Annotated in this window: 120 protein-coding genes, 1 pseudogene and 1 riboswitch (2 of these 122 cut by a window edge); of the genes and pseudogenes, 70 read left to right on the forward strand and 51 right to left on the reverse strand. The window is 35.5% G+C overall.

Going from position 1 to position 115343, the window contains the following annotated elements; genetic code table 11:
• The 7 genes in view from ACZ2V4_RS01150 to ACZ2V4_RS01180 are tightly spaced (at most 55 nt apart) and all read left to right on the forward strand, a layout consistent with a single transcriptional unit that may run on beyond the window.
• A protein-coding gene (locus tag ACZ2V4_RS01150) for a phage tail protein (protein WP_490514416.1) crosses the window boundary here: on the forward strand, nt 1-3649 show its 3' portion. Its footprint begins 278 nt before the window's first position; 3649 of the gene's 3927 nt are visible here — the last part of the coding sequence; its start codon lies off the left edge, out of view; its stop codon occupies nt 3647-3649.
• 42 nt (nt 3650-3691) lie between these two features.
• Complete coding sequence (locus ACZ2V4_RS01155; protein WP_490514417.1) at nt 3692-4504, forward strand: distal tail protein Dit; 813 nt, start codon at nt 3692-3694, stop codon at nt 4502-4504.
• Entirely contained in the window at nt 4501-7314 is a 2814-nt protein-coding gene (locus tag ACZ2V4_RS01160; protein ID WP_490514418.1) for a phage tail spike protein, read from the forward strand. Before ACZ2V4_RS01155 ends, ACZ2V4_RS01160 begins: the two co-directional genes overlap by 4 nt.
• Nucleotides 7295-7450 carry a hypothetical protein gene (locus tag ACZ2V4_RS01165; RefSeq protein ID WP_490514419.1) on the forward strand — a complete coding sequence of 52 codons (156 nt, stop codon included), beginning with the start codon at nt 7295-7297 and terminating at the stop codon, nt 7448-7450. The genes ACZ2V4_RS01160 and ACZ2V4_RS01165 overlap by 20 nt, the downstream gene beginning before the upstream one ends.
• Nucleotides 7451-7493: 43 nt before the next feature.
• On the forward strand, nt 7494-7772 hold the full coding sequence (locus tag ACZ2V4_RS01170; RefSeq protein WP_490514420.1) for a hypothetical protein: 279 nt from the start codon (nt 7494-7496) through the stop codon (nt 7770-7772).
• 13 nt (nt 7773-7785) lie between these two features.
• The gene (locus ACZ2V4_RS01175; RefSeq protein WP_012656885.1) at nt 7786-8298 is read left to right on the forward strand and encodes a phage holin family protein; all 513 of its coding nucleotides are present in this window, start codon (nt 7786-7788) and stop codon (nt 8296-8298) included.
• Between the two features lie 55 nt (nt 8299-8353).
• The gene (locus tag ACZ2V4_RS01180; RefSeq protein ID WP_490514421.1) at nt 8354-9214 is read left to right on the forward strand and encodes an N-acetylmuramoyl-L-alanine amidase; all 861 of its coding nucleotides are present in this window, start codon (nt 8354-8356) and stop codon (nt 9212-9214) included.
• A gap of 541 nt (nt 9215-9755) precedes the next feature.
• Here the strand turns inward: ACZ2V4_RS01180 and ACZ2V4_RS01185 are convergent.
• Entirely contained in the window at nt 9756-10145 is a 390-nt protein-coding gene (locus ACZ2V4_RS01185) for a hypothetical protein (RefSeq protein ID WP_219494717.1), read from the reverse strand.
• Nucleotides 10146-10413: 268 nt separating this feature from the next.
• Between ACZ2V4_RS01185 and ACZ2V4_RS01190 the strand changes: the two genes are divergently transcribed.
• Both ACZ2V4_RS01190 and ACZ2V4_RS01195 read left to right on the forward strand, forming a co-directional pair.
• Nucleotides 10414-10917 (forward strand): hypothetical protein, encoded by a 504-nt coding sequence (locus ACZ2V4_RS01190; RefSeq protein ID WP_490514422.1) that lies wholly within the window; start codon nt 10414-10416, stop codon nt 10915-10917.
• Between the two features lie 101 nt (nt 10918-11018).
• Nucleotides 11019-11369: a hypothetical protein gene (locus tag ACZ2V4_RS01195; protein WP_219494719.1), complete on the forward strand. Its 351-nt coding sequence runs from the start codon at nt 11019-11021 to the stop codon at nt 11367-11369.
• Nucleotides 11370-11522: 153 nt separating this feature from the next.
• Here the strand turns inward: ACZ2V4_RS01195 and ACZ2V4_RS01200 are convergent.
• The 3 genes and pseudogenes from ACZ2V4_RS01200 to ACZ2V4_RS01210 all read right to left on the reverse strand — a co-directional run.
• Nucleotides 11523-11774 (reverse strand): annotated as a pseudogene (locus ACZ2V4_RS01200) (integrase core domain-containing protein); the annotation flags it as partial.
• Between the two features lie 95 nt (nt 11775-11869).
• Nucleotides 11870-12397, reverse strand: coding sequence for a hypothetical protein (locus tag ACZ2V4_RS01205; RefSeq protein WP_120786769.1), 528 nt, complete (start codon nt 12395-12397; stop codon nt 11870-11872).
• Between the two features lie 117 nt (nt 12398-12514).
• The gene (locus tag ACZ2V4_RS01210; RefSeq protein WP_490514423.1) at nt 12515-13861 is read right to left on the reverse strand and encodes an aspartate kinase; all 1347 of its coding nucleotides are present in this window, start codon (nt 13859-13861) and stop codon (nt 12515-12517) included.
• 191 nt (nt 13862-14052) lie between these two features.
• Between ACZ2V4_RS01210 and ACZ2V4_RS01215 the strand changes: the two genes are divergently transcribed.
• Genes ACZ2V4_RS01215 through ACZ2V4_RS01230 form a run of 4 tightly spaced genes read left to right on the forward strand, consistent with a single transcriptional unit; the run spans nt 14053 to nt 18068 of the window.
• Nucleotides 14053-15267, forward strand: a complete 1215-nt coding sequence (locus ACZ2V4_RS01215) for a homoserine dehydrogenase (protein WP_490514424.1) — start codon at nt 14053-14055, stop codon at nt 15265-15267.
• A gap of 1 nt (nt 15268) precedes the next feature.
• Nucleotides 15269-16330, forward strand: a complete 1062-nt coding sequence (gene thrC / locus ACZ2V4_RS01220; RefSeq protein ID WP_219494724.1) for a threonine synthase — start codon at nt 15269-15271, stop codon at nt 16328-16330.
• Nucleotides 16330-17232 carry a homoserine kinase gene (gene thrB / locus ACZ2V4_RS01225; RefSeq protein WP_219494725.1) on the forward strand — a complete coding sequence of 301 codons (903 nt, stop codon included), beginning with the start codon at nt 16330-16332 and terminating at the stop codon, nt 17230-17232. Before thrC ends, thrB begins: the two co-directional genes overlap by 1 nt.
• Nucleotides 17233-17258: 26 nt before the next feature.
• Entirely contained in the window at nt 17259-18068 is an 810-nt protein-coding gene (locus tag ACZ2V4_RS01230; RefSeq protein WP_219494726.1) for a Cof-type HAD-IIB family hydrolase, read from the forward strand.
• Between the two features lie 136 nt (nt 18069-18204).
• On the opposite strand, the gene ACZ2V4_RS01235 is transcribed toward ACZ2V4_RS01230, so the two are convergent.
• The 4 genes from ACZ2V4_RS01235 to ACZ2V4_RS01250 form a co-directional block, all read right to left on the reverse strand.
• Nucleotides 18205-18522, reverse strand: a complete 318-nt coding sequence (locus tag ACZ2V4_RS01235; RefSeq protein WP_219494727.1) for a hypothetical protein — start codon at nt 18520-18522, stop codon at nt 18205-18207.
• 62 nt (nt 18523-18584) lie between these two features.
• On the reverse strand, nt 18585-20024 hold the full coding sequence (locus ACZ2V4_RS01240) for an amino acid permease (protein WP_490514425.1): 1440 nt from the start codon (nt 20022-20024) through the stop codon (nt 18585-18587).
• Between the two features lie 176 nt (nt 20025-20200).
• Nucleotides 20201-20350, reverse strand: coding sequence for a 50S ribosomal protein L33 (rpmG, locus tag ACZ2V4_RS01245; protein WP_490514426.1), 150 nt, complete (start codon nt 20348-20350; stop codon nt 20201-20203).
• Between the two features lie 28 nt (nt 20351-20378).
• Complete coding sequence (locus ACZ2V4_RS01250) at nt 20379-21572, reverse strand: GTP-binding protein (RefSeq protein ID WP_283722174.1); 1194 nt, start codon at nt 21570-21572, stop codon at nt 20379-20381.
• 179 nt (nt 21573-21751) lie between these two features.
• On the opposite strand from ACZ2V4_RS01250, the gene ACZ2V4_RS01255 reads away from it, so the two are divergent.
• From ACZ2V4_RS01255 to ACZ2V4_RS01270, 4 genes are all read left to right on the forward strand, one after another.
• Nucleotides 21752-22681, forward strand: a complete 930-nt coding sequence (locus ACZ2V4_RS01255; RefSeq protein ID WP_490514427.1) for a metal ABC transporter solute-binding protein, Zn/Mn family — start codon at nt 21752-21754, stop codon at nt 22679-22681.
• A gap of 13 nt (nt 22682-22694) precedes the next feature.
• On the forward strand, nt 22695-22964 hold the full coding sequence (gene rpsN, locus ACZ2V4_RS01260) for a 30S ribosomal protein S14 (RefSeq protein WP_490514428.1): 270 nt from the start codon (nt 22695-22697) through the stop codon (nt 22962-22964).
• A gap of 119 nt (nt 22965-23083) precedes the next feature.
• Nucleotides 23084-23497, forward strand: a complete 414-nt coding sequence (locus tag ACZ2V4_RS01265) for a hypothetical protein (protein ID WP_219494733.1) — start codon at nt 23084-23086, stop codon at nt 23495-23497.
• An 8-nt stretch (nt 23498-23505) separates the two neighbouring features.
• A complete protein-coding gene (locus tag ACZ2V4_RS01270) occupies nt 23506-23886 on the forward strand; it encodes a VOC family protein (protein ID WP_420495970.1) in 381 nt (126 codons plus the stop codon).
• A 336-nt stretch (nt 23887-24222) separates the two neighbouring features.
• Here the strand turns inward: ACZ2V4_RS01270 and ACZ2V4_RS01275 are convergent, their stop codons facing one another.
• Nucleotides 24223-24927 (reverse strand): ZinT family metal-binding protein, encoded by a 705-nt coding sequence (locus tag ACZ2V4_RS01275; RefSeq protein WP_219494735.1) that lies wholly within the window; start codon nt 24925-24927, stop codon nt 24223-24225.
• A gap of 123 nt (nt 24928-25050) precedes the next feature.
• Between ACZ2V4_RS01275 and ACZ2V4_RS01280 the strand changes: the two genes are divergently transcribed.
• On the forward strand, nt 25051-25191 hold the full coding sequence (locus tag ACZ2V4_RS01280) for a hypothetical protein (protein WP_219494736.1): 141 nt from the start codon (nt 25051-25053) through the stop codon (nt 25189-25191).
• Between the two features lie 26 nt (nt 25192-25217).
• Here the strand turns inward: ACZ2V4_RS01280 and ACZ2V4_RS01285 are convergent, their stop codons facing one another.
• Nucleotides 25218-25427 (reverse strand): PspC domain-containing protein, encoded by a 210-nt coding sequence (locus ACZ2V4_RS01285; RefSeq protein WP_413474654.1) that lies wholly within the window; start codon nt 25425-25427, stop codon nt 25218-25220.
• A gap of 315 nt (nt 25428-25742) precedes the next feature.
• Nucleotides 25743-26363: a transcriptional repressor LexA gene (gene lexA / locus ACZ2V4_RS01290; protein ID WP_219494738.1), complete on the reverse strand. Its 621-nt coding sequence runs from the start codon at nt 26361-26363 to the stop codon at nt 25743-25745.
• 145 nt (nt 26364-26508) lie between these two features.
• Here lexA and ACZ2V4_RS01295 point away from each other — a divergent pair, with 145 nt between their 5' ends.
• From ACZ2V4_RS01295 to ACZ2V4_RS01310, 4 genes are all read left to right on the forward strand, one after another.
• Complete coding sequence (locus tag ACZ2V4_RS01295) at nt 26509-26730, forward strand: hypothetical protein (protein ID WP_219494739.1); 222 nt, start codon at nt 26509-26511, stop codon at nt 26728-26730.
• 84 nt (nt 26731-26814) lie between these two features.
• The gene (locus ACZ2V4_RS01300; protein ID WP_420493700.1) at nt 26815-27051 is read left to right on the forward strand and encodes a DUF896 domain-containing protein; all 237 of its coding nucleotides are present in this window, start codon (nt 26815-26817) and stop codon (nt 27049-27051) included.
• Nucleotides 27052-27074: 23 nt separating this feature from the next.
• Entirely contained in the window at nt 27075-29060 is a 1986-nt protein-coding gene (tkt, locus tag ACZ2V4_RS01305) for a transketolase (protein ID WP_420495972.1), read from the forward strand.
• A 102-nt stretch (nt 29061-29162) separates the two neighbouring features.
• Entirely contained in the window at nt 29163-29393 is a 231-nt protein-coding gene (locus tag ACZ2V4_RS01310) for a YneF family protein (protein WP_041635981.1), read from the forward strand.
• 85 nt (nt 29394-29478) lie between these two features.
• Here ACZ2V4_RS01310 and ACZ2V4_RS01315 read toward each other — a convergent pair whose 3' ends face one another.
• On the reverse strand, nt 29479-30012 hold the full coding sequence (locus ACZ2V4_RS01315; RefSeq protein WP_420493702.1) for a hypothetical protein: 534 nt from the start codon (nt 30010-30012) through the stop codon (nt 29479-29481).
• Nucleotides 30013-30162: 150 nt separating this feature from the next.
• Here ACZ2V4_RS01315 and ACZ2V4_RS01320 point away from each other — a divergent pair, with 150 nt between their 5' ends.
• Entirely contained in the window at nt 30163-30837 is a 675-nt protein-coding gene (locus tag ACZ2V4_RS01320; RefSeq protein ID WP_147404560.1) for a cytochrome c biogenesis CcdA family protein, read from the forward strand.
• A gap of 11 nt (nt 30838-30848) precedes the next feature.
• Nucleotides 30849-31328 carry a CcdC family protein gene (locus ACZ2V4_RS01325; RefSeq protein ID WP_099483102.1) on the forward strand — a complete coding sequence of 160 codons (480 nt, stop codon included), beginning with the start codon at nt 30849-30851 and terminating at the stop codon, nt 31326-31328.
• Between the two features lie 10 nt (nt 31329-31338).
• Here the strand turns inward: ACZ2V4_RS01325 and ACZ2V4_RS01330 are convergent, their stop codons facing one another.
• Entirely contained in the window at nt 31339-31824 is a 486-nt protein-coding gene (locus ACZ2V4_RS01330; RefSeq protein ID WP_012656908.1) for a DUF2621 domain-containing protein, read from the reverse strand.
• A gap of 93 nt (nt 31825-31917) precedes the next feature.
• Between ACZ2V4_RS01330 and ACZ2V4_RS01335 the strand changes: the two genes are divergently transcribed.
• The 5 genes from ACZ2V4_RS01335 to ACZ2V4_RS01355 all read left to right on the forward strand — a co-directional run bounded on the left by ACZ2V4_RS01335 (nt 31918) and on the right by ACZ2V4_RS01355 (nt 37286).
• The gene (locus tag ACZ2V4_RS01335; RefSeq protein ID WP_041635982.1) at nt 31918-32118 is read left to right on the forward strand and encodes a DUF1659 domain-containing protein; all 201 of its coding nucleotides are present in this window, start codon (nt 31918-31920) and stop codon (nt 32116-32118) included.
• Nucleotides 32119-32141: 23 nt separating this feature from the next.
• Nucleotides 32142-32360 (forward strand): DUF2922 domain-containing protein, encoded by a 219-nt coding sequence (locus ACZ2V4_RS01340; protein WP_420495974.1) that lies wholly within the window; start codon nt 32142-32144, stop codon nt 32358-32360.
• 78 nt (nt 32361-32438) lie between these two features.
• The gene (locus ACZ2V4_RS01345) at nt 32439-33557 is read left to right on the forward strand and encodes an exonuclease SbcCD subunit D (RefSeq protein ID WP_420495975.1); all 1119 of its coding nucleotides are present in this window, start codon (nt 32439-32441) and stop codon (nt 33555-33557) included.
• On the forward strand, nt 33544-36570 hold the full coding sequence (locus ACZ2V4_RS01350) for an AAA family ATPase (RefSeq protein WP_490514429.1): 3027 nt from the start codon (nt 33544-33546) through the stop codon (nt 36568-36570). Before ACZ2V4_RS01345 ends, ACZ2V4_RS01350 begins: the two co-directional genes overlap by 14 nt.
• 92 nt (nt 36571-36662) lie before the next feature.
• Nucleotides 36663-37286, forward strand: a complete 624-nt coding sequence (locus ACZ2V4_RS01355; RefSeq protein WP_420495977.1) for an SCO family protein — start codon at nt 36663-36665, stop codon at nt 37284-37286.
• A gap of 28 nt (nt 37287-37314) precedes the next feature.
• On the opposite strand, the gene mscL is transcribed toward ACZ2V4_RS01355, so the two are convergent.
• Nucleotides 37315-37677, reverse strand: a complete 363-nt coding sequence (mscL, locus tag ACZ2V4_RS01360; RefSeq protein WP_219494826.1) for a large conductance mechanosensitive channel protein MscL — start codon at nt 37675-37677, stop codon at nt 37315-37317.
• 194 nt (nt 37678-37871) lie between these two features.
• On the opposite strand from mscL, the gene ACZ2V4_RS01365 reads away from it, so the two are divergent.
• From ACZ2V4_RS01365 to ACZ2V4_RS01375, 3 genes are all read left to right on the forward strand, one after another.
• Nucleotides 37872-39422, forward strand: a complete 1551-nt coding sequence (locus ACZ2V4_RS01365; protein WP_458619986.1) for a glycine betaine uptake BCCT transporter — start codon at nt 37872-37874, stop codon at nt 39420-39422.
• Nucleotides 39423-39595: 173 nt separating this feature from the next.
• Entirely contained in the window at nt 39596-42304 is a 2709-nt protein-coding gene (acnA, locus tag ACZ2V4_RS01370) for an aconitate hydratase AcnA (protein WP_490514430.1), read from the forward strand.
• Nucleotides 42305-42390: 86 nt separating this feature from the next.
• Nucleotides 42391-42828, forward strand: a complete 438-nt coding sequence (locus ACZ2V4_RS01375) for an acyl-CoA thioesterase (RefSeq protein WP_219494748.1) — start codon at nt 42391-42393, stop codon at nt 42826-42828.
• Between the two features lie 109 nt (nt 42829-42937).
• On the opposite strand, the gene plsY is transcribed toward ACZ2V4_RS01375, so the two are convergent.
• Nucleotides 42938-43525 (reverse strand): glycerol-3-phosphate 1-O-acyltransferase PlsY, encoded by a 588-nt coding sequence (gene plsY / locus ACZ2V4_RS01380; RefSeq protein ID WP_420496612.1) that lies wholly within the window; start codon nt 43523-43525, stop codon nt 42938-42940.
• A gap of 196 nt (nt 43526-43721) precedes the next feature.
• Here plsY and parE point away from each other — a divergent pair, with 196 nt between their 5' ends.
• From parE to alsT, 3 genes are all read left to right on the forward strand, one after another.
• A complete protein-coding gene (gene parE, locus ACZ2V4_RS01385; protein ID WP_420495980.1) occupies nt 43722-45758 on the forward strand; it encodes a DNA topoisomerase IV subunit B in 2037 nt (678 codons plus the stop codon).
• Nucleotides 45751-48162, forward strand: a complete 2412-nt coding sequence (gene parC / locus ACZ2V4_RS01390) for a DNA topoisomerase IV subunit A (protein WP_458619988.1) — start codon at nt 45751-45753, stop codon at nt 48160-48162. The genes parE and parC overlap by 8 nt, the downstream gene beginning before the upstream one ends.
• Nucleotides 48163-48292: 130 nt before the next feature.
• Nucleotides 48293-49729 carry a glutamine transporter AlsT gene (alsT, locus tag ACZ2V4_RS01395; protein ID WP_490514487.1) on the forward strand — a complete coding sequence of 479 codons (1437 nt, stop codon included), beginning with the start codon at nt 48293-48295 and terminating at the stop codon, nt 49727-49729.
• Nucleotides 49730-49761: 32 nt separating this feature from the next.
• Here alsT and ACZ2V4_RS01400 read toward each other — a convergent pair whose 3' ends face one another.
• Complete coding sequence (locus ACZ2V4_RS01400) at nt 49762-50733, reverse strand: DUF1002 domain-containing protein (RefSeq protein WP_419894907.1); 972 nt, start codon at nt 50731-50733, stop codon at nt 49762-49764.
• 90 nt (nt 50734-50823) lie between these two features.
• On the opposite strand from ACZ2V4_RS01400, the gene glcT reads away from it, so the two are divergent.
• The 4 genes from glcT (at nt 50824) to mprF (ending at nt 57803) form a co-directional block, all read left to right on the forward strand.
• Entirely contained in the window at nt 50824-51684 is an 861-nt protein-coding gene (gene glcT, locus ACZ2V4_RS01405; protein ID WP_458619989.1) for a glucose PTS transporter transcription antiterminator GlcT, read from the forward strand.
• 114 nt (nt 51685-51798) lie between these two features.
• Complete coding sequence (ptsG, locus tag ACZ2V4_RS01410) at nt 51799-53838, forward strand: glucose-specific PTS transporter subunit IIBC (RefSeq protein WP_420495982.1); 2040 nt, start codon at nt 51799-51801, stop codon at nt 53836-53838.
• A gap of 162 nt (nt 53839-54000) precedes the next feature.
• A complete protein-coding gene (locus ACZ2V4_RS01415) occupies nt 54001-55137 on the forward strand; it encodes an AI-2E family transporter (RefSeq protein ID WP_490514431.1) in 1137 nt (378 codons plus the stop codon).
• Nucleotides 55138-55268: 131 nt separating this feature from the next.
• Entirely contained in the window at nt 55269-57803 is a 2535-nt protein-coding gene (gene mprF / locus ACZ2V4_RS01420; RefSeq protein ID WP_458619990.1) for a bifunctional lysylphosphatidylglycerol flippase/synthetase MprF, read from the forward strand.
• Here mprF and msrA (ACZ2V4_RS01425) read toward each other — a convergent pair.
• On the reverse strand, nt 57800-58303 hold the full coding sequence (msrA, locus tag ACZ2V4_RS01425; RefSeq protein WP_413474638.1) for a peptide-methionine (S)-S-oxide reductase MsrA: 504 nt from the start codon (nt 58301-58303) through the stop codon (nt 57800-57802). The genes mprF and msrA (ACZ2V4_RS01425) overlap by 4 nt on opposite strands.
• A gap of 121 nt (nt 58304-58424) precedes the next feature.
• Between msrA (ACZ2V4_RS01425) and ACZ2V4_RS01430 the strand changes: the two genes are divergently transcribed.
• Nucleotides 58425-59366, forward strand: coding sequence for an LCP family protein (locus tag ACZ2V4_RS01430; RefSeq protein ID WP_490514432.1), 942 nt, complete (start codon nt 58425-58427; stop codon nt 59364-59366).
• A gap of 30 nt (nt 59367-59396) precedes the next feature.
• On the opposite strand, the gene thmT is transcribed toward ACZ2V4_RS01430, so the two are convergent.
• Nucleotides 59397-59585 carry a 2-hydroxymuconate tautomerase gene (gene thmT / locus ACZ2V4_RS01435; RefSeq protein WP_041635987.1) on the reverse strand — a complete coding sequence of 63 codons (189 nt, stop codon included), beginning with the start codon at nt 59583-59585 and terminating at the stop codon, nt 59397-59399.
• A gap of 48 nt (nt 59586-59633) precedes the next feature.
• Entirely contained in the window at nt 59634-60638 is a 1005-nt protein-coding gene (locus ACZ2V4_RS01440) for a cation diffusion facilitator family transporter (RefSeq protein WP_420495984.1), read from the reverse strand.
• Between the two features lie 160 nt (nt 60639-60798).
• Between ACZ2V4_RS01440 and ACZ2V4_RS01445 the strand changes: the two genes are divergently transcribed.
• On the forward strand, nt 60799-61185 hold the full coding sequence (locus tag ACZ2V4_RS01445; RefSeq protein WP_413474634.1) for a sporulation protein: 387 nt from the start codon (nt 60799-60801) through the stop codon (nt 61183-61185).
• Between the two features lie 233 nt (nt 61186-61418).
• Here ACZ2V4_RS01445 and ACZ2V4_RS01450 read toward each other — a convergent pair whose 3' ends face one another.
• Nucleotides 61419-61559, reverse strand: a complete 141-nt coding sequence (locus ACZ2V4_RS01450) for a hypothetical protein (protein ID WP_458619991.1) — start codon at nt 61557-61559, stop codon at nt 61419-61421.
• A 92-nt stretch (nt 61560-61651) separates the two neighbouring features.
• Between ACZ2V4_RS01450 and ACZ2V4_RS01455 the strand changes: the two genes are divergently transcribed.
• The 3 genes from ACZ2V4_RS01455 (at nt 61652) to ACZ2V4_RS01465 (ending at nt 62713) form a co-directional block, all read left to right on the forward strand.
• Nucleotides 61652-62116 carry an NUDIX hydrolase gene (locus tag ACZ2V4_RS01455; RefSeq protein WP_144780700.1) on the forward strand — a complete coding sequence of 155 codons (465 nt, stop codon included), beginning with the start codon at nt 61652-61654 and terminating at the stop codon, nt 62114-62116.
• 85 nt (nt 62117-62201) lie between these two features.
• Nucleotides 62202-62453 (forward strand): type II toxin-antitoxin system Phd/YefM family antitoxin, encoded by a 252-nt coding sequence (locus ACZ2V4_RS01460; protein ID WP_490514433.1) that lies wholly within the window; start codon nt 62202-62204, stop codon nt 62451-62453.
• Nucleotides 62453-62713: a Txe/YoeB family addiction module toxin gene (locus ACZ2V4_RS01465; RefSeq protein WP_490514434.1), complete on the forward strand. Its 261-nt coding sequence runs from the start codon at nt 62453-62455 to the stop codon at nt 62711-62713. Before ACZ2V4_RS01460 ends, ACZ2V4_RS01465 begins: the two co-directional genes overlap by 1 nt.
• On the opposite strand, the gene ACZ2V4_RS01470 is transcribed toward ACZ2V4_RS01465, so the two are convergent.
• Entirely contained in the window at nt 62714-63163 is a 450-nt protein-coding gene (locus ACZ2V4_RS01470) for a GNAT family N-acetyltransferase (RefSeq protein ID WP_490514435.1), read from the reverse strand.
• An 82-nt stretch (nt 63164-63245) separates the two neighbouring features.
• Between ACZ2V4_RS01470 and ACZ2V4_RS01475 the strand changes: the two genes are divergently transcribed.
• Together ACZ2V4_RS01475 and ACZ2V4_RS01480 are read left to right on the forward strand one after the other, a co-directional pair.
• Nucleotides 63246-63986, forward strand: a complete 741-nt coding sequence (locus ACZ2V4_RS01475) for a hypothetical protein (protein WP_490514436.1) — start codon at nt 63246-63248, stop codon at nt 63984-63986.
• Between the two features lie 9 nt (nt 63987-63995).
• Nucleotides 63996-64517, forward strand: a complete 522-nt coding sequence (locus ACZ2V4_RS01480; RefSeq protein ID WP_490513128.1) for a phosphotransferase family protein — start codon at nt 63996-63998, stop codon at nt 64515-64517.
• Here ACZ2V4_RS01480 and ACZ2V4_RS01485 read toward each other — a convergent pair.
• The gene (locus ACZ2V4_RS01485) at nt 64466-64777 is read right to left on the reverse strand and encodes a Txe/YoeB family addiction module toxin (RefSeq protein WP_419894914.1); all 312 of its coding nucleotides are present in this window, start codon (nt 64775-64777) and stop codon (nt 64466-64468) included. The genes ACZ2V4_RS01480 and ACZ2V4_RS01485 overlap by 52 nt on opposite strands.
• Complete coding sequence (locus ACZ2V4_RS01490; protein ID WP_490514437.1) at nt 64770-65027, reverse strand: type II toxin-antitoxin system Phd/YefM family antitoxin; 258 nt, start codon at nt 65025-65027, stop codon at nt 64770-64772. The genes ACZ2V4_RS01485 and ACZ2V4_RS01490 overlap by 8 nt, the downstream gene beginning before the upstream one ends.
• Before the next feature lie 182 nt (nt 65028-65209).
• On the opposite strand from ACZ2V4_RS01490, the gene ACZ2V4_RS01495 reads away from it, so the two are divergent.
• The 4 genes from ACZ2V4_RS01495 to ACZ2V4_RS01510 all read left to right on the forward strand — a co-directional run bounded on the left by ACZ2V4_RS01495 (nt 65210) and on the right by ACZ2V4_RS01510 (nt 68377).
• Entirely contained in the window at nt 65210-65731 is a 522-nt protein-coding gene (locus ACZ2V4_RS01495) for a GrpB family protein (RefSeq protein WP_219520600.1), read from the forward strand.
• Between the two features lie 72 nt (nt 65732-65803).
• Complete coding sequence (locus ACZ2V4_RS01500) at nt 65804-66298, forward strand: cysteine hydrolase family protein (protein WP_490514438.1); 495 nt, start codon at nt 65804-65806, stop codon at nt 66296-66298.
• Nucleotides 66299-66452: 154 nt separating this feature from the next.
• Nucleotides 66453-66920, forward strand: coding sequence for a hypothetical protein (locus ACZ2V4_RS01505; protein ID WP_490514439.1), 468 nt, complete (start codon nt 66453-66455; stop codon nt 66918-66920).
• A 194-nt stretch (nt 66921-67114) separates the two neighbouring features.
• On the forward strand, nt 67115-68377 hold the full coding sequence (locus ACZ2V4_RS01510) for a Y-family DNA polymerase (protein ID WP_490514440.1): 1263 nt from the start codon (nt 67115-67117) through the stop codon (nt 68375-68377).
• 165 nt (nt 68378-68542) lie between these two features.
• Here ACZ2V4_RS01510 and ACZ2V4_RS01515 read toward each other — a convergent pair whose 3' ends face one another.
• The gene (locus ACZ2V4_RS01515) at nt 68543-69094 is read right to left on the reverse strand and encodes a helix-turn-helix domain-containing protein (protein ID WP_219494772.1); all 552 of its coding nucleotides are present in this window, start codon (nt 69092-69094) and stop codon (nt 68543-68545) included.
• Between the two features lie 109 nt (nt 69095-69203).
• Here ACZ2V4_RS01515 and ACZ2V4_RS01520 point away from each other — a divergent pair, with 109 nt between their 5' ends.
• Nucleotides 69204-70391 (forward strand): CynX/NimT family MFS transporter, encoded by a 1188-nt coding sequence (locus ACZ2V4_RS01520; protein WP_490514441.1) that lies wholly within the window; start codon nt 69204-69206, stop codon nt 70389-70391.
• Between the two features lie 63 nt (nt 70392-70454).
• Here the strand turns inward: ACZ2V4_RS01520 and ACZ2V4_RS01525 are convergent, their stop codons facing one another.
• Nucleotides 70455-72059 (reverse strand): ABC transporter substrate-binding protein, encoded by a 1605-nt coding sequence (locus ACZ2V4_RS01525; RefSeq protein WP_283722168.1) that lies wholly within the window; start codon nt 72057-72059, stop codon nt 70455-70457.
• Between the two features lie 93 nt (nt 72060-72152).
• Here ACZ2V4_RS01525 and ACZ2V4_RS01530 point away from each other — a divergent pair, with 93 nt between their 5' ends.
• The 3 genes from ACZ2V4_RS01530 to ACZ2V4_RS01540 all read left to right on the forward strand — a co-directional run bounded on the left by ACZ2V4_RS01530 (nt 72153) and on the right by ACZ2V4_RS01540 (nt 75297).
• Nucleotides 72153-73367 carry an MFS transporter gene (locus ACZ2V4_RS01530; protein ID WP_490514442.1) on the forward strand — a complete coding sequence of 405 codons (1215 nt, stop codon included), beginning with the start codon at nt 72153-72155 and terminating at the stop codon, nt 73365-73367.
• Between the two features lie 163 nt (nt 73368-73530).
• Nucleotides 73531-74571 (forward strand): M42 family metallopeptidase, encoded by a 1041-nt coding sequence (locus tag ACZ2V4_RS01535; RefSeq protein WP_101140579.1) that lies wholly within the window; start codon nt 73531-73533, stop codon nt 74569-74571.
• A gap of 69 nt (nt 74572-74640) precedes the next feature.
• Nucleotides 74641-75297 (forward strand): type 1 glutamine amidotransferase domain-containing protein, encoded by a 657-nt coding sequence (locus ACZ2V4_RS01540; protein WP_086038691.1) that lies wholly within the window; start codon nt 74641-74643, stop codon nt 75295-75297.
• Between the two features lie 28 nt (nt 75298-75325).
• Here ACZ2V4_RS01540 and ACZ2V4_RS01545 read toward each other — a convergent pair whose 3' ends face one another.
• Together ACZ2V4_RS01545 and ACZ2V4_RS01550 are read right to left on the reverse strand one after the other, a co-directional pair.
• Nucleotides 75326-75691, reverse strand: a complete 366-nt coding sequence (locus ACZ2V4_RS01545) for a hypothetical protein (protein WP_012656944.1) — start codon at nt 75689-75691, stop codon at nt 75326-75328.
• Nucleotides 75682-76353, reverse strand: a complete 672-nt coding sequence (locus ACZ2V4_RS01550; protein WP_120785523.1) for a hypothetical protein — start codon at nt 76351-76353, stop codon at nt 75682-75684. The genes ACZ2V4_RS01545 and ACZ2V4_RS01550 overlap by 10 nt, the downstream gene beginning before the upstream one ends.
• Nucleotides 76354-76563: 210 nt before the next feature.
• Here ACZ2V4_RS01550 and ACZ2V4_RS01555 point away from each other — a divergent pair, with 210 nt between their 5' ends.
• Together ACZ2V4_RS01555 and ACZ2V4_RS01560 are read left to right on the forward strand one after the other, a co-directional pair.
• Nucleotides 76564-77805, forward strand: coding sequence for an aminoacyltransferase (locus ACZ2V4_RS01555; RefSeq protein WP_490514443.1), 1242 nt, complete (start codon nt 76564-76566; stop codon nt 77803-77805).
• Between the two features lie 21 nt (nt 77806-77826).
• The gene (locus ACZ2V4_RS01560) at nt 77827-79101 is read left to right on the forward strand and encodes an aminoacyltransferase (RefSeq protein ID WP_283722164.1); all 1275 of its coding nucleotides are present in this window, start codon (nt 77827-77829) and stop codon (nt 79099-79101) included.
• Nucleotides 79102-79199: 98 nt separating this feature from the next.
• Here ACZ2V4_RS01560 and ACZ2V4_RS01565 read toward each other — a convergent pair whose 3' ends face one another.
• Complete coding sequence (locus ACZ2V4_RS01565; RefSeq protein ID WP_219494781.1) at nt 79200-79583, reverse strand: hypothetical protein; 384 nt, start codon at nt 79581-79583, stop codon at nt 79200-79202.
• Between the two features lie 153 nt (nt 79584-79736).
• Here ACZ2V4_RS01565 and pepF point away from each other — a divergent pair, with 153 nt between their 5' ends.
• Together pepF and ACZ2V4_RS01575 are read left to right on the forward strand one after the other, a co-directional pair.
• Nucleotides 79737-81536, forward strand: a complete 1800-nt coding sequence (gene pepF / locus ACZ2V4_RS01570) for an oligoendopeptidase F (protein ID WP_490514444.1) — start codon at nt 79737-79739, stop codon at nt 81534-81536.
• Between the two features lie 17 nt (nt 81537-81553).
• Entirely contained in the window at nt 81554-82255 is a 702-nt protein-coding gene (locus tag ACZ2V4_RS01575; protein ID WP_490514445.1) for an SDR family oxidoreductase, read from the forward strand.
• Between the two features lie 31 nt (nt 82256-82286).
• Here the strand turns inward: ACZ2V4_RS01575 and ACZ2V4_RS01580 are convergent, their stop codons facing one another.
• A complete protein-coding gene (locus tag ACZ2V4_RS01580; protein ID WP_219494784.1) occupies nt 82287-83153 on the reverse strand; it encodes a CvfB family protein in 867 nt (288 codons plus the stop codon).
• Between the two features lie 174 nt (nt 83154-83327).
• Between ACZ2V4_RS01580 and ACZ2V4_RS01585 the strand changes: the two genes are divergently transcribed.
• The 9 genes from ACZ2V4_RS01585 (at nt 83328) to lysA (ending at nt 93352) form a co-directional block, all read left to right on the forward strand.
• The gene (locus ACZ2V4_RS01585) at nt 83328-84929 is read left to right on the forward strand and encodes an ABC-F family ATP-binding cassette domain-containing protein (protein WP_283722161.1); all 1602 of its coding nucleotides are present in this window, start codon (nt 83328-83330) and stop codon (nt 84927-84929) included.
• A 62-nt stretch (nt 84930-84991) separates the two neighbouring features.
• Nucleotides 84992-85165, forward strand: a riboswitch (Lysine riboswitch).
• 71 nt (nt 85166-85236) lie between these two features.
• Nucleotides 85237-86460, forward strand: a complete 1224-nt coding sequence (locus ACZ2V4_RS01590; protein ID WP_490514446.1) for an aspartate kinase — start codon at nt 85237-85239, stop codon at nt 86458-86460.
• An 18-nt stretch (nt 86461-86478) separates the two neighbouring features.
• Nucleotides 86479-87468 carry an aspartate-semialdehyde dehydrogenase gene (locus tag ACZ2V4_RS01595; RefSeq protein WP_283722159.1) on the forward strand — a complete coding sequence of 330 codons (990 nt, stop codon included), beginning with the start codon at nt 86479-86481 and terminating at the stop codon, nt 87466-87468.
• Nucleotides 87469-87479: 11 nt separating this feature from the next.
• Nucleotides 87480-88370 (forward strand): 4-hydroxy-tetrahydrodipicolinate synthase, encoded by an 891-nt coding sequence (gene dapA / locus ACZ2V4_RS01600; RefSeq protein ID WP_420493727.1) that lies wholly within the window; start codon nt 87480-87482, stop codon nt 88368-88370.
• The gene (gene dapB, locus ACZ2V4_RS01605) at nt 88367-89089 is read left to right on the forward strand and encodes a 4-hydroxy-tetrahydrodipicolinate reductase (RefSeq protein WP_420493728.1); all 723 of its coding nucleotides are present in this window, start codon (nt 88367-88369) and stop codon (nt 89087-89089) included. The genes dapA and dapB overlap by 4 nt, the downstream gene beginning before the upstream one ends.
• Nucleotides 89090-89104: 15 nt before the next feature.
• The gene (gene dapD / locus ACZ2V4_RS01610) at nt 89105-89821 is read left to right on the forward strand and encodes a 2,3,4,5-tetrahydropyridine-2,6-dicarboxylate N-acetyltransferase (RefSeq protein WP_420493729.1); all 717 of its coding nucleotides are present in this window, start codon (nt 89105-89107) and stop codon (nt 89819-89821) included.
• A 54-nt stretch (nt 89822-89875) separates the two neighbouring features.
• On the forward strand, nt 89876-91021 hold the full coding sequence (locus ACZ2V4_RS01615) for a M20 metallopeptidase family protein (protein WP_420493730.1): 1146 nt from the start codon (nt 89876-89878) through the stop codon (nt 91019-91021).
• A complete protein-coding gene (gene alr / locus ACZ2V4_RS01620) occupies nt 91018-92103 on the forward strand; it encodes an alanine racemase (RefSeq protein ID WP_420493731.1) in 1086 nt (361 codons plus the stop codon). Before ACZ2V4_RS01615 ends, alr begins: the two co-directional genes overlap by 4 nt.
• Entirely contained in the window at nt 92081-93352 is a 1272-nt protein-coding gene (lysA, locus tag ACZ2V4_RS01625; RefSeq protein WP_219491640.1) for a diaminopimelate decarboxylase, read from the forward strand. Before alr ends, lysA begins: the two co-directional genes overlap by 23 nt.
• A 143-nt stretch (nt 93353-93495) precedes the next feature.
• Here the strand turns inward: lysA and cspA are convergent, their stop codons facing one another.
• Both cspA and ACZ2V4_RS01635 read right to left on the reverse strand, forming a co-directional pair.
• Nucleotides 93496-93696 (reverse strand): cold shock protein CspA, encoded by a 201-nt coding sequence (cspA, locus tag ACZ2V4_RS01630; RefSeq protein WP_016912585.1) that lies wholly within the window; start codon nt 93694-93696, stop codon nt 93496-93498.
• 214 nt (nt 93697-93910) lie between these two features.
• A complete protein-coding gene (locus ACZ2V4_RS01635) occupies nt 93911-94210 on the reverse strand; it encodes a DUF1033 family protein (protein ID WP_420493732.1) in 300 nt (99 codons plus the stop codon).
• 126 nt (nt 94211-94336) lie between these two features.
• Here ACZ2V4_RS01635 and ACZ2V4_RS01640 point away from each other — a divergent pair, with 126 nt between their 5' ends.
• Genes ACZ2V4_RS01640 through ACZ2V4_RS01650 form a run of 3 tightly spaced genes read left to right on the forward strand, consistent with a single transcriptional unit; the run spans nt 94337 to nt 96489 of the window.
• Nucleotides 94337-94603: an acylphosphatase gene (locus ACZ2V4_RS01640; RefSeq protein WP_219491645.1), complete on the forward strand. Its 267-nt coding sequence runs from the start codon at nt 94337-94339 to the stop codon at nt 94601-94603.
• 18 nt (nt 94604-94621) lie between these two features.
• Complete coding sequence (locus ACZ2V4_RS01645; RefSeq protein WP_419894926.1) at nt 94622-95329, forward strand: 5-bromo-4-chloroindolyl phosphate hydrolysis family protein; 708 nt, start codon at nt 94622-94624, stop codon at nt 95327-95329.
• A gap of 2 nt (nt 95330-95331) precedes the next feature.
• The gene (locus tag ACZ2V4_RS01650; RefSeq protein ID WP_219491650.1) at nt 95332-96489 is read left to right on the forward strand and encodes a toxic anion resistance protein; all 1158 of its coding nucleotides are present in this window, start codon (nt 95332-95334) and stop codon (nt 96487-96489) included.
• A gap of 12 nt (nt 96490-96501) precedes the next feature.
• On the opposite strand, the gene brnQ is transcribed toward ACZ2V4_RS01650, so the two are convergent.
• The 20 genes from brnQ to ACZ2V4_RS01750 form a co-directional block, all read right to left on the reverse strand.
• Nucleotides 96502-97830 carry a branched-chain amino acid transport system II carrier protein gene (brnQ, locus tag ACZ2V4_RS01655; protein ID WP_420493733.1) on the reverse strand — a complete coding sequence of 443 codons (1329 nt, stop codon included), beginning with the start codon at nt 97828-97830 and terminating at the stop codon, nt 96502-96504.
• Between the two features lie 84 nt (nt 97831-97914).
• Entirely contained in the window at nt 97915-99756 is a 1842-nt protein-coding gene (locus ACZ2V4_RS01660; protein ID WP_490514447.1) for a vWA domain-containing protein, read from the reverse strand.
• Nucleotides 99756-100538, reverse strand: a complete 783-nt coding sequence (locus ACZ2V4_RS01665; RefSeq protein ID WP_419894928.1) for an AAA family ATPase — start codon at nt 100536-100538, stop codon at nt 99756-99758. The genes ACZ2V4_RS01660 and ACZ2V4_RS01665 overlap by 1 nt, the downstream gene beginning before the upstream one ends.
• Nucleotides 100539-100693: 155 nt before the next feature.
• On the reverse strand, nt 100694-100900 hold the full coding sequence (locus ACZ2V4_RS01670) for a DUF6501 family protein (protein ID WP_219491658.1): 207 nt from the start codon (nt 100898-100900) through the stop codon (nt 100694-100696).
• Nucleotides 100901-100940: 40 nt separating this feature from the next.
• Nucleotides 100941-101792, reverse strand: a complete 852-nt coding sequence (locus ACZ2V4_RS01675; protein ID WP_419894929.1) for a VOC family protein — start codon at nt 101790-101792, stop codon at nt 100941-100943.
• Between the two features lie 68 nt (nt 101793-101860).
• Nucleotides 101861-103096, reverse strand: a complete 1236-nt coding sequence (odhB, locus tag ACZ2V4_RS01680) for a 2-oxoglutarate dehydrogenase complex dihydrolipoyllysine-residue succinyltransferase (RefSeq protein ID WP_413474593.1) — start codon at nt 103094-103096, stop codon at nt 101861-101863.
• Nucleotides 103097-103109: 13 nt separating this feature from the next.
• On the reverse strand, nt 103110-105884 hold the full coding sequence (locus ACZ2V4_RS01685; RefSeq protein ID WP_490514448.1) for a 2-oxoglutarate dehydrogenase E1 component: 2775 nt from the start codon (nt 105882-105884) through the stop codon (nt 103110-103112).
• A 93-nt stretch (nt 105885-105977) separates the two neighbouring features.
• On the reverse strand, nt 105978-107348 hold the full coding sequence (locus ACZ2V4_RS01690; protein ID WP_490514449.1) for a HAMP domain-containing sensor histidine kinase: 1371 nt from the start codon (nt 107346-107348) through the stop codon (nt 105978-105980).
• Nucleotides 107345-108016 carry a response regulator transcription factor gene (locus ACZ2V4_RS01695; protein WP_413474590.1) on the reverse strand — a complete coding sequence of 224 codons (672 nt, stop codon included), beginning with the start codon at nt 108014-108016 and terminating at the stop codon, nt 107345-107347. The genes ACZ2V4_RS01690 and ACZ2V4_RS01695 overlap by 4 nt, the downstream gene beginning before the upstream one ends.
• 11 nt (nt 108017-108027) lie before the next feature.
• Complete coding sequence (locus ACZ2V4_RS01700; RefSeq protein ID WP_012656972.1) at nt 108028-108624, reverse strand: GNAT family N-acetyltransferase; 597 nt, start codon at nt 108622-108624, stop codon at nt 108028-108030.
• Nucleotides 108625-108819: 195 nt separating this feature from the next.
• A complete protein-coding gene (locus ACZ2V4_RS01705) occupies nt 108820-109443 on the reverse strand; it encodes a phosphatase PAP2 family protein (RefSeq protein ID WP_413474588.1) in 624 nt (207 codons plus the stop codon).
• Between the two features lie 11 nt (nt 109444-109454).
• On the reverse strand, nt 109455-110516 hold the full coding sequence (murG, locus tag ACZ2V4_RS01710) for an undecaprenyldiphospho-muramoylpentapeptide beta-N-acetylglucosaminyltransferase (protein ID WP_099483577.1): 1062 nt from the start codon (nt 110514-110516) through the stop codon (nt 109455-109457).
• A gap of 12 nt (nt 110517-110528) precedes the next feature.
• Nucleotides 110529-111995: a S41 family peptidase gene (locus tag ACZ2V4_RS01715; RefSeq protein WP_099483575.1), complete on the reverse strand. Its 1467-nt coding sequence runs from the start codon at nt 111993-111995 to the stop codon at nt 110529-110531.
• A gap of 82 nt (nt 111996-112077) precedes the next feature.
• A complete protein-coding gene (locus ACZ2V4_RS01720; RefSeq protein WP_420496012.1) occupies nt 112078-112299 on the reverse strand; it encodes a YozE family protein in 222 nt (73 codons plus the stop codon).
• The gene (locus ACZ2V4_RS01725; protein WP_219491686.1) at nt 112299-112799 is read right to left on the reverse strand and encodes a PTS sugar transporter subunit IIA; all 501 of its coding nucleotides are present in this window, start codon (nt 112797-112799) and stop codon (nt 112299-112301) included. The genes ACZ2V4_RS01720 and ACZ2V4_RS01725 overlap by 1 nt, the downstream gene beginning before the upstream one ends.
• Nucleotides 112800-112813: 14 nt before the next feature.
• Nucleotides 112814-113245, reverse strand: coding sequence for a peptide-methionine (R)-S-oxide reductase MsrB (msrB, locus tag ACZ2V4_RS01730; RefSeq protein ID WP_219491687.1), 432 nt, complete (start codon nt 113243-113245; stop codon nt 112814-112816).
• Nucleotides 113235-113765: a peptide-methionine (S)-S-oxide reductase MsrA gene (gene msrA, locus ACZ2V4_RS01735; RefSeq protein WP_490514450.1), complete on the reverse strand. Its 531-nt coding sequence runs from the start codon at nt 113763-113765 to the stop codon at nt 113235-113237. The genes msrB and msrA (ACZ2V4_RS01735) overlap by 11 nt, the downstream gene beginning before the upstream one ends.
• 4 nt (nt 113766-113769) lie before the next feature.
• Nucleotides 113770-114318, reverse strand: coding sequence for a DUF2140 family protein (locus tag ACZ2V4_RS01740; RefSeq protein WP_241427512.1), 549 nt, complete (start codon nt 114316-114318; stop codon nt 113770-113772).
• Nucleotides 114311-115156, reverse strand: coding sequence for a DegV family protein (locus ACZ2V4_RS01745; RefSeq protein WP_419894932.1), 846 nt, complete (start codon nt 115154-115156; stop codon nt 114311-114313). Before ACZ2V4_RS01745 ends, ACZ2V4_RS01740 begins: the two co-directional genes overlap by 8 nt.
• 4 nt (nt 115157-115160) lie before the next feature.
• Nucleotides 115161-115343: the 3' portion of a lysophospholipid acyltransferase family protein gene (locus ACZ2V4_RS01750; protein ID WP_283722145.1), read on the reverse strand. Its footprint extends 546 nt past the window's final position; 183 of the gene's 729 nt are visible here — the last part of the coding sequence; the start codon falls outside the window, past its right edge; its stop codon occupies nt 115161-115163.

The following is a 115343-nucleotide window of genomic DNA, read 5'->3' on the forward strand; positions in this document are numbered from 1 at the left end:
AAAACGATTATCTAAAGAACGTCCGAAAATTGATGTCGATGTTCAGACAGGTGCAGCAAATGCGAATATCAAACGTTTCAAAGCTATACTTAAATCCATTCCAAATAAAGTACGCACTCGAGTAGATGTGGATTACGACAGAAATGTTTTTAGTAGGATTTCAGCAGGTTGGAGACAAATTCAAAACGTTAATAATAAATTTGGCGATGATATGGACCAACTTGCGAATAGTATTCGCGCTTTTGGTACTGTCAGTGCAAATATGATAAAAGGTTCGCTAGTGAGTTCTTTTACTGCTTTAATACCTATTATTGCAGCACTTGTACCCGCAATCATGGCAGTGGGTAACGCTATAGCAGTTGTTGGTGGTGGAGCTTTAGGGTTAGTAGGAGCGTTTGCAGTTGCAGGTGGTGGCGTAGCTTCATTTGGCGCTTTGGCAATATCAGCGTATAAGATGTATAAAGATGGCGCAATTCAAGCGAGTGATGCAACGCAGAAATTTGAAAGTTCGTTAAGTTCGTTCAAATCGGAATGGGAAAGCCTGGCGCAGAAGAATGCTGACAGTATTTTCTCAACGATGGCGAATGGTATTAATATTGCTAAAACAGCACTTACAGGTCTTACACCGTTTATTACAGGTGTCACAAAAAGCATGGAAGGATTATCTGCAAGTGTGCTTAAATGGTCACAGACAAGTGCTGTAGCGAAGAGTTTTTTTGATGTGATGAAAACGTCAGGTGTAACTGTATTTCAGGATATCATGAGTGCTGCAGGAAAATTTGGTAGTGGATTAATATCTTTATTTACTAGCTTTATGCCTTTATTCGAATGGGTGGCTAAAGGTTTCTCTAATATGGGTACTCAATTCAATAACTGGTCTCAGAAAGTAAGTACAGCTGAAGGTATTAAGAATTTTATTGATTATACTAAAACTAATTTACCTTTGATAGGTCAGATTTTTAGCAATACTTTTATGGGTTTATTTAATTTGTTTAAAGCATTTGGATCTAATAGTCAAACGATATTCGAATCACTTACTCAAATGACGGCAAAGTTTAGAGAATGGTCTGAAACTGTAGGACAAAGTGAAGGTTTCAAGAGTTTCGTAGAGTATGTTCAAACGAACGGTCCAACAATTATGAACCTTATCGGTGCAATCGCCACTGCATTAGTGAATTTTGGTGTCGCTATTGCTCCTATTGGACAAAAAGTATTAGAAGTTGTTACTGCCTTTGCCCAATGGTTAAGTACGTTGTTTCAAACAAATCCTGTAGTTGCACAGATTGTAGCAGTATTGGTTACTTTGCTTGGTGTAGGAATGCAACTAGCACCTGTGATTATGTTCCTAGTTAGAACATTTCAATTTCTTATTGTTCCGTTGGGACAATTAATGGGGGCAAGTACACTCGCATCAACTGCAATAAAGTTGCTAGGTATAGCGTTCACATTCTTGACAGGACCTGTTGGGATTGCAATTGCTGCAATCACTGCATTAGTTGCAGGACTTATTTATCTGTGGAATACGAATGATACGTTCAGAAATGCTTTTATAGTAGGTTGGGAAATGACAAAGGCAGCGTTCGTTGCTGCAATTGAGATCATAAAACAAACGCTGATAACAGGTTTTACTACTATGATAACTGTAGCGTTGCAAATCTTTTCGGGATTGCAAACAGGAATTTCAGCAATATGGTCTACGGTAAGCGCAGTTTTCTCAGCATCAGTTAATTTGATAATAAGCGTAGTATCATCAGGCTTTTCATCAGTACTTAGCTTTATAACGTCAACGATGAGTTCTATAAGCAATTTCATTTCATCTACGTGGTCGAGTATTGTTTCATCGATAGGAAGTTTTATCAGTTCAGCAATTTCTATAGTTTCAAGTGGGTTTAGTAACATTTTATCTGTCGCAACGTCAGCGATGAGTAATATTTTAAGCGCAGTAATTTCAGCATTTGCATCAATTGTCTCATCGATTTCTAGTGGAATAAGTACCGCGGTTTCAATTGTAACGAGTGGCTTTGGAAACATGATTTCTGCAGTGGTTTCTTTTGCATCAAACTTGGTATCAAGTATAACTTCTGCAATGAGTAATTTTGTTTCAGCTATCAGTTCGGGTGCATCACAAGCTGTAACAGCAATACAGACTATGATATCTAATATTATAAGTGCTGTTACGGGTGCAGCATCAGATATGGTTTCAGCAGGAGCTAACTTAGTTAATGGATTTATTAGTGGTATTCAATCGATGGCACAAGAAGCAGTAAACGCAGCAGCAGATATGGCTAGTAATGCAGTTAGTACTGTGAAATCGATGTTAAAGATTGCATCCCCATCACGTGTGTTCAAGAAAATAGGTAAGTGGACTTCTGAAGGTTTCGCAATCGGTATTATGAAAAAAGTACCACAAGTTATCCAGGCTTCTAAAACTATGGCGAATAGTGCTGTTAAAGCATTAAGTAAGATGAAAACTAATTCTTACGATAAAGCGAAGCAAGGCTCTAAATCGTTCTATGAATCATTGAGCAAGACTTCTCAAAGTGCTAGTAATAAATTAAGTGCTAATAATAAGAAGATTGCAAGTATTCAGCAGAAATTGAAGGGGAAAATCTGGAAAAGCACACGATCAAGATTAAATAAACAGCTTATTGACTTAAGAAAAGAGAATAAAGCATATACTGTTCAAAAGAATACAATTACTAAGTTGAGAAGTACGCTAAGCAAGAGTACTAATCAGCTACTAAGTATTGCTAATAAGCGTGAAAAAGTTGCTGATAAACTAAAGGTCGCACAAGATAACTTGAAACAAGTTCTGAAAGATAGACAGAATTTTAAAGATGGCATTATCGATAGCACACGCTCATTTGGTTCAATATCGAATTCTAAGGTTTCAACTCAACAAGGATTAGTAGCAGATATGCGTGCTCGATTAAAAGCAGTAAATGACTATGCTAAGAACATCAATGCGCTTAAGAAAAAAGGTGTTCATAAGAATATCATCGCAGATTTATTAAGTGCTGGCGTTGAAGGTGGCGCAGGACAAGCTAAGATATTAGCAAACGCTTCTAAGAATACAATCAAGCAAATTAACACTGTGCAAAAGCAAATTATGAGTGTTACTAGCAGTTTAGCTGAAAGACAAGCTAAAGATTTCTACACTGTAGGTCTTAATACTGCAAAAGGAATCGTTCAAGGATTGCAGAAACAAGACAAAGCATTGCAAAAGGCAGCTGAGCGTATCGCAAACACTATTACGAATACTGTTAAGAAAAATTTAGGTATCCATTCTCCATCACGTGTATTTAAAGCGTTAGGTATATATACGATGCAAGGTTTTATTGGTGGAATAGATAAATTGAGAACACAATCTATTAATAAAATGGCTAACTTATCAGAACGTGTATCTGAAGCATTTACACCTCAGTTCGTTAGTGGTTTACCTGATCTAACAGGAAACTTGCGAAATGCTACAGCGAACATCGCTTCACATGTTAATGCTGATGTCGTTAACACAGTAAGAAGCGAGCCTGTAGGTGTTACCTTAAATGCTAACTTTGTATTAGGAAATCGTGACTATAATGCTTTTGTTGGTGATATCACCGATAAACAAAATTCAAGAGTAAGACTTCAAGAAACATATAATGTGTAAAGGCTATCAAGTGGTAGCCTTTATTTTTTAGGTGGTGGATAAATGAATTATAATTTTACAGATATGAATAACATAGCGCGTTCTAGCGTGACTAGTGCCAATCAACTGATTTATAACGATGTAAATATAGATAAAACTCTATCTGATATTAACTGTGATATCATCACATTGAACGTGACAGGTCGTGCTGCGTTAGAGTATAACATCAATACAGTTACTCCTGACGGTATCGATGGAGAATTATTTCAAAGTGCTACATTGAAAGCCAGAACATTACAGGTAGAGATGTTGATTAGCGCTAAAGATAACGCTACTTTGAGAAAAAAGTACGAACAGTTGAATAAAATGTTTTCGAAACGCGAGATAGTATCTATACGCTTTAGCGATGAAATAGACAGAGTATATTATGGTATTTATACAGCCAGCGACAATCCTAAAGAGGATTCGAACGAACAGATATTTAATATCGATATATTATGCACTGATCCATTCAAATACTCTGATGTACAGACTATAAGTTACAGTAGCTCGGCAATTTTGAGTATATTAAGCGATTTTCCTGTTAAACCTTATATTGAAGTCGAATATTCTGGAGTAGGCACTACGTTAGATATTATCAATACGAAAACTAAAAAAGGGATAAAACTCGTTGGTTTAAACCCATCTGTAGAAAAAATATACAAGATAGATGTTTTAGAGAATAGAATTACTAAATCAAATTTAGATACTAATGCTTTGACTAATCTTAATATTACATCCGATTGGGAAGAATTTGATATTAAGACAGGTGATCAAGTCACTTTTCTTCCCGCACCAAGTAAAATCACGATCAAATATCGAGGTGTATTTTTATGATATATCTATTCGATGTCAAAAAAGAGTTAATAAAGGTTATCCCTCGCAGAAATATCGTTAGTGCAATTCAAGAACTTGAAATCAACGGCTTGTATACTGCTGAAATTGAAGTTCCTCTATTCTATAAAACTGAACAGGGTCAAATCTTCAATCATAAGAAATCATTCGATAATGCTTTATTTTTCGGTCATTTTGACTATCATAAAAAGTTTCAATTGTATAAAATCCATAATAGAAAAATCGATGGCAAACAACTTATTATTACAGGCGTTCATCTATTTTTCGATGAAGCTAAAGCGATGAGTGTTATTCGCGATAAGCGACTAATCAATGCTGATGCTCGCAAGGTTGCGAATGTCGCGTTTGAGGGTACAGGGTGGACTGTTCGAGATTACGACACGACAAAAGAAAAAAATATAGATTTGTATTATATGACACCGATAGATGCCAGGAAATTAATTATCGAAGAATATAATGTAGAGTTTGACTATGACTTTTCTTTTGATGGCAGGAAGGTTACTTCTAAAAATATTTATATTCGTAATAAATTAGGCAGATGGACTGGCGATAGATATCATTACGGAACAAACATACTCAGTATCACGCAAGAGCAAGATGATGCAGAAGTTTATACTGCAGCGATAGGCAGAGGGACCAGTGATGATACGAATACAGCTTTAAACGCTAAAGTCCTTTTTGATGATTTGACATGGTCTAAAGATGGTTACAACAAGCCTTTAGGTCAAGATTATTTAGAAATCGTTAGCGCTACAGAAAAATATGGATACTATGACGAAAAAACAGCTAAAATAAAACCTCGAATAGCAATAATTGAATTTAGTGATATCCAAGATCAAAAAGTTTTAGCTGATAAAACATGGGAGTGGTTAAAACAAAACTGTGTCCCTAAAGTCACATACTCGACTACTGTTTCAAAGGTAGGAGAGTACTATTTAGGTGATGAAATCGCGATTATCTACAAAGAAATTGATATCATTAAAAAAGCTCGTGTAGAAAATATGAGAGTGAACCTTCTTAATCACGACTTAACGGAATTAGATTTAGGCGATTATACTTATTTTAAACAAGATAAGTATAGAGAGCGTATAAGCAATGAAATCAAAGAAACAAAAAAAGAAGCTAATAGCTACATTGTTAAGCTAAAAAAAGAATTCGATGCAAACTTCGAAGAGCAAACACTGAGTTTCGCTAAAGCTATTGAACAGGTAAAGATTAATGCACAATCTGAAGTTGAATCTGCAGAAAGGAGACTATCAGAAGAAATAGATAATGAATTGAATGCGTTAAAACAACCGAACGCATTACCATCATCTGTTCTTCAAATAGACGAACTATTAATAAACAGATTGATATCTGATAATATGTTTGCGAACACTTTAGGTTCAAATTATCTTTTTAGCGAGATAATAAAAACAAAATCTCTCGAAGCAGTTAATGCAAATATTTCAAATTTGAGGTCTAACATACTTACTTCTAACGTGATTAAAGCAGAACATATTGATTCTGGCACAGCCCTTATAGACAAATTATTTTCTAACAGTGCTAATATAACAGGTTTGACAAGTAAATCAGCTTTTATTAGAAATATTCAAGCAATAGACATCGACTTAAACAGGGCTACTGTGCGGGGTTCTTCCGATGATGAAACAACAGTATTATCTGGGGGCAAGATTCGTTCTACAGGTACATTCACACGCACATTCCCCGAAGGTTCAGCTACTTATGAATCATATACAGAAAGTTGGAATGGTACATATAGAAGTGGACTAATCAGTAAGAGTTCAGGTGGTAAAAAACAGACGGGTATCACTAGATGGCTATCTCTCAATGATAAATCAGTAACAACACAAAGGGAGATCCATTCAGCATCACCAGATAAAAATGGTGCAAGATTTATAGACTTCTTTGCAGAAGAAACATTCGGTAGTGATGTGACGGGACAAGGGATGCATGTCTATTCTGGGCAGGCATTAAAGATTGAATCGGAGTATGGATTGTATCTCAATGCTAATAAACGTTTCTATATCCGTACTGAAGATAGTGGTTTAGAAATTAATAAAGACGGTCAAAATCTAGTATTAAAACGTACTACACCATATAATTCAACAGCTGGTTCTGGTGGTAGTTATATGTCTATACAGTCATCTGATGGTGTCGAACAAGGACACGTAGGTATTCTATCTAATAATCGACATTTAAGTTTAAAGTCTAGCTATGGTGAAGTACTTTTGAAAGGCAGTAAGGTGTTTGCTCTAGATGCAGATGGCGTAAACAGGGTTCAGATGTACGCACAATACTTTAGTGGTGAAAAGATAATCGGGAACATTGAAGCTGCTGAAAGTAATATATACGCTATGTGTCACGATGAGTTACGTGTAGTGAGCAAAGCTGGATATAACGGTGGAAACATAACGTATAAGAATATTCGAGCTAACGATGCTGACTTCAATGGTATTTCTTATAATAGATGGACGCAGAAGTCTAGGGAAGAATGGAAAACAGGTATTCGTAAATGGGAAGTAAATGCTTCAGATGTTCTTGCAAACGAAGTTGATATCTATGAGTTCTATTATAAAACTGATCTCAACTATCTTACTAGAGGCTCAGTTATTGGTGAAGGATATAAACTTCCAGACTTTTGGTTGTCTAGCAACAAGAATGGAGTAGATAATGGAGCGGTACTTTGGACTGTAACAAAAGGGTTACAAGAGCAGATTGAAAGAAATAACGATTTAGAAAGTAGACTAAAAATATTGGAGGACAAATTAAATGAATCAACCACAGCGTAATTTAGAAAAAGAAGTAACATTACTACAACAACAACTCATGATGGCGGTAGCGGATAAAGTGATGGTCCAGGCAATGTTAGATGATGCTTTAGAACAACTAGAAAAAAATAATGATAATCAAGAAGTTGCAGAATAAACTGTAGCTTTTTTTTATAAATAAAAAACAGGAGGTCATTCAAATGACAGAAAAAATTCAAGAGTTTTATTTAGTAGAAAGAAATGCAAGTGGTTCAGAAAGTTGTTTAACACGTAACTATTCAAATGGATTTGTAGCAGGTGCAACGCCTAGTAACGCTTTTAAATTTAAAGATGAGGAGCAAGCGAAACAGTTCTGTAAGATGCAGAATATGTTAGCAGCAATATTCGACAATGGAACAAAAACTTTCTATGTAAAACAAGATGTTGAACGTACTAAGTACAATGAAAATGGGGAAGTAGTCGTAGAAGAAACGTTATAAGAGGTGGTGAAAAATGTGGATAACAATCGGAGGAATGAATTTGGAAAATATCGAGATGCTTAAAATTTATTTATATGGAGGAGATATCAGATTACTACACTTCTTATGTATATTGATGCTAGTAGACATCGTGACAGGTATTGCTAAAGCGGTGTATAACAAGAATTTATGGTCGAGAAAGTCATTATTCGGCTTTGCTAGAAAATTGATGGTATTCTGTATCATCGTATTGGCTAACGTGATTGATCAGATACTTCAATTAAATGGTGGATTGGTCATCGTCACAATTATGTTCTACATCGCCAACGAGGGGCTTTCTATTATTGAAAATTGTGCACAGATGGGTGTGCTAGTACCTGCAAATATATCAGAGAAATTAGCAGTTATCTTAAGTGAGAATGATAAGCAGTCAATTACAACAGAAGTGAAAGAAGAATTCACAGCTAAACATTCAAAAGATTTGCCTGGGGGACAGGTTGATGTAAGCGTTAAAGTTCAGTCAGAAAAAAACGAAGAAATAAATTAAGGCAGCTCACTATGAGTTGTCTTTTTTAAATACAAATTATAGGGAGAGAAATAACATGACATATAAAATTATTAATTCATGGTTACCAGCAAGCAAATATAGTTTAAAAGCACCTTTCTCAATGGATCCTGAGTATATTACAGTTCACAATACAGGTAATACAGCGAGTGCTAGAGAAGAAGCAGCGTATCATAACTCAAATAATAGCGAAACATCGTATCATGTAGTTATCGATGAAAATGAAGTACATCAATTAATTCCTTTCAGTCGTAACGCTTGGCATTCCGGAGATGGTAGAGGTAACGGAAACATGAAATCTATCGGAATCGAAATCGCACGTTCAATGGATAATGGATATAGTGGTCCTAAGTCACAACGTTATATGCAAGCAGAAGAAAACGCAGCGTTATATATCGCTCACGTTATGCACGAAAGAGGTTGGGATATGAGCCGACTAAAACGACATTATGATTGGTCTGGTAAAGACTGTCCTCACAAAATGCATGCTACTGGAACATATCAACAATTTAGAGATAAAGTACAAAAGCACCTTGTCGCTTTAAATAATGGTAAAACAGTTCAGGCAAGTACAGTTAATAAGCCTGTACAAAAAGCACCTGCTAAAAATACAGGTGGTTGGAAGGTCAATCAGTACGGTACTCGCTGGAAAAACGAAAAAGGTACTTTCATTAGTGGTAGTGAGCCTATCCAAGCATATTACGTTGGACCATTTGTAATTGCTAAGAATAAAGCAGGAAAGTTACCTGCTAAAGCTACAGTTAAGTATGATGAAGTAATGGTACAAGACGGATATGTTTGGATCGCTTATGATGCGAATGATGGAAAGCGTATCTACTTACCAATCAGAACACATAAAAATGGCGTTGATGGATCACTTTGGGGAACAATTAAATAAGCATGATTACTAGCCCTGCACTCATTAATTTGAGTGTAGGGCTTTTTTTATTTCGGTCATATACCCGAATAATTTAAAATTCGGTTAAATAGCCGAAAACACCTAATCAATTAACATGTGGTGTTTTTAGAAAGTTACCCAAGATTTAAACACTTATAAAAATGGGTGATTAATTGGGTAACTACTAATAAATTATTATATATAAGTTAACATTGTTCAATTTATAAAACGTTGATATTATACACTTATAATCACTTATAATCACAGTATTTATCTACCGTATGCAGGTGTCTGAGTGGGAACGTGACCAATATATGAAGCAGTATTAATAGAAGTAGGCTGCATATTGCTTATTAAATCAAAGACAAATAGAATTTATCTAGTAAATGCCAGGTATTAAACAAAATGAATATATAATCAAAATCAAATATCTAAAAAGGGAGAGAATCTAGTATTCTCTCCCTTTTTAAATGGAATCAATATTTCAAAGCTTGTGTAAGTTCTAATATTATAGGATAAATGTCCTATAATAAAGGTTTAATTAAAGTGTAATGGATGATAAGAATCTTGTAAAAGAATCATAAGTGATATTAAGTCTTATTGATAATCCTGAATCTGTAGCTATATTTGAGTATTCAATTCCGGAGTCCAAATTAATGTAAACAAGAATACCGTCCTCTAAATCAATTATTGTGAAAGATAAGTCTGGTTCTGTAAAATATAGAAAGTTGAGAGTATTTTCAAGCTTATATGTATTCATTAAAAGTATATCTTCTTCGAATAACGCGATTTCTTTTGAAACATTCCTATTGTCATAACTTATTATCAAGTTATATACAGTACATACATCTCTTTCTTCCTTTTTTACTAATATAAGAGCTATATTATTTTCTTTATAGTCTCTATCTTTAAGTACGAACTTTTTTTCCATATTTTTGTGTCCTTTTATACATTCTTTTTTTGTATATATGAAGTTACGACATGATTATTTTTTACTACTAATATTGTACCTGTCGCTTTATTTTATAGAATTTTAGCACCTGTGTTTCTACCTGTGTATTTGACTAAATAAAACTCCTATTAATTTTATATAATTATAATGTAGTTTAACACAATTTACTAAAAATAGTATAAAATAGGTTTGTTGTCATGTAGAAATATTATAAAAGGTAGAATAAAATTATAAAAGGTGAGAGTATATGAAAAAACATAGAGGACTTAAGAAAATATTTAAAGCAACCTTGGATAATTATCATGAAAATTTTATTAAATATAATGGATATATAGAATTATATGTTCCGCAAATAGGTTTTATGAATGAAGATATCAATGGGAAAGAATATCAAATTATCAATGTTCTAATTGAAAATACTAAACATTCTATTCCAAAGGATGCAAATTTTATGTATGTGATAGATGAACTAAATATTTTGAATAGTCATATAATTATAAGTGACGATAGTAATGATTTTAATTTAAACCTCAGGCAGGAATCTTTAGAAAAAATTCCTAATTATCTCAAACAAATAGAAAGTAAATTTGATTTGAAGTTCAAGCGCATGGTCTCTATAACGGAAATGAACTTTGTAGATTATATTAATTTAGGTGAAAATGATAAGTTAGATATACTTTATTACATAAGAAAAGACGAAGAAAAAGTAATATTTGTAACAAATGTATTGTGGACTTGGAGTAGTATGTGAAAAGAAGCATAGAACATATAAAACTTCATTAATATCTTGCATTTGTTTACTTAAAAAATAGTAGGGGTATTTTATATTTTAATAAACAGTAGGAGAATAATATGAATATATTTACTTGTTGTGTTTGTGGTTACCTAGATTTAGATGAAACTCCATATTACGAAGACTTTGCGGGTAGCAATGTCATATGTGCTTGTTGTGGTTTTGAATATGGTGTCGATGATTATGATAATCCAGGCATAAACTATGAGACTTTAAATGATAAAGAAGCTGTAGAAAAGGCACACCAATTATCGAGAGAAGAATGGATTAAAAGTGGATGTAAGGTGTTTGATCCTACAGTATACAGCCCTATAGATATTAAAGATGGAAAGTTAGAAAAAAGAAAAGTTATAGAACAGTTTAAAAATATAAACTATAATTTTGATAATAATCCACATAAAAGAAGTTAATTAACTGGTTATGCAGGAATGTAAAATAAACTGTGTAAGTAGAGTGCGTACGACTCTGCTTCGCAGTTTTTTTATTTTCCTAGCGCGCTAACGCTTACTTGATCCATAAAAAGTGTTGGTTAAAAATCAAACCAATGGAATGTCAACAGTTTCTTAGACACTTTTCATGTGTAGAACTTTAAACGCCATTGGTGTTAAATACTGTAATGAAGAATGTGGTCTAAAATTGTTGTACCAATTCACATAATCAAATAATTCTGTTTCTAACTGTTCTAAGCTTTCAAATTTCATCTGTTTTGCAAATTCGGTTTTCAGTGCTTTCATCGTTGCTTCTGCAACTGCATTATCATAAGGTCAACCTTGAGTACTTAATGAACGCTTGATTTCAAAAGTCTTTAAACAATCTACGTGTCGTAAGGTTGCATAACTAATAAAGAAACAGACATATTCATTAACGAATATGTCTGTTTCTCTTGGGGTTACTAGTAAATAAGATATAACTAACAAATATCAGTATAAATATCTTTAAGTTTAAAGTAGTATGGACTATCAAAGTCATTACGCATATAATCATGATTCAAGTGATTATAAAATTCAATTAATCCTTCTTTTACAGCATGATTGAATTCATTTAAAGGTAATGAATATGTTGTACGTTTATCTTTTTCTTCTAAAATTGTAAGAACAATATTATTTTCTTTTTTAAATGTATAAATTTCAAAATCTACATCTAAATATGAAATTATATACTCATTCATAATAGTTGCTTGATATAAATCATACCATAGCATATATAAGTCACCAGTCTGAACATGTTTGTCTACAATTATATTTCCACTGTCTTCAATACAAATACTACCTTCAAAATATCCTTCATTATCTTCATTACTAAACAATTCAACTTTTTTAAAATCTGCACCGATTGGAATAAGAGAAAGTCTTCGCCCTTCAGATGTTAATTGGTTATTTTTGTAATTATATTCTAAGTCATTCAAATGTATATTATAAGCAAAGCTTGTAACTCTCAAAACATAGCCCTCCATTTTTAATTAGGGTAGAAAGAAGATATTTTACCACTTGAGTTAATAGAAATATGTGAATCGTCTATACTTAATTGGAATCGGTTCCTCTATATATGAGCTTTGTTAATGCGTAAAATATGCCTCATATGCGGCAAGTACCGCTTGGTCTGCATCTTTATCCTCGATACCAAACATCATACTTATTTCTGATGAGCCTTGATTGATCATCTTTAAATTGATATTGCGAGCCTTAAATGCCTCTGTTGCTTTATTAGCGGTACCTACAAGTGTTTTCATACCTAGACCTACAACCATCAGTATTGCGATATTCTTTTCTATTGAAAGAGCGTCTACTTTTAATTCGTGTTCTATTTTTTCTAGTAACTTTGCTTCCTTTCCTTCAAGCTGGTGGGCGCGTAATATAATACTAATATCATCGATTCCAGAAGGCATGTGTTCATATGAAATATTCATATCTTCTAGAATTGATAAGAGACGACGTGTAAATCCAATTTCTCTGTTCATCAAATATTTCTTCATATTAATACTGGCAAACCCTGTATCACAACTTACACCAACGACACCTGTAGATTGTCGTGTATTCGTAATGAGTGTTCCTGGGTGATCTGGGTCGTTCGTATTCTTGATGTTTACAGGTATTTGAGAACGATAGACAGGAAGTAATGCCTCATCATGAAACACACTGAAACCAGCATAGGAGAGTTCTCGCATTTCTTCATATGTCAACTGTATAATTGAAGCAGGATGATCAACGATATTGGGATTTGCTGAGAAAATACCTGATACATCTGTAAAATTCTCATAGACATCACTGCTTAAACTGCTGGCGATAATTGCCCCTGTAATATCACTGCCTCCACGAGAGAAGGTGTTGATATCTCCGTTCTTATTAACACCAAAAAATCCAGGAATGATTACTTTGCCTTCAGCATGAGCAAGATTATTTTTTATTTTTTCATAGCTTTCTTCTAATACGATGGCATTAGAGGGTTCATCACTGACGATAAGCCCAATATCTCCTGGAGATAAATAAGTCGTCATTATTCCTTGTTCGTTGTTGTAGCTTGCTATAAGCTGCGCATTGAAATCTTCTCCGCAGCTCTTCAAAGCATCTGTCAGTCGCTCGGGCTGATCTTGATAGCGCATAATATAGTCATTGAGCTGAGTACGGAAAGTCTCGATTAATGAGTGACGTATATTCAGCTCTCGTTCTATTTGTAGAAATCGTTCAAGTATTTGTGAGATGAGCTCCTGATAATCTTTTTTATATGTAACAGCTTCTACCAGAGCAATAAGCAAATCTGTAACTTTAACATCCTTATTATGACGTTTTCCGGGTGCAGATACGACAATGTATTTCCTCGTTGCATCATTATTAATAATATTCAGTATCTTTTTAATCTGTTTAGCATCGGCCACACTTGAACCACCAAATTTACAAACTTTCATAAAATCACTCATTTCGCTTAATGTTATTGTTATTTTATCTTTAAAGTGTAATAGAATATAGAGTATATGATCATTTTCATAAATTATTCTATAAATCTTTACATTGCTGATGTTTTAGTTATACTATATTTATGAATCCTTTTCAAGAATACATTTGTATTCTCGGTAAATACATAATCGGGAGTGAGATAATGAAACAAATTAATATTGCGTTATTAGGTCTAGGAACGGTGGGTACGGGTGTCGTTCAGATCCTTAAGGAGAACCATGAACAGATAAAAGAGAAGTTGAATACGGATATTCGAATTACATGGATACTTGTTTCTGATGTAACAAAGCCAAGAAGTATCGAGATCGCACATTATCAACTCACTGATAATATAGAAGATATCAAAAATGATGATACGATAGATATGTATGTCGAGGTAATGGGTGGAATAGAAAATACGAAAGAGATATTACTCTATGCATTGAATCAGAAGAAGCATGTAATTACTGCAAATAAAGATCTACTTGCAGAGCATCTAGAAGAGATGGAGCAAGCGGCCCATAGTAACGGTGTCTCTTTAAAATATGAAGCCAGCATCGCTGGAGGTATTCCTGTAGTAAATGCTTTGAATTATGGTTTGAACGCGAACGGTATCGGTAAGTTTATGGGAATATTCAATGGAACGTCTAATTTTATATTGAGTAAGATGACACATGAAAGACAATCTTATGAAGAAGCATTACGAATTGCTACAGAATTAGGTTTTGCTGAAGCAGATCCTACAGCAGATGTAGATGGTATAGATGCTGCCAGAAAAGTAACCATTATGAGCTATCTTGCTTTTAATCAATTCAGAAAACTTGAGGATTGTCGATATACAGGGATCAGAGAAGTGAAGTTATCGCATATCGATATTGCCAAAGCTTTTGGATATCGCATTAAATTGATTGGTAGTGGTGTCATGAATGGTGATGATGTATCTCTATATGTAGAACCGATGTGCATTCCATCTGATCATCAGTTATCGCATGTCGAATACGAATATAATGCAATTTACATTGATGGAAATGCTGTTGGAGATACAATGTATTACGGTAAAGGAGCCGGTAGTCTTGCAACTGGAAGTGCTGTTGTCAGTGATATCCTGAACGTAATAGAACTCATAGGGACAGATCTTCACAACTTGCCGCTGCATCTTGAAATTAAGCAGGAGACGCGTGAACAGCCTTCTTGTTTACTTTTGATTATCGATTTGTATGCAGATAGTAATATTGAAGCAATACTGAATGAAATTTCAGTTGAAAGACATATTGTAAGGGATGGCATGCTTGCAATTGAAACAGACCGAGAAGTAAATTATGAATATCTAGAAGAACAGCAATTAAACTATAAAACTTATAGAATTGAAGGTGTATAGAATGAACAGATGGTCAGGGTTAATCGCAGAATATAAGCATTTTTTACCCGTAAGTGAGGCAACACCGAAACTCACATTAAATGAAGGCGGTACGCCATTGATACATTGTGCTCATCTTTCAGAGGTTCTTGAAAATGAAGTATATGTGAAATATGAAGGTGCGAATCCTACAGGTTCATTTAAAGACCGCGGTATGGTGATGGCTGTAGCAAAAGCTAAGGAAGAGGGGAAAGAAATTGTCATTTGCGCTTCTACGGGGAACACTTCAGCTTCAGCAGCTGCCTATGCTGCAAGAGCCGGAATGAAAACGATTGTAGTAATTCCGGAAGGGAAGATTGCTATGGGTAAATTGGCTCAGGCAATCGTTTATGGAGCTGATATCGTTTCTATCGAAGGTAACTTTGATGAAGCATTGAAGATTGTAAGACATGTTGCAGAAAAACGTGATGATATCGCACTAGTAAACTCCGTTAATCCATATCGACTAGAAGGTCAGAAGACAGCTGCTTTTGAAGTAATTGAACAGCTTGGACAAGTTCCAGACGTGTTAGCGATTCCTGTTGGAAATGCTGGTAATATTTCGGCATACTGGAAGGGGTTTAAAGAATATGATGCAAATCATAACGTTGGTTTACCAAAAATGTATGGTTTCCAGGCAGAAGGTGCTGCACCGATTGTAAAAGGTCGTATTATCGAGCAGCCAGAAACGATTGCTACTGCGATTCGTATCGGGAATCCTGCAAGCTGGAAGCTCGCAGAAGCAGCACGTGATGAATCGGAAGGAATGATAGATGCTGTAACAGATGATGAGATACTAGAAGCATATGACTTAATTGCAAAGAAAGAAGGTATCTTTGCTGAACCGGGCAGCAATGCAAGTATTGCTGGTCTGTTAAAGTTAAAACGTGAAGGTCGTCTGTCAAAGGGGCAGACGATTGTTGCAGTATTAACGGGAAATGGGCTTAAAGACCCGCAGACTGCGATTGATTCAATTGAAATACAGCCTGCTGTGCTAAAGAACGATGAATCAGCGATTATTAGATACATTGAGGAGCGAGTATAATGCTATATATAAAAGTCCCAGCGTCAACATCCAATTTAGGACCAGGATTTGATTCGATCGGTATGGCTGTAAACATCTATCTTGAACTTGAAGTAGAAGAAAGTGAAAACTGGGAAATTCAGCATCTCGGTGATGTACTATCTGAACTGGATGATAATGATGATCATTACATCAGGAAGATGTGTCGACTGTTTATGCAGCAGTTTAATCTAGAAGAAAAAAAGTTTAAAGTTATAATGTATTCTGATATCCCATTAGCGCGTGGCCTGGGAAGTAGTGGTTCAGCACTCATTGCAAGCCTTGAAATTATCAATCATTTCTATCAATTAAATTTAACAAGAGAAGAACGTATTCGTATACTCTCTCGAATTGAAGGACATCCAGATAATGTTGCACCGAGTATTAAAGGTGGTATTGTTGCAGGATATTATAATAATGTAACCGATGAAACGGTGACATTAGATGTTCCTGTGATTAAGTGGCCGATCATGGTTGTAGTTCCTAATTATGAACTGAAAACTGAAGCATCAAGAAATGTCCTTCCCGACCACATATCGTTTGAAAATGCAGTTCGTGCAGGTGCAATAGGTAATATGCTTATAGCAGCACTTTACTCTGAAGATTATAGGACAATGGGGAAGATGATGACAAGTGATCTTTATCACGAACAGTATCGTGCACACCTTGTGCCGCATTATCAGATGGTGAAGGATGTTATCACTGAGGACTGCTTTGCATTTTTAAGTGGGGCAGGGCCATCGATCTTTATTGTATCTCATCCTAAGCAGTATGATGAAAATCGTTTCAATCTACTAAAGTTACCCGACTGTGACGTAAAAAGCATAGAACCCGATCAGGAAGGCGTAATTACCTTTGAAAAAGAAGGTCGTATGGTAAACTAATACTATCAATTTTTAGGAGTGAGAAAATGAACTATAAACTGATAGTGCTCGATATGGATGATACATTACTATCATCTAAGAACGAAATATTGCCTTCAACGATCAAGGCATTGATAGAGGCACAGAATAATGGTGCTATGGTTGTGCTGGCATCCGGCAGGCCGACAGGTGGTATGATAGATGCAGCAGAAATACTACAGCTGGACACACATCAATCCTATATTATCAGCTATAACGGGGCTGTTGTAACAAGGATGAATGATCGCACAGTTGTAGATGCAACATATGTTCAGCAAGCGCATTTTAGTGAAATTTTACGATTTTTAAGAAAGGAAAATGTAATGGCACTGACATATAAGGACAACACAATTTATTATGAAGGTCAGTCAGCCTACGAACAAGTAGAAGGTGAACTTACAGGTTTAGAAATGATTAAAGTAGACAATCTGCAAACTGTCATTACAGAAGATGTGCCTAAAGTAATGGGCGTCGGAGATATTGAACATATTGAGGTTTTAAACAAGCAGCTGGAAGGAAGTTTTGGTTCTGACATCCACGCTACGACCTCAAAGCCATTCTTCCTTGAATTTATGCATCGTGATGTTTCAAAAGGAAAGGTGTTACAACGTCTGGCGGAGCAGCTTGGAATTCAGCAGTCAGAAATTATTGCATTTGGTGACAGCAATAATGACAAAGATATGCTTGAATTTGCAGGACTGGGCGTGGCGATGGGGAATGCGAATAATACGATTAAAGAAGCTGCAGATGTCATCACACTCAGTCATGATGAGGATGGAATCGCACAAATAATAGAAACATATCTATATAAAAAATGATGCTTCATTGATATGTTGATGATAATGAAGCATCTTGAAAATTATGTAATCTATGGAGTACGAAGCAATGATGTTATAATCTTGATAAATCTAGGGGTCAGAATTTTCTGGCCTCTTTTTTGACAAGCAGCAACAATTATTTTGCTGTATGTGTCCATTCTGAAGCATTGCGATGTCTTTTTGTATGTGCAAATATATTATCAGCAGCATAATCTTCATTTGTATAGACAGTAATATCGTAGAATACCATATCGTCTTCAAACGGCTCATAAAGGTACGTATCCTTTAGATGGTCGAATAATCGGATCATTGCAGTGCGATCTAGTCCTGGATATTCACGTAAAATCTTTTTAATAATCTGGTTATGTTTTTCATAGACACCCTGCACTACAATTACAAATTTTTCATCAGTTTTTAGTACGTCATCAAATAGGTTAATTTGTCCATTACTCATTATCACCACTCCTTTATACATATTATACAAAGAAACCCTATACAATGTATAGGGTTGTTGTCTTATAACGTATGCTTTTCAAGATTGATATCTTCAAGTTTAATGACTTTTGTACGTTTAACTAATTTATAGCTAAAATAAGTTATGATTGCAACGATAATAGGAATATATGATTCAACGACCTTAACATAATTCATCGCCTTAATATCCCCAAATGACTGACCAACTAACAAGAAAATAATGGTACAAATTACGATAATCGGTCCTAATGGGAATAAGGGTGCTTTATATGCAAGTAAAGCGTCGATATCTTTATTTTGTTTTATAATTGCATTTCTTAGACGCATATGACTTATTATACTGATAAGCCATACGATTAGAACAAGCGATCCCACCATGTTTAATAGTTTGAAATAACCTCCTGCATTGATGTTTGCATAGATTAATGTGAGTATAACGAAACCTGTTGTTACTATTAATGCATTAAATGGCATATTATTTTTATTTAGTTTTCCAACAAACCTCGGTGCTTTATTATCCTGACTTAATGATAATAATAGTCTGCTTGTTGCGTACAATCCAGAGTTACCTGCACTAAGCACAGCAGTTAATATCACTGCATTCATTACAGAAGCAGCAAACAGGATACCTACTTTATCGAATACGATAGTAAATGGACTCATAGACACATCGCTATTCTCATTAATGAGCTGAGGATCTGTATATGGGATAATACAAGCAATAATAAATATAGAACCGATATAGAACAATAAAATTCTCCAGAAGACTTGCTTAATTGCTTTTGGCATAGATTCACTTGGATTCTCAGACTCGCCCGCTGTAACAGCCACGACTTCAGTTCCACCAAATGAGAATCCAGCGACAATTAATACTCCCAGTAATCCGAATATACCATTATGGAAAGGGGCATCACCAACCGTAAAGTTTTTAAATCCAATAGGCTCACCACCAATAATTCCAAAAATAAGTAATAACCCCATGATCAAAAATAAGAAGATGGTTGCTACTTTAATAATACTGAACCAGTATTCAGCTTCTCCGAAAGATTTAACAGAAAATGCATTCAACATGAAAATCAATGCTAGAAAAATAAGACTCCATATAAAAGGATGAATGCCACCGAACATCTCCCAGTAACTTAGGACTTTAGCAGCAGATAATATATCGACACTTGTTACTAAGCTCCAAATAATCCAGTAAAACCAACCAACTGTAAACCCTGCAGCTGGATCAATAAAACGGGTTGCATAAGCATTAAATGCACCAGACACGGGATAAAATGTTGCGAGTTCTCCAAGTGCTGTCATTAAAAAGTAAATCATAATACCGATAACAGCATATGCGACAACTGCACCACCGGGTCCAGCTTGTGCAACAACTGCACCACTTGCCATGAATAATCCTGTACCAATCGAACCTCCGATTGCTATCATTGAAATATGGCGAGTCTTTAAATCTCTATCCATCTTCTTATGTTCCATATAATCACCTATCTTCCTAAAAATATAATCCCTATTGTAAGATAATTAAGAAAATTTATCAAGAAAAAGTTTTAATGCGTTTATGCTTTTAAACGTTAAAGTGTAAATGCGAGTAAAAACTGGACTATGAAAATAAGTGTTGACTCTTCGTAGTCCAGAAAAATTGTTAATAATTATTATTTTGTCTCACGGTGTAAGGTGTATTTTTTTAATCTTGGACAGTATTTCATCAATTCAAGACGCTCAGGATTATTCCTTTTATTTTTCTTCGTGATATAGTTTCTATCGCCACATACCGTACAAGCTAAAGTAATATTTACTCTCATTTTGTTCACTCCTATAAATTCATTTGTTTTAGTCTAATATGATATCAGGATTTGTTTCTGCTACCGTAAACTGAGGCAGAGGATCATTAAATATTGTCCAGTCCATCTTCATTTCTTCGTCTGTTAATAAACAGTGATCAAGGTCAGATACAATTTGCTGTTGATTCATTTCGATTCCGATAAAAACGATTTCAGTCTGGCGATCACCGAATGCATCCCATCTCTCCTTAAGTGTAGGATCTTCTATCATTTCCAGAGCTATCTCATCCGTACTTAACGTTGCAATCCATTCACCAGCACCTTGAATCTGCATCGAGTTACCTGCCTGGCTGATTAATCCACACATATCATTACGGGATGCCAACCAGAAGAATCCTTTTGAACGTATAACATCTAATGAAAAGTTTTCTAGGAAATGCATAAAACGTTCAGGATGGAAAGGGCGCTTTCTTCTATATACAAATGAGCCGATACCATACGCTTCAGTTTCCGGTGTATGCTCATCGTTTAATTCTTTTAACCATCCGGCACTTTGAGATGCTTTTTCAAAGTCAAATAACTTCGTGTTTAAAATTTTATCCATGTGGATTTTTGAGTGATCTGTCTCATAAATTAGTGCATCCGGGTTTAACTGATGGATTAATGCACGTAGTTCCTTAACATCTTCCTCATGTACTAAATCCGTTTTATTTAATAGAATAACATTTGCAAATTCAATTTGATCAATTAATAAGTCAATGACTTCACGTGTATCATGCTCATCATTTGCCATCTGGCGTTCAAGCAGCGATTCACCTGATGCATAATCATCCCAGAATCTGTTCGCATCAACAACTGTAACCATCGTATCTAACACTGTATTGTCACTTAAGTTTATACCTAGCACTTCATCGTTTAATGTTAACGTTTGAGCTACTGGTAAAGGTTCAGAGATGCCAGTAGATTCAATAACAATATAATCTAATTCTGAAGTTGTAATGAGCTTATTAATTTCAACCAGCAAATCTTCTCGTAACGTGCAACATATACAACCATTTTGTAACTGTATCATCTTTTCATCGGTACGTGACATATTTACTAGGTCAGCATCAACATTAATCTCGCACATGTCATTTACGATGACACCAACGCGTTTGTCTTCGTTATTCATCAATATATGATTAAGCAATGTTGTTTTCCCGCTTCCTAGAAATCCGCTTAATACCGTAATAGGGACTTTCAAATGTATAACCTCCAATTCGTAATCATTACGTTTTAATATGTTATCGCTTTTATGACCATTTGTAAAGTAAAAAATCAAAAAGATAATTCTTCAGATAATCTTGCTTCTATCTATTGCATTTGTAAATAAAGAAGTATAGAATATTAAAACGTAACGATTACGAAATAGGAGATGATGAAATGAAGAAGTATTTTTCACTATTAGTGGTAATGGTAGTGATGCTGTTATCAGCTTGTGGTTCAGCAGATACAGTTCAAAAGGAGGGTAAACTAAAGGTCTATACGACAGTATTTGCATATAAGAGTATTATTGAGCAAATTGGTGGATCGCACGTTGAAGTGCAATCAATTTATCCGAAAGGAATCGATATCCATACTTTTGAGCCTACACAAAAAGATTCTTTACGTGTAGCGAAATCTGATATCTTTATCTATTCAGGTAAAGACTTGGACCCGGTTGGTGCTAAGATTGCTAATATTGCAAAAGATAAAACTAAAGTCGTGTCATTAGTACATGAAATCAAAGAATCTGATTTGCTTGCCAGTGAATCACATGAACATGGTGATGAACATGAAGATCATAATCATGGCGTACATGACCCGCATATATGGCTAGACCCAGTGTTTAATAAATCTTTTGCAAAGACGATAAAAGATGAGCTCGTTGCTAAAGATAAAAAGCATAAGAAGGTCTATGAAGAGAACTATAACAAGCTGATCAAAGATCTTGATGCCATTGATAACAAGATGAAAGATATTGCGAAGAATAAAAAGCATGATACGGTATATATCTCTCATGATTCATTAGGTTATCTTGCACACCGCTATGGATTTATGCAAGAAGGTGTATCTGGTATGAACAATGAAGAACCTTCCCAAAGTGATATTATCAATATGATTAATAATATTGAAAAGTCTAAAGCATCGGTGATTTTATATGAGCAGAATATACCATCCAAAACGACAGATATTATTAAGAATAAAACGAATGCAAAAACGGTAAGGTTTCACAATATGGCTGTATTAACAAAAGACGATAAAGTGAATATTACGTATCAGCAATTAATGGAAGATAATGTCAAAGCTATTGATGAAGCTTTAAATAAATAGGAGGAGCGATATTTTGGCTAAAAAATCAAAAATAGCAAAAGAACTAAAAAGGCAGCAGCTGGTAGAACAATATAGAGAACAAAGAGCAGCGTTGAAAGCTGCTGGAGATTACGTCGGTTTAAGCAAGTTACCAAGAGATTCATCACCTTCAAGACGTACGAACAGATGTCATATTACAGGAAGACCGCGAGGCGTTTATCGTAAATTCGGACTTTCTCGTATCGCACTAAGAGAACTTGCGCATAAAGGACAGCTACCTGGTATAAAAAAATCGAGCTGGTAGTACATGCTTAATTAGAAAGGTTAAGGCCATAAAAAGTCTTAGCCTTATTTTTATGTTATAATTTTTATTATGTCATATGTTTGATATAATAAAATGAAATTATAATCTAGGAGTAAATCATGAAAGAAAAAATAACTGCATCACTTTTAATCACGACTGAAGATAAAATATTGATTCAAGACAATGGCAACAAGCGAATGAAATTACCAGGTGTCGTAAAAAAAGGTCAATATACAATTAAACAGACTGCTGAGCAATTTGCGCGTAAGTTAAATAAAGAAATCAAAGTAGGAGGTATCTTGTTTGTTGTTGAGGAGAAAAAGCCGTTTAAAGGATTGATTTTTGAGACGATGGTTAATGATACTGCTTTTGTTTTCAATACACGCAATCAATCTGAATTTAAAGTAAGACATCCATATGCGTGGCTTGATTTTGATTACCTCGATCAGCTTGATATCGCTGATGAATTAAAACAGCTGATTATATCCAATCAAGTGATAAAATCAAGTGTGCCCTTAATCAATCTACATTAGGAGATATTATGAAAAGTTACTGGTTAAATTTTGCTGTTACTGATGTTGAACGTGCTCTAAACTTTTATCGTAATATCGGATTTGAAATCATTGATGAACGAAGTAACAATGAAACATTAGGTGCCTTTAAAATTGGTGATAATACGATATGTATATTTAAGCAGGATATACTTGAGCAGTTTATGCAGACACCATTAAAAGGTTACGCTGATCACCCTGAGATTATCATTTCCTTTGATCTGCCTGAAAAACACAATGTCGATGAGTTATATGAACGTATTGTTCAGTCGGGCGGAAATGCAGTAAGTAAGCCTGCTGTAAAAAATGGTTATTATGGGTTTATATTCACGGATCTTGATGGTCATTATTTCAATGTGATGGTAATGTGAGGTAATTTATGTATAAGAAAATTGTAATATTAATTTTTACCGCAAGTATTCTGCTGTTATATTTTCTTCCTTCGATACACGGAAGGGGACAGATTAATCTCTATGTCCGCCTGCTGCTTTATGTTCTTACACTTCTTGGTTTATACATGAGTATGCTGATTGGACATATAAAGATGCGAATGCTCTATACTGGATTATTTGTATTGTTGACGGCAATAATATTGTTTATGCATACCTTTAATATATGGATATAATAGACTTTGATAACGGTTAAATACGATTAAAAAGAAGAGAAGATGACAGGGAATATTAATTTCTCGTCATCCTCTCTTCTTTTTAATGTGCCAGCATTTCTTCTTGTATTTCTCTAGCAGATAGGTCATCAGGATAGTATGTTGGCCAGTTTTCAAGTTCTTTTAGGAGTGCTTTACGATCATCCCCCATATAGATATGGAAATGAAGTGCACGTTCAGGAGCGATGATATGATCGCTGAACTGCACATAGTTGGGTGCCTCATTATCTCCATATACTTTTTTGAATATGTATCTAACGCCGCGATTTCCTTTTTCATAAGTAAGAATCTCTTTGCCATCATATTCATACTTAGCACGATGTTTTTTATTTTGTTTTGTAAAGATGATGTCTTTTTCACCAATTTTGATATGGGCGACATCAGTCTCGTATCCTTTATTATAGTATTCCTTTACTTCTTTCTTCGATTTATTCTGATCTTCCGCTTTATGTTCGAATACTTTATCAAGAGATCCATCTTTTAAGAAGGGATACACAGACTGCCAGTCACCTTCCCAGTCTGTTAACCGCCTGTCTTTTACAGCGTCATCTTCAAAATACCCTTCGTAGATTTTTTTGTCTGAATCTGTCAGATGATGTTCATGTTTGTGACTATGTACCTGTTTGTCTTTATGATGTTCAATCTTCTGTTCTTTTTTTACAGCTGCTTTATCTTCAGTGGTGTCACTACATCCAGTGAGCAATATAGCAAGTGAGACAGTTGTACCGATAATCAATTGTGTTTTCATATGTATTCTCCAATCGTAATTATTACGATTTAAATATTACTTCAACCCACATGATTCGTCAATGGTAAATTTTAAATTTATGGTAGAATGAATTTAAATATATTGAAAGAGGAATTTGTCTATATGAAACTAACTTTGATTTTTAGCTATGTACTGCTATTATTTGTCTTAAGATATGGATTCCAAATATTGAATGATCAAGTAACGCTTCTGCTACTGATTGGTGGATTAGCATTATTCGGATTTTCAAACAGAAAAAAATAGAGCTGGGTGAAGGCTTCCAGCTCTATTTAGTAGTTATCCAGAACATCTGTATCTTTTGGCATAAATAAGGCGAGTAGGATATACATTGTAAATGTAGGTATATTCGCTGTAAAAAATGAGACTAAAATGAATGTGATTCGAACTACTTTAGAATCAATATTAAAATATTCACTAATACCACCAAGAACTCCAGCAACATAGCGGTCAGTTGTTGACCTTGTAAGACGTTTTTTCATTATCTATCACTCCTTTTTTAAAATATAGCAAATAGATGTAGATTATTCCAATGATATACTAAAATGTTTAACATATAGTATTGTGGGTATAGTAAAGATAGATTATTTAAGGGGATAGTAACATGGAAACAACAGAGAAGAAAAATGAAAAAGATATACTTGAACAAGTTAAAACGATATTAGGCAAGTAGGATCCAATTGATAAATAATATTACAACACCCGAGCCAGTTAGAAAAGTTTTATTCTAACTGGCTCGGGTGTTGTGATAATGGCATTAAAAATTATATACATTTAGCAAAACGTACGGTCTAATATTAAAATTCTCTGAATAGACCTACAACTTTACCAAGAACAGTGACTGAATCAAGGTAAAGCGGTTCCATTGTCAGATTCTCGGGTTGTAGACGATAACGATTATTTTCTTTGAAAAAACGTTTAACTGTCGCTTCGTCTTCATCTGTCATCGCCACGATAATGTCTCCATTTTCTGCGATGGACTGTCTTCTTACAATTACTTTATCTCTATCAAGAATGCCCGCTTCAATCATACTTTCCCCAACGACTTCTAAAATAAATATGTCACTGTTATGGCTAGAAGTGAAGTGTGCGGGTAATGGAAAGTATTCTTCAACATTTTCGATTGCAGTAATCGGGACACCTGCAGTAACCTTTCCGATAACCGGTACATGAATTGTAGCCTCAGAATAATCTTGTGAATTTTCACCGTGAATAATCTCAATAGCACGAGGCTTCGTTGGATCTCGTTTAATATAGCCTTTTTCCTCGAGACGAGAAAGGTGACCGTGCACAGTCGAGCTTGAGGCAAGTCCGACAGCTTCTCCAATCTCTCTTACACTCGGTGGATACCCTTTAGTTGATACAATATGTTTTAAATAATCATATATCTCTTCTTGTCTTTTAGTGAGTTCTCTCATTTTTAAACACTCCTTATATGTGGTGTTATACGTATTATAGCATACACGTTCGCATGTAACAAACGTTTGTTCGTATTTTTATTGACATAGAACACATGTTCTGATAAAGTGTGAATACAAACAAATGTTCTAGGAGGAATTTGATATGACCGTTAGAATTTCTAAGGAATTTATACTATATTGTATCTTATTTTTAATGATTACACTTTTTTCGGTACTTTATATAGAACAATCGCAAGCTATTTATTATAATGAAGCACCTGGATTTACCGAACAGATAGGAGAACAAGACAATGGCAGATTACCGCATTCCGATTCTTATCATGATCCTGTTTCCAATGGTGAGGTACTTGGTGTTGTAAATTAATTAAAATATTTAATGTATTACGAGTGTAGCCAGTTGGTTTCACTCGTTTTTTTTGGTATCTTTATAATGAAAGGAATGAGAGTTATGCTAGATGAAAATAAGATGAAGAGAATTAATGAATTAGCTCAGAAGAAAAAGACAACAGGTCTCACGGAGGAAGAAGGTAAAGAACAGACTTTATTACGTAAAGAATATTTACAGTCCTTCAGACAGTCTTTCAAGAAAACGATTGAGAACACGACCGTCATAGACCCTGAAGGTAATGATGTGACACCTGACAAGGTGAAAGACATTCAAAGATTAAATAATATCAGAAAATAAATTTTGTAGATAGGAGCATTTATATGTTTAATGAAAAAGATCAATTGGCAGTAGATAGTATTAGAGCTTTAAGTATCGATCAGATTGAGGAAGCGAATTCAGGCCACCCGGGGTTACCTATGGGTGCGGCACCTATGGCTTACACTTTATGGACACGTCATCTTAATTTCAATCCGTCATCACATCATTTCTTCGATAGAGATCGATTTGTACTGTCAGCAGGACACGGTTCAGCTTTGTTATACTCATTGCTGCATGTTTCTGGTGGGCTGGAAATAGAGGAACTTAAGCAGTTTAGACAATGGGACTCTAAAACTCCAGGACATCCGGAATACCGTCATACTAAAGGTGTAGAAATCACAACAGGGCCACTAGGGCAAGGATTTGCGATGAGTGTCGGTATGGCGATGGCAGAAAAACATCTTGCTGCAACTTTCAATCAGCAGTCAGATATTATTGATCATTATACGTATGCATTAGTTTCAGATGGAGACTTGATGGAAGGTATATCACACGAAGCTGCAAGTCTTGCAGGTCACTTAAAACTTAATAAATTAATTGCTTTATATGATTCGAATGATATCTCTTTAGATGGAGAGCTGAATAAAGCATTCTCTGAAGATGTTAAAGGGCGTTTCGAAAGCTATGGCTGGGAACATATTTTAGTGTCGGATGGTAATGATATGGAAGCCATTGATAAAGCTATTACAGTAGCGAAATCAAGTGATAGACCTACGATCATCGAAGTTAAGACAATTATTGGTTATGGTTCTCCGAATAAGCAAGGAACGAATGGCATCCACGGGGCTCCATTAGGAGGAGATGAGCGTAAGCTTGTATTTGAAGCATACGGTTTAGAGGCAGATAAGAAATTCCATGTAGATCCAGCCGTATATGAAATATTCCAGCAGACGATGCTAAAACGTGCAAATGAAAAAGAGCAGTTATGGAATGATAAATTTGCACAATTAGAAAAAGAAAATGCTGAACTAGCACAACAGCTTAGACAAGCAATAGCTGGTGAATTAAATTCTGACTATGCGGAGGCTTTACCGGTATATGAGGCTGGTACATCAGCTGCTACCCGTGCAACGAGTGGTGATATGATCCAGGCAATCGCAAAAACAGTTCCTTCATTCTTTGGGGGATCTGCAGATTTAGCATCTTCTAATAAATCAAATGTTAAAGGGACAGGAGACTTTTCAGCTGAAACGCCTGAAGGAAAGAATATCTGGTTTGGTGTCAGAGAGTTTGCTATGGGTGCTGCTTTAAATGGTATGGCTGCTCACGGTGGGCTTAAAGTATACGGGGCAACATTCTTTGTGTTTAGTGACTATTTGAAGCCGGCAGTAAGATTATCAGCGTTAATGGGCTTACCAGTCACATATGTATTTACACATGACTCAATAGCAGTTGGTGAAGATGGGCCGACACATGAACCAATCGAGCAGCTGGCTGGTTTACGAGCGATTCCTAACTTAAATGTGATTCGTCCGGCCGATGGTAATGAAAGCCGTGCCGCCTGGAAAATTGCACTTGAATCAACTGATGCACCGACTGCACTTGTCCTTACGCGTCAGAACTTAACTGCGATTGATATTGAACAGGACAAACTAGAAGCGGGAGTTGCACGTGGTGGTTATGTTGTATATCAATCTGAGCATCCGGAGATATTAATAGTCGCAACTGGTTCGGAAGTGAATTTAGCGATTGATGCAGCAAAAGTGTTAGAAAAACAAGGTAAAGGCGTTCAAGTGGTATCGATGCCGAACACTCAAAAATTTGATGCACAAGATAAATCATACAAAGAAGAAGTATTACCATCTTCAATTAAGCAGCGTGTTGCAATTGAAATGGCTGCTTCTGACAGCTGGTACAAATACGTTGGTCTGGATGGACTTGTAATTGGTATTGATAAATTTGGTGCAAGTGCACCTGGAGAATTAGTTATGGAGAAATATGGATTTACTGTAGAAAATGTTGTAAATAACATTTTGAATATGAAGTAAATAAAAGGCTGTATATCAGCCTTTTATTATTTATAGAAAACATATTGAAAAAAAAGTTTGTTTTTAGTAAAATTTTAATGGTATAAGAAAGTGGGTGAACAAATGGCTACTTGGATTTGGATATTGATTGTACTACTTGCATTAGCAGCAGGTGCTGCTTTAGGATTCTTCCTGGCAAGAAAATATATGATGGATTACTTGAAGAAAAATCCACCGATCAATGAGGAAATGCTTCGTATGATGATGATGCAAATGGGTCAGAAACCATCTCAAAAGAAAATTAATCAAATGATGCAGATGATGAATAGAAATATGAATCAAAATCTTAAATAAATCAAAGTCTTTAATGAGACGCCAAGACCCGTGAATGATTGTATGAATCACTCACGGGTCTTAATGTTTTAATTTTTAAAATCATTTATTGGACTGGTTCTGTAGATTCAGCAGGAAGAGTTTCAGCAGAATCTGTTGTCTCAGGTTCAGCTAGTTCTTCAGTAACAGGAATATCAGTTGCTTGTTCTGTTGGTGGTTCCTGAGTAACTGGCTGCTGTTCAGCAGGATATGTCTGTTCAGGAAGTGGTTCTACAGGTGCTTCTTGTATTGGTGCATCAATAACCGGTGCTTCTGTAGCCGCTTCTTCAGAAGATTCGATTGCTGGTGCTTCTGTTGATGGGCTTTCAGTCGCTGGTGCTTCAGTTGTAGGCACCTCTGTAGTAACGGTTTCGGAATCAACCGCTGTTTCAGTAGATTTTACGCGTTCTTTGACAGCTGTAATTTTTTTCTCTGCTTTTTCAGTTAATTTATTATCAGGCTTTATTTTATGGTTCTGTATTATTTCATTAGAAGGTTCATCACTAACTGAAGTATTAATCTCTGGTGGACTCTCTCTATCACAGGCTGTAAGACTAATCAGACCCAGCATAATGCTAATTGTCACTATCGGTTTTTTCATTGAACTTCCTCCTCGTTATTTATTTAAATATACCATATTTTATCCAATCATTACTCATATTTATCAACTTTTTGTCACATTTAAGTCATAAAAATCATCTTAATTTGAAGGGAATATTTGCTAAAATAGAATGGAATGGAGGTTTTTTTGATGAATGATATTACGATAGCGGTTGCATTTGGTGCAGGTTTATTAAGCTTTGTGTCTCCATGTGTATTACCGATATATCCAGCATTCTTATCCTATATCACCGGTGTTGGTTATAATGATCTGCAAGATTCGAAGTTGAATCGAAATGCACTGTTACATACGATATTCTTTTTACTAGGTTTTTCAGTCGTCTATATTTCTCTAGGTGTCGGTATCGGGATATTTTCGGACTTTTTACTGTCATATGACAATACAATACGTATGCTCGGTGGATTGCTCTGCATTATATTCGGATTGATCATTTTAGGTATATTTAATCCTAAACTATTGATGAAAGACCATAAATTCGAATTTAAAAATAAACCAGCAGGATTTTTAGGGTCGTTTTTAGTAGGTATTGCATTTGCTGCTGGCTGGACGCCTTGTATGGGTCCGATTATTGGTGTAATTTTTTCTATGGCAGCTGTAAATCAATCACTCGCGCTTATATATATGATTATGTATGTATTAGGATTTTGTATTCCTTTTTTCCTGCTGACATTCTTTATCACTAAAATTAATGTATTAAAGAAATATAGTCAGTTGTTAACTAAAGTTGGAGGGGTTATAATGATAATCATGGGCTTATTGCTATTCTTTGATAAGTTGACGGTTATCAATCAGTACTTTAGTTGAAAGTAGGTTAAATCATGTATTTTATCGTTTCTATGCTTGTTGCATTATTTATGGGTATGGCTGTTATTGTTGTCAGGATGAAGGCACAGAATTATCCGACGAATGTTAAGAAGATTATTTTACCGCCATTTTTTATGTCTACAGGTGCACTTATGTACATATTTCCCTATTTTAGATTGACAACTATGGAGATAATAGAAGCTGTAGTTGTAGGGATGTTTTTTTCCATATTTTTAATTTTTACATCAAATTTTGAAGTGAAAGACCAGCAGATATATATGAAACGATCTAGATTATTTCCTTTGATTCTCATATCCCTTCTTGTCATCCGCTCAGCAATGAAATTTTTCCTGAGCAGTTCAATACATCCGGGTCAACTTGCAGGAATGTTCTTCCTGCTAGCCTTCAGTATGATAGTCCCGTGGCGTATTGCGATGTATAGAAAGTATATGAAAATTGCGCGTACAATAAATAACAGCAGTGAGCATTAGCTCACTGCTGTTATTTTTTTGCGATTTCAGAATGCTCGAAGATTGAGAACTTCTGCTTTTCGTCATCAGCATATTTAAAATAATGCTCATATGGCGTATAGTCGATATTCAATTGATTGAGTTTTTTCTTCATAAAAGGATGATCGCGTTTTGGAGTCGCAATGATATATCCCCTTAAAATATGATCAAGTTCAATATCTTCTGCACCTTCATCAAGTGCAATCTTCGAAATTCGTCCGGCGATTCTTTCCTTAGCAACTTGTCTGAACAAATCTGGTACAGGGCTGACAAGTTCATTCAGAAGGTTGCGTGCATCGTCATTCCATAACGGAAGGGCTTTATTGATATAGTATTCCTGCCAGTCCAGTTCACTTTTACCATCATCTTTTGGCAGCCTCTTTAGAAATTTTCTGAACATAAAGAATCCACCGATAGTAAGCAACCCCATAAAGAGTATTGTCCATAAAAAAATTAAAATAATAAACCATTCATTCACGTCATCACCTCATCACATATTATATAGAACTGAAAATGTAATGTCTATCTAATAAAGATATGACGATATATATAGCGTAAAGGAGGTGAAACAATGATAAAGGATGTTATTCTCGAGCTTGCTTTTGTTAAAGAAGTTACAGAAGAAGGTAAATCTATTATGAAAACACGTAGATTCAATCAGGTCGTTCTGAACATCACAGATGAAGAAGCGCGTGCTTTTGCGCTATTAGTTTCAAGACTTACTGGTGAGGTTTATGTATCTGTGAATAAGATTGAAAAGAAAGAAATATAAAAATTTAAGAAAGGAGAGATAAGATGAAAACACTTCAGCTTAATTTTGTTACAGAAATCGGAAAGAATTATACGATGTCAATCATAAGGCCTAAAGAAGGGGTGACATCTGAAGAGGTATTACAAGTAATGGAATCTTTGATCAGTCAAAATTATATCACGACAAATTCAGGTGGATTAAAAGCGATTAAATCTGCAAAACTAATTGATCGTACGGAACAGATTTTATTTGAAAATAAATAATAATGATCTCCCTGTCATTATCAGCACATCTCAGCAATGAGGTGTGTTTTTTAGTATAATGATGTATGAGGTGAGCACATGAAAATTATGCATTTAGGGGACTTGCATATTGGTAAGACAATTAATCAGCAGAATTTATTAGAAGAGCAATCTATATTATTGAATAGGCTGGTTCAAGATATCAGGGAAGCGTCAATTGATGTATTAGTGATTGCTGGAGATATCTATGATCGTTCAATTCCTTCCAGGGAGGCAATGAAGGTATTTGAAACCTTTATCTATGAAGTGAACCAGGTGCAGAAAATTCCTGTACTGCTGATCAGTGGTAATCATGATAGCGCAGAACGTCTTGGCTATGGTAAGGCTTGGTATAAAGGGCATGAGATGCATATTGGCACTACAATTGATGATGCTTTGAATCCGGTTTCGATCGATGGAGTTGACTTTTATCTTGTCCCTTACGTAGAACCGGTTGTTGCACGACACTACTTTGAAGACGATAGTATTCGCACGCATCATGATACATATAAGAGAATCATTGAACAAATTGAACAGCGTATCGATAAAGGCAGAATAAACATTTTAGTAAGCCATCTATTTGTTACAGGAGGTATGACAACTGAGTCCGAAAGAGAAATCATCGTAGGTACAATAGAGAATGTCTCGCTCAAGCTTTTTGATGCATTCGATTATGTAATGCTCGGACATCTTCATACACCAGACGCGATACGTGATGAAAAAGTGTTCTATAGTGGGAGTATCATGAAATATTCGTTCGATGAAGTGCATCAAAGAAAGGGTTACAGAATTTTTGATCTTAAAAAGCAGAAGGTTAGTTTTATTACATTGTCACCCCCGAGAGATCTGGAATATGCTACTGGAACGTTTGAAGATGCAATTAAAATGAAGTTAGCTGTAGATAGGAATTCATATTTAAAGCTTGAGTTAAGTGACATGGAGCATATCAATGATCCAATGTTCAAGCTTAAGCAAGTATATCCGTATCTATTAGAATTAAAGCCAATGATAAACAATAGGGATATTCAATACAAACAAAGAGAAGTACAGCAGCTCTCACATCTGGAACTTGTCAAACAGTTTTATTTAGATATGACGGATAGTGAGATGGATGAAAAGCAGACGTTATTAATAGAACAGCTTATTAACGAAAGTAGGTTAATGGATGAGACCGATTAAGTTAGAGATTCAGCATTTTGGACCATTTAAAAATGAAACGATTGACTTTAAGCAGCTGAATAACCATACACTTTTTCTTATTAGTGGTAAGACAGGTTCAGGAAAGACTACCATTTTTGATGCGATGATGTATGCCCTTTATGGCACGGCGTCCACTTCTTCCAGAAACCATAAGGCAATGAGAAATAAACACGCATACGATGAAGAAGAGACGATGATTAAATTTCAATTTTCCATCAAGGACAAACAATATTTAATTATTCGCAATTTACCACACATAAAGGCAGGGAATAAGACGCCGATCACATCTAAATTAGAAGTTTATGAAATCCATGACAATGAGAAGCGTTTAATCAGTACCAATAAAAAGACCGAGACAAACCAGCTGATTGTAGATATCGTCAAGCTGCAGGCAGATCAGTTTAGACAAATCCTTATACTGCCGCAAGGGGAATTTAAAAATTTTCTTGTATCAGATAGCGAAAGTAAGAATGAGATATTAAGAACACTGTTCGATACGAAGCATCTTGAGCTGATGGTCAAGCGATTAAAGGAGAATGTTGATGATAAAATCGATGCTATAAGAATGAAGGAAAAAGAGATCGAATTCCATATACAGCAGCTCGGTGTCGGGTTTCCGCCATATATGGTTACTTACGACGAACAGATCCGTACAGTTAACTTGTATTACGAAGCGTCACAAAAGGTCTTTTCGCAGAACGTATCAGAATTAAATGATAAATCAAATGAACTGAAGCTTAAAGGAGACGCCTTGAAAGCGGCGGAGATATTAAATAATAATATACAATCTGTCAAGCAGCATAAACATCAGCTAGCAATTTTATATGAACAGCGTGAAGAAATAGAGAATACACAAAAAACGGTTCAGCAACTCGTGCAGTTCGAATCCTACCTTTCCTGTATCAGTCAGCTGGAGGACTTAAAGAAAGGTGATGCGCATTTAAGAGAGCAAATAAAGGATGAAGAACAACAGATTAATGAAAATAAGAATAAGCTTCAGCAACTGAAAAGTGCATTAAACGAAGTTATGCAAGATAATGAAGAAATGAAGCGGCTCAATCATCAATTAATAGAACAGGAAAGATTTGTCGATGAAAAATACCAAGGTCTAGAAGAAGATGTCAATACGCTAAATGAACTGAAAAATGAAACGACAGCATTGAGCGATAAGCTATCAAGTACACATCAAGCAAATGAGACCATTCAAAGTTCCCTAGAAGCGTTGATTCAAGAAAAGACAAAATTATATGAAGAAAAGGTGAAGCTTCAGAATCATATTCGTGATAATGAAACGATTATCTCATTGATCAACGAATATGATTCACATTATAAAGCATTGCAAGCGATTAAAGAAAATAAGGGCATGCTAACAGAAGAACTATTGTCATGTGAATCACTTATCGAACGTTTTAATTTCGGAGATGATCTGCTGGATATTGATGCAGTGGACTCTATTCGTGCCCAATTGAAAATAGGTCAAAATTGTCCGGTGTGTAATCATATCGTCACCGAGAAAACGGATGGTGTTCATCATGAATACCATAACCTTGTACAAAGAAGGATGACGTTGTCACGTGAACAAGAGGCCAATGCAACTAAGATAGAGTGGATTGAAGCATTGATGAAGGCAATCACCGATAAGTTACTTGCATATGAGCAGTTTAAAGTTACTTATAAACATGAAGATATGCAAAATACTGGTGAACTGCTTATTCATGAACAAGAGATGTTAACGCAGAAACTTGAAACGCTCAATGACCATTTAAATCATATCGATCACGAGTACGAGGACCTGAGTAATGAACTTAAAAATAACAAAGCATCCATTATCTCCTTAAAAGACGCTATCGATGCAAATGAGAAAAAGATCAATGAACGCAATGGTAAAAAAGAGCGATATCATACATTTGTATCATTCACAGGGTTTAAGAATTATGATGATTTCAAGGCTCAGTTTGATGAGAAAAGGGATCTCTATGAAAATTATGATAAGCATCTGAATCATCTAAACGAAACGATATTCTCTTGTTCAGAACTCATCCGATCAAAAGAGAATATCGTGGATAAATATAATACCCATCTTATCTATAACGAAAAATTATTAAGCCAATTAGAATCAACAAAAAACTCATTTCATATATCGGATAAAATAGTGGATGAATATATGGACAAAGATATAGAGCAAGAACTAGAAACGTTGCAGAATACTGTTGAAAGTTATTATAAAGATATTCATTTCCATGAAAATACGATAAAGACCTTAGAGGATTTGATTGGCGGAAAAAAAGCCCCTGATATTGAAAAGCTGTCAAATGAATACGCTGAGCTATCGTCTAAAGCGAAAGCGTTTGAACAAGCAATCAATGATGAGCGTAGTCAGTTAAGGCTGATGAATAATATTATAATGCAGCTGGAAGTAGTACATAAAAGTTATGTCAAGCAGATGGAGGATATAGGTTCTGAGATCAGACTTTTCGAAGTACTGAACGGAAAGAATACTTTAAAACTATCAATCGAAAATTATGTGCTCGTATACTATCTGGAACAAATACTTCTATTAGCTAATGAAAGGTTACTTCAGATGACCCATAACCGATACAAGCTCGTAAGGAAAAAGGAGGTTCACTCCAGAAAGAAAAGCGGGCTTGAAATTGAAGTCTTCGATTATCACACAAATAATGTGAGGGATATTACAACGCTTTCTGGCGGTGAAACATTTATCGCCTCTTTATCATTAGCGCTTGGCTTAAGTGATTACGTCATGCAGATTTCAGGTGGAATCAATCTGGAGTCGGTGTTCGTTGATGAAGGTTTCGGAAGTTTAGATAGTGATACGCTTGAGACAGCAATTGAAGTTCTGATCGAACTCCAGCAAACCGGAAAACTGATCGGCATAATTAGTCATGTACAATCGCTCCAAGAAAATATGCCTGCGATATTAAAGGTTAGAACTGACGGTTTTAATAGTGATACAGAATTTCAGTTGAAGTAATTGTAACAACTATGTCAAATTTATATGAAGTATGGACTTTTAATTGATAGTCAGTTTGCTATAGTATTATATGAATACATAAGGAGGTCACTATGAAGCAGTTAAATATTTTCTTAATATTATTTTTAGCATTAATAATATCAGCGTGCAGTAATTCAAGATTAGAACCAAAGTCTTTATATGGCAATACAATGACTGAGTTCAGTGGAACGGATGAAACCGGTAAGTCAATTTCAAATAAAGATCTTAAAGGAAAGGTCTGGCTAGTGGATTTTATCTTTACTAACTGTGAAACAGTCTGTCCACCCATGACTTATAATATGAGTCAGGTTGTGGATCAGCTTGAGAAGGATGGCATCAGTCATGATGATTATGGCATCATCAGCTTTAGTGTCGATCCTAAGAAAGATACGCCAAAGAAACTTAGTGACTATATCAATCAGCATAATCCTCCAAAAGGGATTTGGAAAGCTGTGACACAGTATGATGAGAAGTTTATCAGACAGTTTGCAGAAGAGAACTTCAAAACTATCGTAGTTCCACCTACAGCCAATAACTCACAGGCTACACATGGTACATCGTTTTATCTTGTTGATCAAAATGGGATGATAATAAAAGATTATGCGGGAAAAGATACTGGAGATAAAAAATTTCCGAAGTCAGAAATTGTGGAAGACGTTAAAACGATGATTGAAGAAGGACCGTATAAAAAATAAAAAAACTTCACCATCATGGTGAAGTTTTTTATTTGGAGCGTAATAAGTCTCTGATTTCAGTTAATAACACTGTATTCTCTTCGACTGCTTCTTCAACTTCTTCAACGTCGCTTTTACGCGTAATCTTATTGATAAGTTTAATAAACAAGAAGATTGCACCTGCAACGATTAAGAAATCGATGATTGATTGAATGAAGACACCGTATTTGATTCCTTTATAAGCCCAGCTTGATGCAAAATCTGTATTTCCAAAAATAAGACCAATGACCGGCATAATTACATCAGCCACTAATGAAGAAACAATTTTACCAAATGCACCCCCAATAACAACTGCGACAGCTAAATCAAGTACATTTCCTTTTACAGCAAACTCTTTAAATTCTTTTAATATAGACATGTATAGTCACCTCCTACTATATTTAGTTTACATTGTAACATTTTAAAAATCAATTCATTTTCATAAATTATTTATAGTTGCCTACTTTAAAAATTAGAATTTGAAAAAACGTTTCTATTTGTGTAATTAATTATAGTTTGTTATACTTAGAACTGTTTTTTAAAATTTTAATTTGGAAGGAGTATTTTATGACATCAGGAAAAAAATTGACACCTGTATTTTTTATTGCGTTATCACTTGTAATCATTACTGTTTTGTTAGGTGTAATAAGTCCATCGGGATTTGGTGAGGTTACGAGCCAGATTAATGCATTCATTACAAAATATTTCGGTTGGTATTATGTAATGATTACGTCGATATTTGTATTTGCCTGTTTGTTTCTGATTCTTAGTCCTATCGGTAAACTAAAATTAGGTAAGCCATCAGATAAACCAGAATTTAGTACAATATCTTGGTTTGCGATGTTATTTAGCGCAGGGATGGGTATCGGACTCGTATTCTATGGTGCTGCAGAACCATTAAGCCACTTTATAAAATCACCAACAGCTGATGCTCAGTCAGATGAAGCGATGAAGGATGCATTTCGCTATACGTTCTTTCATTGGGGATTTCACGCATGGGCTACATATGGAATAGTCGCTTTAGGCCTTGCATATGCTCAATTCAGGAAAGGTGAAGCGGGATTATTATCAAAGACATTAAGACCATTGCTTGGCGATAGAGTAGATGGTATTTTAGGAACAATCATTGATGTACTTGCAGTATTTGCAACTGTAGTTGGGGTTGCAGTTTCATTAGGAATGGGTGCTCAGCAGATCAATGGTGGTTTGCATTTCTTGTTCGATGTACCAAATACGATTAACGTAAAGTTAATAATCATTGTCGTTGTTACTATATTATTCTTAATGAGTGCTTGGAGTGGTCTATCAAAAGGGATACAGATTTTAAGTAATTTTAATATAGGGATAGCAACATTATTACTTGTTGCAGTTCTCTTTTTAGGTCCAACAGTGTTAATTATGAATATGTTTTCAACATCGTTAGGGAACTTGCTTCAGAACTTCTTGTCTATGAGTTTTGATGCGGCACCTTTAGACCAGTCGAAACGTGAGTGGATGAACGGCTGGACAATCTACTATTGGGGTTGGTGGATGAGCTGGAGTCCATTTGTCGGTATATTCATTGCGCGAGTTTCTAAAGGACGAACAATTCGAGAGTTTTTAATCGGTGTACTACTCGTTCCTACGATTATCAGTATGCTGTGGTTTAGTGTCTTCGGTGTAAGTGGGATACAGATATTTAAGAAATTCCCTGAAATTGGTGATCTTGCTGTTGAAACACAACTGTTCGCAATATTCGAGCATATGCCGATGGCGATGGGATTATCATTAATAGCATTACTACTAATTTGTACTTTCTTTATTACATCAGCTGATTCAGCAACATTTGTACTGGGTATGCAATCTACAAATGGATCGCTTGAGCCCGCAAACAACATCAAGGTGATATGGGGACTGGCACAGTCAATTATTGCTGCGGTACTTTTATATGCTGGGGGACTGAGTGCCTTGCAAAGTGCAGCGATCATCGTAGCTTTTCCATTTTCGTTTGTACTTATACTGATGCTGTTATCATTATATAAAGATGGCAATGCAGAACGTATGAGAATAGGCCTCACGTTAAAACCTGATAAGAAATTCAGAAAATCATATCAAGAAAATCAAAATAACCAAAAATAATAAATTTTAAAATACCTGTCGACAAATCAATTGTGAATTGTCGACAGGTATTTTTTATAAGTAAAACTTATAGCTAAGTATAGCTAATTTGGAATGTGATAATATTTACTTCTTATAAAATATTGATTAGAATGAATATGTAAAGGCTTTATCAATAAATAGGGGGAACACATATGAATTCAAATTTACAGCAAACTGCAAAACAGACATTTGAGTTAAACGGTAAGACTTTTACGTTTTACAGTTTAAAGTCACTAGAGTCACTAGGGCTTGGACAAGTTAAGAAGCTTCCTTATTCTATCCGTGTGTTACTTGAGTCTGTTCTTCGTCAATACGATGGGCGAGTGATTAACGAAGAACATATTAAACATCTTGTTAAGTGGGGGAAGAAGAACGATCCTAACGCAGAGGTTCCATTTAAGCCATCACGTGTTATTTTGCAGGACTTCACAGGAGTACCTGCTGTCGTTGATTTAGCATCACTTCGTAAAGCGATGGATGATGTAGGTGGAGATGTAACAAAGATTAATCCAGAAGTACCGGTGGACCTTGTAATTGATCATTCTGTGCAAGTGGATGCATATGGTAACGAAACAGCGTTACAAAGAAATATGGAGCTTGAATTTGCACGTAATAAAGAACGTTATCAATTTTTGAACTGGGCGACAAAAGCATTTGATAACTACCGTGCAGTACCACCAGCAACAGGTATCGTGCATCAAGTTAACTTAGAATATTTAGCAAACGTTGTTCATGTGCGTGATGTAGATGGTGAACAAGTTGCATTTCCTGATACTTTAGTAGGAACTGACTCTCATACAACGATGATTAATGGTATCGGTGTGCTTGGTTGGGGTGTTGGTGGTATTGAGGCTGAAGCGGGTATGCTTGGTCAACCTTCATACTTCCCAGTACCAGAAGTAATTGGAGTTAAACTTACTGGAGAGCTTCCTGAAGGTACAACTGCAACTGACTTAGCATTACGTGTAACGCAGGAATTACGTAAAAAAGGTGTAGTAGGAAAATTTGTTGAATTCTTTGGTCCGGGCGTAGTGAATTTACCACTTGCAGACCGCGCGACAATTGCCAATATGGCACCAGAATATGGTGCGACTTGTGGTTTCTTCCCTGTTGATGAAGAAGCGCTAAATTATATGCGTTTGACTGGTCGCGATGAAGCACATATCGAGCTCGTTAAAGAATATTTAGTGAAGAATGATATGTTCTTTACAACAGATAAAGAAGATCCAACATATACTGATACATTAACTCTTGATTTATCTACGGTTGAAGCATCATTATCAGGACCTAAACGTCCGCAAGATTTGATTAAATTAAGCAATATGAAAAAAGAATTCGTTAAATCTGTTACTGCTAAAGCTGGTAACCAAGGTCACGGCTTAGATAAAGCTGAATTTGACAAAACTGCCACAACAACTTTAGCTGACGGAAAGTCTGTCACAATGACAACGGGTGATATTGCAATTGCAGCAATTACATCATGTACAAATACTTCAAACCCTTACGTTATGTTAGGTGCTGGCCTTGTTGCAAAAAAAGCAGTAGAAAAAGGATTACAAGTCCCTGCCTACGTAAAAACATCACTTGCACCGGGTTCTAAGGTTGTAACAGGATATCTAGAAGATTCAGGACTTCAAACGTACTTGGATCAATTAGGATTTAATACTGTAGGTTACGGATGTACAACATGTATTGGTAACTCAGGTCCGTTATTGCCTGAAATTGAAGAGACAATATCTAATGAAGATTTATTAGTGACATCTGTATTATCAGGTAACCGTAACTTTGAAGGCCGTATCCATCCTTTAGTTAAAGCGAACTACTTAGCTTCACCGCAGCTCGTTGTCGCTTATGCTTTAGCGGGTACTGTTAATATCGATCTTCAAAACGATCCAATCGGTAAAGGACATGACGGTAAAGATGTATTCTTAAGAGATATCTGGCCGACAATTGATGAAGTTAAAAATGAAGTAAATTCAGTAGTAACGCCAGAATTATTCCGCAAAGAATATGAGAATGTATTTAATTCAAATGAAATGTGGAACCAGATTGAGTCTACTGATCAACCATTATATGATTTTGATCCAACTTCAACATATATTCAAAATCCAACATTCTTCCAGGGTTTATCAAAAGAACCAGGAAGCATTGCACCTTTAGAAAATCTCGCCGTTATGGGTAAATTTGGTGACTCAGTAACAACTGACCACATCTCTCCAGCAGGTGCTATCGGTAAAGATACACCAGCAGGAAAGTACCTGCGTGAGAATGGCGTAGAAATCCGTGACTTCAACTCATATGGTTCTCGTCGTGGTAACCATGAAGTAATGATGCGTGGTACATTTGCAAATATTCGTATTAAAAACCAGATTGCACCTGGTACGGAAGGTGGATATACTACTTACTGGCCAACAGGTGAAGTTATGCCTATCTTTGATGCTTGTATGAAATATCAGGCAGATGGCACAGGACTGGTTGTATTAGCAGGTGATGATTATGGAATGGGTTCTAGTCGTGACTGGGCTGCAAAAGGTACTAATCTTTTAGGTGTGAAAACTGTAATCGCACAAAGTTACGAGCGTATTCACCGTTCTAACTTAGTCATGATGGGTGTACTACCTTTACAGTTCTTAAAAGGGGATTCAGCAGAAAAATTAGGTCTGGATGGCAGTGAGAAGTTCTCTGTAGATATTCATGAAGGTATTAAACCTCGTGATGAAGTTAAGGTAACAGCAGTTAAAACAGATGGTACTCAAGTAGAATTTAATGCTTTAGCTCGTTTTGATTCAGAAGTGGAGCTCGATTACTACCGTCACGGTGGTATCCTTCAAATGGTGCTACGAGGCAAATTAGCTGAGTGATAGGTTGACAGGGACTTTTTTGTCCCTGTTTTTTTATTGAAACTGGTGTATGATAGATACAATAGTATAAATAAGGAGTCAGATGAATGTATATAACAGAAAAAGATATTGAGGTTCGATACGCTGAAACGGATAAGATGGGTGTCGTCTATCATGCGAACTATTTAATCTGGTTTGAAGTTGCAAGAACAGATTTTATAAAGAAAGCTGGGTTTAGCTATCAAGCGATGGAAGATGAAGGATTAATCTCTCCGGTGGTGGATGTATCGGTGCAATATAGGAAATCGATTACTTATCCAGAGACAATTACTGTAAGAACATGGATTGAACGATATAGTAAGCTTAAGACCATTTATGCATACGAGATTGTTAAAGAGGATGGAGCCATCGCAGCGACTGGTAGAACAACGCATGTCGTTATAAAAAGAGGCAGTGAAATCCCTATCCGACTTGATCGTTACTATCCTGAATGGCATGAGAAATATATTGAACTTTCATCTGATGATAACGATAATATCAATTGATTATACAGCTTAATTACGAAAAGTTGGAATATAAAAATCCGGACACTGTGGGGAGTCTATCGTTTGACTACAGTGTTCGGATTTTTAATTCTGCTATAAAAGGGATATATTATTTTTTAAACTGTATCTTAGGCTCTGTTCCTGAAATAATTCTCCTGATATTGCTGCTGTGACGAATAATAATAATCAACATAATCAGAAATGAGATGATCTTCAAAATGATATCATCGAAAAATAATGTAGTAATAAAGTTTCCGATGCTCGTCAAAATACTTGTTAACGATACCATTCGTGTTGTAAACAGTAAGGTAAAGAATATTACAGCGATGATAAGGAAGATCAATGGATTTACACCAAGAATCACACCGGCACTTGTTGCTACTGCCTTTCCGCCTCTAAATTTCAAGTAAATAGGGTAAACATGACCAATTATTGCTGCAAGTCCAAACCATATACCATGAATATCAAGGTCAAATATAATTGGAAATATTGCAGGAAGAACCCCTTTCGCAACATCGAATATCGTGACAAATGTTCCGGCTTTCTTACCTAATACTCGAAATGTGTTGGTGGCGCCTAGATTTCCACTGCCAAACTTACGAATATCTTTGTTAAATAATAGTTTGCCTACAATCAAACCTGTTGGAATTGCACCAAGTAGATAGGCAATTGCTAGTAATAATGCAATCTGCATAATTTTTCTCCTTTATGGGTAGCTACTAATAGTAATTCATAACTATATCTATTATAACGCATACAAAAATAGTTGTGTAGAAAAATATTATAAAAAACAAATAATATTATTATGTAAACTTAAATAATAATGATTTGTAAAAGCTTGCATTTTTAAGGGTTTCATTTAAAATAATGAATGTATATAAATTTTCGAACGTATGTTTGTAGGAGGTAAGCACTTGGCAAATAATCAGTATAATGATGAATCCATTCAAGTCTTAGAGGGTCTTGAAGCAGTTAGAAAAAGACCAGGGATGTATATAGGATCTACGGATTCAAGAGGATTACATCATCTTGTATATGAAATTCTTGATAATTCAATTGACGAAGCATTGAATGGTCACGGTAATGAAATTAACGTTGTTCTCAATGCAGATGACTCTGTAACAGTAACAGATAATGGGCGTGGTATGCCAACAGGGCTGCATAAGACCGGAAAACCAACGCCAGAGGTAATATTTACTGTGCTGCATGCAGGAGGGAAATTTGGTCAAGGGGGCTATAAGACAACTGGAGGACTGCACGGAGTTGGAGCTTCTGTTGTTAATGCTTTAAGCAGCTGGCTCGAGGTGACAATACATAATAATGGAAAGATATTCAAGCAGCGCTTTCAAGATGGTGGAGTACCCGCTACAACGTTAGAAGAAATCGGGAAATCAAAAAAGACAGGGACGAGTGTGACATTTAAACCTGACCCATCTATCTTTAAACAGACAGTTAAATTTAATTTTGATACGTTAAGTGAAAGGTTACGTGAATCTGCATTTCTACTCAACAACCTTAAAATCACGATCACTGATCTTAGAAATAATGAGGAACGTCAGGAAGTGTTCTATTACGAGGATGGATTAAAAGATTTTGTCAACTTTGTCAACGAAGGTAAAGAAACGTTACACGAAGTGGCGAAGTTTAGCGGTAAGTCACATGATATCGAAATTGAAGTCGCATTTCAGTTTAACGATCAGTACTCAGAGACCGTTCTTTCATTTGTTAATAATGTGAGAACGAAAGATGGTGGTACACATGAGGTTGGGATGAAGACTGCTATCACACGAGTATTCAATGAATATGCCAGAAAAATCGGAGAGTTGAAAGCTAAGGATAAGAATCTCGATGGTAATGATATTCGTGAAGGGATGACTGCAATCATTTCGGTTAAGATTCCCGAGAATCTACTGCAGTTTGAAGGACAGACGAAGTCGAAGCTTGGAACGAGTGAAGCGCGTAGTGCAGTGGATAGTGTATTAAGTGAACAACTTCCGTTCTATTTTGAGGAAAACGGAGTATTAAGTCAGAAATTAGTGAAGAAAGCGGTAAAAGCAGCTCAGGCAAGAGATGCTGCACGTAAAGCACGTGAAGAAGCGCGAAATGGTAAGAAGAATAAACGTAAAGAAACATTATTGTCAGGTAAACTCACACCTGCACAAAGTAAGGATACGAGCCGTAACGAACTTTACCTGGTCGAAGGAGATTCAGCAGGTGGTTCTGCTAAACTTGGGCGGGATCGTAAGTTTCAGGCGATTCTTCCGTTACGTGGTAAAGTTATCAATACAGAAAAAGCAAAGCTCGAAGATATTCTAAAAAACGAAGAAATCAGCACCATTATTCATACGATTGGTGCAGGTGTCGGAAATGATTTTGAAATTAAAGATGCAAACTATGACAAAGTCATTATAATGACAGATGCGGACACAGATGGTGCACATATTCAAGTGCTGCTTCTGACATTCTTCTTTAAATATATGAAACCTTTGATTGATGCCGGCAAAGTCTATATTGCGTTACCACCGTTATATAAAGTTTCTAAAGGTAAAGGGAAGAACGAAGTCATTGAATATGCCTGGACAGATGATGAACTTAAAGGGGTTCAAAAGAAGGTAGGTAAGGGCTTTATTCTACAGCGATATAAAGGGCTTGGAGAAATGAATGCAGATCAACTATGGGATACGACGATGAATCCTGAGACGAGAACTTTAATTCGTGTTGAAATCGATGATGAACTTAGAAGTGCTAAACGTGTCTCAACATTAATGGGAGACAAGGTTGAACCACGACGTGACTGGATTGAACGCCATGTTGAGTTCGGTATGCAGGAAGATGTAAGCATTCTGGAAAACGATGAAGTCGAACGCTTAACAGAAGTAGAGGATATCGAAACAATTCAGGATGATGAAAAGGGTGAGGATAATGAATGAGAATATACAAAGTCTTCCGCTTGAAGATGTAATCGGTGACCGTTTTGGTCGCTATAGTAAATATATTATACAGGATCGAGCGATTCCGGATGTACGTGACGGGCTTAAGCCCGTTCAACGCCGTATTTTATTTGCGATGTACGCAGAAGGAAATACATACGACAAGAACTACAGAAAAAGCGCAAAAACGGTTGGTAACGTCATCGGAAACTATCATCCGCACGGGGATTCATCCGTGTATGATGCAATGGTCCGTATGAGTCAGGACTGGAAACTGAGACATGTCCTTGTTGAGATGCATGGTAATAACGGAAGTATCGATAACGATCCGCCTGCAGCAATGCGTTATACTGAAGCTAAGTTATCTAAGCTTGCTAACATCTTGCTTGAAGATATTAATAAAGAGACCGTTGATTTTGTACAGAACTTTGATGATACTACGATGGAGCCGATGGTATTACCGGCGAACTACCCGAATCTACTCGTTAATGGGTCGACTGGAATTTCAGCTGGATATGCTACGGATATACCCCCGCACAATCTGAATGAAGTGATTAATGCGACGTTAAAAGTCATAGATAAACCGAATATATCTACTGATGAAATAATGCAGGTACTACCAGGACCCGATTTCCCGACAGGTGGCATAATAATGGGTAAATCAGGTATCAAACAGGCATACGAGACAGGAAAAGGTAAGATACAGGTTCGCGGAAAAGTAGATATTGAAAAACTACGTGGTGGGAGAGAAGAGATTATTATCTCAGAAATTCCATTTGAAGTGAATAAGAGTAATCTTGTTAAGCGTATTGATGAACTCCGTGCAGATAAGAAGGTCGACGGAATTATCGAGGTGCGTGATGAAACGGATCGAAACGGATTAAGGATTGCTATCGAGTTGAAGAAAGATGCAAATAGTGAAGGCATTCTTAATTTCCTTTATAAAAATACAGACCTACAGGTTGCATATAACTTTAATATGGTAGCAATTAGCGATCGTCGCCCGAAACTGCTAGGGGTTCGTGATATGCTTAACAGTTTTATCAGCCATCAAAAAGAAGTTGTTACAAGACGCAGTCAATATGACTATGATCACGCAGAGAAGCGTATGCATATTGTTGAAGGATTGATCAAAGCACTTTCTATATTAGATCAGGTAATTGAAGTCATCCGTAATTCGTCAAATAAATCTGATGCAAAACACAACCTGGTACATAAGTTTGATTTTACTGAAGCACAGGCTGAAGCAATCGTTATGCTTCAACTCTATCGATTAACCAATACAGATATTGTGGCATTAGAAGCAGAGCATGAAGCATTAAAAGATAGACTCAAGCAGTTATCACTTATATTGAATGATGAGACGCATCTGAAAAAAGTGATCAAAAAAGAATTAAAAGCAATCCAAAAGGAATTTAAAGAAGTGCGCCTGAGCAATATTGAAGAAAAAATTGCAGAAATTAAGATTTCTAAGGAAATCCTTGTTCCCAATGAAGAAACAGTGATCAGTATTACAAGGGAAGGTTACATAAAACGCACATCTCCACGTAGTTTTAGTGCTAGTGGTGTAACCGAGCTTGGTATGAAAGAAGACGATCAATTACTGGCTTATCGTGAAAGCAATCTTCAGCATATAACGTTAGTATTTACAGATAAAGGACGATATATGTATATTCCAAATCATCAGTTGCCTGAAATAAGATGGAAAGATCTTGGAACGCATATTTCTCAAATTGTACCAATAGATGGCGATGAGCGCGTGATTCATATGATTACGGTCACGGACTTCAATTCAGACGCGAAAATTTTAGCCGCTACAAGAAATGGTATGATAAAATTATCTTCGTTGAAGGACTTTGAAGTTACAAGATATTCTAGACCGCTCATTAATATGAAGCTAAAAGATAATGATGTTGTGAATACTATTCATGTAGTAACGGGCAGTGAACATATTCTTGTCGTTACGAAGCAAGGCATGAGTCTGCATTATTCATTAACTGAACTTAATGATACAGGACTTAAAGCTGCAGGTGTTAAATCAATCAATCTTAAAGATAATGATGTTGTCATAACAACGGAAATCATCTATCCAGAAAGTTCATTGCTGATCGCAACACAACGTGGTGCAATGAAAAAAATGGATATTCAATTATTTGAAGAAGGAAAACGTGCCCAACGCGGTCTGATGATACTAAAAGAATTAAAAAATAATCCTCACCAGATTATCGGTGCATACATCATCACTGAAGATATGGCATATACACTCGTATCGGAACACCATGAAAAACATGGAATAACAAAAGCAATCAGAAAAACAGATCGTTATACTAATGGCAGCTTTATCATCGATGAGAAAGCTTTTGGTGAAGTTGTTAAACTTTATATAAATTCTGTGGATTTATAAAGTTTGTGTAGACCCTTACACTATCTATGGTAAAATAGTTTTAGTCTTATTTTACTTTGAATAGTGGAGGGTTTTTATTTTGGATATATCAAAAGTAAATTTTGATGCGTGGATTCCGGAATGGTTTAAGATGATAGTATCTACCGGAAATGATATGATTTGGTCGCAATTTTTAATTGGATTATTATTGCTTGCCGGATTTTTCTTTAGTTTCAGTTCTAGATTCATACAGCTTCGCTGGTTACCAGAGATGTTTAGAGTCATCGGTGAGAAACCAGAGACATTGGATGATGGACAAAAAGGCATATCTTCCTTCCAGGCGTTTGCTATTAGTGCAGCGAGTCGTGTAGGTACCGGAAATATTGCAGGTGTTGCCACTGCTATTGTTCTTGGCGGACCTGGTGCAGTATTCTGGATGTGGATTATTGCTTTTTTTGGTGCAGCAAGTGCATTCTTTGAGGCGACGTTAGCGCAAGTTTATAAGGTTAAAGATGAAAAGGGTGGCTTTCGTGGAGGTCCGGCATATTATATGGAACACGGGCTTGGACAGAAGTGGTTAGGAACAACTTTTGCGCTTTTAATAACTGTTACGTTTGCATTTGTCTTTAATACTGTGCAATCAAATACGATTGCCGAAAGTTTAAATACACAATATAATACACCTGCATGGATTACAGGAGTAGTTCTAGCAATCATTACAGCGATTGTAATTTTCGGTGGTGTACGATGGATTGCAAATGTAACTTCTGCTGTCGTACCTGTTATGGCAATTTTTTATATTCTGCTTGTGCTCTTTATTTTAATTATGCATATTGGTGATGTAATTCCGATGATAATCAGTATTATAAAAGGTGCATTCGGTATGGAACAGGCATTTGGCGGTGCATTAGGTTTTACTATTATGCAGGGGATTAAGCGTGGATTATTCTCAAATGAAGCTGGTATGGGATCAGCACCTAATGCTGCTGCAACAGCTGCTGTTAGCCATCCGGTAAAGCAAGGTTTAATTCAGTCATTAGGTGTATTCTTTGATACGATGATTGTATGTACTGCAACTGCAATTATGATCTTATTATACTCAGGATTAGAGTTTGGAGAGAAAGTACCACAAGGTGTAGCAGTTACACAAGCTGCGCTAAATAACCATGTCGGTAGTTTCGGTGGTTTCTTCCTGACAGTAGCGGTATTCTTATTTGGGTATTCTTCAGTGATTGGTAACTATTATTATGGGCAATCAAATATTGAATACTTAACGACCAACAAAATAGTCATGTTTATCTTCAGATTTATTGTCGTACTCATGGTATTTTTCGGTGCAGTAGTTAAAGTAGAGACGGTCTGGGCGACTGCAGATTTATTTATGGGGCTTATGGCGATCTTGAATATTACTGCGCTTATCGGATTAGCACATGTCGTATTTGAAGTTGCTAAAGATTACGGAGAACAGCGTAAGAAAGGGCTTAATCCTGTATTTAGAACAGAGAATGTTAAAGCGGATTTATCAGACGTTGAGACTTGGGGAGATAACCCGTATCACTTTAGAGATAAAGAAATAAATCATAAATAAAAATACTAAGCTGCAGCTGCAGCTTAGTATTTTTATTTGAAAAGACTCGCTACCCAGTCGATTATAGACTGGATGAAGTTCATAATCTTGTCCCAGAAGCCTTCATCTTTCAGTGTGTCACTAATATTATTACCAAGTTCCTTTGCTTTATCTGTAGCTTTTTTAAAGCCTTCAGAATTTTTGATATCATCTACATAGTTTTTTGTGCCTTCAATAAATTTATCTTTATTTTCACCACTGAAAACGCCGTTATTTTGTGCATTTTCTATAAAGTTAACGATAATATTAATCTGATTGTCATTAATGATATTTGTCAGACCATTATTCTCAATCTTCTGAATAACAATGTTTTTGATTTCTGTCGTATTTAGATTGGCACCTTGCTTTGCAATCTCTGCTTTCGCTTCAGCGATCGCTTTATTGAGCTGTTCTTGAGAGTAACCATTGACATCTGTATTTTGTTCGTTAATGTTAGAGATAGAATTAAGTTCATCCTGAGCAGCTTGTGTCTTCGACTGATCGATTGGCTCACCTTGTGTTTCGAATGCTTTATAGACACCAGCGAGTGCACTTTCACCGGTAACATCTTCAGCGGCTGCAATAGTAACATCAGCATCAGTTACACCTGCTGTAAGTAAAGCATTCTTATAAGTATCCTCAGTGATTTTAGTGATTTTACCGGCAGATTGGTTTATATTTAAAGTGAGACCACTACCAGCAGATAGCTTTTTGATACGAATACTAGACTTTAATACATCGTTACTTGATTGCAGATTTAAGTACTTTCCTAAGTCTTCAGCATAGACATACGTCGTTTTATCCTGGGCATCCGTTTGAAGCAGGTCACTCGTCTTATCTTTAAGGACGTTATTCTGTTCTAATGCTGCACCATACACTGTCACTGCTTCAGACCATGCTTCTTGCGTTACCGCATGGGCACGCTGAGGGATCATGAGCATTAACGAAAGAAATACTGTTAATATTAAAATAATAAGTTTTTTCATATATAATCCTCCTGATAATTTATATATTTTTAGTATATACCTTTATATTATCATGAGCATGTTTATTGTGATATAGGTCTTTGGAATGAGGTGTTATTTTTGAAATATCATGTGATTAAAGTATTGAATAATAATGTTGTTATAACTCAAGGACATGAAGGAGAAACTATCCTGATAGGCAAAGGTATAGGCTTTGGTAAGAAAAGTGGGGCAGTTTTAAAGGATAGTGAACTTGAACGTATAGAGAAGATATTTGAACTTAAGTCATCTTCTGAGCAAGAAAGATATAAGTCATTATTAACTCTAACAAATGATGAAGTAATCCAGACAGTCATAGAAGTGATCGAATTTATCGATCATAAAACGAATGGAGAGATGAATGATAATATTCTTTTATCTCTTACGGATCATATCATTTTTGCATTAAAACGTTATCAGGAAGGCATCATTGTGGCCAATCCTTTCCTGAAAGAAACTGAAAGTCTCTACAGACAGGAGTTTCTGATTGCTGAACAGGTCGTAGCGATGCTGAATGACAGACTGCAGGTACAATTCCCGAAGACAGAAGTAGGTTTTATTGCACTGCATATCCATTCGTCGGTGAACAATCACTCGTTAAGAGATATGCGTCTGATGACTGAAGTTGTTCAAAATGCAATAACGATTATTGAGCAGGATCTAAAGGTTACTGTTGATAGAGATTCTATTACATATTCAAGATTTTTAAGACATATTACATTTACTGTGCAACGTGTGATGTCTGATGAGAGGATGCCGGAACAAAAAATATTAGAAAGCCTATTGAAACAGCAGTATCCTCTGTGTTACAATACATCTGTAAAGATTGTGAAGATGATGCAGACTTATTTAAATAAGCCTGTCTATGACTCGGAATTGGTATATCTTACGATGCATATTCAAGCATTTAATACTGAAGTTGATAACGTGTAACTGATAATGCAGGCATGAGTTATCACTGGTACATGGGACCAGTGTGTACTCATGCCTTTTTATATGGGACACTGCATCACTTTACATCAAAAAACTATTTAGGAGGAATACAGTATGTGGAAAACGTTTTTCGGTCAATTACAACGTATCGGTAAAGCATTGATGCTTCCGGTGGCAATACTTCCAGCTGCAGGGTTACTGCTAGGAATTGGAGCAGCATTACAAACAGAATCATTAGTAGATTTTTTCCCGTTTTTAGCGAATGACATTGTCGTAAAAATTGCTTCAATGTTACAAGCTGCAGGTGGAGTTATCTTTGATAACTTACCATTACTATTTGCTTTAGGAGTGGCCGTAGGACTTGCAGGTGGCGATGGGGTTGCAGCGATAGCAGCCTTTGTAGGATATCTAGTTTTAAATGTAACTATGGGTCAGATTGGTGGTATCACTGCTGAGAATGTTACAAAAAGTCCAGGATACGCTACAATTTTAGGAATTCCAACGTTGCAGACGGGTGTTTTTGGTGGAATAATTATAGGTATTTTAGCAGCATGGGCTTATAATAAGTTCTATAATATTAATTTACCGCCATTTTTAGGTTTCTTTGCTGGTAAAAGATTCGTACCTATTGTAACGGCATTTAGTTCGTTTATATTAGGGATAATAATGTTCTTTATCTGGCCAGTAATTCAAAGTGGTATGAATGGTTTATCATTGTTCTTGATGGAAGAAAACAAGGCATTAGCCGTATTCTTCTTTGGAATGATTAAACGATTATTAATTCCATTTGGTTTGCATCATATCTTCCATGCACCTTTCTGGTTTGAATTTGGTACATATACGAATGCAGCCGGAAAAGTTGTACATGGTGATTTAAATATCTTTATGGCTCAAATACAAGATAAAGTACCTTTAACAGCTGGAGCATTTATGCAAGGTGAATTCCCTGTTATGATGTTTGGTTTGCCAGCGGCGGCGTTAGCCATCTATCATACAGCAAAACCTGAAAAGAAAAAATTTGTAGGAGGATTAATGGCATCAGCTGCATTAACTTCATTCTTAACAGGTATAACTGAACCTTTAGAATTTTCTTTCTTATTTGCAGCACCAATTCTATTCTTTGTTCATGCAGTGTTAGATGGATTATCATTCTTAATACTATATTTAATGGATTTACACCTCGGTTATACATTTTCAGGAGGATTTATTGATTTCTTCACTTTTGGAATGTTACAAGGCAGAACTCCATGGTGGTTAGTAATCCCTGTTGGATTAGTCTATGCATTGATTTACTACACAGTATTTAGATTCTGTATTACTAAATTTAACTTAAAAACACCTGGTCGTGAAGATGAAGAAGTTACAGTTAAAGAAACGTCTACTAATGAACTCCCATTCCACGTGCTTGATGCAATGGGTGGTAAAGAGAACATCAAACATCTAGATGCTTGTATTACAAGACTTAGAGTTGAAGTTAACGATAAGTCCAAAGTAGATGTCGGCGAGTTAAAAGCATTAGGTGCAGCTGGCGTGTTAGAGGTAGGAAACAATATGCAGGCAATCTTTGGGCCTAAGTCAGATCAGATTAAACATGATATGGCTCGAATCATTTCAGGAGACATAACGCGTCCAGAACAAACGACTGTCACTGAAGAGATGAATCCGGTTAAAGCTGAAGAACAAATCGAAGCTGTACCAGCAATAGAGGAACATATTGTATATGCTCCGATTACTGGTGAGGTAGTAGATTTATCTCAAGTACCAGATCAAGTATTCAGCCAGAAGCTAATGGGAGATGGGGTTGCAATCATACCTTCTGTCGGTGAAGTAGTAGCACCATTCGATGGAGTCTTGAAGATGGATTTCCCGACGAAACATGCGATTGGACTTGAAGATGAGAACGGTCTTGAAGTTTTAATCCACTTCGGATTAGAAACCGTTGGATTAAAAGGTAACGGATTTGAAATGCTCGTAGCGCCTGGTGATAAAATCACTAAAGGTCAGTCGTTGTTAAAAGTAGATCTGGATTATATCAGAGCAAATGCGGATAGTGATATTACACCAATTATCTTCACTAATTTGAATAATCAAATGATTCATGATGTCAACTATGGAAAAATTCAATCTGGAGAACATCTGCTTTCAGTTAAATAAATAAAATCAAGGAACATCAAGGGACATCTGTAACGATGTCCCTTGATTTTTTTTGTTATATGTGGTTAAATTTCTTTATATTGTATAAAGAAATATTATAAATATATTATGTAAACTATAAGTATATAAATGAAATAATATATTACATAAGGAAGGGTGCGTATGTCAGATCGTAATTTTTTTCAGTTTTTTGGGGGCAGAAAGTTATTGTTCACATTAACTGTATTAATATTAACTGGAATATTAGTATTGATAGTTAATCAAATTTCTTTTATCTTTAAACCATTTATCGTTATCTTCAATACAGTAATAGGTCCTGTCATCTTGGCTTTCATTTTATATTATCTTTTGAATCCGCTTGTCAATTTGATGGAACGTTATCGTATTAATAGGTTATGGGGTATCATTATATTGATTGGTACCATTATCAGTCTTTTTGCTTTACTCATCACCTGGCTAATTCCTGTTATAGAAGTTCAGATCACTGGGTTGGTTCAGAATGCTCCAGATTATTTAAATCATCTATTAAAAGATTTTAATAGATTATCGAACAATTCCAAGTTTGCTCCATTCCTGCAGAACATTCAGGAATGGGTAAATACAAATCTTAGTGATCTTCCTAAGAAGGTAGGAGAATACCTTGGTGATTTTTCAACGCGTCTGCGATCGGTTGTCGATACAGTTGCAAGCGTAGCTATTGTCATCATGACTTTCCCATTTGTACTCTTCTTTTTGCTTAAAGATGGCGAACAGTTCAAAAATTATGTATTAAAATTAACACCACCAAAATTTAGAAAAGACCTTCATGATATTTTAGATAAGATGAATGTTCAGGTCGGTTCGTATATACAGGGCCAGATGTTTGTTGCTTTCTGTATCGGGGTGCTATTGTTCATTGGTTATATGATTATCGGGCTTGAATATGCTTTAATTCTTGCTTGTATCGCTGCAGTAACAAGTGTAGTTCCATATTTAGGACCAATGATTGCTATCAGTCCTGCTATTGTTATTGCACTAGTTGATTCACCTTTTATGTTGCTGAAACTTGCGATTGTATGGATGGCCGTACAGTTTTTAGAAGGTCACTTTATATCGCCTAACATTATGGGGAAGACAATGCAGATTCATCCTTTAACAATTATTTTTGTTCTGCTTTGTGCAGGGAATCTACTGGGTTTAATCGGCGTTATACTTGGTATTCCTTTATATGCTATATTAAAGGTTTTGACTCAGTATATATTCGATAAATTTAAGAAACGTTATAATACGTATTTATCAGAAGATGGGGAAGTATATTGATTTTGAGATAAGTCATCATTCGTATAGAATGATGACTTATCTTTCATTTATTTCCAATAATATTTGGTTTTTTTCTTTTTTTTCTGTAGAATATGTATGAATTTAAATTAATTATTGTGAGTAGGGGTTTTATGAAAATATTATTTAATAATTATCGGAATGTAATTAAGTTTTTATTTATGGCATTACTATTTATTTTTGTGATATATCGTCTAAAGGGTGAGTTATCGACGATTGACTTCAAATCGACGATGACGGCATTTAAACATTTAGACTCTATACAGCTGGCGCTCCTTATTTTTTCTGGTCTTATTTCAGTCAGTATTTTATCTTTATATGATTTTGTATTAGCCAAGAGGATGCATCTGGAAATCAAGCATATGAAACTCTTTAATGTTAGTTTTATTGCAAATGCATTAAATGCGGTTATTGGATTTGGAGGAATGATAGGGGCAGGGCTCCGCTTACTTATTTATAGGAATTATACTGAGGATGATAAAACGCTTATCAAGGTCATTTCAATGATGTTGTTATCGATGATTTCAGGGATGAGTATTCTGAGTTTAGGTATCGTTTTTAATATATTTCCGAATACCCATGCTTTTGATCAGTACACTTGGTATAAAATTGGTATTTTTATCATTGCGCTCTATTTGCCGGTATTTCTTCTGTACACACTTATTAAGCCTGTTAACAATGATAAATTTCTGGGAATAATATTTACGCTTGTGTCAAGTGTTGAATGGCTGGCAGCGAGCGGTGTATTCTATCTGATATTTAAGTTTATACATATCGATGTCCAGTATTCGTTAATTATAGGTATCTTTGTTATCGCTGCTTTAGCTGGATTACTCTCCATGGTTCCAGGTGGTTTTGGTGCTTTTGATCTGATGATCCTTATTGGATTTAAAAGTATTGGCATCACCGAAGAAAATGTATTGCTTGCACTCGTCATATATCGCGTTGTCTATTATTTCGTTCCTTTCCTTGTCGCAATGGTTTTATCCACCTTTGAGTTTAAGGGATTTGCAAAGAAACAATTTGAAGAACGCTTTGAAGATAATAAGTATTTTGCACCTGCGATTGAAACAAGTTCATTATTTTTAAATCTGTTAAAAGATGTGTTAATACATCTACCAGCTATAGCCCTTGGTATCCTTTCTTTTATTACTGGGTTTGTATTTCTGATGACAAACAGTATATTGATAAACGATGCTATCTTTGATGTCCAGCACAATACATACACCTTCTTATCTTCTTTCTTCACGCTTGCTTGCTTACTGCTGATGATAAATGCGAAGGGTGTGATGCATGACACGAGACGTGCACATATCATCAGTATTGTTGCTGCTGCTGTAATATTAATCATTCTTTTCTTAACATTTGGAAATTGGCTTGTATACATTTGGATTGCAGCACTTATTTTACTTCTATTTATTGGGAATATGAACATTAAGATGATTAAACGTCCAATCACACTGTTTAGAGCAGGCTTAACGATACTGTTTTCTGTCATTATCCTTTCGCTCAATAGCTGGCTTATCAGAATACAGCTAAGTGAACTATTGGCACAGGATAGTATCGATTTTGACGGCAATTTAATGAGAAATTATTTTCTATTCTTTATTATTGCAACAATATTACTAATCAGTTTAACTTCGTATTTCTTCAATAAGAAATATATTGCTAATATCGCAATGGATGTTTCTGAAGAACAGCGTGCACAAATTATTGATATGTATGGAGGTAACTTTGTCAGTCACCTTCATTATTCTACCGATAAATCGTATTTCATTAATCAAGCTGAAGATGCTTTTATCATGTTTCAGACACATTATGATACAATTTTCGTGCTTGGAGATCCTATAGGAAATAAGCAATCATTCAGAGATTTATTATACGATTTCTACAACCAAGCTAACTATTACGGATATGAAATCATCTTTTATCAGGTGAAACCTGATTATCTTCCTTTATATCATGATTTCGGAAATATCTTCTTCAAGTTAGGTGAAGAAGCAGTGATACCTCTTAACGATTTTACTATCAGTGGTAAGAAGAAACGTGCATTTCGTGCAACGGTGAATAAGTTTGAATCACAAGGCTATTTTTATGAGGTTGTGCATCCACCATTCAGTTCAGATTTTATAAACCAGTTACAAACTGTATCTGATGAATGGTTAAATGGAAGATCAGAAATGAACTTTTCAGTTGGAAGCTTTAATGCGTATTATCTCAATAAGGCACCTGTTGGCGTCATAAGAAATGATGAAGAAATCATAGGATTTGTATCATTTATGCCGACAAATTATAATCACTCTATTTCAGTTGATATGATTCGCTGGAAAGAGAATGAGTTTCAGATGATGGACGGTCTATATTTAAATACGATGTTATACGTCAAAGAACATTACGATTACTTTAATATGGGAATGGCACCACTATCGAACGTTGGCAGCCATAGATATGCATTTTATAGAGAGCGCTTTGCAGGAAGGATATTTGAGACAATTTCTCATATCTATAGTTTTAAAGGCTTACGTAACTATAAAGAGAAATTTAATCCAAACTGGGAGCCACGCTATCTCGTCTACAAGAAGGGGAATAGTCTGATGACGTCTATGATAAGAGTGAGTTATCTCATTAATAAAAAGACAAGAAATTAATTTTTCTTGTCTTTTATTTTTTGTCTTGTTTCTTGTTCTCTTTTATAACGTTCAGGATCCTTCTTATAGAAGTCCTGATGATAGTCCTCTGCCTTATAGAATGTCTTTGCTTCTCTTATTTCTGTGACAATCTGTTTATCGAAATTAGGTTGAATGTTGCTAATATAGTTTTCAGTAATCTCTCTTTGGTTATTATCTGAGTAAAAGATTGCCGTGCGATACTGACTTCCTCTATCTTGATATTGCCCATCATTGTCAGTCGGATCAATAATCTTAAAGAATATTTCAAGTATTTGTAACGTCGTGAATACTTGATCATCATATTGTATTTCTACAACTTCAAGATGACCAGACGTACCGGTTTTTACTTGTTCATAGGTTGGATTTTCAATATGCCCCCCCATATAACCACTAGTGACTGATGATACGCCATCATATGTATCAAAAGGTTTAACCATGCACCAGAAACAACCACCTGCTAAGTATATTTTCTTTTTCATATATTTCTACCTCCTTTTTGTTATTTTACTTTATTATTTGGAAAAGAAACCGATATATGCTTGCAATAATGTAAATTCTTTTATAAGTTTATTATATTGTAATATAGAAAGCAGGGTATATATGAGCGAAGGGATAACGCCAAGAAGAAAAAGAAAGAAAATCAGATTAAAAAAACTACCATTTGTAATTTTGGGATTAGTTTTATTACTTATACTGGTAGTAGTTTTTATCAAATCAAGTTATAATAGTGGCCTAGATTTAGCAGCAAAACATGGACAAAAGCATGTCAACTATGACTTTAATGGAGTATCGAATAAAGACGGTAAATCAAATGTTTTAATTTTAGGTCAAGATCGCATGATTGATGGCTCAGCAAGAACGGACTCCATTATGATTGCACAGTATGACTTCCTTAATAAGAAGGTAAAAATCATTTCAGTCATGCGCGATATATATGCTGAAATCCCCGGATATAGAAACTATAAAATTAATACAGCCTACACGTTAGGTGGGCCGGATTTACTGCGTAAGACGATAGAGAAAAATTTAGGTATTCCAATAGAACATTATGCGATTATAGATTTCAAAGGGTTCGAAGCCATGGTAGATGAAATCTCACCGTCTGGAGTACCGGTAAATGTGGAAAAGGATATGTCTGAGAATATCGATGTATCTTTAAAGAAAGGTCAGCATAATCTAAATGGTAAAGAATTACTAGGTTATGCTCGTTTTAGACATGATGAAGAAGGGGACTTTGGACGCGTAAGACGTCAGCAGCAAGTGATTTCTGCTTTAAAACAAGAGATGGTCAGTCTTCCTGTACTCTTTAAAACACCGAAATTGGCGGGTATTGCAAGAGGTTATGTCAATACAGACCTTAAAGATGGCGAGATATTTCGAATGGGTACAAGCTTTGTTATTCGTAGTGATAAGAAGCAGAGTACTTTGACTGTACCGGTAAAAGGGAGCTTTCAGCAGGCAAGCTACCCTGAAGCAGGTTCTGTGCTTGAAATAGATAAAGAAATGAATAAAAAGGCGATACAGAAGTTCTTAAATGAGTAAAAACAGGAGAAGCGATTGCTTCTCCTGTTTTTATTGTTGATCTGATAATAGTTGACCCGCTACTGCATAACGCTCTTTTTTAAGTTCTTCAATAAATACATGAACTTTCTCTTTCGGTGCTCCAGAGTTACGACTTACAACTTCCGTTACTTCTTCAACGATTTTCTTTAACTGTTCTTCAGAACGACCTTCAACTAATTCTACTGTTACGAATGGCATAAACATTCTCCTTTACATCTTAAATTTATTGTTCAAAGTTATAATATACTATTCATAGATATTACGGTTAACAGAGGATCCATTACCACTTACCCAGTCGTCCATGCCGTCGTCTTCCATAATCTCGACGTTAACATCTGTAACATGAGGCTGTTTTAATAATGCGCTCGCTACCGATTTTTTGATTTCTGTTAATTCTCTTAAATTAAATTCATGGTTTGAAACTTCGATCAATGCTTCAACGTGCTTATCTTCGCCTTCTTTCATTACAACAAGACGTTTGATATCTGAAACATCAGGATGTTCTAATATCACTTTAGAAGCATTAACTTCCATCTCTTCATCTGCACGCCCGATTGCACCAGCTGCATTTTCCATGAAGACTTTAAACACAACATAGAACATTGCTAAACCGATGATGACAGAAACGATACCTTCAACCTGACTCCATCCTGTAAGGCGAGCAATGATTATCGCGATTAATGCAATGAATCCACCACCAGTTGCCACTGTATCTTCCATGAATACCAGTTTCGTTGCAGGTTTGGCACTTCCGATATTAGCAAAACTAGTAGTTAGAGGATGAAGTCCGTTTGTAGGCTTGTTAACTTCCTCAAGTACTTCTTGTCCTGCTTTATATAATACTGATCCTTCTAATACAACACCAATTAATAATACACCAATAGCAATTAAAAATTGATTTAACGATTGCTCTTGATGCGTTGGATTCATAATATGATGTATCCCTTCTAACACTGTTTCATAAGCTAAAATTGCAACGATGATCACGGCGAATAAACAAACGATGTTAACCAGGCGGCCATATCCAAATGGAAACCTTTCATTCGGTGCTTTCTTAGAAACAGCTGAGCCGACCCAGACAAAAAGTTGGTTTGCAGCATCACCATAAGAGTGCATCATTTCTGCGAACATTGCAACGTTACCAGTAAATATATAGGCAACTAGCTTTAAAGTACCTAAAAAAAAGTTGACGATTGCTGCAATTAAAGAAGATTTACTCCCTTTTTTGAGTAATGTAAATAATCCTGTCATAAAATTCTCCTAACATATTTAATTTTCTATTTACTTTACCTATTATAAGTGAAAATAAACATAATAAAAAGGATACTCGATTGATTTAATGCTATTACTTTATTTTAAATTTTCAATTAACTATGCGACAATAGAAGTAACTTATTTCAGGAGGGTTATTATGTTTAAAGAATTATTAACATCTATCGGTATTGGAGATTCTAAAATCAATACAAAGCTGGAGAAGATATCATTCAGGTTAGACGAAGATATTAACGGGGTAGTGGATGTACACGAATTAGATGGGCTGGAGATCGATCACATAGAACTATCATTAATTGAACGTAAGAAAAATAAGGATGAAATGAGCCAATTTGAATACTTAGATGAGAAATTAGCATCATTTACCATCGAAAACAGAGGATCAGAAACAATTCCATTCACATTTCCGGCAATTCATAACGTAGAAGATGTAAATCATACGTTCGTGATCATTACACATGTATTTGTCAGTAGCTCAGTTGATTATTATGATGAAGATGAAATTTACTTTGAAAGTGTCCGTTAAATTTAGCAAATAAAAATTGATTCACATTATATCAAAAATATAAAACTTCGGTTCATTAACCGAAGTTTTATTTTATATAATTTCTTAAATTTTCAATATTTCTTAATAGAAAACCGTCAAAAGGGAACACGTTATTACGATATAAAGATTCTAGTTTTTCTTTTAGGTGATTTACCTCTGTTATTAAGCTTGCCGGATATTGATATTTTATTATGTTAATTTCAAATTCGTCTTCATCGTGTATGATGAATAAGCTTTCTGAGTGGCAGAGACTTAAGAAGAATGTATGATTCATTCTCCTCTATAAGTTCTGATTTCCATGAATAGTGAATAGAATGGTCGTATTTATATGTATTACCATTGTATTCTTTCATTTAAACCTCCGTTGTAAATTTATTGATTTAATTATATGATATATTAATCAGAAAATTCTTTAAATAAAATTATATTATTAGAGGAGTAATTTATGGACATTACATTTACAAAAGATAATATGCGTTTCAAATATAGAGCTTCAGCGCTAATTATAGAAAATAATCATATTTTATTACAAAAATTCAATGATTACTGGACACCACCTGGCGGCAAAGTTCAAATGCTAGAAGATTCTAAAATAGCCTTGAAAAGAGAGATATTAGAAGAACTATCAACTGACATAGAGATTGAACAAAGTGCTATTTTCATTGAACAAACATATCATTCACAAGAAAAGTCATTCCATGAGCTCGGCGTTTATTATTTTTGTCATTCCAAATCATTATGGGATAGAGGAATATCTATAATCGGAAATGAAAATGGAGAAGATATGGAGTATCGATGGTTCCCGGTAAATGAAATCGATAAGATCAATATTCAACCAGTAATATTAAAGGAAAAGCTGTTAAGCGAGAATAAGGATTTTGAACATATTATTAATCATGAAAAGGACTAAGGAGGAATTTAGATATATTTATTTGGACAATTCTATCTCTAATGTTATAATGTACACGATATTGTACGTTACGGGAGGGTCATTTATGAATACTTATACACCTACTAGTGCTAGAAAAGATTTTTTCAACATTATAAAATCTGTTAATGAAGATAGTAAGGAAATTTACATTGCACCAACTAAAATTGGAGAGAAAGGTGCTGTTTTAGTCGGTGAAGATGATTGGAATGCCATTCAGGAGACGTTATTCTTATTAGAAAAAGGTATTGCTTATCAAATCGAGCGACGTAAAGATGAAGAAGAAATTGATTTTGACAGTACATGGGATAATATTTAATGTACAAAGTGGTTATGAAATCTAGTGTCAAGAAAGATCTGAAAAAGATAAAAAACACACACTTAGAAACGAACTTTCTAAAAATCATTAAACAGCTTAAAGAAAATCCATATAATAATAACCATTCTTTCGAAAAACTAATTCCCCCAATAAAGGGGTTTTATTCGAGAAGGTTAAATGTACAACATCGTATTGTTTATACAGTAAATGACGAAGATAAAATTGTAACAATCTATTCAGCATATGGGCGTTATGAGTGATCATTCTACAACTTTACTGAGCATTATCTTATCCATCGCCCTAATACCATTTTCCATAAAGACTTCTTTATATTCATTGATAAAGAAGTCTTTTTCTATTTCTTGAATTCTAAATCCACACTTTTGATATAACGCGAGTTGATTCAGACTTGAGTTTGCTGTGGCGATGATTAACTTATCGTATCCTGAATGCTTCGCTATTTTCTCCGCTTCTTCTAACATCACCTTACCATAACCTTTCCCATGATAAGCTTCACTTACTGCAATGTTCATTATTTTAATGGTTGATTCACTAACTTCTTTTAATACGACAACACCAATAGGTTTACTTTGTTCTAATATATACATTGAACTTTCACTAATATATCGATTAATCATTTCAATCGAAGGGTCAGCTAATAGCAATAACTCTAAAATTTCATCGTTGATTTCATAAACTTGTTTTAACATCGAATCACCTTTTTGTAAGAATTTTCTGTATAATATCATTATATATTTTTTTCTTATGATAAACACAGAAAGGTGCATATTAATGAAACCAATCTATACTTTTGAACAAGCAGCTGATTTAAATAAGTATCATGCTGATATAACATATTTCCATACACAAATTAATGATTTCCAAAAATACCTTATAGATAATTTTCAGTTAAAGGATATACCACATGGTGTATTCTGGACATCACGTTTTGTGATGGAGGAGGTACTCGAAAAGCCAGTACCTGCTTTTACGAGAGATGAAGCGATTTATATGTGTGCTGATCGTGATTATTGGGAACAATATTTAACAGCGTTGCTTCCAGAAGTTTTAAAAGATAAATACACGTCATATTATACCGAACACACTAAAGATGAGATGCTAGCAATATTAGGACATGAACTCGCACATCATATTAATCTATTTCTTGCTGAATTTGATGAAGAGAAACCAACGTGTGAAGATATGTGGTTTGAAGAAGGAATGGCGACTTATCTTCCTAGAAAGTTCTTTTTTGATGAAAGATTATTCTGTGACGTATATCATCTAGAAAAGACGCTCTATGAATATTATTTAAATGAATTTGGTGACCTACCTTTAGAACACTTTACATATGATATTTACTCGCACCCAAAGGAATATATTATGTTCCATTACTGGATGAGTTTTGTTAAAGTCACTCAGTTTGTAAGTCTTGTAGATGGAGATGTATCACGTTTATTTAAACTTTATCATGATTGGGATAAAGAAGGGAGAAAGGTATCTTTAGCGCATTATTTTAAAACACATATTTAGGAGGGTGCCATGCATATTGATGATTTAAATGATCACTTGCCAGGCTTTCATTTTTTGAAGTTAGAAAGCTTTAACAAGGGTTGGTCGGATGATCAAAAATATATTGTTACAACTCGAGATGATAAGTATCTATTACGTCTTTCTTCTATTGATAGAATAGAGGATATTCAATTGCAAATTAATTTAGTTGAACAGTGTATGAACCTTGGACTTCCAGTGCAACAATTAGTATCACACGGCGACTATCATAATCATTATTGTTTACTATACCAATGGATTGAAGGTCATGAAGCTAAAGAAATATTACCGACATTAACTTTAGAAGAACAATATGAGCTTGGTCTTGAAGCCGGGAGAATATTGAAAGCCATTCATGCTATACCTGGAGCAAATCAGTTTGGATGGCGTGACTTTTTCCTAAAGAAAATCGAACGTAAGAAATCGATGTATCTAAACTGTGAATATAAATATGATAATGATCAGTGTTTATTTAATGTAATAGAAAAGTATGAAAATCGTATCATCTTATAATGAAAACGACATTGTAAAATACAAATTGAATCATCTTCTATCTTATATACGAGCCTATGTTCATGAGTTATCCTTCTGCTATAGCAACCTGTATAGTTTACTAATAATTTTTCTGGCTTACCAATACCTTCATTTGGGCCATCAATCATAATACTCTTTATTAGTTTATTTATTTTCTTTAATACAATTTTATCGTTAGTTTGCCAGTACGTATAATCTTCAAAACCACTTGAATAAAATAGTATCTTTTTCTTAGGCATCTAAATCAATCTCAACTTGATGTAAGTTATTTTTATCAATTGATTCATCAATCGCTTTTTGTAATCTTTCGGCATTCGCTGGTGTACTCTGTAAATAAAGTGTTTCAATCATACTATTATAATCTTGTTCAGATAATATCACGGCATTATGAGTGTTTGTTGTTATTGTGTAAGGTTCACAGTCTTCATTAACAATATCTATTATTTTTCTAAAGTTTGATCTTGCATTAGAATATGTTGTTACTTTCATTTTATCCCCTCCTTGTACAATTATATTGTCCGCTTTTGTTTTATTATGTATATTTTGATTACTTTTTACTATTTGGTTTTATGTATGATATGATAGTTGCTATTTTGTTAATGTTCTACTATTTTAATTTTCAGAAAATTGTTTATAATAAACATATGATACGTAAATGGAGGTTGGATACTTTGACATTAGGCGTTTATAGAGGGCAGGTAGTTTTGAGTGATTATCAAGATGCTTGGGTAAATGATTTTGAGCAAGTAAAACAAGACATTATTAAAGCTACTGACATAGAATCGAACGATATTCAGCACATTGGGAGTACATCAATACCTGGATTAGCAGCTAAGCCAATTATTGATATATTGATTGGAGTTGAAGATTACAAAAGTATGCCGAAATCATTTTATGATGCATTAATAACGATAGGGATTTTCCGTTTACGAGTTGAGAGAGCAGATGAGATTGTGTTAGCAAAATTCGAAGGTGACTCATTCCAAAAACATACTTGCTTTATTCATCTTGTATCGAAAGAACAACAAAAATGGACAGATTTATTAAAATTTCGTGATTATTTACGATCTAATCCTGATGCTAGATATGAGTATCAACATTTAAAGGAATATCTGTCAATACAATATCCAGACAACAGAGCTAAATATACACAGGAAAAAGAGGCATTTGTCAATTCTATTTTAAATAAGTAGAATAAGTGCATTATTTTACCAATTTATTCGAATGGATAAAGAATTATAATATATTTATTTTGAGGTGATATTTTGGAAGCTTTATTAGTTATTGATTTTCATACACACTTTTTAGAAAAGGGTGATTTTTCAGTAGTTAAGAAGAATGCTATTCATCTAGTAGAAGTATTTAAAGAAAACAAATTACCTGTCATTGCAGTGGAACATATTAATCACGAAACAAATAAGGCATTTCCTTTAGAGCCAGTTATTCATAAAAATGCCGATAAGATTTATTCTAAAAATAAACCCAGTGCTTTTAAAGATACGGATTTGCAACAATATTTAATTTCACTTGGTGTTACTGAACTGATCATTATCGGTTTTAATATGGAATATTGTATTTTATTTAATGCGATTATTGCTAATGAACTTGACTTTAAAGTTATAGTAATCGAAGATGCTTGTGCTACAGTTAATAATTCAGAAACATATGAAATGCCTGGGTTAGATATTAATGACTTTGTATCTACAGTTTTGCATTGGTCTGATGAAGTAGAAGTTCTGATGATAGACGAGTATGTGTGATTTGGGTTATTTATTTTTTTAAGTTGAGGTCATTTTTAGCTGAGGATAAATTTTAGGTTTGATGTTTCTAATTTTCATATTAAATGAGTAATATTTCAATCGATTCATGATACTATATTAGTGAACTACACTCTTAATAGGATGTGATTATTTCATGGATATTAATAATCTAAAGCTTACTCAACTCTATTTGAATCAACGTAAAGTGGATGAGGTAAGTGAATGGCTGGATGATGTTTCTGTCAAAAATACAATAATCTCAGTAATTCAGTACGACAATCAATTTTATATCGTTGATGGTCATACACGTTGCTTCGTTGCTTTTCAAAAAGGGGTTACTGATATCCCGGGTGAAATTTATGATGTTGATAATACATCAGTAGAGATGCAATTATATCTTGATTGTATAAAGTGGTGTGAACAAGAAAATATTTATCATATTAATGATTTATCCCATCGCATTCTAGTAGAAGCAGAGTTTGAAAAACTATGGATTGAGAGATGTCAAAGTCATATGGAAGATATTCAGGATGCTCGTGATGCTAATATTGCTTATCGTGAGCATTTGAACTACAAAGTAACCTATACTCACGAAGAAGTCATGAAATATTTCACTCTGTAATCTTATCGTGTGTATGTTTAATGATTTATTCTTTGTTATGATTGTATTTACTCCGTCTAATATGGAATTGTATCCCATAATAGACGGACTTTTTATTTGATCGAAAACAGAACGTATGTTCTATTTTTATTGAAAACGAACATACGTTCTGTTATGATTAAATTAACATAAAGATTATAAAGAGGGTGCTTAATATGTATGATTACAGTTTATGCGAGAGAAGAGATGTACTCTGTATTGACCAGAAGAGTTTCTTTGCCAGTGTTTCCTGCATCATGAAAGGGCTTGATCCCATGACGACAAAGCTTGCTGTTGTAGCAGATACAAAACGCCAGGGTTCTGTCGTTCTTGCTGCTACATCGCCACTTAAAGCTATTGGTATTAGAACAGGATCACGTCTATTCGAAATCCCACATCATCCGGATATTTATATTATCAATCCCTCAATGAAGGAATATCTAAAGGTCGCAAGTCAAATTTCAGAAATTGCCCTGAAATATGTCGCACCAGAAGATTATCATCAATATAGTATTGATGAATTTTTTATGGATGTGACAAACAGCTACCAACTGTTTGCAGATTCGAGTTATGATTTGGCATTAAAGATAAAGGATGAAATCTATGAGAAAACTCAAATTCTCTGTGCTGTAGGTATAGGTCCAAATGTGTTGCTAAGTAAGATTGCGCTAGACATGGAAGCTAAGAAAGCAGATCATGGTGTTGTACAGTGGCGTTATGAAGATGTACCTGAGAAGATGTGGTCGATAGAACCATTAAGTACTTTCTGGGGGATTAATCGACGTACAGAGAAGAAGCTGAATCAGAAGGGCATATTCACCATTGGACAACTTGCAAATTATCCTCTTCACTATTTAAAGCGTGATTTCGGTATGATTGGTGTTGATCTTCATCTGCATGCAAATGGTATTGATTCCAGCATTATAAGAGAGAAACACCAGATCTACAAACCTTCTGTGAATAAGAGTCAGATTCTAATGCGTGATTATCATTTTCACGAGCTCCGTGCAGTCGTGATTGAACATATCGAAGAGGTTACATTTCGATTACGTGCGGATAATCGTATCGCCAGAACAATCAGCTTTACAATCGGTTATAGTGATGAAGGAAGCGTCAGTAAGAGCTATACGTTATCAGAAGGTACAAATCTTACTTCAGATGTATTTAGAATCGTATGGGGGTTTATGCAGCAGATGTGTGATTCGAATAGAAAGTATCGCACTGTAAATATCGCTCTGACAAACTTGATGAAGGAAGAAGATAGGCAGCTTTCACTATTTGTAGATGAGTTTGAACGTGCGAAAGAAGAACGTCTAGAAAGAACAATTGATGAACTGCGTACCCGCTTCGGGAAGAATAGCGTACTTCGTGCAATCTCCTACACTGAACAAGGCACCGCGCGTAAGCGTAATGGATTGATCGCTGGTCATAAGGCGTAGTCAGATATCATAGATTTAAACAAGCACTCTATTATGGTAGCGAAGCATATATGCGTGATATAGATTTATCAAATGAATCTGAATAAGAAGATATCACAATAATGAAACCCCATCGAGCGTAAATATGCTTGATGGGGTTTCGTGGGTTATTAAGTATATCAACGATTAAGAAAAATGATATTTAATCACCAATGTAATCTCTGCCGGCTTTTCTGATGTATTCCGATATGTATGATCTAAGCCTCCTGAAAAACGGATTGAATCATCTTTTTCAAGTGAATATGAAGCCCCATCCACGATTATCGTAAATAGCCCTTCATTAACGATGATATATTCTTCAGAATGCGCAGCCTGATCACTTGAAATAATTTCAGAATGCGGCTGTAATGTCATCTTCAATATTTCAATCTGTTCTTCACTATCATAATACGGTGTTATCTGAATAAGACCGTCTTCAGAATAGATTGTTTGAATATCATTCTTTTTGATCACATGCACCGTATTTTCAGATTCATGTAAAAGTTTAGATAATGGGACTTTTAAGCCGTTGGATATTTTCCAGAGGGTAGAAATTGTCGGATTCGATTGTCCTTTTTCTATTTGATTAAGCATCGCACGACTTACACCAGAAATTGAAGCAAGCTTTTCGAGACTTAATTGCTGTTCTTTTCTTATATGCATCAGGTTTTGTGACACGACTAAATTAATTTTTTCCATATTAAACCTCTTTCTTGACTATATTAGACGAAAAGTATAATATAACAGATGTTGTTTTTATAGCAGATATTTTGTTCATTATAACAGATTAATAGAAAGAGGGATTGTTTTGTACACAAAAAGGTTTAGAGGGTTGAAGCTTTTATTACTGGTTGCTGTGTTATTGTTATCAGCAAACTTACGCGCACCGCTCACATCAGTTGGCGTATTATTACCTGCAATCAATGATGACTTACAGCTGTCAGCATTTGCTACAAGTATTATCGCGATACTGCCATTGCTGGCATTCTCATTTGCTTCATTATTTGCTGCACCTGTTAGTACCAAGATAGGATTAAATCGAACGATCGTCTATGCTTTGATTGTCATTACAGTTGGTATTATACTCCGATCATTAGGCAGTAGCACGTTATTATTTACAGGAATCCTGTTAATCGGTATAGGGATTGCATTCGGTAATGTACTAGCTCCAGTATTTATAAAAGCATCATTCCCTTTACAGGTTGGTTTAGTGACAGCGTTATATACAGTTAGTATGAATATATTTGGTGCATTATCATCAGCAGTATCCGCACCAATTGCAAAGGCTACAAACTATAATATTTCATTAGCAATGATTGGTATTGTTACAATCATCACACTAATCTTCTGGATAATCGTATTACAGAAAGATAAAGAAGTAGAAGCACCACAGCCTGTAGCCGTGACATCGAGTATTTGGCGATCACCACTGGCATGGCAGATAACACTATTCATGGGTGGACAGTCGGTCATTTTCTATAGCTTGATCAATTTTCTTCCGATAATACTAAAGGAACAACATATACCCGTAGAAGTAACAGGAGGTTATTTAACAGTATTACAAATAGCAATTATTATCTTTACATTTATTATTCCGATGATTGCAGCTAACATGGCACACCAGGTTTATTTAGGGTGTATAAATGGGCTGTTATTTATTGCGGGAATAGCTGGGATGATTTATGGCGATGTTAAATATATGCTTGTTTATATCCTCTTCATAGGCGTAGCACTTGGAATATCATTTGGGCTTGTAAATTTATTCTTCTCTATGAAAACAGAATATACACATACAGCGAAACAGTTATCAGGAATGGCACAGGCAATCGGCTATTTATTTGCAGCACTTAGCGTACTTATCTTCGGCGTAATTCATGATTATACACATGACTGGAGTCATTCATTATATTTCCTATTGGCAGATGCTTTATTGATGCTCATAGTTGGAATGCTTGCAGGACGTAAACATACGATAGAAGGAAATACAATTAAATAGAAAACCTTAAAAAGTAATCACCATTCATAAAACAAAAAACTTTCAGGTCTCCTGAAAGTTTTTTTATCGTTTAATCACAAGCTCTGAAAAGTTATAAAATCCAGCAGTAGTCACTTTGGCGTTATGAATGCTGATTGGTACTTTAACATCTTGAGTAATGTTGAAGATAGGGTAGAGGGTATGTGATTCAAATAACGACTGATTAATCGCATGATTCAGTACGTGCCACTCGCGGGCATCTGTTGTGATATATCTATTATAATAATCCCTTAAAAGAGGATATTGTTGTGATAAATGGTGATGCATCGTTTTATTTTGATAGAGCATCGTAAAGTATTCAAAGGATTCCGCTTCACTAAAGAACATACCGTGGATATAGATATCCCCCTCAATTGTTATTTCACTTTTAAAGGAAGTCATAATATCGATAGGTTTTAATACCGTTTCTATATTGTATTGCTTTAAATACCTTTTATACTGGAGCATCTTTTTTTCGATATAGCTCGGATAGACCATTGTTATAGAGAAATGATCTTCTAATTTATTTAGTGATTTAAGCGAAAGTGGCTGATCTTTCAGAATATAAGGGGTTCCTTTACTTGTGTGTATATCTGTAACTTGATGAACGGACTGCTGAAATAAGTAATGCACAGTTGCTTTCTGTATATCTGATAGCTTATTTTGTGCGAGTGACAGGACATAATAAAAACCATCCGTTACTTCGATATGCTGGAACGTATCACTATCACTTAACGTAAAGTTACTTTCTTTAAGCTTCGGTATATATATTAATTCCACTTCATCAATATATGATTGATAGCCATAATACTGATCAAATGATTTTAAAGTCGTTTGAAATTCATTATTCATTGCGATATAAAATGGTCCAGTACCGATAATTTGCTGCTTATCCTGCTTATAGATTGCAAGATTTAACTTACATAATACGTCTTTGAAATATGGAAAATCGTGATAATATACTTTAACTGTAAGTTTATTAATCACTTCAATTGACACAATTGGATTTAATAGCACTTTCGTCTCCTGATACGCTATCGCATGACTCAGACATCGTTTAATATCTTCAGCAGTTACTTGAGTACCATCATGAAAGTAAACATTCTTCCGTAAATATATCACTGCATAATCATCATAGAAATCGATATGCTGTGCTATCTTATAATGATATTGATTCGAATGTCTATCATATGCGATTAACGTGTCATAAATATTACTTAATATATTTGAGCTATTGATATCAACCACTTCTAAAGGATGAGAATAGAGTGGGGCGTAGCGCTTCTTAACGACTAATTTATCTGCATCAGCTGTAGATACCCCAAGTAATTGATTCGCTTTCGTAATCAGCATCTGTTTATGATGAATAGACCAGTCCCACGTTAAATATTGAATAGCATCTGACAATTGATGTCGCGTTAGCATTGCATTCACCTTATTGAAATATAATGTATCGATATCCACGAACCATTGAACCGTTGATTTATTCCCGCGACCACGTGCACTCTTAAAAGTTAGATAACCACTATCCTGCCATCTTTTTAAACTTCTGGATAAATGCTTCTGACTCACCTTTAACTGTTCACTGACAGACGATTGATGAAATGCTGTAATCTTTAAATTATAGAATGACAGTAATAATCGCTCCATAGCTCCTCCTAAAAGTGGACTAAAATAAAATATTGTCCATTTTTTAATCATTAAGTCTACTTTATCATATGTAGAAAGTTAGGGGGAATGAAAATGAAAGTTCGTGATTTACCGATTAATATCCAACTCAGATTGTGGGGTTCATTTGTCAATCGCTGTACTTATAGTGCGACACTACCATTTATTGCACTTTATTTAACTGATCAGCTGAATGCAAGAATCGCTGGATTGTTTTTAGCATCAATCGTCTTTGTCCAGTTTATCAGTAATATTTGGGGAGGTTACTTAGTCGACCAATTTCCGAGAAAGAAGATACTGATATTTGGTTCATTCACAGAAGCATTATCGCTAATATTTATGTGGCTAACCGTTGTCAACTCATGGATTTATCTATTTATGACGACATTTATACTCTTTACCATATTTAGTGCATTTCGCAGACCTTCTATGAGTGCACTTGTACAGGATTCAGCAACAGATGAAAATAAGAAATTATTATATCGTATGGATTACTGGCTAATAAATTTATCACTGGCAATCGGAGCACTCCTGGGTGGGCTATTCTATAGCGAACATAAAAGCTGGCTATTCTTTGCTTCAGCGATGGTGGCACTTATATTAAGTTTCTTATATATGAAATATATTGAAGAAACAAACAGCTTTATCCGTAAAAAAGAACATAATAATGTCTTTGTAGACCTGTTCATTGCCTATCAGACTGTCGTTAAAGATAAACGATTCGTATTGATGGTAATCGGTACGATGTTCATTGCAACTGTGGAGCTCATGACAAGTACTTACGTTGCTGTAAGGCTTCATAAGAACTTTGAAACGATTTACTTATTCAACTTTGAAATTACCGGTATTCGAATGTTTACAATCATTAACCTCGTTAATACAATTACCGTTGTTTCATTCTCTTTACTAATTGGTAAATGGTTAGATAAATTTAAAGTAAGTAGAATCCTAGGATTTGGGCTATTGATGTACGCAATAGGATATGCTGTGCTCACTTCAGCAAATATGTGGTGGCTGATTATCATAGCCATACTTATTGCTACATTTGGTGAAATGATTTTTGCGCCGATTAAAAGTGCTGAAATGCTGACACTAATACCAAAAGAAAAACGAGGTACCTATAATACATTCAGTTCATTCACGTTTAGTGGCGCACAGCTATTATCTAATGGGTCTTTAATCCTCGGAACATATTTAAATCCATATGCGATGAGTGTAGTTGTGTTTGTGATTGTTACAATAGGGGCAATGCTCATGATGAATAGCTTGTTTAAAATGAAAAAGAATTAATATTACATAGATATAAAAACTTTCAGTAGACTGATAATTCCTTAGAAAATTTAATAAACTTTCAGTTAACTGAAAGTTTTTGTATTTTTCTTATCAACCATTGTACTCCCTCTCATTATCAGATAAGATTAAATTATCAGTAAATTTGAAAAGGAGAATGAAAATGTATCCAGATGTTAATAGCACGATGCAAGAGATTGAGCGTTTAGTAAATATTCCAGGTCCGTCAGGTTTTGCGTTTAAAGCAATTGCCTATGTGACTGAAACGTTAGAAGCGGTTGGTTACAATGTACAGCAGACTAATAAAGGTGGGGTATTAGTTACTGTACCTGGAAAAGATGATACACGTCATAAATATTTAACAGCGCATGTTGATACGTTAGGTGCGATGGTTAAAGAGATTCTACCGAGCGGCCGCTTACGTTTATCAATGGTGGGTGGTTTCAGGTGGAATGCTGTTGAAGGGGAGTACTGTGAAATCCATGCGAATGATAAAGTGTATACAGGAACGATCTGTCTCCATGAGACAAGTGTCCATGTTTATCGTAACGCAGGTGATATCAAACGTGATGAGGATCATATGGAAGTGCGTATTGATGAAATCGTGAAGTCTCAGGAAGATACTGAACAGTTAGGTATCAGTGTCGGAGATTTTATTACGTTTAATCCAAGATGCGAGATTACTGAATCCGGATTTATAAAATCGCGTCATCTAGACGATAAGGCAAGCGCTGCGATGCTGATTCAGTTGTTACGTCATTTAAAAGCTGAAAATATTGAACTGCCGCATACGACACATTTCTATTTCTCGAATAATGAAGAGATCGGTTATGGTGGTAACTCTAATGTTCCGGAACAAGTTGTAGAATATATCGCTGTTGATATGGGGGCGTTAGGTGATGGGCAGGCATCTGATGAATATACGGTATCCATCTGTGCAAAAGATAGCTCAGGCCCATATCACTATCAATTGAAACAACATTTAGTAAATCTTTGCAAAGACAATAATATTGATTACAAAGTAGATATTTATCCATATTACGGTAGTGATGCAAGTGCTGCAATGAGTGCTGGTCACGATGTTAAACATGGTCTATTTGGAGCGGGTATTGAATCTAGCCATGCGATGGAACGTACACATAAAGATTCGCTACTGAACACAGAAAAACTTATCTATCATTATGTTATGAGTCCTGTACTTTAAGTTAAATGTTTTTATTCACTCCCTTTCTTCGTTATAATGTATTTATAACAAAGAAAGGGAGTGTTTATTATGGCGAAGAAAGTTCTAATGGTTTTAACGAATCACGACACTTTGAACGATGGCACACCAACAGGTCTTTGGCTCGGTGAGGCTGCAGAGCCTTACAAAGTATTCCAACGCAATAATATTGAAGTAGATTTCGCTTCGATTCAAGGTGGTGCTGTACCACTTGATCCCAATTCCACTCAGAACGACGAAACGAAGAAATTCCAGGATGTCGTACAAAAACTAGGGAAAACATTGAAATTAAGAGATATCGTATTTGAAAACTATGACGGCATATTCATACCAGGAGGCCATGGTACAATGTACGATCTACCAGGAGATCCTGATTTACAGAATATATTGGCGTTCTATAAAGATGATAATCGCGTTATCGGTTCAGTTTGTCATGGTCCAAGCGCATTTATAGGGGCTAAACTAAAAGATGGCAGTTCATTGATCGATGGCGTCAAACTAACTGGATTCACAAACGAAGAGGAACAACAGATGAACTTGGACAACAACGTTCCGTTCGCTTTACAAACTGAACTCGAAACAAACGGTGCAAGATTTGTGAAAGGTAAGGCATTTGAATCAAATGTCGTAACGGATGGTAAGTTTGTAACTGGACAGAACCCTCAGTCCAGTACAGATGTTGCAGAAGCATTTGTAAAAGTACTATAATAAAAACCGCACTCTTGTGCGGTTTTTATTATATAAAGACAAGCTTGAAAATGATACCGTTAATGATGCCTATAAGGAGACTTAGCATCGTCCCAAGTAAAATATATTCACTTTTTTTATCGATTTTATCAGGATTATGATGCGTACCATCATCTTTAAGATCATTAAACCGTAATATTGATTTGCTTGCTATTACAAGCCCGATTGCTGTATATTCGCCGAGTATAAAAAATAAAATAACCAGCATTCTTTCTATATAGCCTATAAGTAATCCGATGTTATCGGATGTCTTCATTTCACTCGCGCTCATAAAAGTTAAAATACGTTTAACGACTGGGCCTGATAGCAGGTAGAAGAGTGTACCTATCAGCATGATGATTATTTTTAGAGCCATGTTAAACCTCCTTGTAACGACTGGATGATTGAAGGTTCAATAGTGCATTGTGCATCAGAAAATGTTAAATGTTTCTTGATTAGTCCGAGCTGCTTGTAATGCGCTTTATTCAGATGTTCTGAAATAGTGGAAACGCTCTTGTTGTTCAGCTGAGCAATTTCTTTTTGTGTATCGATATAGAGCGACTGCTGGAAGATCGCTTGCTGTAACAGAGAATGATTTTGGACAATTTCAGTAAGATAAGGGAATAAGACATCATTATAAAGCGACATATCTGCCGCTTCAATCGTAACATAAAAATCACTGATATCTGATTTCTTAATGCGATCTAGATTATTACGTGCTGCTTTTGTCAGCTTACTGTTCCAGTGTTCAATATGCCGTTTAGGAACCTCCTCATTGCCTGCTGCAATACCAAATTTTACTGGCTGAGATTTATAGGGCCATAACAGTTTAATATAGTACGATATCAATAGTGTCGCATGTGTACAATCACTAACAAAAAAAAGTTCATCGCCCATTCTGTAATTAATATAGCTGAAGTTAAGGGATTGCGTCCATTGTTCGATACTTTCTGTCATCCCTTCGAGAGCTTTACTGATGTCATCTGTATTATTCAGCTGTGTACTATTTGAAACGTCCATAATAAATATAGAAAGCATAATATCCCTCCAAAATTCGGTTATATAACCGAATTTTTAAAATTCCGGCTATATAACCGAATTTTATCATGAGCAACGTAAAATCACAAAGATAGTGCATTAAAGATTGAAGTAATAGCCTTATAAGGAGCCGAACTATAATTATAAATGATTTTTACGGTATGAATATGTTAATATGATGCTTGAGATGATAAAAGAAGGAGAAAACAAATGAAATTTACAACACTTACACGTGAAGCATTCAGTGCTTTCACAGACCAGCATCCAAGTCATTTTACACAGATGGCTGTAAACTATGATCTGAAGATCTCAGAAGGTATAGAGACACATCTGCTCGGTGTGAAAGATGAGAATAATGAAATCATAGCAGCAGGTCTATTTACATCAGTTCCTATAATGAAAATCTTCAAATATTTCTATTCAAACCGTGGTCCTGTCATGGATTATCACAATAGGGAACTCGTAACGTTCTTCTTTAATGAACTTAAGAAGTATATGAAACAGCATAAAGCGTTAAATTTAAGAATAGACCCTTACGTACCATACCAGTTACGTAATCACGATGGGGACATCATCGAAACATATAAGACAGATGATATTTTTGAAACATTGAAATCCCTTGGTTTCAAGCATGATGGGTTTACAACTGGATTTCACCCGATACACCAAATCAGATGGCATTCAGTCCTGGACCTAAAAGATAAAACGAAGGAACAGCTCATAAAGGATATGGATAGTCTTAGGAAGCGTAATACTAAGAAGGTCATTAAAAATGGTATTAAAGTAAGATATCTGGAAAAAGACGAGCTCCATATTTTCCGTTCATTTATGCAGGATACAAGTGACAAGAAGGATTTCGAAGATCGTGGAGATGAATATTATATCTCAAGATTAGAAAAATTTGGAGATCGTGTGAAGATGCCGCTTGCCTATATTGACTTTAATACTTATATTCCCGAGCTAGAAGCAGAGCTTACAGAAATAGAACGTGCAATAGACAAAGCCAAAGCTGATATCGAGAGTAAACCAGAAAATAAAAAGGCACAAAATAAGTTAGCGGATAACGAAAGACAAAAACAAGCACTTTTAGAGAAACTGAAAGAAGCACAGCAACTGAAAGAAAATCATGGTGACACATTACCGATTGCTGCTGCGTTTTACTTTATAAATCCACATGAAGTAGTTTATTATGCCGGAGGGTCTTCGAATGAATTCAGACATTTCTCTGGAAGTTATGCAATTCAGTGGCACATGATCAACTATGCTATAGATCATGGCATCGACAAATATAATTTCTATGGCATTAGCGGTATCTTCAATGAGGATGCACCTGACGCGGGTGTTATTAAATTTAAAAAAGGTTATAATGCCGATGTCGTTGAGTATATCGGTGATTTTGAACTCCCTGTCAATAAAGGTGTCTATAATATATACAAACGAATCAAGAAATAAGTATTACTGGAGGCAGTATCTATGAAGTTTACAGAATTAACCGTTGAGGAATATGACCAATATATGTGGAAAACTGAGGCGATGAGTCATTATTTTCAAATGAAGGAGAATATAGAAAATCGTGAACAAAAAGGTTATCCCGTTGTATTGCTTGGTGTAAAAGAAGGAGAACGCGTCATCGCTGCAAGTCTCTTCTCGAAGATTCCGATGCTTGGAGGTTATCAGTACTATTCTAATAGGGGACCTGTGATGGACTTCCATGATTCGAAACTGGTTGACTTCTTCTTCAGAGGTCTTGACCATTACTTGAGACGTCATCAGGCAGTATTCGTAAAGATTGATCCTTATTGGATATACAAACGTTATGACAAGGATGTCAATGAAAAGGATGATGCTGCGAACGATGAGATTATTCATCAGCTCAAACAGCTTGGCTATCAGCATAAAGGATTCAAAAGAGGATACTCACCAGATGAACAAGTACGCTGGATGAGCGTCATGTATTTGCATGGAGAGACCCCGCAATCTCTGATGAAACAATTTGATTCCCAAAGAAAGCGCAATATCAAGAAAGCACAAAAATATGGTGTAAAAGTACGAATGCTGCATAAGGATGAACTGAATCTATTTCTTGATCTCTATCGAGAAACTGAAGAGAGAACCGGATTTATATCAAGACCGGATGACTATATGCAAGGATTCAATGATACATATGGAGAAAATATACTACTACCATTAGCGTATATAGACTTAGATGAATATATGCAGCAACTTTCCGAAGAACTTACACAAGCAGAAACTTCACGAGATCAGATGATGGCAAATGAAAATAAGAGCGAAAAGCAACTGACGAAAATTGCGCAGAAAGATCGTGATATCGATCACATAAAACAAGAGCTGCTTGAAATAAGCGAATTGCGAAAAACAGATGGGCAAATACTAAATCTGGCAGCGGGCATGTTCTTCCAGAATCATTATGAAGTGAATTATTACTCAGGGGGTTCAAGCACAAAATATAACAAGTTCATGGGTCCATATGCAATGCATTGGTATATGATCAATTATTGTCTGGACCATGGCTATGACCGTTATAATTTTTATGGTGTGTCCGGAGATTTCACTGAAGACAGCGAAGATTATGGTGTATATCGTTTTAAACGTGGGTTTAACGCACAGATTGAGGAGCTCGTCGGTGACTTTATAAAACCAATCAATAAAACTAGATACAATGCATATCAGCTATTAACAAATGCGCGTACTAAAGCTGCACAAATAAAACAACGTATAAAAAAGTAATCACTTTAAGTGATTACTTTTTTATATATTTTAGTTTACATAATATATATTATCAGAAGTTATAGATTAGAAACAAACCAGAACCTACTCGTTCTGGTTTAATGCTCTTTTTCATGACGTTTTATAGATTCCATCTCTGATCGATTCTGTATATCATCATAACGTTTCTGTTCATCTAATGCTTGTTGTTTCATGCGTTTTGCTTTTCTATGATCGCGTGTCACATACCAGAAAATGATGCTTAAAATTAATGCAATCACAGACAGAAATACAGCATATCCTAACAAGGGCTGATATTTGATGGCATAAAAATTAGGTAAAATAAACGCAGCAATCGCTAAAGCTAAAAACGTTAGAACCGGTGCGAAAATAAATCTTCCCATCAACAATCCAAATAGTATTGAAATAACAACCATTCCTACAATTGAAATCAATAAAAAGTTTGGGATTTCATAAAAACTAATATCTCCTACTATAAACATCCAGTCACTCCTTTATCATTTATTTAATACTTTTAGTATTATATCCAATTTGTCGCTAAATATAACATAAAATCATAAATAAACGAACTTTCTAAATTATTAGAATAGTAGTACAATGAGAGTGTTAATTTAAAAATGAAAGGAAGATGATTTATGGGATTACCATCAAGAAGTGAAGTTAATGTATCAGAAACATGGGATTTATCTCCCCTATTTAAAGATGATGCTTCGTTTTATCAAGCGTTAGAACAAGCAGTAGAAAATGCACGTGAATTCAACAAGAAATATAAAGGTAATTTAAACAACGCAGACATAATCCATGAAGCGTTAGATACATATGCAGAGCTTAATATCGCATTAGATACTTTAGGAAATTATGCAAACTTGCAGTTCAGTACAGATCAGACAAATCCTGATGCCGGAAAACTATATAGCAAATTTTCTTCAAGTTACGGTAAGATTGCAAGCGAGCTTACATTTTTAAATTCGGAACTTATAGCAAAAGAAGAATCAGCGCTTATAACTTTGAAAGATACCCTGCCATATAGTCGTTTCTTTGAAAAATTAATTAAAGCGAAACCATATGAATTACATCCAGAGGTTGAAAAGGCTTTAGCATCGTTCTCTCCAGTGTTTAATGCTCCTTATAATTTATATGATACGACTAAAATGCAGGATATCGATTTCGGTACATTTGAAGCACACGGTAAGACGATACCGATGAGTTATGTTTCGTTCGAAGGTGAACTAGAAGTTGATAATGATACAGAAGTTAGACGCAACGCCTTTAAAGCTTTCTCTGATACTTTGAGAAGGTACGAACACACTACAGCAAAGACTTATGATACACAAGTGCAGCAGGAAAAGATTGAATCTGAATTAAGAGGATATGATTCAGTCATTGACTTCCTGTTACATGATCAGGAAGTGTCACGTGATCTATACAATCGCCAAATTGATTTAATAACGAAAGAACTTGCTCCACATATGCGTCGTTATGCAAAACTGATACAAAAAGCAAATAAACTTGAAACAATGAAATTTGAAGACTTAAAAATTTCATTGGATGAGTCATCTGAACCAGATATTACAGTAGAAGAATCACGTGATTACATTAAGAAAGCACTTTCTGTAATGGGTGAAGAATATATGCAGCTCGTGAACGATTCTTATGACAAACGCTATATTGATTTTGTACAGAATAAAGGGAAATCTACTGGCGCTTTTTGTGCAAGTCCATATGCTACGAATCCGTTTATCTTAATTTCATGGACGTCTAAAATGACTGAAGTATTTGTGTTAGCACATGAATTAGGACATGCTGGTCATTTTAACTATGCGAATAATAATCAGAATATATTTGATGCTAACTGCTCGCTGTATTTTGTAGAAGCACCAAGTACGATGAATGAAATGCTTATGGCAAATTACTTATTAAAAGAATCGGATGATCCTAAGTTTAAACGCTGGGTGATTGCATCGATTATCTCTAGAACGTACTATCACAATTTTGTGACACACTTGTTAGAAGCGGCATATCAACGTGAAGTCTATAATCGCGTAGATGCAGGTGAATCGCTTACTGCCCCACTTCTTAATGAAATAAAGCGTAACGTCATTTCAGATTTCTGGGGAGATGCTGTGGAAATTACTGAAGGTGCGGAACTGACATGGATGCGTCAACCTCACTATTATATGGGGTTATATCCGTATACGTATTCTGCAGGTCTAACGATTGCGACACTTATGTCTAAACGAATATTAGAAGAAGGACAACCTGCTGTAGAAGCTTGGACTGAAGTATTAAAGGCTGGTGGCTCTAAAGCTCCTGTAGAACTTGCCAAAATGGTCAATATTGATTTAACTACGGATGCCCCACTTAAAGAAACGATTGCTTATATCGGAAGTCTCGTTGATGAACTTGAAAAGCTAACAGAAGAAATTGAGAATTAATAAAGGACTGATGTGTAATGTCTAAACAAAAAGTAGTTGTCATTACTGGTGATCAGAGTGGTATCGGTAAATGTATTAAAGAAAGTTTTGAAAAAATTGGCGCAATTGTATGTGGTATCGATATACAGGAAGGCAGTTTTTATCACGGTGATATCGCTGATGAGAAGGTACTGGAAGCATTTGTGTCGAAAGTAATAACACACTACCAAAAAGTAGATATTATTATTAATAACGCATTACCAGCTATGAAAGGTATTGATGATTGTACATATGAAGAATTTCAACATGCGCTTTCAGTCGGTGTAACTGCCCCATTCTATCTTGTGAAGTTATTGAAACCTCATCTAAGTGAAGGTGCGTCAATTGTAAATATCAGCTCTACTCGTGCAGCGATGAGTCAAGCTCAGACTGAAAGTTACAGCGCAGCAAAAGGCGGTATTCATGCGCTTACCCATGCACTGGCAGTGAGTTTAAGCGGCATTGCGCGTGTAAATGCTGTCAGTCCGGGGTGGATTGACACTACAAATACAATCTATAAAGGTGCAAATGCGTACCAGCACCCTGCAGGTCGTGTTGGTAAACCTGAAGATATTGCGGAAATGGCCAAATTTCTATGTTCAGAAGAAGCAGCATTTATAACAGGCGAAAACATTACGATTGACGGTGGTATGAGTAAATTAATGATTTATCACAATGACCAGGGATGGTCATTACAATAAAAATAAAAAAACGGCTGAATCAGCCGTTTTTTTATTGATTTAATTTAATTTTATCGGGTTCAATAGTAATGCGCTTATTCTTGTATAATCTGCCGATTGCGCGTTTAAAGCTACCTTTGCTCATATTAAATACTTCTTTAATCGCTTCAGGATCTGATTTGTCAGAAAACGGAAGCTCCCCGCCATACTCATTCAGCATCGTTAAGATCATTTCAGAATCATCATCCATACGTTCATGCGCAAGTGGTAAAAATGAGCCGTTTAATATCCCATCTTCTTTATGACCAATGATACGTACTTCTACAGCTTCACCAAGACGTGGTTCGCTACGTCGTTCTGATTCATGTACGAAGATTTTATACCCTTCTTTTGATAGTAAAAATGTGCCGACACGTAAGAGTCGATAAGGATGTGCTGTAATCGTTGTATGAAGTAATGTTTCAGGCGCCGCTGTATACATCGTATCTACAATCGTTTCACTTGCAAGACGACCATATAACTGATCATTTCGGTCAACGCGTAAACATGCAAATACTTCATCTCCTGCCTCAGGCCACACTTCTTTTAATTTGGGAAGATCTTCCCAAGGGATGATGATCTCACGCGGTATACCGATATCTACGGTTACACCATCGCGGTCTTTTTTGATAACCTTCACCCAATCATAACGATCTGTTGAGATATCAGGTATATTTTGTGTTGCAAATAGATCACCAGTACGACCTGGGTAAACGAAAAATGAATAATCTTCGCCGATTTCTAGCTCATCACCCTCTAATACTTCAGATGCATTGAGCTTTACTTCTTCGCTGTTTGGTCCTAATAAATAATAAGTAGATCCTTCTAAACGGTCTACACGAAGGAAGTCGATACTTCCTGATAATTGTTTTTGTTCCATATGTCTCTCCTTTAAGGCTCTGCCTTTATCAATTACTTATTATAACACATAATTAAAATATAGTCTGTTAATGTATAAATGTACCGGAAAGCATGCTATTATTGAATATGGAATGCAAATTTGTTATCCAAATATGGTATAATTTACGCGAAATAATTATAAAGGAGATCATACATGTTACAAGTATCTAATGTAAGTTTACGTTTCGGCGATAGAAAGTTATTCGAGGATGTAAACATTAAATTTACTCCAGGCAACTGTTATGGATTAATCGGTGCAAATGGTGCCGGAAAATCAACTTTTTTAAAAATCCTATCTGGTGAAATTGATTCACAGACAGGCCACGTTTCATTAGGAAAAGATGAGCGTTTATCTGTTTTAAAACAGGATCACTTTGCTTATGAAGAGGAACGCGTATTAGACGTCGTACTTCGTGGGAACGAAAGATTATGGACTGTAATGAAGGAAAAAGATGAAATCTACATGAAACCTGACTTTTCGGATGAAGATGGTATGCGCGCAGCTGAACTTGAAGGCGAATTTGGTGAAATGGGAGGCTGGACTGCAGAAAGTGATGCACAAGTATTACTCTCTGGACTCGGTATTAAAGACGATCTGCACGAAAAGAAAATGTCAGAGCTTGAAAACAATCAGAAGATCAAAGTGCTCTTAGCACAGGCACTATTTGGTGAACCTGATGTATTATTACTGGATGAGCCGACGAACGGGCTTGATATCCCTGCCATCAGCTGGTTAGAAGAATTTTTAATCAACTTTGAGAACACTGTGATCGTAGTATCCCATGACCGTCACTTCTTGAACAACGTATGTACGCATATTGCTGATCTTGACTACGGTAAGATTAAGATCTATGTTGGTAACTATGACTTCTGGTATCAGTCGAGTGAACTTGCACAGCAAATGTTACAGGATTCAAACAAGAAGAAAGAAGAAAAAATTAAAGAACTTCAAGATTTCGTTGCACGTTTCTCAGCAAACGCATCAAAATCTAAGCAAGCAACGAGCCGTAAGAAGATGCTTGAAAAAATTGAACTTGACGACATCCAGCCATCAAGTCGTAAGTACCCATTCGTTAACTTTAAACCTGAACGCGAAATCGGTAATGAGCTGCTTCAAGTGCAAGGATTATCAAAATCAATTGATGGCGTTAAGGTCTTAGATAACATTTCATTCACAATGAATCCAAATGATAAAGCTGTGCTTGTCGGTGATTCAGAGATTGCTAAGACAACATTACTAAAAATCTTGGCCGGAGAAATGGAGCCTGATGAAGGTACTTATAAATGGGGTGTCACTACAAGTCAGACGTATTTACCAAAAGATAACTCTGAATACTTTGATGGCAAAAACATTGACCTTGTAGAATGGTTACGTCAGTATGCTCCACCAGAAGAACAAACTGAAACATTCTTACGTGGTTTCCTAGGACGTATGCTTTTCTCAGGTGAAGAAGTTCGCAAGAAAGCAACCGTATTATCAGGTGGAGAGAAAGTACGTTGTATGTTAAGTAAGATGATGTTGTCTAGTGCAAACGTATTATTATTAGATGAACCAACAAACCACCTCGACTTAGAAAGTATCACTGCAGTAAATGATGGCCTTAAAGCATTTAAAGGCTCAATCATCTTTACTTCACATGACTTTGAATTCATCAATACTATCGCTAACCGTGTCATCGACTTAAATGTAACTGGTGGTCTATCAAAAGAGATCACTTATGAAGAATACTTAAAGGAACAAGGCGTATTAAAATAATTTTCTAAAAATACTTTACAATTCAGAATACTTTTTGTATGATTATATTCATAACTTAATAAAGAAACAGATGAGGCGCATCAATCATGAGTACATAACTACCCTACTGCAATAAGTTATGGAAAGGGTGCGATGCCGAAACGCTATATTATGTTGCAGCATACATAGTGTTGGATTCACAGGTTAAGAGCTAGGAATCTGTCATTATATTACTATAATGGAGTGCATCGCTTGTATATAAACGTTAACAAGCCCGGAGCATATCCGGGCTTGTTTTTTTGTTGCAGATGCCATAGGGGGATTTTAATTGCATAATCAAATAACTCAATCAAACATTCGTATATTAAAGTTTGGAGGTACATCAGTTAGTGATTTCGATAAGATTAGCACAGTCGCTAATTACTTAAAGGAACGCACAGAAAATAATGAAAAACTAGTTGTCGTCGTTTCTGCAATGGGAAAAACTACAGATGACCTTGTGAGAAATGTCAGTTCAATCTCTAGTACACCGAAAGAAAGTGCATTAGCGATGCTGCTTACTACTGGAGAACAGCAGACCATCTCTTACTTATCGATTATATTGCATGATCTACACGTTGCATCTATTGCGATGACCGGTAGTCAGGCGGGCATTCGCACGAAAGGACATTATCTTAAAAGTAAGATTACTGAAATTAATGATCAGAAGCTCATTGAAAATTTCAAATCACATGATGTTATCATTATCGCAGGGTTTCAAGGTATAAATGAACAGGATGAAATTACTACGCTCGGCCGTGGTGGTAGTGATACTACGGCGGTAGCACTAGCAGCAGCGTTAAGTGCTCCTTGTGAAATTTATACAGACGTTACAGGTGTCTTTGGAACAGACCCACGTATCTATCCTGAGACAAGACATATAGATGAATTAAGCTTTGAAGAGATGATGGAACTCTCCTCTCTCGGATCTGGAGTACTTGAGACAAGAAGTGTTGAAATTGCTAGAAACTATAATATTCCGATTTATCTCGGAAAAACTTTATCGAATGAGAGAGGAACCTGGATTATGCCAAAAGACCAAATACTCGAGAAAAAAGCAGTGACTGGTGTCGCCTTAGATAACGATATGGAGTATGTGACACTAAGCTACCCGATGAATGATACGAAATTATTAAATCAATTATTTGATGAATTAGAACAAGAAGAAGTCAATATCGATATGATATCTCAAATCGTAAACTTAGATGGCCTTCAAATTTCATTCACAATGAAAGACACAGATAAGTTACAGATTGAACGTATTTTTAATAGATTAAGTACAAACTACCCGGCTATCAGCCATCAGTCGCGTTCAACGTATGCAAAGCTTTCTGTTATCGGTTCAGGTATGAGAGATATGAGCGGCGTTGCATCAAAGGTATTTAAATCATTGATTCATAATGAAATCCCCTTCTATCAGGTAACAACAAGTGAAATATCAATTTCATATGTTATAGATAAAGAAAACGGTGAACATGCAGTACAGTCATTATGTAAAGTATTTAATATATAAAATTAAGGAGAGTCAATTATGTATAAAATTGCAGTTGTAGGTGCTACAGGTTTAGTCGGACAAAAAATGCTTGAAGTTTTAGAAAGAAAGCAGATTCCATTTAATGAACTCGTATTATATTCCTCACCGCGTTCAGCCGGTAAATCTATGGAATATCAAGGCAAGACTTATACAGTAAGAGCTTTGACTGAAGAAGAAGCAGACCAGAAATTTGATTTTGTGCTTATGAGTGCAGGCGGTGCTACAAGTGAACGTTTTTCACCTATCTTTGAATCAGCAGGGAGCATCGTAATAGATAATTCAAGTGCTTTTAGAATGCATGAGGATATCGACCTCATTGTTCCTGAAGTCAATTCACCTAAACTTAAACGTAAAATTATCGCTAATCCGAACTGTTCTACGATTCAGTCTGTCGTACCTCTTAAACCACTGCAAGATAAATATGGTATTAGACGCGTCGCCTACACAACTTATCAAGCAGTGTCAGGAAGCGGTGTCGCAGGCATCAATGATCTTAAAAATGGCGCACAAGGGATTGCACCGACAAACTATCCCCACCCTATCTATAACAATGCTTTACCTCATATCGATGTATTCTTAGACAGTGGATACACAAAAGAAGAACAGAAGATGATTGATGAGACGAAGAAGATTCTTGGATTACAAGATGTAAAGGTGACAGCAACTTGTGTCAGAATCCCAGTTCAGGATAGCCATTCAGTTGCAATCAATGTCACACTTGATAAAGAAGCTACAGTTGAAGAGATAAAACAGCTCTTCGAAAATGACGATTCAGTCGTGCTTATAGATAATCCACAGGACAATGAATACCCGATGGCGATTACAGCGACAGGAACTGATCATGTTTATGTAGGACGAATCAGAAGAGATGACTCATTAGAGAATTCCTTCCATATCTGGTGTACTGCCGATAACCTTCTAAAAGGCGCAGCACTGAATGCGGTTCAAATTCTAGGACAGATTCATACGCATCAATTAAATCGATAAGGAGTGAAATTATGAACGTACACTTTAAAGGAACAGGTGTTGCAGTAACTACTCCATTTAATGGACAAACGATAGATTACAGATTATTCGAAGAACATTTAAATTTTCTTATCAATAATAATGTTGAAGCATTAATAATTAATGGGACAACGGGTGAAGGTTCTACATTAACAGAAGATGAAAAACTTAAAACTATTGAAATAGCAGTACGCGTTGCACATGGCAGAGTTCCTGTAATTGCTGGTACCGGAACAAATAATACGCAGGCATCAATAGATCATTCATTAAAGGTCAAAACTTTAGGAGTTGATGGTATCATGCTGATTACGCCTTACTATAATAAAACAAGTCAGCGTGGCCTCATTGCCCATTTCACCGCAATTGCAGATGCTGTAGAATTGCCAGTATTACTCTATAATGTACCCTCCAGAACCAATATGACGATAGAAACAGAAACTGTCGCAACCTTAGCGGCACACCCTTATATATACGGTATAAAAGACGCAACAGGTGATATGAACTATATGAAAGCATTAAAATCTGCGGTCTCTGATGACTTCGCATTGTATAGTGGTAATGATGATAGTGTCCTGCCATTTTATGAAGCGGGTGGCGACGGCGTAATTTCAGTTATTGCAAATGTGATACCAGCAGAGTTCGGTGATGTTTACCGAATATATCAGGTTGATCGCAATCAAGCTGAGCATCAGTTCAATAATGTGCTGCCCCTCATAGATGCATTATCTGTAGACGTCAATCCTATACCGATCAAAGCACTGGTCACTTATATCGGTTATGCGAATGGTGAATTACGATTGCCTTTAGTTCCGATGTTAGAACAAGATACAAAACAGCTGATTGAAGTATATAATCGTATTGCTAAAGGAAGTGATCTTTCATGAAGATTATTTTAAATGGTTACGGAGCTATGAATCAACGTGTGGCACATCTAGCTGAGAATAGAGGACATGAAATAGCAGGTATAATATTAAGCAAAAAAAGGTCAGCACCCTACCCTGTCTATACATCAGACAAATTAGAAACACTTCCAGAAGCTGATGTTATCATAGACTTTTCTAATCCAGCCTTATCTATTCCATTATTAAAAAGTGATGTCGATACCCCTATCGTTATGGCTACAACAGGAGAGAAAGAATTGATTATCGAGCTGCTAAAATTAAAAAGTGCGCACTCTCCTGTATTTTTCAGTGCGAATATGAGTTACGGTGTCCATGTACTTACTGAACTTGTTAAATATGCAGTACCGTTGTTAACGAATATGGATATCGAACTGATTGAACGTCATCATAATAAAAAGGTTGATGCGCCAAGCGGGACACTCGTTAAACTTTTAGATGCAATTACTTCAGAACGTTCATTAAACCCCGTTTATGATCGCACAGACGTTCATACCCCACGTAATAAGGATGATATTGGTATCAGTGTTGTACGTGGGGGTACGATTGTCGGCGAACACGAAATATTATTTGCAGGACATGACGAAACAATTCAGATTACCCATCAGGCATTAAGCAAAGATATATTTGCCAATGGAAGTATCGATGTTGCAGAGAAATTAATTCAGAAAGAAAAAGGCTATTACACATTTGAAAATTTATAATAAAGGAGCATAACAATGCAGGAATTTACAGCACAGGAAATCATACAATACATTAGTGAGTCAGAAAAAAAGACACCAGTTAAAGTTTATTTAAATGGAAACTTTTCAGATGTAACTTTTCCGGAGACTATGAAAGTATTTGGATGCGAGACATCAAAAACAATTTTCACTGAACTGTCAGAGTGGGAAAATTTCTACGAAAATAATAAAACACTTGTGACTGATGTTGAAATTGAATATGACAGAAGAAACTCAGCAATTCCATTGATTGATCAGACAAAAGTTAACGCTAGAATTGAACCAGGAGCTTTCATTCGTGAACATGCAGTCATTCATGATAATGCAGTTATTATGATGGGTGCAACGATTAATATCGGTGCTGTCGTGGGAGAAGGAACAATGATTGATATGAATGCCACGCTTGGTGGTCGTGCAACAACTGGTAAGAATGTTCATGTTGGTGCAGGTGCAGTACTTGCTGGCGTAATTGAACCTCCAAGTGCACAACCAGTGATCATAGAAGACGATGTACTTATCGGAGCAAATGCCGTTGTACTAGAAGGTGTACGTATCGGCAAAGGTGCAGTTGTAGCAGCTGGAGCGATTGTTACTGAAGATGTCCCTGTTGGTAGTGTAGTAGCTGGGACACCTGCTAGAGTAATTAAGCAAGCTCATGAAGTAGAAGGCAGTAAGATTGAGATTGTACAGGCATTAAGACAGTTAAAGAAATAGCAGGAAGCTAATTGTGCTTGTCACAATTAGCTTTAAATTTTATGAGGTGAAACAATGGAATTAGATTATATTACACATATTAGACGCACATTGCATATGTATCCAGAATTAGGATTTGAAGAATACAAAACAACAGAATTAATCAAATCAGAACTTGATAAAATGGGAATCGCTTATGATTCTCCCCTAGGTACTGGTTGTGTTGCTTATATTAAGGGTACAGGAACATCTTCAATTGCTTTTAGAGCAGATATCGATGCCCTGCCGATTCATGAAGAAAATGATGTGCCCTACCGTTCTCTACGTGATGGAGTGATGCATGCTTGTGGACACGATGGTCATACGACAATGCTACTCGCATTAATACGACGCATTAAACAAAGCCATGATATTACACCGTTAAATTCAACTGTTTACTTTATATTTCAGCCATCTGAAGAGTCAGGTGCTGGCGCTCATCATCTACTGAATGCATATCAATTTGAAATTCAGCCTTCATATATATTCGGATTACATATGCAGCCCGATAACGATGAAGGTACATTATTAAGCAGACCTGGTGCATTAACTGCCAGCGCAACTGAATATCGTTTCTTTATTAATGGCACATCGAGTCATGTTGCCAACAAAGAACAAGGACATTCAACTGCTGAAGCCTTGACGATGATACTCAATCAACTCTCTCAAATCCAGCATTATCATCTTCCAGGCTTAAAGTCGAATATCATCCATATCGGTAAATTACATGCAGGTGAAGCAATCAATACAGTGCCTAGCAATGGTTACTTAGAAGGTACAATCAGAACATACGATATGGACAATCTAGCAGTTATTAAACAACAGATGGATCATATTGCAACCTCTGCTCAGTTAATTACCGGTTGTACAATAGAAGTTAAATTTGCGGAAGGGTATCCTCCAACGATAAATAACGAGTCAGCATATGCATTCATGAGCGAAGCTTTGATTGATAGTAAAATCAATAGAATAGAAAAAGAAGAACCTTATTTATTTGGAGAGGATTTCTCTTTCTACGGAAAAGTCATACCCAGCACCTTCGCATTTTTAGGGTGCAGAAATGAAGATAAACAGTTTGTTACAGGGCTTCATACGTCGACGTTCAACTTTGATGAATCAGCACTGATATATGGGATTGACGTTCTGGAAGCAATTTTTAACAGATTTGAGGAATCAAAATGACTGCGCGATGGACTGTAGATCGTACTAAGTTTGTGGAAAATGTGAAATCCGTGAAGAGCAATACTCCTGTAATGGCCGTCGTAAAGAACAATGCCTATCATTATGGACTGGAATTTGCAATAGATGCATTTCTACAAGCTGGTATTACAACTTTTAGTACAACGAATTTAAATGAAGCAATTCTCATAAGAAAAATAGCACCCGAAGCTACTATATTTTTGATGAATCCTGTTACTCAATTCAACGACTTAAGACAATATAATATTCAAATGACGTTACCTTCTCTAGCATTCTATCATAAGTATCAGACTGAATTAGGTGGGATATCAGTACATCTCGAATATGAAAATCTTCTCCATCGCTCTGGATTTAAAACATTTGAAGAAATGAAAGCTGTAATTGATGACAATAATCAGTTACCTGTTCACTTACAGATGAATATTAACGGGATATGGACACATTTCGGTTATGCTGATGAATTTGATGTTACGGAATACGAAAATGAAAAAGAAGCCTGGTTAAAAGGACTGAAATGGATTTCTGAGTATCATGCTTTTGAAATGATCCATAGTCAAAATAGCGCTAGCTTTATGAGAGATAGCCTATTTGATGATCATACACATGTCAGAATTGGCATTATTCTTTATGGAAGCAGACCCTATGCATCATTAGATGAATCTGTTACCCACCAATCATTGACTGTTAGTGCAAATGTAATTCAAGTAAGAAATATATCAAAGGGAGAATCTGCAGGATACAGCTCCGCCTTTACAGCAGAGAAAGAAACGAAGCTTGCTGTAGTAGATATCGGTTATGGTGATGGCATATTGAGGACGAGAAGTAAGCATGACTGCATCATCAAGGGTAAACGTCATCCTATCCGCGCTTTGATGATGAGTCATATGTTTGTAGAAGTAGATGATACAGTGCAAGCTGGAGATGAAGTAATATTATATAGTAACGAGATTAGAATCGATGCGTTCACTTTTAAAGGTGTCGGAGCAAATTCTGAACAGCTCAGTGCACTGAACCATCATTCATTAAAAAAGGAGTATATCAATGACATTAACGTATATCAATAATCAACTTACAATCAACGGACATAATATTCGACAAATTACTGAAGAATATGGTACCCCACTATTTATCTACGATGAGGATGAAATACGTAATCAATGCAGAAGATTTCATAGTGCATTAAAAGCATCTGGATTAAACTACACAATCTCTTATGCTTCTAAGGCATTTACATCTGTTCAGTTATTTAATTTAATGAATGAAGAGCATATGGGACTTGATGTCGTTAGTGAAGGAGAACTATTTACAGCACTACATTCTAAAATTTCACCTTCACAGATCCATTTTCATGGAAACAATAAAACAGATCGAGAAATTAAATACGCGATTGAGTCAGGGGTTGAATATTTTGTTATCGATAGCCTTGATGAAATCGAACGCATCAATGATATTGCGCGTTCATTAGAACAAACTGTAAAAGCAGTACTACGCATTAATCCTGGCGTTGAAGCTCATACGCATGAATTTATTCAGACTGGCCAGGAAGATAGTAAATTTGGTTTAAGTATCAGACATGGACTAGCAATAAAAGGCGTAAGACAAATTGAAGCCGCACCTCATATCGAATTCAAAGGCGTTCATTTCCACATTGGATCACAAATATTTGAGTCTACGGGCACAATCAAGACGATTGAACTTGTCATAAACTGGCTGACACAACATAAAATTGAAATTGATATATTAAATATTGGTGGTGGTTTCAGCATCAAATATACTTCAGAAGATATCAGCTACCCTATCGAAGAAGGTATTAAGAGGATAACTGAAACACTAATAAATGAATGTAAGAAACATTCCTATCCTGTACCAGAAATATCATTAGAACCGGGGCGCTCAATCGTTGGTGAAGCTGGTATTACAGTCTATGAGGTTGGTACTGTCAAAGATATTCCTGATACAAACTGTTATGTATCAATAGATGGTGGGATGAGCGATCACATACGGACAGCATTATATAATGCGAAATACGAACTACTACTTGTAGATCGTAATGAAATACACGATAAAGAAGTAACCGTCGCTGGTAAATTATGCGAATCTGGCGACATTATTATGCGCAATATAATGCTCCCCTCATCAATTAAACGTGGTGATTTGCTAGTGGTTAAAGCGACAGGTGCATATCATTATAGTATGAGTTCTAATTATAACCAGATGTTAAAGCCAGCAGTAATATTTGTCACGAAAGATAACGTACGACAAGTAATAAAAAGACAATCTTTAGAACATCTGACTGCAAACGAAGTTCTTTAATCCCCTATTTATTTTTGGGGATTTTTAAATATAAATAAAAGTTTACATAACATTATTATAATATTTTATAGTTAAAAAATATTAACCCCCAACTAATGTTGGGGGTTAATATTAACGTTCATATATAATTTATTGCATTAAAATTATAATTTGACAACGTTAGCAGCTTGTGGTCCACGGTCGCCTTCAACAACTTCGAATTCCACTGCTTGTCCTTCTTCTAATGATTTGTACCCTTCTTGATTGATCGCTGAGAAATGTACGAATACATCATTTTCTCCTTCGATCTCGATGAATCCAAATCCTTTTTCTGCGTTAAACCATTTTACTGTACCTTGTTTCATAATAAGAAACCTCCACACTATATAATTCAATATGTGATTATTCACATATTACAAAATAAACATGTGCAGTGTATTTCTTATACATCTTCTTACATTTACTTTGTAATATGGAATAATCCTATTGGTTATATAATATTATAAGATACACAACTTAGATATGCAATACAATAAACTGTATATTTTAACTTTTTACAATCTTTAATCTATTGTAACATTAAAGCTTCATCGTGACGACCTGCTTATCTTTAAAGACGATCAGACTATGAAAGATTTGAATATCATCATCACAGTCTTCACAGTAAATCAGTTCACAGTTATTATAGAATGCATGAATATTATGCTTTCCGATAAGCTCGTTTTTAAATTTTTTTCTTAGCTTATTGAGTTGCTCACTATAATATATCTCTGTGTCTTTTAACGTACTAAATCTATTAAGTTCTGTCACACAATCCCATAAATCTTCAAAAAGCCACCATCCTTCATATTCTGCTCGAATAGTAACGACTTCATACATGGCATTCACCTCTCCATCACATTATGAATGTCATCATAAAAAAGTTCAAGTAAATGCTATTACCAATGCGATTTATTAGGAGTTTTTTGCATTCTTACTTATAATAATAAATAAGAGGTGACATTAATGAAAACATTGCATATTAAAGTTTTCGGTAAAGTCCAGGGCGTTGGATTTCGATATTTTACCGAAAGACTAGCGCTACAATATCACATTACCGGCACTGTTCAAAATGTAGATGAGCATGTAGAAATCTATGCGACTGGCGATGAAAATTTGTCACAATTTGAACAGGCTGTAATACGCGGTGCATCTCCTATGTCTAAGGTGGAGTCATATACATCAGAAGAAATATCGCCTCAGCAATTCAATAGATTTACAACGCTTAAATAAATGACAAGGATTGATTATATGAAATATAATACCTCCTATATATTAGGTGCAATTTTAGCTATACCCGTTGCGATTATAACTGGTATAATCTCCATGAACATATTTCAATTTGAAATGTGGCTTGATACTTTAATAATGTTTGGATCTTATATCATGACGTTTTTACCTGTACAGCAAAAAGCAGCACATACTTATCTTAAAGAAATTGGCCTATCAAAAAATGATTATAAATACGTTAGGAAACAGTTAAAAATTGCAGAACCAAAAATCAAACACCTATTAGTTCAATACAAGAAAGTCCGCTCATTAAGTGAACTTAAAAATGTTAATGAGATAAATAAACTGGCACGCGTGATTTTTAAGAATGTTCAGAAGTCTCCATCAAAGTTTTTTAATGTGGATAGCTTTTTCTTCTCACATCTCGACAATACGGTCAATTTATTAAATGAATATCTTTATTTGTCAAGAATGCCTCATAAAACAAAAGAGGATCAGCAACTGTTAAATCATGCAAGACTGACGTTAGATGAACTAAAGCGTACATTACAAGCCGATTTACGTGCACTCAACAAAGAGAGTTATGAAACAATGAGAGTTGAAATTAATCTGGCAGATAACTATACAACTAAACAATTATTTGATGACAAACAATCACAGATTGAGCATAAAGAGAAAGCCCCACTTCAATTTAAAAATGCAGTTCACTATGAAGAAGAGAGGAAATAACCATGAGCAATAAAAATTTAACAGACGAACTCGTAAGCAACCCTTTCGAAATTCAGAAAGAAATAATTCCTGAACAACAAAATAATATTACAACGACTTTTGATAACAGTGAGATGTCTATTGAAAAACGTGAACAAATCAATCAGATAAAAAATCAGATTGTACCATTAGATAATGAAAAGCTCTTACTTTATGGCGCAGGTGCACAGCAAAAATTATCTCAGTTCTCACACCAAATATTAGATGAGGTTCAAGGAAAAGATATTGGTTCTATCGGCAATAATCTAGATCAGCTTATGAAGAAGCTTAAAGAAGTTGATCCAGATGAAATACAGAATATCGATAAGAGTAAGGTGAAACGATTATTTAAACGTGTATCAAAATCTGTAAATGAACTTATTTCAAGATATCAATCTGTCGCAAGTCAGATTGATAGAATTTCAGTGGAACTTGATAATTCAAAGAATGTATTAATGCGTGATATCAATATGCTAGATCAGCTATACGATCAGAATAAGGAATATTTTGAAGCGATTGACATGTTCATTATCGCAGCAGAAGAAAAGAGAGATGAAATTAATAATCAACTTCTACCTGAACTTGAGCAAAAAGCGCTGCACACAAATGATCAGATGATTGTTCAGGAAGTTAATGATATGCGACATTATGTCAACAGACTCGATAAAAGAATCTATGACCTTAAACTATCCAGACAAATTACACTGCAGTCTGCGCCTCAAATTCGTATGATACAAGATGTTAACCAAACTTTAGCCGAAAAGATTCAAAGTTCAATTCTCACAAGTATTCCGTTATGGAAGAATCAGATGGCTATTGCAATGAGTCTGCTTCATCAGCAAAAGGCTTCTAAAGCGCAGCAGCAAGTTACAAATACAACGAATGAACTCCTACTCAAAAATTCAGAGATGTTAAAGATGAATACAATTCGTACTGCTGAAGAAAACGAGCGTGGCATCGTTGAATTAGAAACTTTAAAGATAACACAGCAAAATATAGTAGATACTATACGTGAAACGATGCATATACAGGCGGAAGGAAAGGAAAAACGACGCAATGCAGAAATAGAGCTCAGCAAGATGGAACAGGATTTAAAAACACAGCTTCTACAACTTCAACAAGAACAAAACCAGAGATATTAATCTCTGGTTTTGTTATGAATATACAATTTTTTCTTTATCCTTACCAATTAAAAGACCAATCACATAACCTACAATTGCAAATAATAACCATTCCATCGATTCCCCTTTAAGCGGTAAGTGATCCATAAATGGTGCAATCTGAAACTGGCTTTGTAGTACGGATAAGATTGCAATAATTGTCACGATAAAGATTGGAATCTGCATTGCAAGCTGCGGTGTCGGAATAAACTTAGCTAAGAGCATTGTTAGTAAAAGTGTCATCGCAATTGGATATAGTACCAATAAGACAGGAACACTCATCGCGATTACTGAACTCAAACCTTGATTTGCTAAAACTAAGCTAAACAAGGTAAACACAACTGCATACATTTTATAAGATATTTTTGGAAATATTTCATGAAAATATTCTGATACAGCTACAACTAAACCAGTAGCTGTCGTTAAACATGCAAGTGAAACGATAGCACCAATCAATAGTTTCCCGAAAGTGCCATATGTTGCGTTAGCTACATGTGTTAATAAATAAGTTCCTAAATCTAGCTCGTTATTCGAAATATTTGATAGTTCATCTTGTGTTAAATGATAACGACTGCCTATCCAGCCCAATGAAACATAGATAAATCCTAATGCAATCGCAGCTATAATTCCTGAAAAAGCAGTCTGTTTAAATAAACCTGTCTCCTTCGTGATACCTTTCCCTTTAATCGCAGAAATAACGATTACACTGAACGCAATTGCAGCGATAGCATCCATGGTATTATACCCATTTGTAAATCCAGTGAAGAAACTACGCGTATTACCAGTATAGATATTACTATCAGCTGTTACTGGAGATTCATCAGATAATAGCATAAACCCTTTAATAACTAATGCAATAATTGAAACGAGCAGTAATGGTGTTAATATGGAGCCAATTCTATCCACCATCTTGGACGGATTGATTGATAACCATAAAGTAATTCCAAAGAAAATTAAAGTGAAAATAAATAAAGACATTGCGGATGGTTTATCTAAGAATGGCACAACTGCCATCTCGTAAGAAGTAGCACCTGTACGAGGAATCGCAAAAAGCGGTCCAATCGTCAAGTAAATTGCAACTAAAAAGATGACACCGAACGTAGGATTAATCTTCTTTAATGCACCTTTATACCCATCCTCATCTAATGACCCTACAATGATGCCTAATAAAGGTAATCCCACGCCAGTTATCACAAAACCAAAGATTGCTGGCCAGAAGAACTGTCCGCTAGAAAAACCTAAATTCGGAGGGAAAATTAAGTTTCCTGCACCAAAAAATATTGCAAATAGCATAAAACCCACGATCCAAGTGTTCTTATTCATATAAAACCTCCTATTGATTAATAAAAATTATAATAACACTTTAAACCGTTGAAAACAAGCAAGTTTTTATATTTTCTGAATATTTTAAAATTGTTTCATGCTTTGCAGCAATAACGTTTTTAGTAAAGGCTGAATAATGCTTGGTAGCTTTTCCACTCCTTCCACAAAAATACAGTAGTCATTATAGATATTACGCACAGTTGCACGTGTATTATCATCTATAACTGACTGACTCAAAAAGATATTGATGACGTATACATTTTCTTTTCTGAGAGCAACGACGGCATCATGTGTATCAATAATTCCATTCGATTCATAATCAAATGCAGATGGCTCACCATCTGAAAATACAATTAAAAACTTCTGTTTTTCATTTCTTTGCTTCAGCATTTGTCCAGCAACTCTAATTGCAAGCCCATCACGATTATCTTCTCCATTTTGAAAACTCACAATATTTGCTGAGTAATTATCATTTAATGCATGTTCATAAGGAATAATATGTTCAAAATAATTTGGTTGATTATATTGATCCGCTTCAAATCCATCTTCATTGAACGCGATAATTTCATGATTTATCATAAGCTGCATGAGTGTCTCATGAAATAACACAATCCCTTTCATCGTTTCTATCATTTTATCTTCCATACTGTAAGAGGCATCAACAAGCAGCATAAATGTAGCATCAAGTTTGTAAGACGCCTGATCCTCTTTATAGAATACACGTTTTTTATCATCCAGGAACCAGGTAGTGAGTTTGCGACTTAGCTTCCCTTTGCTTAAATTCATACGGGCAGATGTCTGTTCGTGTTCAATACTTTTATTAATCACATTTACTAAAGATTTTATTTCTTTATTCACTTCATCTTTGTACAAATTGTATGTTGCTCTGCTGGACTCATTCTGTTCACTGTTTTTCCATATAATTTCAGTGTATTTATTCTCTTCTCCGACAAATTCACTGATATCATTACCGTGAGCATCTACTTGAGGAGGCGATGCTTTCCCTTTAGCCATCAACATCTCTGTGATGTCATCACCTGCATCCCCTTGCCTGTCATTCTCTTTAATATTGTTACTATTTGATCCTTCTGTTACTTCTGTTTCCAGATAAGCACCGTTCTCTGTCTTTATATCTTTTTGTTTCGTCTGAACATGCTCTGATGCTTCCATATCATCAACATCCTGGTGCGCTTTATCCATATTGGCCTTCTTATAGGCATGTGCATTCATAAAGGCATTTTTAGGGATATGATAATATTCATTGAGCATATCCTGATGGATGACTTGCTCTAGTATATAATAAACTCTATTTGCAAGATTCATACTGTCATATGTATTATTCAATGTAAATGCATCCTGCAATGCGAGTTGCATAGCAAGTTCAGTTTCCGGCTTATAGTATGACGTAAATGACAATGCATTTTCCATAAGTAATGCATGCTCAACTTGTAGAAATAATTCATCCGTAGGCATGGCCTTTGTTCTATAAAAATCAATCTGACCTTCATTGTCTTTTATTTTTTCTTTTACACGTACAGTAAAGAATTTATTTGTAAATGGACGGCTTTTTCTGATAAGGTGCATCAATCGGTATTCTTCAATCATCATAAATAACTGCTGAAATAATGATGGGTATCTTACATCTTCTTCTATAATCTCTTTTACAGCATCAAGTGCTATATATTGAAATCCATAGGCATATAATATACAGTCACTCTTTAATAATTTTATAACTTCCTCTTCTTTGCGATGTTTCCACTTAAATGATACGTTAATCGTATTTTCAACCAGATCATAATAGGCAAATTTCTGAAAATCAACTTTCACTTCATTATCTTCGAGCAACAATTGTGCAAGGTCTGTTAATGTCATAATTAATGAAGGATCAACAACTTCATCATTAAAAAGTATAAACTTTTCACTCATTAGAAATTCAGTTCCAGTGCATTTTGAATCGCATTCTGTTCACGCTCATCATCTAATTTGTCAATGATAGCTCGTTTTGCTGCACGCCCGACTGGCATCACTGTCGTTAGATCACAAAAATCTAGTAACGCACGTATTGAGCTCGCTTCTTCACTAATTTGACCTTGACTCGCCATTGTAATTAAATCATGGTTAAACTTTATGATCTGATCGATTAACTGCTCATCTTCAAGTAATGTCTGTTCTTTAATTACAGCTTTTAATATGTCACCAGAAATATAATCCATATCTATCACAACAAATCGGTTTTTCAATGCTTCGTTCATCGGTAATGTCCCTACATATCCGACATTAATCGCAGCGATCACCTTAAAGTTTTCATGGGCTGTAATTACTTCTCCTGTAAAAGGATTTGTAATCGTCTTACGATAATCAAGAACACCATTTAAAATTGGTAGAGTTTCAGGTTTTGCCATATTAATTTCGTCGATATAAAGAATATTACCTTCTCGCATCGCTTCAAGTACAGGCCCGTCAACAAAGACAATTTGACTTTCTCCGTCTATATTTTCAATAGTCTTATATCCTAATAAGCTTTCTGCATCCAGATCGACAGAACAGTTGATGCTATTCATCTTTAACTTTAATTCATCCTTTAAAGTTTCAGCTAATTTTGTTTTACCTGATCCTGTCGGCCCTTTTAGCAGTACATTTTTCTTCAGCTTCAACATGATCAATGCATCTTCTTTTATACTCGCATCACTATTTTGGTATTTAATCATTATATTCATCCTTTCAAATTATCCCATAAAAAATAGAGGATTTGCATCCTCTATTATACTATATTGTATCCTTTTATTAAACGGGTCTGTACTATACCTCAATATTGAAGAACAAATAAATTAATCAGCTGTATCATCTCTGTTATCAATCTGTACTACTGTACTTCTTTAAAGTAATCTTTATAGTAGCCGCCTACTTTACCACTATTATCTCTGATATGATAATACTCTTCCGTTTCATTGACAACATCATAAACTTTTCCGACAGTCAGCATATCACTTACTTTATATTTTTTTGCATCTACATTAATAACTTCAACGTGCTTAATCGCTTCTTTGTTTTGCCATTCTTCATGTAACATAATCATTCTCCTTTTATAATAATTTCTTGATATTTACTGCTTACAAATTAAAATCGGGTTTTGTACTTAATTCGAATACAATTCCACATGGATCCTTAAAGAAGATTGTCTTATAAAATTTGCGATCACTAATCTCTGAATGCGGAATATTAACAGATTCTAATCGTTTCTTATAATCAAATAATACTTCTTCAGTTACTGATACTCCCACCTGCTCAATATTCGCTGCGCGTTTCTTTTCTGATGCAGCACCTTGGACGACATGGATTTCTCCACCACTACCTCCATCGCCTGAAGTAAACACCTGAACATCATTATCAAATGCTGCTAGCTGATAACTAGATGTGTGCTTTAAGTCTAATACTTGTGTCAGTATACTGGATGTTAATAACCGATTTGAAGCATTAATCAGAACTGGCCCTAAACCGAGAATTTGATGAATCGCATCTACATTACTGTCATCATCAGGCTCCCCTAAAGGAATCCCTTTATTATGTTCATCAGAAATAAGATATACGCATCTTCCGTCACAGTCGTAAAATGGTAATGCATGCTTGCCATTTAATTTAATGACGGTATCATATTTGATATTCATTTCATCAAAACGGAGTTTAAATACATAGAGGCTATAGTCCGTTGGTACTCTGAGTGAATAGGCATAAATTTCATCCGTTGTATATTTAACAAATAGAGGATTCGCAACTTCTATTACAGACAGTAATGTTCCTGCATTGCCCTTATTGTCACCGAAATACAAGTTTTTCATCGCCGTATTTTCTATATTCTCAGTTTCCTTGAGTAGTTTAAGTCCAAGTACCTTATTGTAGAAATTATAAAATCGCTGTATATCATGTGTAACAACCGTAACATGATGTAATCCATTCGTCTGCATATAAACCTCCAAAAAATAAGTCCACTATACATATTATACAATGTATAGTGGACGAACGTAAATCAATATTAGCTTTCAAGCAATAAATCTTCAGGGCTTTCGATCAGCTCTTTTATTGTCTTTAAGAATCCGACAGCTTCTTTACCGTCGATGATTCTATGATCATAGCTTAATGCGATATACATCATCGGACGATTTTCCATACGTTCTTTATCAATTGCAACAGGACGAGTAACAATTGAATGCATACCTAAAATAGCTGCTTGTGTTCCGTTAATGATTGGCGTTGACATCAATGAACCGAATACACCACCATTTGTGATTGTAAATGATCCGCCCATCATATCATCTAAGGATAGTTTCTTATCTCTCGCTTTGACGGCAAGGTCATAGATACTCCCTTCTATTTCAGCGAAGTTCTTCTTATCACAATCACGAACGACTGGTACTACTAATCCTTCTTCAGTAGAAACAGCGACACCAATATCATAGAATTGCTTTAAGATTAAGTCATCTCCATCAATCTCAGCATTTACAGCAGGATATTTCTTGAGTGCTGCTACAACCGCTTTCGTAAAGAATGACATAAATCCTAGACGCGTTCCATCATGATCTTCCTGGAACTTATCTTTTTTACGCTTACGAAGTTCCATAACATTCGTCATATCTACCTCGTTGAATGTTGTTAACATCGCAGTATTGTTAGATACTTCCAGTAATTTCTTTGCGATAGTCTGACGACGACGAGACATCTTTTCTCTTATTATGGGTTTCTCCGGGTTAGATGCCGTTTGTTTTGGTGCTTCTGATTTTTGTGCAGGCGCTGATTGTGTATTTTTAACATCATGCGAACGAATAAGTCCTCGTGGATCTTTACTATTTACATCACTTAAATCAATACCATTTTCACGTGCATAGCGTCGTGCAGATGGTGTAGCTACGATACGTTCTGATGATTTATCAGCAGCTTCCGTTTTCTCCTCAGATTTTACCTCTTCTTTAGATTCTGACTGCTCTTCAGGTGCTGATGTTTCTTGTTGAGATGCATCATTGGTAGCTTTTTGTGTTCCCCCAGCTTCAACAATTGCAATGACTGAACCTACTTCAACTGTATCACCTTCAGCAGCTTTAAGCTCTGTAACAACCCCCGCTTCTTCTGAGATAACTTCAACATTCACTTTATCTGTTTCAAGTTCTACGATATTTTCGCCTTTTTCAACACTGTCTCCAACTTGTTTGAACCAAGTCGATATTGTACCTTCTGTAATTGATTCTGCTAATTCTGGAACTCTGATTTCAGCCAATTTAATTTCCCCCTTAAATGTTTAACGCTTCACTAATAAGTTTTGATTGTACGATTTTATGAATTTCATTATCACCTTCAGCTGGTGCTGCACGATGTGGTCGCCCATAATACGATAATTTTACCTTAGCAGGCTTAATGTTATTTAATAATGGATAAATATAATGCCAAGAACCTTGATTCTTCGGTTCTTCCTGTACGAAACCAATTTCTGTTAATCCTTTTAGATCATCTATAATCGCTTTAATATCTTGTTCTGGGAACGGATAAATCTGCTCAAGGCGAATGACATGAACTTCGTCATTTGGATTTTTAGTAAGCTCTGTCATAAGGTCCACAGCAACCTTACCACTTGCAATTAAGAGTTTCTTAACTTTTGTTTTCTTGTATTCACTAGAAATAATCGCTTTAAAGCCGCCTTCAGTGAATTTCTCAATCGTATCAGAAACAAAGTTATTACGTAATAAGCTTTTTGGGCTCATTATTACAAGAGGACGCATTCTGTCTGTTCCTAAATATTGAGCTTGACGTCTTAATAAATGGAAATAGTTTGCCGTACTCGATAGATTCGCAACTGTCCAGTTGTGTTCAGCTGCTAGTTGTAAGAATCGCTCCAATCTAGCAGAAGAGTGCTCTGGACCTTGTCCTTCATATGCATGCGGGAGCAATAATGTAAGACCACTTTTTTCTCCCCATTTTGCTTCAGCACTACTAATGAAATTATCAAAGATCATTTGCGCCATATTAGCAAAGTCACCATACTGCGCTTCCCAAACCGCTAAAGCTTTATTGTTTTGCAGGTTATATCCATATTCAAATCCAACAACAGCCGCTTCTGATAACGGTGAATTGTGAATATCGAATGAACTTTGGGCACCTTCAATGTGTTGTAAAGGGATATACTTATCACCATTCTTAACATCATGGAGTACTGCGTGACGGTGTGCAAATGTTCCACGTTCAGCATCCTGCCCAGTATGTCGTACTGGATTACCATCTTGAATAATTGTTCCATAAGCTAAAAGTTCTGCATGACCCCAGTCAACAAGTCCATCCTTCATAAATGGATCATTACGTCTCTCTAAAATCTTCTGCAGCTTATTGAACACTGTGAATTCTTCTGGCGTTGATAACATATCCTCATTTAACTGTTTCAACTGTTCTAATGCTACACCTGTATCTAATTTTTCATATCCAGCTTCAACAGCTTCCGGCATTTGCATCTCACTGTCATTATTGACTGAAGATTTATCAATTGCATCATGAGCTGAACGAAGTCTGGAAGCTACATCTTCAAAGATTTCATTCATTTCATCCTCAGTAATTACGGAAGCTTCAACTAGTGACTTACCATATAGAATTTCTATACTTGGATGACCTTTAACCTCTTTATACAGCATTGGATTCGTCACTGTAGGTTCATCCATTTCATTATGTCCGTAACGTCGGTAACCTACAAGATCAATAACGAAATCTTTATTGAATTTCTGTCGATAAGCCATCGCAAGTTCAATTGCTTTGATACATGCTTCCAGATCATCAGCATTAACATGGATGATTGGTAAATCATAGCCCTTAGCAACATCTGTAGCATATGTAGTTGAACGTGAATCATAAGATTCTGTTGTAAAACCTACACGGTTATTTGTAATGATGTGCAGTGATCCTCCAACTGAATACCCCTTAAGATTACTTAAGTTCATACTTTCGAAGTTGATACCTTGACCCGGAAATGCTGCATCACCATGTATTAACACAGCAAGTGCTTTATTAAAGTCCTGTTCTGGTTTATTGACACCCTCTGTAACTTCCTGTACCGCTCTTGTCTTTCCTAGTACAACGGGCGCAACTATTTCAAGATGAGATGGGTTGTTTGCTAAAGAAATGGTCTGCGTTTTACCAAAGCGTGTCGTTGTTTTTGTACCACCTAGATGATATTTAACATCCCCAGTCCATCCTTTTGTGACAACTAGCGAACCATCTTCAGGAAGGAACTTCATTGGATCAGTATGCATAAATTCTGAAAGCATCATTTCGTATGGTTTTTCAAGGATATGTGTCAGAACGTTTAGTCGCCCACGATGTGCCATTCCAATTTCAATGTCCTGAATGTTATTTTCACTGGCAAACTTTATAACATTCTCAAGCATTGGTACAAGCGCATCTACCCCTTCAATAGAGAAACGTTTTGCACCGACGAAATTCTTATGGATATACTTTTCAAAGCCTTCTACACGTGCGACGCTTTTAAGCAATTCAACTTTCTCTTCTTTACTGAAATCTCTTTTTACCTTACTTTCAATTGTAGTTTTCAGCCACTCGCGTTCCTCACTATTGTTGATATGAGAAACTTCATAAGCAATCGGACCTTGATAAGTCTGCTGCATTTCAGTAACTGCTTCAAGAGCATTGTTTAATCTTTCTCCATAATGCTCAGAAACAAGAGAAGCAGGTAACTGCTTTAATACTTCTTCAGAAAGTCCGAAATCTTCTACAGAAAGCTTGAGATGCTGATCACGCTTCGGTTTATATAAGGGATAAATATCAGCTTTTAGATGCCCGTACTGTCTGATATTATCTACAAGGCGCATCAATCTCTTGATGATATCTGCGTCTGTATTACCTATTCTAGAATTCCCCTTACTCCCCTGAATATTAGAAAACAGTTCCTGTAGTTCATCAGAGACTGATGAAGGATCATTTTGATATTGATCGAACATTTCAAGAAGTATTCCTAAATTTGTACCAAATCTAGGAGGTGCTTCTTCTAGGTTCTTACCTTTTGTCATGGTTCCACCCTCCATTTTTATAAAACGTTTACATTTTTATTTTAACAAAGCAAAGCATGAAATTAAAGAGGTAAAACATAACTTTGTGAAATATTATGAGCGAATTGGTAGCTGTATCTTAACTTTTGTATAGACATGTAATTCACTTTCAATAGAAACAGTGCCTGAATACGTCTCAATCAATTTCTTCGCAATCGACAGACCAAGTCCATTTCCACCTTTAGAGCGTGCACGTGATTTATCTACACGATAGAACCTGTCAAAAATATTCAGCAGATCTTCTTCAGGAATACCGATACCATAATCTATGATTTCGATTTGTGCGAATTTATTTTTTTTTGTTGTCCTAACAATAATGTGTTTATTTTTCTCATCATATTTAATCGCATTATCTAAAAATATCGTTAATATCTGTTCAAAATGAAATCGATTAATCGTCAGTCTGATCATTTTTTCCGAACTATGGAAATCAAAAGTGTATTCAGATTTTAATTGCGAGAAGGCATTAATTCTTGACTTTATTTCTTCATTAATATCAATTACTTCTTGCGGCGAAGACTCAACCAGCGACAAATCTTTCGATAAAATCAATAGTTCTTCAACGAGTTTATTGATTCTAGCCATTTCTTCAATAGATATCGATAAAGATTCTTCAAGAACTTCCGGTTTATTCTTGCCCCATCTCTTTATAAGATTAAGATGGCCATTGATAATCTGTAATGGTGTTCTAAGTTCATGTGATGCGTCTTCAACAAACTGTTTTTGTTGGTCAAATGACTGCTCAAGCTGTGTCATCATCTCATTGAAAGTTTCAATGAGATCATTTGTTTCATGATATTGAGTTGAAAAAGCGAGTTTATTTTGAAAGCCATCTCTTTTTATCCGTTTCATCTGTTCAGCAATCATACGAATAGGTTTCGTAATCTGGCCTGAGAACACATAGCTTAGCATGGCCGTCAAAAATAGTGCGGTTAAGCTGGAGAAGCTGCTGATAATGATTAAGAATTCGATGACATCGTCATGGTTTTTTAAAGAGTGCACTAATACAACATAGCCATGAAAGTTGGCATTATTAAGTGGTGAATACATAACGATATAATTTTTGCCTTGATGTACTTCGTCTTTAGATACTATCTTAGTTGTTGGATTGAATGCGATATCAACCTTCTCCGCAGATTGACCCGAAATACTGAAAAGCTGTTCTCCTTGCCTATTAAAATAAACAAACGTATCACTCGATGATAGAGATCTACTAAGATCATCAATCTTCAATTCCGCAATATTTTTAGTAGCCATAATCACTGATATATCAGACAAGCTTCTTTTTGCTATTTCAGCTTCCTGCTCCTTTTGATAAACACCGATCAGATAAATGATTAAGAAGCTAAAGAGCATGAAAACGATAAATGAAATTGTCGTTGTAAGCAGCATCCACTTAATTCTTAAAGACTGTGATGCCTTCATCGAATAACATACCCTACACCGCGAACAGTTTCTATCAGTTGATGCTGACCAAAAGGTTTCAGTTTGTTTCTTAAGTAACGGATGTAAACATCTACGACATTTGTTTCTACCTCATTGTCATAGCCCCAAATAGCTGTAAGCACTTTTTCTCTTGTCATAACATGTCTCTTATTCATCGCAAGTAATTTCAGCAGTTCAAATTCAGTTTTAGTCAGCTCGATAAGCTGATTATCACACGAGACAGTAAACGCCTCCTTATCAATCTGGAGGTTTCCTACAACAAGCAGATGTTCACCATCATCTTCATTCTTATTGCGACGGAGTAATGCTCTTAATCTCGCTAACAATTCTTCAATATCAAATGGTTTAACGATATAATCATCTGCACCGTAGTCAAGCCCTATTACTTTGTCATATGTCTCACCTTTTGCAGTAATCATGATTACAGGCGTGTCCTTTTCACTTCTAAGTTTTCTACAAACTTCAAGTCCATTGAGTTTAGGCAGCATTATATCGAGTAATATACAATCATATTCCGAGCTAAGTGCCTCTTGCAGACCATTTTCTCCATCATACATTACAGTTACATCGTAAGATTCATGTGTGAGCTCCAGCTCGATAAATCTCGCTAAGTTCGCTTCATCTTCAACTACTAGAATACGTTTCATCGGGACACTTCCTATGTTAAATATTTCTTTTGAATCTCTTGTATCTTCTTCTTTACATCAGGCCACTCATCATCAATGACAGAATAAATGATCAAATTTCTTCTAACACCATGTAAATTGCGCTCCTTACGTATCACACCTTCTTTTTGGAAACCAAGTCTTTCGATCGCTCTATTTGATCTCTCGTTACGTTCATCCGCTTTAATCTGTACACGTACCATATTAAGTGTCTCAAAACAGAATTCGAGCAATAAATATTTACTATCAGTATTTACAAAGGTTTTCTGAGCTTTTACACCAAACCAGGTCGTTCCGATTTCACAGGCATCATTCTCATAGTCAATATCCTTAATGCGTGTGGACCCCACTACTTCATTCGTTGCTTTCAGTACTACGATAAAAGGAATAGACTTCAACGTTTCTCTAAGATGGACTGCATCGATCACCCATTGCTCCATAAGATCCATATTGGTGGCCTGAAACAACATATAGCTCCAGATGGATTCGTGATTGATTTCATGAAGGTCTTTTGCATGCTCAATCTGCATCGGAATTAATTTTATTCTGTCATTTTCCAGTACAAGTGATTCAAATGTATGTATGCTCAATTCAATTACCTCATATCATTAATTTATAAAAAAATAATACCACAAAAAGTTTAAAATTAGCTATTGTTTAGAAAGGAACAATAAAAAGCACCTGACCGGGCAAGTCAGGTGCTTTTGGGCATAAAAGGGGGTGAAAATGCTCATCAGAGGGGGAACTCTATTTAAATGAGAATCATTTTCATTTATTATTATACCTTATTGAGAACGATTGTCAATTACTTTATCTAAAATTAATTGTGATAATAATATACAAACGACTCCTCCAATTATCCCAGCAATAATATCAGTCGGATAATGTACGCCAAGATAAACTCTACTACTTGAAATCATAAGGATAGCAAACACACACATACCGATTAAATAAGGCTTAAAGGGGCTGTCCGAATGGTTTTTGATCAAGATTGCCAGACTACCGAAAAACGCACAAGATCCCATAGCATGGCCACTTGGAAAACTAAATCCTGTAATATCTATAAGACGCAATAATGTCGGTCTCTCTCTATCAAAGATATTTTTCAGCAGAGGATTAAGCACGCCAGACAAGATCATAGATAATGCGAAGAATAGCGCATCTATTTTTAACCTTTTAAGCAGAAGATAACATACTATGAGTAAAGACAGCAGAATCATAGACCAGACCTCACCGATTTTTGTGAACCCGAGCATAATTGTAGTTGTAATGAAACTTTCTGAAGAATATATAAATTCATAGACTTCATTATCAATCCATTTTCCAATGCGTGATTCATGGAAAAATGCAATCAATCCAAAGATAAAACTGAATATTAATATCAACAAAATTCTTTTCGCCTGAGACATAATTCTACTCCTTAACTAGCATCGGCTATTATTTTCATCAATAGATCATTAGCTGTATATAATGATTTTTGCGAACTCATATTTTGCTGGATTTCGTGTTGATGTTCATTTAAATATTCCAGCTTATCCATTAAATTATTCAGCGTGAATTCTTCTTCCTGTATGACCATAGCATATCCCTGGCTCTCAAACTGAGCAGCATTTTCAATTTGATCTCCTCTACTTTGATCTTTACCGAGTGGCACTAAGATCATAGGCTTCTTTAATGCAAGAAATTCAAAGATAGCATTTGAACCCGCTCTTGAAATAACATAGTTTGTAATCTTGAACAGATGATTCAGTTCTTCACCTGCATATTCTATCTGATAATATCCTTGTCTTGAAATATCATTAGAATTCCCTTTACCTACTAGATGTATGAGCTGATAATTCTCAAGCAGCATATCTAGATTTTCAAATATCACATCGTTGATTTTCTTAGAACCTAATGAACCTCCCATTATCATTACAACAGGCTTATGTTCATTCAATTGCGTGATGGCATATCCTTCTTTAATATGCCCCTCAAAGAGATCCGTTCTGATGATACTACCGACATGATCTCCGCGTTCAGCAGGGATATAGTCCAGCGTCTTTTTAAATGTCGTGTACATTCTGTCAGCAAATTTGAGTGCAATCTTATTGGCAAGACCCGGTGTAACATCAGATTCATGGATTATCGTTCTTATATTCAAAATCTTTGCTGCAATTGTAACAGGGACAGCTACAAATCCACCTTTAGAAAAAATGATATCCGGTTTTTCCTTCTTAAGTATCCTTAAAGCATCTAATACACCTTTTTGAACTTTAAATATATCCTTGACATTTTCAACCGAAAAATATCTACGTAATTTTCCGCTCGAAATCGCATAATATTTAATTTGAGGAAACTGCTCCTTTATGACCTCTGCTTCTATTCCATTTTTTGATCCGATATAAAGACAGCTCACTCCTTCTTTTTCCGCTTCAGGAATGAGTGCCATATTAACGGCAACATGCCCAATCGTTCCTCCACCAGTAAATGCAATTTTCAATTAGACAACCTCCTATTTTTTCTTTGCTTCTTGTATCGCTCTTTTAAGCTGTACATCATCATTTTCAATCTTTTTTGCAAGCTGTGTCATAAATTTATCTGTAGTCTTACCTGTCATTATGCCATCTACGGTAAGATTATTTTCCATTTGAAAGTTCTGGACAGCATACAAAGTAGATTCATCAAATGTGTTATCAACTTTACCCGGATCAAAACCTAATGCTTTAAGGCCCATCTCCATGGATTTTACTTTTGTACTTTTTACATGCAGTGTGAGTACTTCATCCGCATCGAGCATCTGACCATGCACATAAGAAGGAAGATCGACCTTAATATCTGGGGTAATTCCTTTTTTATGGATCCATGTACTGTTTGGTGTCAACCACTTCTGTTCAGTATATTTAATCATTGATTTATCTTTAAACGTCGATGTTGTCTGTACGATTCCTTTTCCAAATGATTTATGACCAACAATCTTCGCCTTACCATTATCTTTCAATGCCGCTGCGAAGACTTCCGATGCACTCGCCGATCCTTCATTTAAGAGAATAACTGTTGGAAGATTCTTTGTAAGTGCGTCTTCATCTTTAGAAGCTTTCAATAATTCTTTATTACCCGATACATCTTCCATCTGAACAATAACCTTACCTTTTTCTAAGTAAGTTTCGGCCATCTTTGCTGCTTCATCTAAATAGCCCCCTGGATTATCTCTCAAATCAATTACAACTTGTTTCATCCCTTTATCACGTAGGGATTTAAGTGCATCGGTAAATTCATCAGCGGTACCTTCCTGGAATTTCATTACGGTAATAACCCCTGTACCATCCTTTTTGAAAGTATATTCAATACTGTTCATATGTATTTTATCACGCGTAATTTTAACATCGAAAGGTTCAGCATCTCCTCTTTTTAGCGTTAGTGTGACAACCGTCCCTTTCTTGCCTCTCACAAGTTTAACTACATCTTGCGTCGACTTTCCTTCGACAGATTTATCATCAACCGCCATGATAATATCACCAGATTTCACTCCAGCCTTCTGAGCCGGGGCACCCTTGATAGGACTGCTGATCATAATTTTGTTATCTTTCTCTTCAATCTCAGTTCCTATCCCCTGAAAATCTCCTTGCATTGATTCCGTAAAATCATTTTGTTCAGCACTCGTCATATATTCACTATATGGATCGTCAAGTCCACTGACCATTCCTTTGATTGCACCATCAATCAGTTTATCTTTTTCCACTTTCTTATAATACTTTTTATTTAACGTATCATATACGGCATATAACTTTACAAACTCCGATCTTTTTTGCGTATCGTCGCTTATAATCTTTTCGTTGCCACTGAGTATCGCAAATGCTGTTACAGCTGCTGTAATTATTATAGTTGATAAAAGCATCATGATAAATTTAAATGGAGATATCACATAGTTTCTCTCTACATTTTCGGTTGAAGATTTGTCATTCTTGTTATTGTCTTTCATATTTTCACATCCATATACTATTGATTATTATTTTAGTATATAAAAAATATATAAATAAAGCACGTATCATATAAGATACGTGCTAAAATTTTAACCATTCTAAATATTTCTCATATAAACGATCATATGTTGATAAAGACATGCTTGCTGTTCCATACTCTTCGATATAAGTTGATAGCTGATTATAATCGCTTTCATCTTTTGGAAACATTAAATCCAGGAACACCGCTTCAGCAAACTGACCAAACTCATTGCCCGCACCTCGCTCAGTTAAAACAAATTGATAAAATGAAGACCTTACCATTAATTTGTCTCAACAGACAGAACGACAGTTTCGCCTTGAATCAGCAATTCTGGTGCGTCTACAGTAATAGATTTCAGAGTATCTGAATTTGTGATAATTACTGGAGAGATAATAGATGACGCTTGTTCTTCAATTTTTTTGATATCAAATTCAAGCAGTGCATCACCTTTTGTCACTTGATCTCCTTGGGCAACTAATACATTAAAACCTTCACCCTTCATTGTAACAGTCTCAAGACCAACATGGATTAACAGTTCTACACCATTATTGGCCTTTATACCAATGGCATGTTTCGTTGGGAATACATTGATAATTTCACCATCGACAGGGGCAACGACCAGACCATTGGATGGTCTGATACCAAAACCTTCACCCATCATCTTCTGAGCAAAGACTGGATCTGGTATATCTTCGATTGCTATAAAACTCCCTGTAATAGGGGCGACGATCTCTATGTTCTTCTCAGGCTGACTCCCTTTACCAAACAATTTCTTAAACATTATACCACTCCTATTTATTTGTTATTGAACAAAGATAGATATTGTGTATATCCTAACGCTTCAAGTTTATCGTAAGGTATAAACTGGATGCTTGCAGAGTTGATACAGTATCTTAACCCACCTCTGTCAGCTGGACCATCATTGAAGACATGCCCAAGGTGGCTGTCACTTGCATCACTCCTTACTTCTGTACGTGTCATACCATGAGATTTATCAACGAGTTCAATGATTTCATCATCAGAAATTGCCTTAGAAAAACTCGGCCAGCCGCAAGATGAATCAAACTTGTCTTCAGAAGTAAAAAGCGGTTTACCACTCAGTTTATCGACATAGAGTCCTTTATCAAAATGGTTCCAGTATTCATTTTGAAATGGTGGCTCCGTACCGTTTTCTTTAGTCACATAATATTCCATCTCTGTAAGTTCATTTAAGTCTTTATCTTTCATCTTTATTCCCCCAATGCTTTTCAATAAATGCTTTTCTTCCAGAACCCACCTGATAACGTTCATAATGTTCCGGCGCCTTCTTATAGTAATCTTGATGCTCTTTTTCTGCAGCATAGAAATTCTTATAAGGTAATACCGGTGTTGTTATCTTTTGAGCGAATATGCCCGCATCATCGAGCTTTCTAATATACTCTAACGCTTCAATTTTTTGTTGATTGTTATGATAGAAGACTGCCGGCGTATAGCTTTCACCTCGATCATAAAACTGACCTTTATCATCTGTAGGATCAAAAGTCATAAAATAAACCTTTAATATATCTTCGTAAGAAATTCGGGATTCATCATAAGTGACTTGTACTGCCTCTCTATGACCGGTTGTATTAGTACATACTTCTTCGTAAGATGGATTATCAACATGTCCGCCACTGTATCCACTAACTACTGACTGAACACCAGGAAATGTATCAAAAGGTTTCACAAGACACCAGAAACATCCACCTGCAAAAGTTGCTTTTTGCATGAAATCACTCCTTTATTTTTATATCAAATACCCATTTCTTTGAGGGATTAATCTCCTTGAGCAATAAATTTGTTTTACCATATTCTATCACTCCTAAATCATAGTAAAAAGCAGCTTCCTTCTTATTTAAGCTTACACCATCGGGCAGATTACCAAATTCAGAAACGATAGCCAATAGTTTCTGTTTGCCAAAAGGCAGCTTTCCAATGATTACATCATCAATTTTAAGCTTTAAAATTCCGTCCATATACACTTCTGGTGTTGTGATAAAAGATACGTGGACATCTTGATTTAAAAATTTCGATTTGTTGTGGATTAAAATCTTGCTTGACTTAAAATAAATTTTATTATCTTTATCTTGAGGTAAATACTTTGCTACCGTAGATTCCGAAAGAATCAGTGTGTCATTACTCGATAAATGATTCGTCTTAAAATTCTGTTTTGATACCTCATCGGTCAGCCTAAGATTAAAGATAGTGAATCCAACAATGATAACAGTAACTAATAAGATTGAGAGTATAAACCAGATGGGTGATTTAATTATTCTAGTCATTGTAGCCAAATACCGATAATCCTATTGCACCTGGTCCGGTATGCGTTGACACAATCGGTGTCGTAGTATGAATCGATATATTTTCATCAGTAAAAGGTTCCACTGCAGATTTCACTTTCGTAAGTAAATCATTAGCCTGTGCTTCTGATATACCAATTCTCAAATATTTATATTGTTCGCTCATTTCTTTTACTTCTTTAGTCAGAAGCTTAACGACTGAATTGATTGTACGTACATTCTGAAGAACATGAATCTCGCCATCTACCACTTCTGCAACAGGCTTGAGATTCATCAGTCCACCAATAAAGCCTTTTCCTCGCGAAATTCTTCCGCCTTTTTTTAAATAATCAAGCTGAGAAATCACTAGAAAGAGCTTTGATTGAGTTTTCATATTTTCAATAGCCGCTACTATTTCATCTATCGATTTATGCTTGATGATTAATTCTGCTACATTTTGTATTATAAATCCGTATGATTGTGCGATAAATCCAGAATCGATAACTGTGACCTTTCCATCTACCATACCGGCGGCTGTCTGCGCACTGCCAATAGTCCCGCTCAGACGATGCGTCATATGCAGACTTAATATTTCGTAACCTTCCTCGATATATTTTTGGTATATTTCGACAAACTTACCTGTGGCCGGCTGACTCGTTTTAGGAATTTCCTTAAGTGCTATTAGTTTTTCTAAATATTCATCTGATGTGATTTCTTCCTGATCCAGATATGTTTTACCCTCCATTACAATATTTAATGGTACTTGTACGATACCATGATCTTTTAAATATTGCGCTGGCAAATCGTGTGTAGAATCTACGATTAATTTAATTTTACTCATGTCGTCATCCCTCTTTATTTATTTCTGTTGCAATTATATTCTTGATATAATCAGCTGCTTCCTGTAACGTCAGATCATTAAATATATCTGGCGAAATTTCGGGCAGAATAGTCACTTTCACAGTTCCCGGAACCATTTTCTTACTATCATGTTTTTCCATAATATTTGAAGTACCTTTTATAGCCAC

This window comes from Macrococcus sp. CoH-51_TC_04, assembly GCF_058188655.1.

Bases quoted from the DNA above. Each gene is read 5' to 3' on its own strand.
- ACZ2V4_RS01155 (WP_490514417.1), top strand. From the start codon at position 3,692: ATGAATTATAATTTTACAGATATGAATAACATAGCGCGTTCTAGCGTG.
- ACZ2V4_RS01160 (WP_490514418.1), top strand. From the start codon at position 4,501: ATGATATATCTATTCGATGTCAAAAAAGAGTTAATAAAGGTTATCCCT.
- ACZ2V4_RS01165 (WP_490514419.1), top strand. From the start codon at position 7,295: ATGAATCAACCACAGCGTAATTTAGAAAAAGAAGTAACATTACTACAA.
- ACZ2V4_RS01170 (WP_490514420.1), top strand. From the start codon at position 7,494: ATGACAGAAAAAATTCAAGAGTTTTATTTAGTAGAAAGAAATGCAAGT.
- ACZ2V4_RS01175 (WP_012656885.1), top strand. From the start codon at position 7,786: ATGTGGATAACAATCGGAGGAATGAATTTGGAAAATATCGAGATGCTT.
- ACZ2V4_RS01180 (WP_490514421.1), top strand. From the start codon at position 8,354: ATGACATATAAAATTATTAATTCATGGTTACCAGCAAGCAAATATAGT.
- ACZ2V4_RS01185 (WP_219494717.1), bottom strand. From the start codon at position 10,145: ATGGAAAAAAAGTTCGTACTTAAAGATAGAGACTATAAAGAAAATAAT.
- ACZ2V4_RS01190 (WP_490514422.1), top strand. From the start codon at position 10,414: ATGAAAAAACATAGAGGACTTAAGAAAATATTTAAAGCAACCTTGGAT.
- ACZ2V4_RS01195 (WP_219494719.1), top strand. From the start codon at position 11,019: ATGAATATATTTACTTGTTGTGTTTGTGGTTACCTAGATTTAGATGAA.
- ACZ2V4_RS01210 (WP_490514423.1), bottom strand. From the start codon at position 13,861: ATGAAAGTTTGTAAATTTGGTGGTTCAAGTGTGGCCGATGCTAAACAG.
- ACZ2V4_RS01215 (WP_490514424.1), top strand. From the start codon at position 14,053: ATGAAACAAATTAATATTGCGTTATTAGGTCTAGGAACGGTGGGTACG.
- thrC (WP_219494724.1), top strand. From the start codon at position 15,269: ATGAACAGATGGTCAGGGTTAATCGCAGAATATAAGCATTTTTTACCC.
- thrB (WP_219494725.1), top strand. From the start codon at position 16,330: ATGCTATATATAAAAGTCCCAGCGTCAACATCCAATTTAGGACCAGGA.
- ACZ2V4_RS01230 (WP_219494726.1), top strand. From the start codon at position 17,259: ATGAACTATAAACTGATAGTGCTCGATATGGATGATACATTACTATCA.
- ACZ2V4_RS01235 (WP_219494727.1), bottom strand. From the start codon at position 18,522: ATGAGTAATGGACAAATTAACCTATTTGATGACGTACTAAAAACTGAT.
- ACZ2V4_RS01240 (WP_490514425.1), bottom strand. From the start codon at position 20,024: ATGGAACATAAGAAGATGGATAGAGATTTAAAGACTCGCCATATTTCA.
- rpmG (WP_490514426.1), bottom strand. From the start codon at position 20,350: ATGAGAGTAAATATTACTTTAGCTTGTACGGTATGTGGCGATAGAAAC.
- ACZ2V4_RS01255 (WP_490514427.1), top strand. From the start codon at position 21,752: ATGAAGAAGTATTTTTCACTATTAGTGGTAATGGTAGTGATGCTGTTA.
- ACZ2V4_RS01265 (WP_219494733.1), top strand. From the start codon at position 23,084: ATGAAAGAAAAAATAACTGCATCACTTTTAATCACGACTGAAGATAAA.
- ACZ2V4_RS01270 (WP_420495970.1), top strand. From the start codon at position 23,506: ATGAAAAGTTACTGGTTAAATTTTGCTGTTACTGATGTTGAACGTGCT.
- ACZ2V4_RS01275 (WP_219494735.1), bottom strand. From the start codon at position 24,927: ATGAAAACACAATTGATTATCGGTACAACTGTCTCACTTGCTATATTG.
- ACZ2V4_RS01280 (WP_219494736.1), top strand. From the start codon at position 25,051: ATGAAACTAACTTTGATTTTTAGCTATGTACTGCTATTATTTGTCTTA.
- ACZ2V4_RS01285 (WP_413474654.1), bottom strand. From the start codon at position 25,427: ATGAAAAAACGTCTTACAAGGTCAACAACTGACCGCTATGTTGCTGGA.
- lexA (WP_219494738.1), bottom strand. From the start codon at position 26,363: ATGAGAGAACTCACTAAAAGACAAGAAGAGATATATGATTATTTAAAA.
- ACZ2V4_RS01295 (WP_219494739.1), top strand. From the start codon at position 26,509: ATGACCGTTAGAATTTCTAAGGAATTTATACTATATTGTATCTTATTT.
- ACZ2V4_RS01300 (WP_420493700.1), top strand. From the start codon at position 26,815: ATGCTAGATGAAAATAAGATGAAGAGAATTAATGAATTAGCTCAGAAG.
- tkt (WP_420495972.1), top strand. From the start codon at position 27,075: ATGTTTAATGAAAAAGATCAATTGGCAGTAGATAGTATTAGAGCTTTA.
- ACZ2V4_RS01310 (WP_041635981.1), top strand. From the start codon at position 29,163: ATGGCTACTTGGATTTGGATATTGATTGTACTACTTGCATTAGCAGCA.
- ACZ2V4_RS01315 (WP_420493702.1), bottom strand. From the start codon at position 30,012: ATGAAAAAACCGATAGTGACAATTAGCATTATGCTGGGTCTGATTAGT.
- ACZ2V4_RS01320 (WP_147404560.1), top strand. From the start codon at position 30,163: ATGAATGATATTACGATAGCGGTTGCATTTGGTGCAGGTTTATTAAGC.
- ACZ2V4_RS01335 (WP_041635982.1), top strand. From the start codon at position 31,918: ATGATAAAGGATGTTATTCTCGAGCTTGCTTTTGTTAAAGAAGTTACA.
- ACZ2V4_RS01340 (WP_420495974.1), top strand. From the start codon at position 32,142: ATGAAAACACTTCAGCTTAATTTTGTTACAGAAATCGGAAAGAATTAT.
- ACZ2V4_RS01345 (WP_420495975.1), top strand. From the start codon at position 32,439: ATGAAAATTATGCATTTAGGGGACTTGCATATTGGTAAGACAATTAAT.
- ACZ2V4_RS01350 (WP_490514429.1), top strand. From the start codon at position 33,544: ATGAGACCGATTAAGTTAGAGATTCAGCATTTTGGACCATTTAAAAAT.
- ACZ2V4_RS01355 (WP_420495977.1), top strand. From the start codon at position 36,663: ATGAAGCAGTTAAATATTTTCTTAATATTATTTTTAGCATTAATAATA.
- ACZ2V4_RS01365 (WP_458619986.1), top strand. From the start codon at position 37,872: ATGACATCAGGAAAAAAATTGACACCTGTATTTTTTATTGCGTTATCA.
- acnA (WP_490514430.1), top strand. From the start codon at position 39,596: ATGAATTCAAATTTACAGCAAACTGCAAAACAGACATTTGAGTTAAAC.
- ACZ2V4_RS01375 (WP_219494748.1), top strand. From the start codon at position 42,391: ATGTATATAACAGAAAAAGATATTGAGGTTCGATACGCTGAAACGGAT.
- parE (WP_420495980.1), top strand. From the start codon at position 43,722: ATGTTTGTAGGAGGTAAGCACTTGGCAAATAATCAGTATAATGATGAA.
- parC (WP_458619988.1), top strand. From the start codon at position 45,751: ATGAATGAGAATATACAAAGTCTTCCGCTTGAAGATGTAATCGGTGAC.
- alsT (WP_490514487.1), top strand. From the start codon at position 48,293: ATGATAGTATCTACCGGAAATGATATGATTTGGTCGCAATTTTTAATT.
- ACZ2V4_RS01400 (WP_419894907.1), bottom strand. From the start codon at position 50,733: ATGAAAAAACTTATTATTTTAATATTAACAGTATTTCTTTCGTTAATG.
- ptsG (WP_420495982.1), top strand. From the start codon at position 51,799: ATGTGGAAAACGTTTTTCGGTCAATTACAACGTATCGGTAAAGCATTG.
- ACZ2V4_RS01415 (WP_490514431.1), top strand. From the start codon at position 54,001: ATGTCAGATCGTAATTTTTTTCAGTTTTTTGGGGGCAGAAAGTTATTG.
- mprF (WP_458619990.1), top strand. From the start codon at position 55,269: ATGAAAATATTATTTAATAATTATCGGAATGTAATTAAGTTTTTATTT.
- msrA (WP_413474638.1), bottom strand. From the start codon at position 58,303: ATGAAAAAGAAAATATACTTAGCAGGTGGTTGTTTCTGGTGCATGGTT.
- ACZ2V4_RS01430 (WP_490514432.1), top strand. From the start codon at position 58,425: ATGAGCGAAGGGATAACGCCAAGAAGAAAAAGAAAGAAAATCAGATTA.
- thmT (WP_041635987.1), bottom strand. From the start codon at position 59,585: ATGCCATTCGTAACAGTAGAATTAGTTGAAGGTCGTTCTGAAGAACAG.
- ACZ2V4_RS01440 (WP_420495984.1), bottom strand. From the start codon at position 60,638: ATGACAGGATTATTTACATTACTCAAAAAAGGGAGTAAATCTTCTTTA.
- ACZ2V4_RS01445 (WP_413474634.1), top strand. From the start codon at position 60,799: ATGTTTAAAGAATTATTAACATCTATCGGTATTGGAGATTCTAAAATC.
- ACZ2V4_RS01450 (WP_458619991.1), bottom strand. From the start codon at position 61,559: ATGAAAGAATACAATGGTAATACATATAAATACGACCATTCTATTCAC.
- ACZ2V4_RS01455 (WP_144780700.1), top strand. From the start codon at position 61,652: ATGGACATTACATTTACAAAAGATAATATGCGTTTCAAATATAGAGCT.
- ACZ2V4_RS01460 (WP_490514433.1), top strand. From the start codon at position 62,202: ATGAATACTTATACACCTACTAGTGCTAGAAAAGATTTTTTCAACATT.
- ACZ2V4_RS01465 (WP_490514434.1), top strand. From the start codon at position 62,453: ATGTACAAAGTGGTTATGAAATCTAGTGTCAAGAAAGATCTGAAAAAG.
- ACZ2V4_RS01470 (WP_490514435.1), bottom strand. From the start codon at position 63,163: ATGTTAAAACAAGTTTATGAAATCAACGATGAAATTTTAGAGTTATTG.
- ACZ2V4_RS01475 (WP_490514436.1), top strand. From the start codon at position 63,246: ATGAAACCAATCTATACTTTTGAACAAGCAGCTGATTTAAATAAGTAT.
- ACZ2V4_RS01480 (WP_490513128.1), top strand. From the start codon at position 63,996: ATGCATATTGATGATTTAAATGATCACTTGCCAGGCTTTCATTTTTTG.
- ACZ2V4_RS01485 (WP_419894914.1), bottom strand. From the start codon at position 64,777: ATGCCTAAGAAAAAGATACTATTTTATTCAAGTGGTTTTGAAGATTAT.
- ACZ2V4_RS01490 (WP_490514437.1), bottom strand. From the start codon at position 65,027: ATGAAAGTAACAACATATTCTAATGCAAGATCAAACTTTAGAAAAATA.
- ACZ2V4_RS01505 (WP_490514439.1), top strand. From the start codon at position 66,453: ATGGATATTAATAATCTAAAGCTTACTCAACTCTATTTGAATCAACGT.
- ACZ2V4_RS01510 (WP_490514440.1), top strand. From the start codon at position 67,115: ATGTATGATTACAGTTTATGCGAGAGAAGAGATGTACTCTGTATTGAC.
- ACZ2V4_RS01515 (WP_219494772.1), bottom strand. From the start codon at position 69,094: ATGGAAAAAATTAATTTAGTCGTGTCACAAAACCTGATGCATATAAGA.
- ACZ2V4_RS01525 (WP_283722168.1), bottom strand. From the start codon at position 72,059: ATGGAGCGATTATTACTGTCATTCTATAATTTAAAGATTACAGCATTT.
- ACZ2V4_RS01530 (WP_490514442.1), top strand. From the start codon at position 72,153: ATGAAAGTTCGTGATTTACCGATTAATATCCAACTCAGATTGTGGGGT.
- ACZ2V4_RS01535 (WP_101140579.1), top strand. From the start codon at position 73,531: ATGTATCCAGATGTTAATAGCACGATGCAAGAGATTGAGCGTTTAGTA.
- ACZ2V4_RS01540 (WP_086038691.1), top strand. From the start codon at position 74,641: ATGGCGAAGAAAGTTCTAATGGTTTTAACGAATCACGACACTTTGAAC.
- ACZ2V4_RS01545 (WP_012656944.1), bottom strand. From the start codon at position 75,691: ATGGCTCTAAAAATAATCATCATGCTGATAGGTACACTCTTCTACCTG.
- ACZ2V4_RS01550 (WP_120785523.1), bottom strand. From the start codon at position 76,353: ATGCTTTCTATATTTATTATGGACGTTTCAAATAGTACACAGCTGAAT.
- ACZ2V4_RS01555 (WP_490514443.1), top strand. From the start codon at position 76,564: ATGAAATTTACAACACTTACACGTGAAGCATTCAGTGCTTTCACAGAC.
- ACZ2V4_RS01560 (WP_283722164.1), top strand. From the start codon at position 77,827: ATGAAGTTTACAGAATTAACCGTTGAGGAATATGACCAATATATGTGG.
- ACZ2V4_RS01565 (WP_219494781.1), bottom strand. From the start codon at position 79,583: ATGTTTATAGTAGGAGATATTAGTTTTTATGAAATCCCAAACTTTTTA.
- pepF (WP_490514444.1), top strand. From the start codon at position 79,737: ATGGGATTACCATCAAGAAGTGAAGTTAATGTATCAGAAACATGGGAT.
- ACZ2V4_RS01575 (WP_490514445.1), top strand. From the start codon at position 81,554: ATGTCTAAACAAAAAGTAGTTGTCATTACTGGTGATCAGAGTGGTATC.
- ACZ2V4_RS01580 (WP_219494784.1), bottom strand. From the start codon at position 83,153: ATGGAACAAAAACAATTATCAGGAAGTATCGACTTCCTTCGTGTAGAC.
- ACZ2V4_RS01585 (WP_283722161.1), top strand. From the start codon at position 83,328: ATGTTACAAGTATCTAATGTAAGTTTACGTTTCGGCGATAGAAAGTTA.
- ACZ2V4_RS01595 (WP_283722159.1), top strand. From the start codon at position 86,479: ATGTATAAAATTGCAGTTGTAGGTGCTACAGGTTTAGTCGGACAAAAA.
- dapA (WP_420493727.1), top strand. From the start codon at position 87,480: ATGAACGTACACTTTAAAGGAACAGGTGTTGCAGTAACTACTCCATTT.
- dapB (WP_420493728.1), top strand. From the start codon at position 88,367: ATGAAGATTATTTTAAATGGTTACGGAGCTATGAATCAACGTGTGGCA.
- dapD (WP_420493729.1), top strand. From the start codon at position 89,105: ATGCAGGAATTTACAGCACAGGAAATCATACAATACATTAGTGAGTCA.
- ACZ2V4_RS01615 (WP_420493730.1), top strand. From the start codon at position 89,876: ATGGAATTAGATTATATTACACATATTAGACGCACATTGCATATGTAT.
- alr (WP_420493731.1), top strand. From the start codon at position 91,018: ATGACTGCGCGATGGACTGTAGATCGTACTAAGTTTGTGGAAAATGTG.
- lysA (WP_219491640.1), top strand. From the start codon at position 92,081: ATGACATTAACGTATATCAATAATCAACTTACAATCAACGGACATAAT.
- cspA (WP_016912585.1), bottom strand. From the start codon at position 93,696: ATGAAACAAGGTACAGTAAAATGGTTTAACGCAGAAAAAGGATTTGGA.
- ACZ2V4_RS01635 (WP_420493732.1), bottom strand. From the start codon at position 94,210: ATGTATGAAGTCGTTACTATTCGAGCAGAATATGAAGGATGGTGGCTT.
- ACZ2V4_RS01640 (WP_219491645.1), top strand. From the start codon at position 94,337: ATGAAAACATTGCATATTAAAGTTTTCGGTAAAGTCCAGGGCGTTGGA.
- ACZ2V4_RS01645 (WP_419894926.1), top strand. From the start codon at position 94,622: ATGAAATATAATACCTCCTATATATTAGGTGCAATTTTAGCTATACCC.
- ACZ2V4_RS01650 (WP_219491650.1), top strand. From the start codon at position 95,332: ATGAGCAATAAAAATTTAACAGACGAACTCGTAAGCAACCCTTTCGAA.
- brnQ (WP_420493733.1), bottom strand. From the start codon at position 97,830: ATGAATAAGAACACTTGGATCGTGGGTTTTATGCTATTTGCAATATTT.
- ACZ2V4_RS01660 (WP_490514447.1), bottom strand. From the start codon at position 99,756: ATGAGTGAAAAGTTTATACTTTTTAATGATGAAGTTGTTGATCCTTCA.
- ACZ2V4_RS01665 (WP_419894928.1), bottom strand. From the start codon at position 100,538: ATGATTAAATACCAAAATAGTGATGCGAGTATAAAAGAAGATGCATTG.
- ACZ2V4_RS01670 (WP_219491658.1), bottom strand. From the start codon at position 100,900: ATGTTACATGAAGAATGGCAAAACAAAGAAGCGATTAAGCACGTTGAA.
- ACZ2V4_RS01675 (WP_419894929.1), bottom strand. From the start codon at position 101,792: ATGCAGACGAATGGATTACATCATGTTACGGTTGTTACACATGATATA.
- ACZ2V4_RS01685 (WP_490514448.1), bottom strand. From the start codon at position 105,884: ATGACAAAAGGTAAGAACCTAGAAGAAGCACCTCCTAGATTTGGTACA.
- ACZ2V4_RS01690 (WP_490514449.1), bottom strand. From the start codon at position 107,348: ATGAAGGCATCACAGTCTTTAAGAATTAAGTGGATGCTGCTTACAACG.
- ACZ2V4_RS01695 (WP_413474590.1), bottom strand. From the start codon at position 108,016: ATGAAACGTATTCTAGTAGTTGAAGATGAAGCGAACTTAGCGAGATTT.
- ACZ2V4_RS01705 (WP_413474588.1), bottom strand. From the start codon at position 109,443: ATGTCTCAGGCGAAAAGAATTTTGTTGATATTAATATTCAGTTTTATC.
- ACZ2V4_RS01715 (WP_099483575.1), bottom strand. From the start codon at position 111,995: ATGAAAGACAATAACAAGAATGACAAATCTTCAACCGAAAATGTAGAG.
- ACZ2V4_RS01720 (WP_420496012.1), bottom strand. From the start codon at position 112,299: ATGGTAAGGTCTTCATTTTATCAATTTGTTTTAACTGAGCGAGGTGCG.
- ACZ2V4_RS01725 (WP_219491686.1), bottom strand. From the start codon at position 112,799: ATGTTTAAGAAATTGTTTGGTAAAGGGAGTCAGCCTGAGAAGAACATA.
- msrB (WP_219491687.1), bottom strand. From the start codon at position 113,245: ATGAAAGATAAAGACTTAAATGAACTTACAGAGATGGAATATTATGTG.
- msrA (WP_490514450.1), bottom strand. From the start codon at position 113,765: ATGCAAAAAGCAACTTTTGCAGGTGGATGTTTCTGGTGTCTTGTGAAA.
- ACZ2V4_RS01740 (WP_241427512.1), bottom strand. From the start codon at position 114,318: ATGACTAGAATAATTAAATCACCCATCTGGTTTATACTCTCAATCTTA.
- ACZ2V4_RS01745 (WP_419894932.1), bottom strand. From the start codon at position 115,156: ATGAGTAAAATTAAATTAATCGTAGATTCTACACACGATTTGCCAGCG.